Below are 97746 nucleotides of genomic sequence, written 5' to 3' on the forward strand. Positions count from 1 at the left end.
GTTCCGGATCCGAGGGCGGTGGCGAGCAGGGAGAAGGCCGCGAGCGTGCCGAGCATGGCGGTCGGCCCGCCGTGTTCCAGCAGCAGGCCGGAGACCAGCGGTCCGGTGAGCATGGCGGTCTGGTCGATGCCCAGCAGGACGGACTGCACCCGGTGAGCCTGGGAGCCTGCGCTCCGGCTCGCCGCGCCGCCCGCGGTCTCGGCCGCCACGTAGCTGAACTCGGTGAGGATGCCGGTGGACGCGGCCAGCAGCATGACGGTGGCGGTCACCGCCGGCGAACCGGCGTCGAGCGTGGCCAGGACACCGGCTGCGGCGAGTACGGTCAGGGCGCGCGCGAGGCAGGCTGCCCGGAAGACGCGGGCCGTGCCGTGGCGGTCCACGAGGGTGCCGGCCACTGTGAAGGCCGCGATGCGCGGGACCCATTCCAGGGCGAAGGCCAGTCCGGTCAGAGCGGCCGACCCGGTGGTGGCGAGGACGAGGAGGGGGATGCCGTAGGTGGCCATCGCGAATGCGGCGCCGTCGGCGCTGCGGGGCAGGTAGATCCCGCGCAGGAGGGTGGGGGCAGGCGTCACGCGGCGACGCCGTCGGTGCCGCGGGTTCGCTGGTGGGTATGGGTCCACTCGGCCACCAGCCGTTCGACGCGGCCGAGTTCGGTCTCGCGCTCGTCCCCGGGGTTCTGGGGGTCGGCTGTCGGCGTGCCCAGGAGGGCGAACGTGCTGTGGATCCGTCCGGCGAAGTCGCAGTGCGCGGCCGGGTGGTTGTGCCGCCGGGCCCACCGCGCGGTCGCGTCGTAGACGTCGGCGAGGTCCCGGCCGGCCGCCGAGAGGCCCACGGTGCCGGGGGTTCGGGTGAGGAGTCCGAGGGAGTCGGCCTGCTCGACGGCCTGGCGGATCCGGTCGGCGGAGAGGTCCGCGAGGGTGCGTGCCAGGCCGCGCGCCGGTATGGCTCCGTGGTCGTCGATCTCGCTGACCAGGCGGATCAGGCCAGCGGAGGACAGCGCCGTGCAGGTGTTGCGGAGCTGCTGGTGGGAGAGGGCGGGGATCACCGGCGGGCTCCTCCGACCGGCAGGGCCGCCTTCGCGCGGGTGGGGGTGGCGTGGGAGAACAGCTCGCTGGGCTGCCAGCCGAGGCGACGGGCGGGCTGTGCCGGTATGGCGGGAGCGGTGGATGCGGGGGGCCGGTGCTGGTGGCTTGTCCAGGCGCGGGTGGGAGTCGCGGGGCCGGAGGTGGTCCGTCCCCACAGCGGGTGGCGGGCGGCGTGGTCGAGTGGCCGACCGGCGGACCACATGGACAGGGCTCCGAGGACGGGTCCGAGTGCGGCACCGGCCGGTGAGAGGCGGTAGGGCTGCCCGTTGCCCTCGGTCGTCACCAGGCCGTCGTCGACGAGTTGCCGCAGCGGCGGGTAGACGTTGGTCCAGTAGCCGTTGGGGAGGACGATGCGGGCCAGGGCGCGGGCCGTCACCTCCTGCCGCGACTTGAGGGCCCACAGGATCGCGGGGGCCTGGCGGCGGGTGAGGAGGGTGAGGCTGTCCTCGACCTGCTCGATCGCGGAGAGGGGCTGTTCCGGCTTCTGCAGGTTCTGCTCGGCCCAGGAGGCCAGCATCGGGAGTACCGGCAGGAGTTGTCGGCCGCGGGTGGTGAGGCCGTAGGTGACGTGGCGGGCGGAGTGCTCGGTGCGTTCGGCCAGGCCGGCGTCGCACAGTGAGCGGATCTTGGGGTGCAGCTGGCCGCTCTGGAGGTACGGCAGCTTGGCCGCGATCTGCGTGTAGCGCTGTGCCGGCTGGTTCAGGGCCAGCAGGATCCGCACATTCCAGCGCGGTGTGATCATCTGGAGGGCTTCGGTGACCCGGGCGACGTCGGCGTCGTCGGCGGGCGGCAGACCGGTGGTGGCCAAGGGGGACTCCTGAGTACGGAAGGCCGGGGCGCTGTCGGGTCAGCGACTCGGTGCGGGGCTCGCGGCCGGTACGGGCGGGGCGGGAAGAGGTGGTGCCGCAGAGGTGATGGGCGGCTCTGCTGTGGGGGTGCGGCCGAGGCTGCGCAGGACCGCGCCGGCGGTCGTGGCCTGGGTGTCGCGGACGGCGACCGCTTCGGCGAGGCGGCGGGCGCAGTCAAGGACGTGGGAGACCTCGTAGGCGCCGATCTGCCGCTCGGGACGGGTCAGGTGCTGCAGCCGTTCCCGCTGGGCGGTGATGCTCTGCTCGGCGAGGGCCAGGGTGCGGTGGCTTCCGAGGAGCGCGGCCAGCATGCCGGGGGCCTGTTCCCGGGCGTAGGCCTCGAGATCGGAGAGTTCGGCGCCGTACAGGTCCTCGATCCGCGCGGCGATCTCAGCGGCGGTGGGATGGGTCAATCGACGAGGGCTCTCATCGTCGTCGGTTGCGGACCTCCCCGGAGCGCTCGGGCGTTGGTGAGGCGGAGTCCGGGGGCAGGGTGGTGCTGACCGTCTGCTGGGTGAATCGGGCGGGTCGGTCCGGCCGGTGGAGCGGGGGCGCGGTGCGCAGCAGATCGTCCAGCGCGGTGCGGTAGCCGTCGCGGGCGGACAGCGCCGCGTCCAGCCACTGCGCGTCCATCCGCAGCTCGTCAGCGGACAACTCGTCCATGTCGCGCTCGGACGCCATCGCCTCGTGCACGCGGTCGCGGATCCGGGCGACCTGCTCCTCGGCCAGGGCGAGGAAGTTGCGCAGTTCCAGAGCTCGGATAACGGCCGCGGAGGCGTCCGGACCGGCGGCCTGCCCGTACAGATCGGTGACCGGGACGCCGAAGACCTCCTGCAGCCGGCCGTCCTGCGTGCAGGGCTTGATACGGACGCTCATCGCAGGACTCCTCGACCGGTGGCCGGCGCCGTGGCAGGTTGCGCGGGCGGGCTGGTGGGCACGGCCGGGCCCTGGTGTGCGCTGCGGCCGCGGCCGACCGGCCAGTCGGCGGTGGGACGACTCTGTTTGCCCGGAGCGTCGAGGTCGAGCAGCCACCGCACGACCAGGGCACGCCCGTCGCGGGCCGAGACGGCGGCGTTGACTTGGTGGGCGAGGTCCATCGTGAGGTCATCGACCTCGCCGGGCTGCGTTTCCAGGGCGCTCAGAAGGTCGTCCTCCGCGCGTTCCACAGCGGCCTGGGACTCGGTGAGCAGACTGTGCCAGCGCACCACCTCGGTGGCCTCCCGGTGAGCGTCCGGAGCGGCTGCGACGGCAGCCTTCAGCGTGCCGATGCTCATGCCAAAGCGGTGCTCGATCTGCTCGGTGAACACGCTCGCGACATCATCTACCTCATCGGACACAGGGCATTCCTTTCTGGCGGGCACACGGGACACAGACGGGCGGAAATACAGGATCAGGTCAGTTCGGACGCATGGGGAAGTAACCTCCGCACGGAGAAGGGCAAATGTAGAGGGAAGGGGACCGGGTATTCGCCCTGTCGGCCGCTACTAGAGTCCGCGGTTTCGCCGGTTTGGCCAACCGGCGATCGTCACCTATATTTCCGCCCGTTTCGTGGCAGTGATGCTCAGCGGCTGCGGCCCGCGGGGCGCCTCGCGGGGGCCGGAAGGTGACTGGCCGGCCGCGGGACGGAGCGGGCGGTGGGCTGGGGCGGCGGCAAAGGGGACACCTCGCCGCTCAGGGCGTCCTCACACCACCGATGGGCTTCCGCGAGGGTGGCGAAACCGCCCTCGCGCAGCGTGTGGGTCCACGATTCGGTGTCCACGTCCTCGTGCAGCACCCGGAACGGAGAAGGGCTGCGCTCGTCGAGGCAGCGCAGGACCGCGACGGTCATGACGTGGTCGGGGTCGTCGTCGGTGTAGCTGTGCAGGAGGACGAAGCGGTCGCCATCGCCCATGAGCCGATGCTCCAGGGCGCGGGTCGCCTCGTCCGCCGGTGTGGTTCCCATGCCGGGCTTCAGGCTGATCCCATCGGGTGAGCAGCCGCGGTGGATGAGCCAGGACTGTGCCATCGCCGGCAGTGGCAGCGTCGCGTGGTCGAAGCGGAAGGTCATCGCCTTGGGGTCGCGCCGCAGGTGGAGGGCGACGAGTTGCGGCTCCCCGGGGACGCCCCAGGTGACCGCGCGGTTGTGGAGGACGTAGTAGCTCGCGCCGTCGGGGGCGTGATGTTCGGTCAGTGGGGTGAGTTCGGTCTGCTCGATCTGGATCGCGCGCCAGAACGCCTCTTCGGTCTGCTCGTCGGCGGCCTCGAAGCCGTCCAGGCGGAGGTCGAGATGAGGTGGGTGCATAGGCCCCTTTCGATGGGAGCTGGGTCAGTGGCGGCTGTGCTCGGTGTCCGACAAGGTGCCGGAGGCAGCGGCACGGTCGAGGGGGATGCGGATGTCGAGGTGGGTGCCGTCGTAGGTGTGGCGCATGGGTCCGAGGCGGCGCAGGAGGTGGAGCATCGGGGTGTTCGAGGCTTCGGTGTACGCGCTCAGGGTGTGGGCGCCGCGGGCCTGGGCGTGCTGGGCTGCGTGGCGGGCCAGCGCGGTGCCGATGCCGCGGCGCTGGTGGATGTCGGCGACCTGCAGGCCGAGGTCGACCACGCCCGGTTCCCTGCTGAGCGGCCCCGCGCAGGTCAGGGCGATGACTTCGCCGTTGTGCGGATCGAGGCTGATCCAGCTGTCGCAGTGGGCGAGCAGCCGCTCGATGTCGCGGCGCAGGACGTGGGTGCGGCCCCAGCGCCGGTACAGGGCACTTCGCGAGGAGCGGTGGTGGAAGGCGTCGATGAGCGGCCAGTCCTCGACGCGGGCCGGCCGGGTGCCGGCGAGGATCGGGTGGGTCAGCAAGGGCGCCCCCGCGTGGCCGTCGGAAGCGTGTGGCGGCGGGTGTTCCGCTGTGGTGCGGCTGTCGGCGGTTCGGCGGTGAGCCGGTGCTGCGGCGTGGGAGGGGAGATCGTCAACGGGCAGGTCCCTTGGAGGGGATGGGTGCTGGGCGGGGCAGACCGGGCATCGTGCGGGGCGGTCCCGGCCTGGGGGCGGGACGGTGTTCGGTCAGCTGAGGGGGACGGGCCCGGGCGGCGTGGGTGCGTGCGCTCAATGGTCGGCGGGCCATCCCCAGCCGGGCGCCGACGGTGTCGTAGACGTCGTTCCGGGCCCGTGGCCGGATGGCCACGACGTGGATCTCCCTGCGGTGCGCGGACGTCTCCGGCGCCGGGCGAACGCCGTAGACGACGCGCCACTCCTTGCGGGAGTCGACGAACAGCTTGCGGTAGCCCTCCAGGTCGCCGGTCAGCCTGAGCCCGAAGCGCTCGGCGTTCACCACCTCCTGCAGGCAGGCGAGGGTGAGGTCGCGGATGTCGCCGGGCGCCTGGAGGAGGTCGGTCAGGGCGCGCGGGTCGAAGCTGAGCCCGAAGGCGGGCTGCCGCCCGGCGCTCATGACGCCGGCTCGTCCGGCTCGTCCGGCTCGGACGATGCGGACTCGGCCGCGCTCGCCTTCTCCGTACGGGCCGAGGGCGGCGGGCCGGGCAGGAGCCGGTGTGCGGGCCGTTCGGGTGAGGTCATGCACGCCGACAGCGGCCCACCGGGGGCGCGGATCGCCGCGACGGCATGGGTGAGGAAGTCCCGGTGCCATATGAACAGCCCGGACGGGCCCGCTTCGGGGTCCCTGTGTTGCTGGTAGGCGAGCCACAGCGCGTGGAGCCAGGCCACCACGTCGTCGTGCTCCTGCCACCGCAGGCACCACGGGGCGGCCGTGGTGACCTCCGCCCCGTAGACGGGCAGCAGGAAGTCGTCCACCCAGTCCGACAGGGCGTCGAGTTCGTCCTCGTACTCCTCGCCCTCCAGCTCCAGGATCGGCCTCGGTTCCGGCGGAGCCGCCGGGGCCGGCCCGCCGACTCCGGGCATGCCGAACGCCGTGAACGGCGAGGAGCCGCCGGGGACGGGGGCGGAGGCGAGGTGGTCGAGCTGCTGGGCCTGCTGGGCGGACTGCTCCATCAGCTTCCGGACGCTGGCCTCGATCCCCTCGAGGTGGGAGTCGGGGACGCGAACCGGCTCGAGTTCGCCGTCCGGAGGGTTTACGGGATCGGACATGAGTGGAGAGGGCCTCCTTGGAACCGTGGCTGGCGGGAGTGCGGCGCCGACGGGCCGTGCACCGGCCGGCGGGCTGCCCGGGCGGTCAGGCGCTGAGGACGACGTCGTCCCGGGTGAGGGTCTGGCGGACGGTCTCGGTGAGCCGGTCGGTCGCGATGGAGGCGTAGTGCTCGGTCTTCTCCACACCGATGAAGTCGCGGCCCTCCAGCAGGGCGGCCACGCCTGTGGAGCCGGAGCCCGCACAGAAGTCGAGCACCGTGCCGCCCTCGGGGCTGATCTTGACCAGCTCGCGCATCACCTCGACCGGCTTCTGCGTGATGTGCTGCCGCTTCGCGCCCGACGGCTGCGAGGCGGAGTACAGGCCGGGCAGGTAGACCGGGTTGCGGGAGCCGTCGATCGCGCCCTTCGACGCCCAGACGATGAACTCGCAGTTCTGGGTGAAGCGGCCCTTCTGCGGCCTGGCCTGCGGCTTGTGCCAGGCCAGGACCCCGCGCCACAGCCATCCGGCGGCCTGGATCGCGTCGGTGGTGACGGGCAACTGCCGCCAGTCGGTGAACAGCAGGGCGGTCCCGCCGGTCTTCGTCAGCCGGTGGGCCTCGGTCATGAGCTGGGTCAGCCAGAAGCCGTAGGAGCGCTGGTCCATGTTCTCGCCGGTGAAGTCCGGCAGGGTGTGCTTGGCGTCGGCGGAAGTGTACTTCTGCTTCGCCGAGCGGGACGTGCGCTCCTTGGCCGTGCGGCCGCCGGAGTTGTAGGGCGGGTCGGTGATCACGGAGTCGACGCAGTCGTCCGGCAGCGTGGACAGCACACGCAGGGCGTCGCCCTGATGAAGGGAAAAAGGCAAAGAGCTACCCCGATTCGGGTGTAAGGAACTTAGAGAGAGGGGGCTCCCTCGCGCAAAGGAATCCGGCAGGGCTAGAAACCAGGTGTGCAGAAGCCCGGGATACCGCGAACCGGAGGCGAAGGGAGTCCTAAAACTGTAGAGGCGAATCGGCCGCTGACCAAGAAGTGCCGTACTGAAGGCGCGGATTCCGACCCCTCATACCGACTTTTTGGTCAACCGCCGATCTGGGCCTACTGTTTTGGAACCGCCCGGCGCACACCGCCGCTGGCACCTCTTCCCACCACGCCTCGCGGAGGTGCCCCCTGCCCCGGCACACCTAGCGACCCCGGCCCGCGGACCGAGCGGCAACTCGCCCGCAGACCGGCACCTCTCGATCGCCCGTCTCGGCTGCCGCGCCCCTTCCGCCCCTCACCACGCGTACGCGGCACGCCGGACCCCGCTCCGAAGGAGATCTTCGTGACGTCTCGTTACCCGCCCCTGCCCGCACCCTTTGCTGGGCGAGGAGGCCAGGCCGGTTGAAGGCGCTCGCCGCCGGCATCGGCGTCGTCGTCCTCTCCCCCGTCCTCCTCGGCGGCGCGGCCATGACGATGGCCTCCTCCAGCAAAGCCGCGACCAGCGCCGTCGACCAGTGCCTTCCCGACCTGGACACCGGCAAGGTCACCGAGCAAGTAACCAAGATCCTCAACGGCGCGGACGCCTCCGACATCCGCGTCGAGGGCCTGGACCTGCCCGGTGAGCAGATCCCGCACGCCCAGACCATCGTCGCCACCGGCATCAGCCTCCAGGTGCCCCGGCGCGGGCAGATCGTCGCCCTGGCCACCGCCCTGCAGGAATCCCGGCTACGCAACCTGAACTACGGGGACCGCGACTCCCTCGGGCTGTTCCAGCAGCGGCCCAGCCAAGGCTGGGGCACCGCCGAGCAGATCCGCGATCCTGTCTACGCGTCCGAGAGGTTCTACACGGCGCTTGTGCGGGTGAGCGGCTGGCAGCAGATGACCGTGACCCAGGCCGCCCAGGCGGTGCAGAAGTCCGGCTATCCGGATGCCTACGCCCAGTGGGAGCCGCTGGCGACCGCGCTGCAGACGGCCATCACCGCCACCTTCCCCGGCGCCGGTGACGGTGCCGGCCAGGAGACCGGCGACGCTCCCCCGCTGTCCGAGTGCGCCACGGAGGACGGCTCGTCCTTCGGGAAGATCCCCGAAGGCGCCGTACCGGACGGATACGAGGTTCCCGAGGACGCCGACCCGCGGGCCCGCACGGCGATCGTCTGGGCGATGCACCAGCTCGGCACGATGTACCAGTGGGGCGGCACCTGCACCGCGCCGCACGGACCCGACCCGATGGGCCGCTGCGACTGCAGCTCACTGATGCAGCAGGCGTACGCCAAGGCCGGCGTCCAGCTCACCCGCACCACGTACACGCAGGTCAGCGAAGGTAAAGCCGTCTCACCGGACCGGCTGCGGCCCGGCGACCTGATCTTCAGCCGCGGCACCGCCGCACGCCCTGAACACGTCGGCATGTACCTGGGCCAGGGGCTCGTCATCGAGGCCCCGCGCACGGGCAAGCCCGTACGCATCACCCCGCTCACGGACTGGACCGTCCTCGCCATGCGCCGCGTCGTCTGACCCCGCTGCCTGCGGCCGACCCTCCTCGCGCGCCTCGCGCTCTCCTCTTCTTCCTCGCCTCTCCCGCCCGGGCCCTTCAGCCTGCGCACACAAGGAGTCCCGCCATTTCCATGTCACTCGCAGACCGTGTCCTTCACCTGGCCTACGACCCGGGCATCTCCCCCAAGGGCGGTGGCCTGCCGGGGCTTTCGGTCCTGAAGAACGTCGTCTCCAGCATCAACATGTTCGGCATCATCGCCGTGGTCGGCGCCCTCGCCGTCAGCCTGGCGGTGTGGGCCTGGGGCCACCACACCGGCGGCCACCAGGCGGAGGCGAACGGGAAGAAGGGCGCGGTCGTCGCGGCCGGCGCCGCGCTCGGCCTGGGCGCGGCCAACGGCATCGTGGCCTTCTTCTCGGCCCTGGGATCGCAGGTCCAGTGATGCCGAAGCGACTTCTCCCCCTGTCGGGCCACGGCATCGGCTGGTCTGCCAACCGCCGCATCCTCGCGGTCGCGATCGGGCTGGCCTGTCTGCTCGCCATCGCCGGCACGACCGCCTACCTCACCGGGCGCGGTGAACAGCACCGCTCCTCCCCTGCTTCCCCTCCTCCCCCAGCCTCGTCGGGCAGCTCGGCGCCGTCCCAGGACGCGCAGGAGCCCGGCACCGAGACGGGTTCGGTGCCCCGGCCGCCGCGGATCTCGGATCCGGTCGCCTTCGGCAAGGCGGCCGCGGTGATGCTCTGGTCCTACGACACCCGCGACACCAGCCATGAGCAGCAGCTCGCCGGCATGGAGGCGTGGATGACCGAGGAGAGCGAGTACAGCGACTGGTCGTCGGTCTCCGCGCAGGTGCCGGACTCGGTCCTGTGGTCGCGGATGGCCGACCAGCGGCAGCACGCCACCGCGTCCGCCTCCGAGGGCCACTACCCGTCGGCGTTCAAGCAGGCCCTGGCCGAGGACCCGTCCGCGATCACCGAGGCGTACATCTACGCCGTGACCGTCACCGGCAAGCAGCGGATCGGCTGGGCGGACGGCGGGAGCGGGGCGGAGGACCGCTCCGTCACCCTCGCCGTGCAGTGCCGCCCCTCCCAGGACTGCTCCCTGGTCGCCATCGCACCCCGCGTCGCGCCCTGACCGGCCCTGAGCCCTGAGCAAGAAAGGAGGGCCACCTTCCCGTGGGCTTCTGCGATCTTCCCCTCGCGGACAAGCTGTGCGCCGTCGGAGACGCGGCCGACTTCGTCTCCAATCCCGGCGAGGCGATCGGCAACTGGATGGCCAAGTCGGCCGGCGAACTCGCCGCCGCCGCGACGGACCTCGCCGCCGAGGCCGTCAACACCACCACCCGAGTGGACCTGAACGCCGGCTGGTTCCGCGACAACTACGAGCTGATTCTGCCGATCGGCCTGATCGTCCTGGTCGGTACGTTCTGCGCCCAGCTCATCCGTGCCGCGGTCCGCCGGGACGGCCAGGCCCTCACCCAGGCGTTCACCGGCACCGCGACGGGCGTGCTGTTCGCCTTCTCCGCCATCGCCCTGACCACGGTGGCGATCGAAGTGGTCGACGCCCTGTCGGACGGGCTGCTCAAGGCGGCGAACACCTCCGTCGAGGACGCGGTGCGCCGCATCGTCAAGGTCTCCCAGATCGGAGCCCTGACCAGTCTGGGCTGGCTGGTGCCGACCATCGCCGCTCTGGGGGCCGCGATCGGCGCGGTCCTGTACTGGTGCGTGATGATGGTCCGCAAGGTCGGCATCCTCGTACTCGTCACACTGGCGGTGTTCGCCGGGGCCGGCGGAGGCTGGGAGGCCGCGCGCCGGTGGCGCAGAGGGTGGATCGAGGCCACCGCCACCCTGGTCGTCTCCAAGCTGCTGATGACGATCGTCTTCCTGCTCGGCATCTCCGCGATGGGTAACACCGAGGCCACCGACGGACTCGCCGCGCTCGCCGACGTCATGGCCGGCATCGTCGTCATGGTCCTGGTCCTGCTCTGCCCGTACGCCACCTTCAAGTTCGTACACTGGGCCGCCGAGGGCTCCGACAGCGAGTCCCTCCATCGCGCCGGCGGAGCCGGAGCCCAGCTCGCCAGGCAGCACACCGAGCGCGCCGGGCGGAAGGCCGCCGCGATGGCGGCCACCGCCGGAACCGGCGGTGCCGCGGCCGGAGCGGGCGCCGGGGCTGGGGCCGCGCCACAGGGCCCGGACGCGATTCCGGGCGGTGGTGGGTTCCCCGGGGATATCGCCCCCGCCCCGGTCGGTGGAGGAAACCAGAAGGGCCCGCAGGGCGGTGGGGGCGGTACCTCGTCCGGCGGCGACGCCATCAAGTCCGGTCTGGAGAAGGTCGTACAGCCCGCGCCGACCAGCGTCACCGACGACACCGCCGGCCAGGTCGGCGGCGGTCCGGGCACTGCCGCCGCTGCCGGTGGCCCAGGGTCCGGTGCCGCGCCCGGCCGGGTCGGTGGGTGGAGTTCCACACCGCCCACCACCACGCCTCCCCCGCAAGGTGCTCCGCCGTCCTCCGGCTCACAGGCCGCCGGCAGTGGTGCGGCGACCCCGCCGCCCCCGACGAGCCCCTGACCGTCCTCTCCCCGCCCGGGGGCGGGACGTGCACGCCGCTCCCCGCCCCCGGGTCCCGCCCGCGCCCTCTGGACCAGCCCTTTGTCTGATCTTTCCATCGCCCCGGTCACGGTGAAGTTCCCGCACCGGTCCCGCCGCGGCATCCTCCTCGGCCTCTCCTTCCCCCAACTCCTCCTCGCATCGGCTGCGTTGGCGCTACTGCTGGTGACGGTGGTCTCCACCGGTCTGCTCGGCGTCGTGGCGCTGGCCCCGCTGTGGGCCGCGGCCGCCGCGCTGGTCGTGATCCGCCGCCACGGCCGGTCCCTGATCGACTGGACGCCGATCGTCACCCGCTACGCGTACCGCAGCCGCACCGGGCAGACGCTGTGGCTGGCCCGGCCGGTCACCCGGCCCCGCCAGGACGGCGTCCTGCACCTGCCCGGCACCGCGGCCTCCCTGAAGGTCGTCACCCCCAGCGACTCGGCCAACGGCGCCGCGGCCGTCCACGACCCGCACCACCAGACCCTCACCGCCGTCGCCCGCGTCTCCTCCCGCGCCTTCGCCCTGCTCGCCCCGGCCACCCAGAACGCGAACGTCAACGGCTGGGGCCGGGCCCTCGCCGGCATCGCCCGCACCGGCCACGTCGCCCGCGTGCAGGTCCTGGAGCGCACCGTCCCCGACTCCGGCGACACCCTCGCCCGCCACTGGGCCCGGCACGGCCGGGCTGAGGCTCCGGTCGCCGGGCAGATCTACTCCGAACTGGTCGCCTCCGCCGGACCGGCAGCCGCCCCGCACGAGACCTACCTCGCGATCTCCCTCGATCTGAAGGCCGCCAGGCGGCTCATCGGCCAGGCGGGCGGCGGACTGCCCGGCGCGTTCACGGTCATGGAGCAGACCACCTCATCCATCACCCAGGCCGCCCGCAACTCCGGCCTGACGGTCACCGGCTGGCTGTCCGCCCGGGAGATCGCCGCCGTCATCCGCACCGCCTACGACCCGAGCGCCCTCGCGGCCCTGCAGCAGTGGTCCGACAACGGCCGGGCCGAGGCCGACCCGGCCGCCGCCGGGCCCGTCGTCCAGGTCGAGGAGTACGACCGCCTCGCCACCGACACCGCACGCCACGCCACGTACTGGGTGGAGAACTGGCCGAGGGTGGAGATGGGCGCCGGGTTCCTGCACGGGCTGATGTTCACCGCGGGCGTGCGCCGAAGCCTCTCGCTCATCTACGTCCCACAGGGGCTGGAGTCCGCGCTCCGCGACGTCCAGCGGAAGAAGGCCGCGATCATCGCCGACGCCAGCGAGCGGGCCCGCCGCGGGCAGGTCGACAGCGAGGAAGACTCCGTCGAGTACGCCGACGTCAAGACACGCGAGCGGCAGCTCATCGCCGGGCACGCCGATGTCGCCCTGACCGGCCTGGTCACCATCACCGCCGACACTGACGCCCTCCTCGACGCGGCCTGCGCGCAGATCGAGACCGCCGCCGTCACCGCCGGCGTCGACCTGCGCCGCCTCAACTACCAGCAGCCCGACGCCTTCACCCTCGGCGCCCTGCCGCTGGCCTGCACCGCCCTCTGAGCCCGCACGGCGGCAGGAAGGAACCCGCCCTTTGACCTCTCCCCCACGTCCGGACGACGCGCACCCCTACCTTCGAGCCGCCAGCGCGGGCATCCGCCATCACACCCGCGCCCTCACACGATCCGCACCTGCCACTCCGATGCCTGTGGACCGCGTCCATCTCGACGTGCTGCACGCCCACCTCACCGCCCTGCACCAGCTCCTCGACCGCCTCACCGACGCGGCCCGTCCCCCGCATCCCGCCGCGGGCCGCCACCTCGCCACCGCACACACCCGGCTCTGGCAAGCCACCGCCGCCGTGCACGACGCCTTCCACCTTCTCCCGGCCGCCTCGGCCGATGCGACCGAGTGCCATCCCGAACGGCTGCCCGACGGACCGCCGGTGCTGACCATCTGCCAACGCCACCTGGCCGTCGGCCACGCCGTCCGCCGCAAAACCACCCCCAACGACCTCAAGGGCCCGCCGCACGGCCACACCACCCACCGCGCCGCATAGCCCTCCCCCCGCCCTTCATCCGGGCAACAGAAAGGCTCCCTTTGCGCAAGCTCACCCGCGCCGCCTCCACCGCCCTGATCGCCACCGCGGTGGCCGCCACCGGCCTGGCCACCGCCGCCCCGGCCTCCGCCGCCGGATACCGCTGCACCACCAGCCACAAGAGCATCGACGACGCCGCCTACAACGGGCCGTGGCCCGACAACTGGAACGTCACCACCACGATCTGCGCCAAGCGATCCGGATCGTATGTGTACACCTACGCCAAGCTCTCCTGGGACGGCCCGGTCTACGCCCGGGCCGACGACAGCGGCCTCTTCGACGGCGCCTACTTCCGGCTGCAGATCAAGCGGTCCCAGTCCGGCACCGACCCGATCCTCACCTCCCGGGCCCACCACGGCATCGAGGCACGGCTGGAGGACTCCACCAGCGGCGCCAACTACAACAACAGCTACACCACCGGCACCCTCGCCTACCGGATCGGCAGCGCCCGCGGGCTCGGCGACGGCGAGCTGCGCCTGGACTGGAACAACGACGGCGACGGCTACCGGACCCACCGGTTCTCCGCCTCCCCCGTCGTCTGAGCCCGCCCCGCTTGTGAAGGCCCGCCTGCCATGACCCACCGGTCCGCCCGCCGAGCCCGCCGCGCCTCGGCCTCCCCGCTGTTCACCCCGCACGGCACCGACCGCGCCGCCCGCAGGGCAGCCCGCCGCCGACTCGCCGAGGCCACCGCCAAGGCCCGCTCCGCGACCACCGCCCACCCGGCCGGACACACACCGGCCGAGCCGGAGATGCCGCCTGCCGTCTACCCGGCCGGCGGGCGGCCCGGCGCCGCCTCGGCCCGCGGAAACCGGCTGAAGCTGCCCGCCCACCGGATGACCACCGCGGTCGCCGCCGGGGCGTACCCGTTCCTCGCCGAGGGCGGGCTGGGAGCCGAGGGCGTCTACATCGGCCGCGACGTCCACGCGGAGGCGAGCTTCGTGTTCGACCCGTTCGCCCTGTACGGCAAGGTCGAGGGCTTCACCAACCCCAATGTCCTGCTGGCCGGGGTGATCGGGCAGGGCAAGAGCGCTCTGGCCAAGTCCTTCGCGCTGCGCTCCGTGGCTTTCGGCTACCGCGTCTACGTGCCCTGTGACCCGAAGGGCGAGTGGACGCCGGTGGCCGCCGCGCTCGGCGGCACATCCATCGCCCTCGGCCCCGGACTTCCCGGCAGGCTCAACCCGCTGGACGCCGCGCCCCGCCCGGCCTCCATCGCGGAGACCGACTGGGCCGGGGAGGTCCGCAAGCGCCGGCTGCTGCTGCTCGGCTCCCTGGCCCGCACCGTTCTCGGCCGGGACCTGCTGCCGATGGAGCACACCGCCCTCGATATCGCCCTCGACGCCGTCGTCACCCGCGCCGCCGACTCAGGCCGCACTCCGCTCCTCGGCGACGTCGCCGCCACCCTCAACAGTCCCGACCGGCTCGACGAGGCCGCCGGGCTCATGTCCGGGCGGCTCGGGGATGCGGCCCGAGACCTCGCCCACGCCCTGCGCCGCCTGGTCCACGGCGACCTGGCCGGCATGTTCGACGCCCCCTCCACCGTCGCCTTCGACCTCGCCTCGCCGATGCTCACCATCGACCTGTCCCGCCTCGGTGACGGGGCTGACGACACCGCCCTCGTCCTGGCCATGACCTGCGCGAGCGCCTGGATGGAATCGGCCCTCACCGATCCGCACGGCGGCCGGCGCTGGATCGTCTACGACGAAGCCTGGCGCCTGATGCGCCACCCCGGACTCCTCCAACGCATGCAGGCCCAGTGGAAACTCTCCCGCGGCCTGGGCATCGCCAACCTCATGGTCATCCACCGGCTGTCCGACCTGCTCACCGCCGGCGACGCCGGATCTCGCGGCCGGGCCCTGGCCGAGGGCCTGCTGGCCGACTGCTCCACCCGGATCATCTACCGGCAGGAGACCGACCAACTCCACGCCGCGGCCACCCTCCTCGGCCTCACCTCCGTCGAAGCCGAAGCCATCGCCCACCTCAACCGAGGCCGCGGCCTGTGGAAGGTCGCCGGACGCTCCTTCGTCGTCCAGCACCTCCTCCACGCCCACGAGCGGGCCCTCTTCGACACCGACGCCCGCATGCACTGAAAACCCCGTGAGTTCACAGATTCCCGATCCCACTCCCGGAGACACCCTGACCACCCCACACAAGACCCCACCAGCGACTCCCCTCCCCGTCGCCCCGAGTGATCCCGAAGGCCGCTACGTCTACGGCCGGGCCGTCCTCGACCTGACCGACCGCCTCAACGCCGCCGGCACCTACGAAGAGACCGCCACGCTCACCGACCACGTCCTCAACCCGACCGACGGGCTTCTCGAACGGCTCGCGGACTTCTTCGAGGCAGCCGCCGAGAAGGCCAAAGAAGCCGAGAGCGAAGACGGATTCGACCTGCACGACGACCTCGACCACGCGGCGGCCTCCCTGCGCAGCCTCGGCGAAGACCTACACACCGCCACCGACCGGATACGCGTACTCGCACCGCCGTCGCAGGCCGCTGGACCGCCCCAGTGCATCGCCGCTACGGCCGTGCCAGCGCCACCGCTCACCACTCCCGGCCGCACACGCTGACCCCTGGAGCCGGGCCCATCACCTAGGAGGCTCCCCTGCAACATCCCGATTTCGAGCTGTACGACAACGTCGGCCGCGACGCCGACCAGATCGCCGCCGCCCGCTACGGCATCGCCACCCGCAGTGATCTGCTCCGGTGGGCGAGGCGGGACGCCAAGCCGTTCCTGGCCGAGCATCCGTTGCCGGACAAGCCCCTGCCCAGCCCGGACCTCGCCCCTTACCTGGCCGCGCTCGCCGCAGCGGAGACCCCTGCCGAGGTCAGCGCCGTCACCCAGCATCTTCTGGATGCCGCCGAACCCGCGCTGCGGGCGGTGAGCGACTACCTCTTCGCCGCCGCCCAGTGGCGTGGCCGGCACCGCGGCGCGGCGAAGGGCTCGCCGCCCAAGCTACTGATGGAAGCAGCCAGCCGGAGCCTGTCCGTGGCAGCCATCGCGGACGAAGCCGACCTGACGACCCTGCGCGCCGAGTACGACCCGGCACCGACGCCGAACCTCCCGCCGCCGAGCCAGGCACGGGCCTCGGCGGGGCTCCCCCCGGCTTCGCCGCACGCCCCGCCCGCCGGCCCGACACCCGGCCGGTAACCTCCCCCCTTCCGGAGGCCCCTCCTGTCGACCCGTTCCTTCATCGCCCGCCCATCCGAGACCGGTTACACCGGCATCTACGTCCATCTCGACGGCCAGCCGAGCGAGAAGCTGCCCATGCTCCTGGCCGCCTACCAGCACCGGTTCGGGCAGGACGTCGAGGCCATGGCGCGGCACCTCGTGGACGCCGTCGCCGTCGGCTGGGAGGAGCTGGGCACCGACCTCCTCGACAGTGCCCCGCCCGAGATCATCACCGCCCTGACCGGCGGAGAGCGGTGGCCCAGCAGCACCCTGGACCACCTGATCACCCCCGACGGCTCCCCGCCCGTCCGCATGACCGTCACCGAGAAGACCGCCGCCGACCAGGACCTGCAGTGGGGCTACATCCTGCGCCCCCACGGGATCGAAGTGATCAGCCTGCTCCACGCAGCTGCCGGTCCCGTCGTCACCTGGAACACCGACCCCCGCATCGGATTCAGCGACCACCCGGCGCACTGGCCCGCCCCGGCCTCGGCGCCCGGTGTTAACCCTGCACGTGCCGCCCGGCCGCCCCTGGTCTCCCCCGCCACGGCGCGAGGAAGCTCTCACACCGCGCGGCCCACCCGCCGCTGACTCACCCGCTCCAGCCATGAGGAGGATCCCGCCCCTTTGGACCCTGGCACCCATTTCGTCTTCGGTACCCACGACGACCACGGCTTCGTCGCCGCCTTCACCTCTTCCCTGCCTGCCCATCTGGCGACCTGGTTCCTCACCCGGGAGCAGTTCGAGCCCGTCCCCGGCAAGCCCGGGCTGTTCCGGCTCACCGAGCCCGAGCGCGACGGCCCGCGCCGCACCCGCCAGGCCGTCCACGACCTGCGCCGTCACGGCTACACCGTGTACGCCGACCATGCCCTCGACCCCGCAGCCTCGGCCTCCCCACCGCGCCCGGCCCGGTCGGACGGGCTGACGGAGCGCCGCAGCCGCCTGGCCCAGGCAGCCGCCGGCCGCTCCCTGCAGCGCAGCCCGGCCCCCACCACCGCACCGCCTGCCGCTCGTCCGGTCCCGCCGAAGCCCACCTACGCACCTACCGCCCACCTGACCGCGTCGACACCCGGGCGGAGCCGGTGACCGACAGCAACGGGTCGATCCGCATCACCCGCGGGCAGGGCGGTCAGGTCGACGTCGGCGGCGTCCTCGATCCCCTGGCCGCAGACATCCTGCGCCGCACGGGCTTCTTGTTCGAGCCGTCTTTGCGCGGCCACTGGGTCCGGCTCCCGTTCGACATGGGGTGCGACTGGGAGAACGAGCGCGCGACCTGGGCTGCGGAGATGCTGACCGCCGCCCGCTACCCGGTGTACCTCGACCTCGACCTGCGGGTCGACGCCCCCGAGAAGACCGCCCCCCCCCCGCACCGGCACGCCTACCGGCCATGACCGCGCAGGCCCCTCCCGGCCGCCGAGCCCACCGCTGACGCCGACCACCAGGAGACACGATCACCGACGTCCCCACGGCCGCCGAACTCTCCCAGCCGACTCGTGACTTCCGACTGCGGATGGCCGTCATCGACCGCCAAACCGAGATCGCACCCAATGCCACCCAGGACCGCTACGGACGCACCGTCCACCAGTACAGGCCGTCGCCAAAGGCAGGCGGTCCCCTCGCCTCTGGGTGACCGTCCACAGCCTTTGGAACGGTCACCATGGCCGAACGGCACGGACAGGACATCCTCTCCAGTCTGCTGCCCGCCGCGTTCGTGACCGGTAGCTTCCTCGGTGGACTCCTCTACGGGCGCCATGCATCGCCGGGCTCCACCACCGGCCAACTCCTCACCGCAGCGGACGCGTCCTTGCCGGGTGGCTGCCGCTGCTCACGCTCCCCGGCCCGCACGCGGCCACCGCTGCGGTCGTACTGCCCGGCGTCTTCATCACCGTCGTGGTCACCTGCGCCTACGCGGCCACCACGCCCTCACTCCCACAGGCCGCACCAGCGAGGCGTACACATGGCTGATTCTCTCGATCGGCGCCAGACAGGCAGCCGGAACCGCACTCGCGGACGCCTCGCCGATCGCGCACTCGTCGGTGCCGCGCTGCCCGGCATCGGGGCCGCCCTCGTCCCAACCTTCCTGTTCCTGGCCCGCTCCGGGGCCAACTCCCCCACACGCACTCAGCGGAGCTGACTCCCCGTCCCTTTCTCACCCTGGAACCGGAAGACCGAACGGCGCAGCGCTGGCCTCGCGCACAACACCGCACGCCGCCCGCAAGACAGCCGAGAAACGCGGTGTCACCCAGCACCACGCTCCCGCACCTCCACCAGAGGTGTGTTCCACGGCTGGCCACGCAAGTTTTCGGACAATTGTCCGCGCGGTGTACAAACCTGCTTCAGGCGTCACTAATGTCCCGTCTGTGTCTGCTGGCACGAGAGCAGACACCCGTCACAGACCGACAACCACGGAGCAGTTTCGTGCACAGATCTTTACGATCCGTTCTTACTCTGCTGTCCCTCACCTGCCTCCTGGTGATACCCCTGGGCGCCACCGCCCAAGCGACCGAGGAATCCACCCCTTCCTGGACGGTCGCCGAACTCACCCGCAAGGGTGGCCCCGACGGCAAGGCCACCGCGGAAAACGCGGCGCCTCACATACCGTTCTCGGACTCCCTCAAGGAACGCAAGAATCGGCTCCCCAGCGAAAGCCTCGAGAAGCGCAAGGCCCGCCTCGAGCTGGTCAAGAAGATGAACCGCGACACAGGTGCGGCCTTCGGGCCTGCCGCGGTGGACATCGACATCATCGACTGCCAGAACGAGCCGTACTCCTACACGGACTCCGGCCTGGTCATCGACCACTTCTCCTGGTGCCAAGCCAGCTACTACGACGTGGAGATCAAACGCTGCACCTCCAGCGGCAGCTGCACCACCGTCGGCAAAGCGGACTTCCGGCTCACCACCATCGGACACGGCACGGACGGCGACCGCAAGGTGGAGTTCGTGACGCTGATGGACGACGTCACCCTCACAGGAGACGTCGGGCAGGTGTCCAGTCAGTTGCTGCGGATCAGCATGGAGTGCACTCCCTACTCCAGCGCGCAGTGCACCGCTGACGCGAACAACGGCAAAACCGACACCATCTCCGGCTGGCAGTCCGTGCCCTCCACCTTCTTCCGCTTCACCTCCCCGCTGACCGGGTCGACCGGCACGGACCAGATCAGCTGGTACGACTTCCACAGCACCCTGACCCTGGTGGGTGCCAACAGCGTCGAGATGGGCGGGAACGGGTTCCGTTGCGACTCGGCCACCTACGTCTACAACAAGGGCTGTGTGTTCGATCTCGTCATTGAACTGTGGTACGACCTCAGCGTCAGCAACCCCGATGTCGACGAGACCGCCTACCACATCTACGAGGCCCAGTACTGGCCCGACCGCACCGTCCCGTCCTGGGAAGGCAAGACGGTCCCCGGCTCCATCGACAGCAGCGAGCCGCTCACCCGCGTCTACCATGACAAGTCCCTGCGGGACGCCAACCATCGCAAGGCCGTCAGCACCTGCCGTCAGTACTTCGGCGACGACTATGCGCAGCGCGGACTGGACTGCGACGAGTACCCCTTCCAGTCCACCCTTCAAGGCGCCGCTGCCGGCGACAACCGTTACTCGGCCCGAGCGCTGACCTCCAGCGACAACCAGAACGCCGGCAATCTGCTCGGCCAGTGGTACGGCAGCCAGCGCATCCTGGACGGTGACCCGTTCTATGTCGCCATCATCGAGTAGCACCTGATCACCACACGCGGTTTCGGGGGAAGAGGCTCCCTCTTCCCCCGAAACTGGGACGGATACCTCTCCTATGTCTGAAACCAGCCTCGTCACCACCGCGACTGCCAGCCCACGCATCGAGTACCGCCAGTTCCTGCTGCGCGATGAGGAAGCTCCTCACCACAGCGCCCGGCTCCGCCCCGGCCACATCACTCACCCCACACCCCACGCAGTGGTATTCACCACCGGCGGCAACGACTTCTACCCCGAGGTGCGCATCGAGGTCTGGACGAGCCGACCGCCGCACAGCAATGACCAGTGGGAGACGGTGGAGACTGCGGACTTCGCAGCTCCCAGTGGCCGAGTCCGGGTGCGCGAATGGGACCAAGGCCCTGCCAGCGACGGAATCGACCTCGGCGCACCAGGCACCTACCGCCTCAGGGCATACTGCCGCGGCCGAACGGAGGCTGCCGCACGCGTAGGCCAGGACCTGTACTACCACGGCATCGAAGAATGGCTTTTGCAACTCTGGCCGGCCTGCTCCGACACCGCGCCCCAGTCGGACCGCGGAACGGAGAACTCCTTCCACTGAGGCGGGCCGGAACATAGCCGGGGATCGCCGGTTAGCCAAACCGGCGATCCTGCGGACCATTGATCCTCCCACCGCCACCCCGACCTGCGTGGAAGGATCTTCCGTGACCGAGCCGTGCCTGCCCCCGACCACCCCGGCCTTCGCGCCGACGTCCGACCCGCTCACCCCTGTCCGGGACATCACCCACGCCCACTTCGAGGCCGGGGACCAGGTCGTCGTCCTCAAAGGAGTCGCCGGCGGGGAGCTGTGGGGGGACTCCATGCGTGTCGTCGCACCCTCGTGGCACACGCCGACCGACGAGGACGGGTGGCGGCTGCGGGATGCCACGGGCGGAGCCCAGACCTACGTCACTGGCCACCCGCGTTATCTGGTACATCTCTCGCGCCGCTGCCCGGACTGCCTGATCCACCTGCGCGCCATGGAGGACCACCTCCTGCCGAAGTACGCCGGACAGGACGCGCTGATCGACTGCGGCTGGTACACCACCACAGCGCTCAACCAGCTCGTCCACGTCGCCGACGCCCGGGGCGGCCGGTGATCCCGCGCGTCAACGAGCGCGTCATCACGGCCCACGAACCGCTCGGCGAAGCTCTGGGCCGACCCGTGTCGACAGACGAGGGCCTGACGGAGCACACCGTCGTCGCCCACTGGCCCGGCCTGGACTTCTACACCCTGAACGACGAGCAGGCGATGTGGACGTCCGCCCCGTGGGCCGAGCACCTCAAAGACCCGCTCATCGAGCGCCCGTTCGTCGCCAGTCCTCAGGGCGACCGGCGGGCTGTCCTCCACCTCGATGTCCGGCTCCACCCCGGCGACCGTGAGCTGACCGGCGTTGAGTGGGCCGAGGCCGCCCACCGTCTCGCCCGCACCGCCGGCATCGAGACCCCCAGCGACGAGAACGGCTGCCGATGGATCGCCGTCCAGGCCCAGCCCGGGCGCCTCGACCTGATCGCCAACCTCATCCGGCTCGACAGCACCTGGCAGCAGCAGCCCGCCGGCCTCCTGCGGCGGCTCGCAGACGAGGCCCGCCGCATCGAGACGGACCTGCGCCTCCTCTCCGCTCGCACCACCCCCGTCCCGCGTCGGTACCGCGGCCACCGTCCCGAGCGCATCGACGCAGCTCGCCACGTTCCTCTCGCAGCTCGCCAACGAGCAGTCCGGTCCCCTGGCCACGGTCCGCGGACTCGTCGAACACGCCACCCAGCAGATCGCCCAGCAGCCGGGTACCGCCGGCCCCGACACGGCGCACCACCTGGAACTGATCGCCCGCCGCCTCCACAGCATTCAGCAAGACCTCGACGCAGCGGCAACACGCCTGACCGTATCGCCCCGCCCTCGCGCCACCGCAGCGCCGCCCACCGTCCGGCATATCCCACGAAGATCACCGTAGGAGAGACGTCTCTTTGCCTCTGGCTGACCGGCTCCTGGCCATCCGCCGCGACCCGCACTCCGGCGAGGTCCTCACCCGAGGCGGCGACCCGGAAGCCCACAGCATCCTTCAGCGTGCGGGGTTCGTCCCCGTCGTCCGGATCCACGAGACCCACCACCGCGCACCCACCGACCTGACGGTGGAGGAGGAAGCCCGCCTCGCCACCGAAGCCGTAGCCCGATTGCGGGCCGTCGGCTACCCCGTCGACTGCGACGAGGACTTCACCACCGGCCGGCGCCCGCCTCGCTATCTGCCGCTGGGCGCCCAGGTCACCCAGCTCGCCGAGCGCATCCGCCAGGCCGCCACCACCGGTGAGGTGGCCGAGATCCTCACCGAGCTGACTGCTCCCCTGGACGGGATCCTCGCCGCGGTCGATGCGATCCTCCAAGCCACCGCGGATTTCCACGACGGCATGGACGGTGCGGCCGACCCGTACGTCGCCCGCCGCCTGCGCCACCTCGCCGACGAGCGTCTGCACGTCATACGCACCGACCTTCTCCACACACGGAACGACCTCGCCGACCGGCACGCCCGCATCCCGGCCGCAGTGCCTGCACCGAAGAAGTCCCGGCCTCCGAACGCGAACGCTCCGCTGTGTGCGCCTGCCCGCCTCCGCCGCGCGCTGTGCCGGCACCGCCCCCTCCCTGTGCCGCCGGGCCGCGCCGCTGACACCGCCCACCTGATCAAGGAAGACATGCACGACCACGAGAATTCCGAGCATCTCGCCTCGTTCGCCGACGTTCTCGCCGGTGAACTGCCCGGCACCTGGGCCAGCGTCCATCACCCGGCCGAGAACAAGGACGACCTCGCCGACCTGGCCGACCGCATCTGGGACCTGGATCTGGTCGCCGAGGTCCTCGCCGAGCACCCGCTTCGGCAAGCGGCCGTCCTCACCCGCCAGGACGGCGCACAGCTCGCCGTCCTCAACCGGCCCGGGCGGAACGGATTCCTCATCGCCGCCATCGCCCCCAGCGATCTCCCCGCCGAGGCGTTCCGGGGCATCCGGGAACCGGACGGCATCGCGGTGAGCGACGACCCGTTCCACAGTGCCGAGCTGGTCGCCGGCGACCTGCTGGCCCGCTTCGACGCGGCCCTCGTCCAGGTCCGCTGCACCGCCGCAGGCATCCGGCCGTCCCAGCCGGACCGGGTCGTCCTGACCTGGCAGCCGGACGGCAGCCTCGCCGCCGCCCCGGTCAGCGAGGAGGCCGCTGAGGTCCTGACCGCCAACGGATTCGTCCGCGAAGAGAGCGGCATCCACCGTCTCAGCGGCGACGACACCACCGCGCAGGCCCGCGCCGTGCGGGAGACCGGACCGCAGCTTGACGCACGTGGCATCGCCGTCGCGCTCCAGCACCCTTCGGGCCGGATCGCGCCCACCGCCGTCCCGCCGACGCCCGGACCGGCCCCGGCCGCCCCCCGGGCCTCGACTACCAGGATCCGCTGAAACAGCGCACCGGTCACCCCTGCGCCGTCTTGGCCGGATTCGGTGTCCGCTTCGGTCGGTACTCAACGCCCCTTCACACCGGGCGGCGGCCACGGACCGGCCCGGCGCCAGCTCGCCCCTGCACCCCCACGTCACCGGCCCCACACCCATGGAGGACTTCATCGGCAACCGCGCCGACGGCGAAGGCACCGACGTCGAGATCTACCGCAAGGCGCTGAGCGACACCATTCACGCGGATACGCCGACCGGAGCCCCCGAGAAGCTCCTCGCCCTCCTCGACCGCCTCGGTCTGGAGCGTCAGGAGGTCCGTACCGCCGGGCCGGTCTACGTCTGGCACACCGTCCCCGCCCATCTGCCGGAGGCGGAGCGGAAACGGCTCGCCACCCGCGCGATCCCGGCCCTGCTCACAGCCGGATACCGGGTCAACATCACCCCGGAGCTGTTCGACGAGGCCGCCTACCACCAGGCCGTGCACGACCTGCGCACCGCCCAGGCCCAGCCCGCAGCCTCGCATCCCGCCCCGGCTCCCGCACCCACCACGCCGTCCCGCCGCACCCCGTAGCCCCCACAGGGCGACCCCGGCCCACACTGGCCGGGGTCGCCCCCCGGTCCTCACCTTCTGCTCTGGAGTTCCCGTAGCACCCCGCACGTCCCCGCCCCTCTCCCTGCTCCGCAAGACCCGGCTCGCACTCGCCCTGTTCCGCCGCTGCCTGCGCGCCTGCGCTGCCGGCAGCCGCGAGCGCATCACCCCACCCGCCACCGGCCCGTACGGGGCCCTCCACGAAGCCCGGCACCGCAGCCCCCGCCACTGACCGCCTCCGCCCTCCGGCCGCACCCCGTTCTTGTCCGGGAGGACCATGACCGACCTCACGCCCTACGCTGCCACCCTCGCCGAGGACATCGCTCACCGTCTCGGTCAGTTGACCGAGTACCTCGCCCAGGCCCCGCCGCGCCGGGCCGCCCAGATCCTGGGCAAGGTCCTGGACTGCGACGACGGTGTCCTCGGTCAGGTGACCGCGCTGCTGGCCACCGGCTCGCACTTCGCCAAGCACCACGCCCAGGCCGGTACCTTCCCGCCTGAGGTCTGGCTCGCCCTGGGGCGTGCCTCGAACGAGTTGCACGACATCGGCCTGGACCTCGATGAGCACCTCGCGGACATCCAGCGCCTCGTCGCGCCTCCGGCCGCTGCGGGTGCCACGGCGGCGAAGCCGGTGGCCTCCGACATGGTTGCCAGGAGGCACCGGTGAAGAAGCACCAGGCCGGTCGGGGGTCCGTCGAGCAGGTCCAGCAGTACTACCTGGTGGAGCCGCGCCACCTCGCCGGCGGCGGTGACATGCGGCACGTCGGCGAGTTCCTGCGCGCCTCCGGCTGGACGGACAGGTCCAAGAAGGGCGGCCTGCTGGTCTTCGACAGCCCCGACCGCACGGTCCGGGTCGGGTACGACCCCTTCACCCAGCCGGGCGGCTGGACGATCCGCGGCACCGCCACCCGGCAGCAGGAAGCCTGGCACGCCACGCTCGGCCGGCAGACGCCGGTGGAGATCGTCGCCGGGTTCACCGACGCCCTCACCCGGCCCCGCTCCGCCCACGCCCCCAACGTATGGGCACCTCTGCAGGAGCGGGACTGGAAGACCGAACGCGGCCGGCATTTCACCGCCATGAGTCCGGACGGCAACGCCTTCGTCCAGTTCCACCAGGCCGGGGCCGGCGAGGCGTTCTGGTGGGTCGGTGCCCGCACCGAGCACGGCAGGGCCTGGGATGCCCACTTCACGCCCGGCACACCGATGCACCTGCTCCAGAGTTTCTCCGCCGCGCTGGCCGACCCGCGGCCAGTGATGCGCCCACGCGGGCACGCCCCGCCCAGCGACCGCATCCGCACCACGTCGGTGTCCGTCCTCCCCTCCCAACTCGGCGCCTGGCAGCAGGCCCGCATCACCGTCGCCCGTGCCGCCGCCTGGGCCCGCAACTCCTGGGCCTCCAGCCAACCCCGCCCGCATGCCACCGCCGGCAGTGCCCGCTCACGTCGCTGACCCGCCCCGTACACCACAAGGAGCCCCGTGCCCGACCGCACTCCTGCCCCCTCCCTGGACGACACCCAGTGCGCTACCGACACCCTGTCCCAGCTCGCCGCGTTCGCCGACACCCACGCCCGGCGAATGCCCTTCGACACCACCCCGCGCCACCTCGCCGGGCCCGGCGACGCCCGCCACGTCACCCACGGCCTGGCCGCGGCCGGATGGACCCGCACCTCCGACCCGCTGAGCCCGCAGATCGTCCTGCGCAGCCACGATCATCGGCACAGCCTGCAGTTCGATCCGCAGTCCACCACCTCCGCCTGGTGGCGACTGCGGGCCGAGGCCACCGACACCGAGCCGGGCTGGTACGCCGAGTTCGGCGAACTCGTGCCCGCCGAGCTCATCGGCAGCCTCGCCGATACCCTCATCGCCCCGCCACCGCGCGAACAGCCAACCCCCTGGCGGGTGCTGTCCTCGGCGGGCTGGCTGCTCGACGCGCCGGACGCGGCCCACGCACCGGACGCCCTGTGCCACATCGAGCTGCGCCACGTCGACCACCACGACACGCCGTCCTGGCACATCGAAACCCGTCGGCACGACCACGGCACCCCGGCAGGTCCCCGGATCTGGCACGCCTGGTTCGACAGCCGTACCCCCTCCCACCTGGTGACCGCCTTCACCGCCGCGCTCGCCGACCCCGCCCCGCTCCAGCGCGGCATGTACGACCGCATCGCCCACCACAGCGTCGTACAGCGGCCGAGTCCACTCACCTCGCAGCAGGTCGTCGAAGCGCACACCGCCCGGCTCGATGCCATCCGCCGGATGACCCGCACCATCCACCGGCCGCGGCCGAGAGCGGCGGCCGCCCCGGCGAAGGCCACCACCGCCCAACCGACCGCGCGCCGCTGATCCCGACAGGAGACCTCCGCATTTCCCTCGCCCCCACCTCCTACCGCGAGTTCCTGAACCATCTCGACGGCTTCCTCCGCGACGGCAAGGAGACCCTCGACGCCTGGGACGCGTACTCCGACGAGCACACCGACCTCGACGGCCAGCCCCACGACGACCACGCCTACGGGCTGCGCGCGAGCCGGCGCGACGCCGACACCTCCGCCGCGTTCGAAACCGTCCGCACCGGCGCCCGCCACCTGCTGGCCACGGCCGAGACGCAACTCGGCCGACTGCCCACCGACGCGGTGCAGCACCGCTGGGGATACCAGCTGAGCGTTCTGCGCGGTGCGCTCGACCGGCTCGACGCCCTGCACGCCCAGTGGCTGCGGAACCGTGACAGCCTCCCCGTCGACGCACGGTCCGGCACCCCGGTGTTCGACGGCGCACTCGCCGAGCACCACGCCGAATGCTGGAGCCACCTCGACGACTGGGCCACCCACGGCCAGGCCATCCGCGACATCCATACGGCCGCCCGGTACGCCCCTTCGCCCGTGACTTCGCCCCCGACCGCGACCACGTCCCTCTCGACTGCTTCGAGCCGCACCCGTTGACCGGCTCCGTCTTCGCTCCTCCGCCCGGAAGCGCACCGCCTTTTGCCTTCTCCCAGCAGCTCATCCAGCGACGGCTACGACATCGCCCTCCGCCTTCTCCTCGGCGTGCTCGCCGTCGTCGTCTCCCTGTCCCATCTGGCCTGGCTGTCCGGCAACGTCACCGTCTGGGCCACCGGCCACCCCTGGGCCGGCTACGAGCCCACCACCGCCCTGCTCCACCCCGACCGGCTCTGGCCCCAGGCCGGGGAAACCTCCCTGCTGATCGGCGCCCGCATCGTGCCCGTCGCCGTGCTGCTCGCCCTTGCCGCGGTGGCCGCCGCCGTGTGGTCGCGTCGCAAGGGCCGTGACGGTGGACGGCGGAAGAAGATCCCCGGGATGGCCACGCCGAGGGACATCCAGCCCCTGATGGCCAAGGCGCTCACCGCCAAGGCCCGCTCCCTGCGGCCGAGTCTGAAGAGCGCCAAGCGCATCGACGCCAGGGACACCGGCATCCTGCTGGGCAACCTGCAACGGAGCCGGCACGAGGTCCGCATGGGGTACGAGGACGTCGCGGTCGCGATCATGGCCCCGCGCTCCGGCAAGACCACGTCGCTCGCGATCCCCTCGATCCTCAACGCCCCCGGCCCGGTCCTGCTCACCTCCAACAAAGCCGCGGGCGACGCCTACACCGCCACCCTGGAGGCCCGCGCGGAGGCAGGCCGGGTGTGGTCCATGGACCCCCAGCAGATCGCGCACGCCACCCGCCGGATGTGGTGGAACCCCCTCGCCGACGCCACCACCCTGGACGGCGCCGGACGCCTGGCCGGGCACTTCCTCGCCGCGAGCGTGGACGCGAGCCAGCAGGGCGACTTCTGGTCCAAGGCCGGATCCAACATCCTCTCCCAGCTCTTCCTCGCCGCCGCACTGGACCAGCGGCCGATCACGGACGTGATGCAGTGGCTGGCCTTCCCCGCCGACCGCACCCCGCTGGACATCCTGCGCGACCACGGCTTCGCGGCCGTCGCCGCCCAGCTCAAGGGCACCGTCGAGGGCCCGCCCGAGACCCGGGACGGCATCTACGAGACCGCCCGCCAGTACGCCGCCGCCCTCCTCAACAGCGAGATCGCCTCCTGGGTCACCCCGCAAAGAGACGTCCCCGAGTTCCGGCCGGCCGACTTCGTCACCTCCACCGACACCCTCTACCTGCTGTCCAAGGACGGCGGCGGCGGAGCGAGCGCGCTGATCGCCGCGTGCGCGGACTCCGTCATGCGGGCCGCGACCACCCAGGCCGAGCGCGCCGGCGGACGCCTGGACCCGCCGATGCTGGCGATCCTGGACGAGGCCGCCAACGTCTGCAAGATCAGCGACCTGCCCGACCTGTACTCCCACCTCGGCAGCCGCGGCATCATCCCGATCACCATCCTGCAGTCCTACCGCCAGGGCCAGAAGGTCTGGGGCGACGCCGGAATGGACGCACTGTGGTCCGCCAGCACCATCAAGGTCATCGGCTCCGGCATCGACGACCCGGACTTCGCCGACAAGCTCTCCCGCCTCATCGGCGACCACGACGTCCCGACCACCTCCACCTCCCGCTCCGAGTCCGGCAGGTCGACCTCCGTCTCCATGCGGCAGGAGCGGATCCTGCCCGCCGACGCCATCCGCGCCCTGCCCAAGGGCACCGCGCTGTGCTTCGCCACCGGCCTGCGCGCCGCCATGCTCGACCTGCGCCCCTGGTACGCCGAACCCGGCGCCGGCAAGCTGGCCGCCGCCTCCGACCGCGCCTCACAGGCCATCACCACCCGCGCGGTGGCCAAGGCCACCCCACGCCAGGACGGCCAGGGGCCCACGGAGTGAAGACGCCTGATTCGCCGGACGCACCCGCTCGGCCCGGGCTCGTTCCAGGAAGGACCAGCGCTACGCATCGGCCAGTCTGTGCCGCACGACCCCGGTGGCCCGGACATACCGCGCCGCCTCGTCCGCCCGGGCCTGCCCGGACGGTCCCACGAGCTCGCTGTGGGCGACCAGCCGGAAGATCAGCGCACAGACCAGCATCTGCCGCCAGTCCGGATGGCCGCCCCCGCCGACCAGCAGACCGGGTGGAGGGTCGAACCACAGCAGGCCGTCCGCCACCACGACGGCCTCCGCGAAGAGCGGAGGCCGCCAGTACGGCGAGAAGTCGATCACGGCGGGCTCCTCGCCGGCGGCGAACAGGACGTTGCCGGTCAGGTCGCCGTGGACGAGCTGGGACGCCTGCTCCACCGGGCGTCTCAGCTCCAGCAGAGCCGACAGAGGTCCAGCGAGTCCCGCGGCCACCTCGGTCTCCTCCTCGCCCCACGCGACCCGGTCGGCCACCGCCCAGGGGTGCGTACGCCGGGCCAGGAACCCGGGCCGGGGCAGCTTTCGCAAGGCAGCGTGGAAGGCACGGCCAGCACTGATCACATCGGACCACCGCCCCCGGGGCCCGGGCTCCCCGTCCAGGAACTCGCAGGCGGTCCAGCCCTCCACGACGCTTTGCCCGTCAGCGGCGCGGAGCGGTGCAGGGACGCGGAAGCCGCCGCCTGGCGCGAGCCGCTCGAACACGGAGGCAGCCCACTCCACCTCCTCCTCCGTGCCGTCAGCGGGCTTGAACACGAAGCCGCCGACGCGGACGCTGCGTCCCCGCCCTCCGTCCAGCGGGACAGGAGTGCCCTCCACTCCGAAGGCGTCGAGCACGGAGGGCGGCGGGACGGTGTTGCTCGGCAGTTCGGTCACGCCGGGCATCCTGCCCACGCCGCTCTGCCGCTCGCATTCGGTTTTCGCACCGCGCCGCTCCTCAGGCCCGCTCCCAGACCAACACCACGCCCCGCCGACGGCGCCCCACTTGCCCGAGCCCGCGCCGCAGCCCGGCACCGTGCCACAGCCACTGGCCTTGCCGCCTTCCCCTGAAGGAGTCACCGATCGCCCTCATCGACCATCACGACGTGGTCGTCGGCTCGACCGACGACGGGCACACCTTCGCCGTCATCAACTACCCCCTGCGTGCGGCCCACCGCATCCTGACCCACAGCGGCTTCACCGCCCGCCACCACCAGCGCCGCATGCTGTATCTGCTGCCGCCCGGCACTCCGGCGGAAGACGCGCACGACCGCACCGGTACCGCGCTGAGCGGCCTGCTCGCGCACACCATGGACATCGTCGCCCTCAGCTCGGCCACCCGCTGGACCTCCGACGGCTCGCCCGCCCAAACAGCTGCCCGCTTCGACCTGTCCGACGGGCGTGTCACCGCAACCGCCCATACCCCGGCCGCCCACGGCGTGCTGGAGCAGCACGGCTTCGCCCGCACTCCCGCCGGCTACACCCTCCCCGGCGGTCTGGGCGAGCGGGAGAGCGTCGGCGCCGTCACCCGCGCCGAGACCCACCTGCGGTCCCTCGGCCTCAGCACCGAGATCACGCTCGGCTACCCCACCCCCGACGCCATCCCTCCCGCCCCAGGCCGGACCGATGCGTCCGCACCCCCGTAGCTCCCACAGGCCGCCAAGCGGCGCACCCGCTGACCACCATCCCCGCTCAGGCGCACCGGGCCTTCTTCCAGCCGAAACCTGTTCCTCGCGGCAGCCCCTCATTGCCGTCTGCAGCACCTACCGCGTCCTCCAGCCGCCCAGCACAGCCCTGAACTTCCCACCCCCGCAACACCAGGAACTCGCCATTTCAACGACCCCGCGTTTCCGAGCGCTCTCCCTTGGCGCCGGAATACAGTCCAGCACGCTCCTCGCCCTGTCAGCCGAAGGAACCCTTCCCAAGGTCGATTACGCCATATTCGCCGATACTGGATGGGAGCCGGCCTCCGTTTACCGGCATCTCGACCGTCTCGAACAAGAGGTAGCGAAGCCCGCCGGAATACCGATCCTGCGGGTGTCCTCCGGCAACATCCGCAACGACGCCCTCGACCCGAACCACCGATTCGCCTCCATGCCGCTGCACATCCTCACCCAGGACGGGAAGCCGGGCATGACCCGGCGGCAATGCACCGGGGAATACAAAGTAAAGCCGATCAAGAAGAAGATCCGGGAACTCCTCGGCTACCCGTATCCGGCGCGCGTCCCGAAGGACGTGTTCGTCGAGCAGTGGATTGGTATCTCCACCGACGAATTCCACCGCGCCAAGGACGCCGACGTCAAATATATGCGCAACCGCCACCCGCTCATCGTGGACCTGGGCTGGTCCCGCGGCGACTGCATCCGCTACCTGGCCACGCTCGGCCTGGCTGACACTCCGAAATCGAGCTGCCTGGGATGCCCCTTCCACGGCAACGCGCAGTGGCGGCACATCCGCGACACCAGCCCCGAGGAGTGGCGGGACGTCGTCGCCTTTGACGCCGCGATCCGCAAGGGCAACGCCCGCGCCAACGCCACCGGCAACCAGTTGCTCGGCCAGGCGTTCCTCCACCGCTCCCGCGTGCCGCTGGACGAGGCGCCGATCGACCATGTCACCGCCGCCGAACGCGCCGCCGACCCGGGCGGGCCGGCGGACGCGGACGAGCTGGAGCACGGCATGGCCGACGGGTGCTCGCCCTGGGCCTGCCGCGCAGAGGCGGACACGCCGACGCGGGACGGCTTCGGGCTGGCCTGTTGATCGTCGACCTCTTCGCGGGGCCGGGCGGCTGGAGCCACGCCCTGACCGTGCTCGGCGCACACGACATCGGCCTGGAGTGGGACGCGTGGGCCTGCAAGACTCGCGCTGCCGCTGGGCAGGTGACCATCCGCACCGACGTGGCGCTGTATCCGACGTGGCCGTGGGTGGGCCGGACGCGGGGACTGATCGCGAGCCCGCCGTGCCAGGCATGGTCGATGGCCGGCAAGCGCCTCGGCCTGGTGGACCAGCCGCTGGCCCACCAGGCGGTCGCCGACCTCGCCGCCGGCCGCGACACGCGTGCCCAGCTGCTCGCCGCCTGTCGGGACGAACGCTCGCTGCTGGCGGCCGAGCCGATGCGCTACCTGCACGCCCTGAACTGCACTGGGGAGCCGGAGTGGGTCGCCATGGAGGAGGTGCCGGACGTGCTGCCGCTGTGGAAGCAGTATGCGGCCGTCCTGCGGCGGTGGGGGTTCTCCGTGTGGACCGGCATCCTCAACGCCGCCGACTACGGCGTACCCCAGACCAGGCGACGAGCGATCCTGCTCGCCTCCCGCATCCGTACCGCCCAGCCGCCCGCGCCGACCCACGCCCAGGTCGCCGAGCCCGAGTCGCTGTTCGGGCCGGGCCGCGCCCGCTGGGTGTCCATGGCCCAGGCCCTCGGCTGGGGCGCCACCGACCGCCCCATCCCCACCGTCTGCGCCGGTGGCGGCCCCGGCGGCGGGCCCGAACCGTTCCCCTCCGGCTCTCGCAAGACGCTGTCCGACGCCCGCGACCGCGGCACCTGGACACCCCGCCCCGGCGAGACCATCCTCGCCTCCCGCCGGGATAAAGCCGGGTGTGCTCCCCGGCACTGCCCCCGCGACAACCGCGCGGCCGACGGCCCGGCGCCGACCTTCACCGCTAAGGTGCACCGTTGGTCATGGTCCCTGCGCAGCAACAACCAGGCCAACGCCACCGTCCGACCGCTGTCCGAGCCGGCCGGAACGCTGTTCTTCGGGCACCGCGCCAATGAGTGCACCTGGGTCGCCGAACCTTCCGCCGACCAGGAGGAGGACCCGGGGGCGGCGCCCGTCCCGGAACCGATCCGGATCACCGCCCGCGAGGCCGGCATCCTCCAGACCTTCCCGGCCGATTACCCCTGGGCCGGCACCAAGGGCCAGCAGTTCTCGCAGATCGGCAACGCCGTACCCCCCTTGCTCGCGGCCCATCTCCTCGCCCCGCACCTGAACGTGCCCCTCAACCCCGACGACTTCGCCCTGGCCGCTTAATGCCGCACATACCCGAACCAGACGAGGACGGCCTCGACGCGATCCCGCCACCGCACGTGGTGTTCTATGTCGAGCAGGCCCTCCTCGGCGCCCTCCTCCTCGAACCGCAGCGCCTGCGCGACGTGGCGGGTATCGGCCCCGAGGCGTTCTCCACCGCCGCACACGCCGCCCTGTTCGCCGCGATCCGCTCCCTGCCGGCCCCCGACCCGGCCGAGCACGCCAAGAACACGAAGTGGCTCGACGCCGTGCTCGACGCCGCCCGCGAGCATGCCCGCGGGCTGACCGCCTCCTACCTCCATAGCCTGATCCAGGTCTGCCCCTGGCCCCGGCACGCGCCCGCGTACGCGCGGATGGTCGAGGCCGACCATGCCCGCCGGAGGCTGCGCGTCGGCGCCCAACACCTCGCGCAGACCGCGGGGGACGCCTCGCTCCCGCGCCCGGTGCCCACCACCCTCGCCGAAGCCGACGCCCTCGCTGGCGTCGTGGACGACATCGCCGCGCGATTCCCGCCGCACCCCGGCTCCCTGCCCCGCACTCCCGCACCCCCATCGACCGCCGCCGACTACGCCGAGGAGGTGGTCGGCGAGGAGCGGCTGCTGCTCGCCACCGCGACAGCGCACCCCGCAGACTCCGAACAGATGCGGTGGCTGACCCCGGACGACTTCACCCATCCCCTGCACGCCGGTCTGTGGCAGTGCCTGACCGCTCTGACCCGGCGCCGTGCCCCCGTCGACCCGGTCACGGTGCTGTGGGAAGCCCAGCAGTGCGGCCTGCTCACCGCCGGCGTCAATCCCACGGAGCTGCTCGACCTCCTCGGAACACCGGTCGGCTCCCCGCAGCACTGGGCCGAGCAGATCCTCCAGCGCTCCGTCCTTGCGACCGCACACCAAGTGGGCCGCCGCATCGAGGCGTTCACCGACGACCCGGCCACCACGCCGTACCAGCTCGTCGTCGGCAGCCGCCGCGCGCTGGCCGACCTGTCCGCCGTGCGCACCCGCTGGCACCACGCCACCTCAGTCGCGCCGACGACCAAGTCCACACGCACCAGGGCCACGTCCCCACCCCGGGCCGGCCCGCCGCAGACAACGGCACCGCCTGCCGCGCGTATCTCCCGCTGACCCCGAACCCGCCGGTGGCCGGACCCGGACGGCCCGGCCACCGGCAGAAACGAGCCCCTTCGTGTCGACACCCGCTACTGACGTGCAGGTCCGCCTCGACACCCATCCCGTACACCCAGCGCCGTAACCGCCACCCTCACCGGCCCCCGACACGACCTGGCTCGCGGACTGCTGACCGCCCGTGGCTTCGAGCCCATCGACCAGCACACCCTGGTCCTGGCCCGCATCGACCACGAGGAGCCCTACTGGGCAGAGAAGGCCGCCCAAGCCCTGACCGCGGAAGGAATCACCACCGAGATCACCTCCCGGCTCCAGGAGACGATCGACGAGGAGTGGACCTGGGCCAACTACCCGATGCCCTGGTGCACCCGCGAGGAGATCCGGGAGGTCTCCAATGAAGCCCAGAAGATCCACGACGACATCCGTCACGGGCGCCTCATCGTCCACGCCCACGACAGCGGCACCGTGGTCGCTGTCGGCACCTCGAGCCGTTCCGGATCTGGTGGAGGCTCTGAACCGGCCCCGGTTCTGTGGAGTCCGCTCCAAAGAAGCCGGGGTACATCGTCCTGCCCGGGCTCCTGCGGTGGCCGCTTGGCCCAGTGGGACGGATACATACCAGCCCTTTCCGGACCACGTTGGCCCAAGTGGGTGGTCGAGGATGCCCAACTCGCGGTGAGATCTGTCGTCAACCGGCTGTGCCATGCAGGCATGGGCCGCAGGAGCCCCTGGTCAACGCCGGTACAGGCCCGCCATCGGGAGCGCCACCTGCTGTCCGGTGGGATAACGGCATACCGCCGAGATCGCAAAGCGGCGACTCAGATGGCGGGTGTCGTTCGTCACCTCCCGGGGCACCCATGCACAGTCATGGCGCGCCAAGTGGGCTGGAGGAGCGGTATGGGGCGGACGGATCGGATCGCGGAGCCGTGGGGGACGCGTACCCCTTATGGGCGGGGTGAACAGTGGCCGGTGCGGGTGGACACGTATCTGGCGGACGGCCTCGCACCGGAGCAGGTCGACCGGTGGGTGCAGTCGGCCGCGGTCCTGCACTCCAACGGGGACGGGTTGGACATCGCGGTCAAGGACGGCCGGATCGTCGGGGTACGCGGCCGGGCCGGGGACCGGGTCAACCACGGGCGCGTGGACCCCAAGGACCTGTTCGGCTGGCAGGCCAACGCCTCCCCCGACCGGTTGACCCGGCCCCTGGTCCGCGAGGGCGGGAAGCTGGTGGAGACCGACTGGGACACCGCGATGGACCGGGTGGTCGCCCGCACCCGGGAGCTGATGGAGGAACAGGGGCCATCGTCGATCGGCTTCTACACCACCGGCCAGCTCTTCCTGGAGGAGTACTACACCCTCACTCTCGTCGCCCGGGGAGGCCTGGGCACTAACCACCTGGACGGCAACACCCGGCTGTGCACGGCCACCGCGGCGGAGGCGCTGAAGGAGTCCTTCGCCTGCGACGGCCAGCCCGGCTCGTACACGGACATCGACCACGCCGACACCATCGCGCTGTTCGGCCACAACATGGCCGAGACCCAGGTGGTGCTGTGGAGCCGGGTGCTGGACCGGCTGGCCGGGCCCAACCCGCCGGCGGTGGTCTGCGTCGACCCCCGCCCCACCCCGGTGGCACGGGCCGCCACCGTTCACCTGGCGCCGCGTCCGGGCACCAACGTGGCGCTGATGAACGGCCTGCTGCACGAAATCATCGGCAACGGCTGGGTCGACCAGGACTACATCGACCGGCACGTGGTGGGCTTCGAGGAGCTGCGCAAGCGGGTCGGCGACTATCCCCCGGAGCGTGTCGCCACGATCTGCGGCGTGCCCGCCGAGCAGATCAGGGAGGCCGCCCGGATCCTGGGCACCGCCGAGCGGCTGCTGTCCACCGTCCTGCAGGGCTTCTACCAGTCCCACCAGGCCACCGCCGCCGCCGTGCAGGTCAACAACATCCATCTGGTGCGCGGCATGCTGGGGCGGCCCGGGTGCGGCCTGCTCCAGATGAACGGGCAGCCCACCGCGCAGAACACCCGTGAGTGCGGCGCCAACGGCGACATGCCGGGGTTCCGCAACTGGGAGAACGACGCGCACATGGCGGACCTGGCGCGGGTGTGGAACCTCGACCCGCTGCACATCCCGCACTACACCCCGCCCACCCACGCCATGCAGATGTTCCGGTACGCCGAGGAGGGCTCGATCCGCATGCTGTGGGTCAGCGGCACCAACCCGGCCGTGTCCCTGCCGGAGCTGAGCCGCATCCGCTCGGTGCTCGCCCAGGACCGGCTCTTCCTCGTCGTCCAGGACGCGTTCCTCACCGAGACCGCCCAGCTGGCCGACGTGGTGCTGCCCGCCGCGATCTGGGGCGAGAAGACCGGTACCTTCACCAATGTCGACCGCACCGTCCACCTGTCGGAGAAGGCGATCGAGCCACCCGGTGAGGCCCGGTCGGACCTGGAGATCTTCTGCGACTACGCCCGACGGCTGGACCTGCGCGACAAGGACGGCGGGCCGCTGGTCCCCTGGAGCGATCCCGAGGCGGCGTTCGAGGGGTGGAAGGAGTGCAGCCGGGGCCGCCCCTGCGACTACACCGGCATCACCTACGACAAGCTGCGCGGCGGCAGCGGCGTCCAGTGGCCGTGCAACGACGAGCACCCCGACGGCACCGAACGCCTCTACGCCGACGGGAAGTTCTGGAGCGCGCCGGACTACTGCGAGAGTTACGGGCGCGACCAGGTCACCGGTGCGCCTGTGGAGGAGACCGAGTACCGCGCGCTGAACCCGGAGGGCAAGGCGGTACTCAAAGCCGCCGAGTACCTGCCGCCGCACGAGATGCCCAGCCGGGAGTACCCCTTCCTGCTGACCACCGGCCGCACCCTGTACCAGTTCCACACCCGCACCAAGACCGCCCGGGCCCCGCAACTGCGGGACGCGGCCCCCGAGGTGTGGGTGGAGATCTCCGAACGCGACGCCGCCGATCACGGGGTCGGCGAGGGCGACCTGGTCGAGATCACCACCGCGCGCGGCTCGGTCCGCGCCAGGGCCCGGATCAGCGGGATCCGTGACGAGGTGCTGTTCCTGCCCTTCCACTACGGCTACTGGGACACCGGCGCCGGACACGAGCCCGATGGCACGGGGCGCGCCGCGAACGAGCTGACCATCACCGACTGGGACCCGGTGTCCAAACAGCCCATCTTCAAGACCGCCGCCGCCCACCTGCGCCGCGTCGAGGCCGCCACCGCTCCCGCACCGGCCCCCACCACCACCGCGTCGGCCCCGGTCGCCGCCGGCGCCGTTCCCCCGACCCGCGGCGGCAGCGCCGCAGAGGTGCAGGAGGAGATGTCCGCCACGTTCCCGGGAGGCGCCCGATGAAGCTCGGCATGATCCTGCACGAGGTGCACCGCGGCGAGAACGCCCTCGCCCTGATGCTGCTGCGCCTGTCCGAGACACACAAAACCGACCACGAGGTCCACCACGTGGCCCGCGACCTGGCGACTTGGTCGCAGCGGCATGTGCGCGAACTCGCCGGCCCGGCCGCCGACCACGGCGTCCGCCTCGACGACGAACCGAAGGAGGAATGGGCGGCCGCCGAGTGGCTGCGTGAGAAGGGCAGCGAACTCGTCGGCCGCCGCAGCACACCGAGCCTGCTGCTCCTGCGCGACCTGAAGCGCACGTATCTGAAGGCATCGGATGTCTCCGTGGACTGGGAGCTGCTGGCCCAGACCGCGCAGGCGGCCAAGGACGGCGAGCTGCTCGCGCTGACCAAGCGGTGCCACCCGCAGACGCTGCGCCAGCAACGCTGGGCGAACGCGATGATCAAGGTCGTTTCCCCCCAGGTTTTGACGAGCTGACGGATTGGAGCCCACCGTGAACCACCGGCCCCACCAGGAAAGCGGCGCGGACGTCCGTGTCGTCCTACGCCCCGGGACCGACCCGCTGCCGCTGGGCTTCCTCGCCCTTGCCTTCGCCACGACGCTCTTCAGCGCGCTCCAGCTGGGCTGGATCGGGGCGGCCGAGGGACGCCTCGTCGCACTGGCGGTGCTGGTGCTGACCGTGCCGCTGCAGCTGCTGGCCTCGGTGCTCGGCTACCTGTGCCGGGACCCCGGCGCACTGACGGGGATGGCCGTGCTGTCCGGCACCTGGGCCGCCGCCGGGGCCACCACCGCCCTGCTGCCTCCCGGTGGGTACAGCGACGCGCTGGGAGTGGCCCTGCTCGCCTCCGCGGCAATCCTGCTGGTGGCGGCCTCGGCCGACCTCGCCAAGCCGGTGGCGTGCGCCGTCGTGACCCTGGCGGCGATCCGCTTCGCCGTCACCGGGATCGCCGAGCTCACGGCCTCGTCCGCCTGGGAGACGGCCGCCGGGATCACGGGCCTCCTGCTGGCCCTGCTGGCTCTCTACGCCGGGCTCGCCTTCCTGCTGGAGGCGGCCCGCGGCCACGCGGTGCTGCCGCTGCTGCGGCAGCACCCGGTCGAGGAGGAGCCGGGGGTACGCCCGAGGCTGTAGGCCCCAGGCCCGGCCCGGGATCAGCGGTTGGGTTCGGTGGCGCTGATGTCGCCCAGCGCGGAGCCGCGGTCCTCTTCGACGGCGAGGTCGCCGAGGCTGACCACTCCCACCAGGGCGTCTCCGTCCAGCACCGGCAGCCGGCGCAGCGCGTGCTCGCGCATCAGCCGGACGGCCTCGGGGACCTCGTCGTGGGGGGAGCAGGTGACCAGGTCGGTGCTGCCCACGTCCTGCGCCGTGGTGGTCTCGACGTCACGGGCGTCGGCCATGGCCCGCACGACCAGGTCGCGGTCGGTGACCAGGCCGCGCAGGTGGTCGCCCTCGGCGATCAGCACCTCGCCGATGTCCTCCTCCCGCATCAGGCGGGCGACCTCGACGATCGGGGTCTGCGGTGCGACGGTGGTGGGGTCGGCCGTCATGATCTCGTTGATCTGCTGGGCCATCGTCTTCCTCCGGAGCGGTTCGCGGAACGGCCCGGCGGCATGCGCCGCCGGCGGGCCAGGAGTACCCGACGAAGACCCCGTCATGTCCGGACGGCCCCCTTCCCGGGCCGTTCGGGTGACCGCGTCCGAGTGCCGCCCGGCGAAGGGCGTTCGGCCGTGCCCGCATACCGCGCCACGCGGAATCACACGGAAGCCAGGGGAGACACCGCACCACTGTGACACTTGTGATCCGCACCCGCGACGACCGGCCATGGCCAGACGAGCAGGCAGGAGTCCATGCGTTCCCTACCGCGTCTCATCGTCTTCGACGTGAACGAGACCCTCAGCGACATGGCACCGTTGCGCGACCGGTTCGAAGAGGTCGGCGCGCCCGGACACCTGGCACCGCTGTGGTTCGCCGGAGTCCTGCGGGACGGCTTCGCGCTCACCGCGGCCGGCGGCTTCGCCGAGTTCGGCGACCTGGCCGCCGACGGGCTGCGTGCCCTGCTGGGCGGCCTGCCCGAGCGGTCGGGAGGTGTCGATGACGCCGTCCGGCACGTCCTGGCCGGGCTCGGCGCGCTCCCGGTGCATCCCGACGTGCCCGAGGGGGTGCGCGCCCTGCGGGAGGCCGGATTCCGCCTGGCCGCGATGACCAACGGCGCAGCCTCCACGACCGAACGCCTGCTGGACGGCGCGGGGCTGCTCGGGTACTTCGAGGCGCTTCTGGACGTCCGCGGCCCCCGGGCCTGGAAACCGGCCCCCGCCGCCTACCGGTACGCGATCGACCGGCTGGGAGTGGCCGCGGACGAGACGCTGCTGGCCGCGGCGCACCCCTGGGACGTCGACGGAGCACGCCGCGCCGGTCTCGCCGCCGCCTGGCTGCGTCGCGGCGCCGCGGTCTACCCGGCTGCCATGACCGCCCCCACCCTGGCCGCCGACGACCTCGCCTCCCTGGCCCGTACGCTCACCGGGGACTGACGCGCCCGCCGCGTTCGCCTCCCGGCCGCGCGGCCACGCTCGTCCACGAACCGGCGGAAGGAACCGGTCCACAGGCCGTCTCCGAGCACGGGGGCTCGGGCGCCGGTCACCTGTGGCACCAGCGGGCGAGTTCGCCGCCCGACGCCCGCGTTCAACGACAGGGCGCCGATCGTGAGCCCTGCGTGTCCGAGCACGGTGGGGCCGTCTGCCGCCATCGCCGTCGGTTGCCCGAGCCGCGCCATGACCTCGTCCCTTTCCCCGGTGCGGGCATTGCGGCCGGCGCCCGCCGCCGACCGGCTACCGTGAAGGGGGAGCGGACGGGGGCCTGTGCCGCCGTTGCCCGGCCGTGTCCGTCACCTGCTGTCGGCGAACGCGCGGCCGAAGTGGTCGGCGGCCTCCCGCTGGGCCTGTTCGGCCTTGTCCAGGACGGCCGAGGCGCCGAAGAACTCGTGCATGACCCCGTCGTAGCGGGTGAGGGTCGTGGGCACCCCGGCGTCCTGCAGGCGGCGTGCGTACTCCTCGCCCTGGCTGCGCAGGACGTCGCGCTCGGCGGTGATCACCAGGGTCGGGGGCATGGCCGCCAGCCGGTCGGCCGGCAGCCCGAGCAGATCGACTCTCGGGTCCTTGGCGGCGTCGGGCCTGCCGTCGAAGGCGTGCGCCGCCATCCAGCTCAGCAGCGCGCGGTTGAGGGGCCGGCCGTCCGCGGCGTCCTCCATCGATTCCCCGTACTGATCGGCGGTCGTCAGGGGGTAGACGCAGACCTGCGCGCTGGGGGCCGGCTCCCCGGCGGCGGCGAGCTGCAGGATCGTCGCGGGTGCCATGTTCCCGCCGACGGACTCCCCGCCGATGCCGATGCGGGCCGGGTCGCCGCCGAGCCGTACGGCGTTGGCGACGGTCCAGCGGTAGGCGGCCAGGACGTCGTCGTGGGAGGCGGGGAAGACCGCCTCCGGCGCGCGCCGGTAGCCGGGCGACACCACGATCGCGCCGGTCTTGTTCGCCAGCCCGCGGCAGGAGGCGTCGTAGGTGTCGATGTCGAACAGCACCCAGCCGCCGCCGTGGATCCACATGATGACGGGCAGCGGGCCGGAGGCGGGGGCGGCGGGGGTGTAGACGCGCAGGGTCTGCTCGCCGCCGGCCGCGTCGGGGATCGTCAGGTCCTCCACCGACCCCACCGGCTCGGGGCCGTCGATCCCCCGCTCCTCCATCACCTTCTTGACGGCGGCGTCGGGGCCGGGCTGCTTGCGGGCCTGGTCCGGGGCGAGGGTCTCGAAGGGGAGGGGCTCCAGGGCCGAGTGGGCGTCGACGATGGCCTGTGCCTGGGGGTCGAGCAGCCCGGACGCGTCGGTGGCCAGCCGCTTCTTCTTGCCCGTCGCGGAGGCCCTGCCCTCGTCGACGGGCTTGGCGAGCTTGCCGGCGGCCTTCTCGGCGGCGCCGCCGCCGTCGGGCGCGTGCGGGTGCGGGGCGGGCGGCGCCTGCCGCTTGGCGGCGATGAACTGCCGGCCCAGGTCGGCCATCCGCTCCGGGCCCACCTTGGCGCGGAAGGCCGGGAGTTCCTCGCCCTCCTCGTCGGCGACGTGGTGGCGTACCAGGGCGATGAGTTCGGTCAGCGCCCGCTCGAACTCGGCCTCGCCCGGTTCCGTGTCCTCGAGGGTGACCAGCAGTTCCTTCATGCCGTGGTGCTCGTCGCGGGCGTCGTGGTTGGCGTCCTCCATGCCCAGCTCGGGCCAGAGCGGGTAGAGCACGACCTCCTCGGCCAAGGCGTGCAGCGACAGCTCGAAGCCGATCTGGTCGACGAGGGTCCGGCGGTCGCCGCGGCCGGCCTCCAGGTGCTGGAACTGCCTCTCCACGATCGCGTGGTCGTCGGCGATCAGATGATCGATGTCGCCGGGCTGGGTGGGGTAGGACAGGGCCACGTCGTCAACTCCTGAAGGGGGCGGGCGTCCGGTCGCCGGAGTGCGGCACCGGTAGGAGTACCCGTGGAGCGAAACGTATGAGCTCTGTCGGTGTTTCTTCCCAATTTAGGCGCAGGGGGTGCACCCGAACGCTCGATGACGTGTCGCCGGGCGAGTACGACTCGGGGCCCGTGCGGTTCGCGCGGTACAGCCTGACGGAGTTGCCCGAAGCACCGCCGCGTGTTCAGGTCTGCCGTTCAGGCCGTGTACGGCCACCCTGGGGCGCGGGTCCGGGGCGGAGACTTTCGCACCTGCTGTTCTCAGGGTGATGCGCCCCGGAGGTCGGCCGACCTCCGGAGCGCCGTGGCCTCGTGCTCACCGTCGACCGGTCGCCCGCAGCCGTGGGGTTCACTGGCCGGTGGGGTAGGTCTCCTCCTCGCCCGTGCCGTGCTCGTAGCGGTGGAGGGGGGCCAGCGCCCGGGTGCGGTCCAGGTAGAGGAAGATGTCGTAGCGGTCGGTGAGCACGGTGGGCACGTAGTTGCCCCAGCGTTCGGCCTGCGGCCGGTAGACGACCCCGATGGCGCGGTGATCGAATTCCTCGCGGCGCCAGGCCGGGGCCGCCTCGCCGCCGTCCTCCCAGAGGAACAGGGCCGAGCCGCCGGGCAGCGCCCGGTGCAGCAGGTCCTCCACGCTGCCGTCCCGGGCGGGCGGCACCTCCATCGTCTCCGGTGGCAGGCCCCACTGCTGTGCGGCGACCACCGTTCCCTCGTGGGAGCCGAAGCCGACCAGCACCACGCCCTCGGTCGCGTGCCGTTCGCGCAGCAACTGCCCGACGTTGACCATGCCCGCGTCGGCCATGTCGGTGGCCCGGGCGTCCCCGACGTGGGTGTTGTGCTCCCAGACCACCGCCTTGGTCCCCGGGCCGTGGTGGGCCGTGAGCCGGTCGAGGGTGTCGGCCATGTGGTGGTCGCGGATGTTCCACGACTCCGGGCCGCCGCGCACCATCGCCCGGTAGTAGCGCTCCGCCCCCGCCAGGACCTCGGCGTTCTGCCGGACGGTGAACTCCGCCGCCGGGCCGCCGTCGGCGCCGGCGGCCCGCCTCCGGCCGGCCCGCTCCCGCAGTCCGGCCAGCAGGGAGACCACCTCCGCCTGGCACCCGGCGGGCACCACCTGGGTGGCCAGCGCGTACGACTGCGGATCCCGGGCGTACGGCTCGAAGCAGCGGCAGGCGGCGAGGGCCTGTTCCACCTGGTCGGGGTCGTGCTCGCGCACGTGGTCCAATACGGCGTGCAGCGACTCCCACAGGCTGTAGACGTCGAGTCCGAAGAAGCCGACGCGCTCCCCGGCGGCAGCGCCGTGTTGTGCTCGCGCAGCCACCGGGCGAACTCCAGCACCTCGGTATTGGCCCACATCCACCGCGGCCAGCGTCCGAAGCCGTCCAGCACCTCCCCGGGGTCCTCCGGGCTGCCGGGGGCGCCGGTGACGCAGTGGTGCAGGGCCTGGCAGTCGGGCCAGTCACCCTCCACGGCCACCAGCGAGAAGCCCTTCTCCACGATCAGCCGGCGGGTCAGCTCCGCCCGCCACCGGTAGAACTCCGCGGTGCCGTGGGAAGCCTCGCCGACGGCCACGTAGCGGGCGTCACCGATCCGCTCCAGCAAGGGGTCGAGGGACTCCGGCCCGGTTAGCGGCAGGGCTTCCTCCCGTATCTCCCGCACCTCCCGCGCCTGCCGGCCCTCTCGTGCCGCGGTGCCGTCGGCGGAACCCCCGGTGACTGCCATCGCCGTGCTCTCCCTGGTCGCGCGGGTGCCTGCGGGCGGGCCCCGGCCCGCCCGGCTGCCGGTGCCCGGTCCGCGGTACCCCGGGGGTGGGTGGTGTAACCACCTGCCCCACGGGCCGCGGGGAGGGCGGCCGCCCGGCCGTTTCCAGCGTCGGGGACCCGGGCACCCGCGATCTCCCCAGGTCCTCGCCGGGAGGCGCCCGACGACGCGCAGGCGATCCTGCTGTCCGACATCTACCCCACGGCGTGGTTCGGCGCGCGGCTGGCCGAGATCGGCTCCGGCGACACGGTCGCGATCCTCGGTGCCGGCCCCGTCGGCCAGTCCGCGATCACCTGCGCCCGGCTCCAGGGCGCCGGGCGCATCATCGTGGTGGACGGCGTCCCCGACCGTCTCGACCTGGCCCGCGACCAGCACGCCGAGACGGTCGACTTCAACGCCGAGGAACCCGTCGAGGCGGTCCTGGACCTGACCGGCGGCATCGGCGTGGACCGGGTGGTCGACGCGGTCGGCGTCGACGCGCAGCGCCCCGCCCGCGGCCCGGCCGCCGAGGCTCTGGCCGGACAGGCGCGGGAGTTCGACCGCGAGCGCGACGAGATCGCCCCCGAGCAGCGGCCCGACGGCGACACCTGGGTCCCCGGCGACGCGCCGTCGCTGGCGGCCCGCTGGGCGGTGCGGATGGCGGCCAAGGCCGGTACCGTCGGCACCATCGGGGTCTATCCGCCGCAGGTGGAGCACTATCCGTTCGGCGAGGCGTTCATGAAGAACCTCACCCTGCGGATGGGCAACTGCAACCACCGGAGCGGCCACCACGGCAGGAACCAACGAATGACCCGGAGCCCGGCAGGGCGCCGCGCGACAAGGAGGTGAGCGCGATGGCAGCACACGCGGGAGAGAAGGCGCAGAAGACCGGCGACTTCTACTGCGCCGAGTGTTCGGAGAAGGTCCACGTCGAGCAAGGTGATGAAATTCCCCGCTGCCCCAACGGGCACACCGAGTTCGAGACCCGGCGCAACGAACCGGGCAACACGTCCTGAGGCGTCGGCCTTCGCAGCGGCGAGGCGCCCTGTGGCCGCGCCTTCCGGCACCGCGCGGTGAAAAGGATGGTCAGCCGATTCCCGGGCACTGGGACAGAAGACTCATAAGCGCAGCAGAAGGGAAAAGTCGTGCCCGAGAAGTCTGGTTCCAAACGCGAGCGGCAGTACGAGCACATCAAGGACAGCGCCAAGAGCCGCGGCGCGTCCTCTGGACGGGCCAAGGAGCTGGCGGCCAGGACGGTCAACAAGCAGCGGGCGCAGGCGGGGGAGAGCAAGTCCGGTGGCCGGTCCTCCGGAAGCGGAGGCGGGAAGTCCTCCGGATCCGGCGGTCCCACCCGTGACGAGCTCTACGCCGAGGCCAAGAAGCGCGGCATTGAGGGACGCTCGTCGATGAACAAGGAACAACTCGCCAAGGCACTCGGCCGCTGAGGCGACCACACAGCGCCTCGTCTGTGAGCTCGCGGGAGAAGGCCGATAGCACCAGGGGCCGAGCCGGTGAAGGGCCTGGTGGCGAGCGGGCACGAGAGGGACCGGGACTTGTGGCCGACCTGTAGCCGGCGGCAAGTGCGGCCTCGCAGACGAGGAGCTGTCGCCCGCCGCACCAGGGCAGTCCTGTCCTTCCGGGCTCCTCGATGGGTTCCGACTCTTGGCTTGGCCTCCCCGGCCGAGGGGCGTTTGTCGGCCAAGCCACGGGATGCTAAGCGGCGGCAGACCGGCCCCCATATCTGTTTGCCGCCGCCGCAGCCCTTTGTACCCGGGCGGAACGCTGCTCCCACTCTCCGGCGTGTGGGAAGACTGACGTCAGCCGTCCTTGAGAGGGCCGTGTCCCCAGTTCATCAGGGAGTGCCGCCAGGTGGTGTCGGTGACGTCGCCAGAGGGGCGCTGGGCCAGGTGCCGCTTGATGTAGCCGGTCACCTTGCGCATGTGCGCGAGGTCGTCGTCGCTCAGGTCGGACTTCGGTGTCCGCAACAGCTCGACGATGCGGCGGCCGGAGGCGTGGCCGGTGCTCTCTCCGCCGCCCGGGTGCTGCCCGGCGGCCTTGGACTCCTCCCGTTCCAGCCAGTCCTGGAGCTGCTTGGGGGTGAGGTTGACCAGTTTCTTGAACTCGTCGGTGGTCTCGCCGCGGTCGCCGTCGTGCTCAGTCACCCTCGGAGTCCTTCTCGTGGAGGGCCTCGGGGCGGTGAACCGCCTCGCCGCCGGACTTCTCGCTGCGCACCCGGTACTGCGGATCGTCGGAGGAGGCGTTCACCGTGCGGCCCCCCGCCTCGGTACGGGAGGTGATCTCCTCCTCGACCCGGCCGACGGCCTCGCCGCCGTGGCTCTTCCAGGCGACCCTGTCGCCCTTGTGCGGCTTCCCGCTCTTCTTCGCCATCGTTCCTCCTGCAGAGAAGGCAGCAGAACCAGAAAGCACCCTCATTGTAACTTCTGGCACGTTTTGATTCTTTTGATCACCCTGCCAGGTGATCTATCCCGCTCCGCCCGGACGAATACGGGAGGCCGTGCCGACGGTGGCGCGTGGCCGGCATCCGGTGAGCGGCAAGGCCGAGATCCCGCCTCCCTTCCCTGTACGGGCAGGGACTTTCCGGGTGCCAGTCATCCGCACATCGGTTCCGTGGATCCGTTTTCCTGCGCCTACCCGAGGCAGCAGGAGGTGGTCGGTGCTCAGGGGAGGCACTTGCACCATCAGCGCCTCGGGGGATTCGCACGAGGCGTCCCGGCTGCGGTGCACCGCGTCTTCTTCCGGTTGGGCGTCGGTGTCCCACGTCCTTCGCCGGAAGGTCAGGGAGTCAAATCATCCTGGTGGCCACCGCGCCACTCGGCCATCAGGACGGTGGCGTCGTCGTCGAGTTTTCCAGCGTGGTGGTCCAAGACGGCGTGGACCAGGCGGCGCAGGGTCTCGTGCAGGGTGAACTGTCCGGAATGATGACGCAGGACGAAGTCGGTGAAACGCTTCAAACCGAACTGGTCGCCGCCGGCGTCGCGGGCCTCAGTGATGCCGTCGGTGTACAGCACCAGACGGTCGCCCGGCTGGAGCTGCTCGTGGCACACGGCGACCGGCAGGCCCAGGCCCGTGCCCATCGGGCCGGCCGGCGGGCAGCGCAACTGGAGCCACCATCTGCCGGTGCGGACGAGCACCGGCAGATGGTGGCCTCGGTTGACCCAGCTCAGGTAACCGGTCTCCAGGTCCAGCTCGGCGATGATCCCAGTGGCGTAGCGATTGGTGCCGAACTGCTCGATTAGGGCCTCCTCCACCTTCCGGCTGGTCTCGGCCAGGTCCGCGCCCTGGCGGCGGGCGTTGCGGCAGGCGGCCACCGCGACGTTGGCGGTGAGCCCGGCGGTGGCGTCGTGGCCCATGGCGTCGAAGACCCCCAAGTGGAGGGTGGTTTCGGCCACGGCGTAGTCGAAAGCGTCGCCGCCGATCTCGTAGGCCGGCTCCGAGACCGCGCCGATGGTGATGTTGTGCCCGGCGAAGGCGGGGGGCGGGGTGAGGTTCCACTGCATCTCGGCGGCCACGTTCATCGGCGCGGTGCGCACCAGGCGGGCATAGGAGTCGCTAAAGGACCGCTTGCTCAGCAGCAGCAGCGCCACCACCGATGCCAGGGCCCGCAGCACCTCGCGGGTCTCCTCGCCGTCGTCGGCGGTGTCCGTGCGCAACACTCCCAAACGTTCCACGCCATCGGTGATCGGCGCCCACCACCGACGCAGGCCCCGCTCATCTACCTTGCCCGGTTCGGGAACGAGGTCCACCCGCTGGTAGGCCAGGCCCGGCAGGGTGCCGTCGACGCGTAGCTCCTGTCCTCCCTCGCCCGCATCCGGTCCGCGTCCGGTGATCTCCCGCAGCAGGGTCTCCTGCAGGTCCACCGCAAAGAGGACAGTCTGATGCAGACATGCGGCGGAGGCGTGCTCGATCACCAGGCCCGGCAGCTGTTCAAACGTCGCGGTATGACTGACCTGCACCAGATCGATGAGTACCCGTGATGCTCGTGCGGCATCAGCCACGGTGGAATCTCCTTCCGGGGTGCGTCGCTCTCCGGCGGTCGCGCCGCGCGGTCCCCTACCGACCGGTCTTGCGGTGGCGGGTTCCTGTGCGCCTACCCATCGCATCCGCTGCTCACCCGACTGAGGATTTGGACACAGCGGCATGGTCGGCGGCGCGGCACCGGGCGGAGTGGCCTGTGAACCGGCCGGGTGCGGCGCCGTGCCAGGGACCGCGCTCGGCCTGCCCCCTACCACTCGGTGAAACCGGCCACCCCGGGGAACACCATGGGCAAGGTGCTGACCGAGCGTGACCGCCGTGGCCCGGAGTCCCAAGCGCCATTCGTGCCGGGTACTGCGACTCTCGACCCGGCAATCGTCTACGGCGTCAAGCGGGACCGCAGCCTGAGAGCCTCACGGAGACGACCATCTGGCTCGACACCGGTGACCTGGCCATGGGTGCGGCGCACTCTCTGCCCGATGCACGGCCCTGGAAGGACATCGCCGAACTGCCCATCTCGGCGGCAGCCGTAGGCAACCACGAGTTCGACGGCGGCGTGTCCACGCTGCGGACGCGCGCCAAGTCGCTGCCGTTCCCTCTGCTGTGCGCGAACGTCGACGTCGGTCTGCCCGGTTGCGCCGTGGTCGACACAGTCGTCGGCCCCGTCGGCGTCATCGGCCTGACACATCCCCACAGCCAGCGGCTGTCCCAGGCCCCGCAGCCGGTGGACGACTGGTCCGAACGCGTCAACGAACTCGCCCGCAGCCTTCGGCGGCAGGGCGTGCGGTGGACGGTCGCTCTGCTGCATGACGGCGCGGCATGGTGGCCGCAGCGAAGCGGAACCGGCGCACCTGTCGGAACCCGCTCGGACCGTCTGGCGCAAATCACCTGTCCGTGGGGGAGTCGGTCAACCTCATCCTCGGCGGGCACACCCTGAGCCCCTGGTTCGGCCTGCTCAACGGAACACCTGTGGGACACCCTCATCGCCGGGGACCCGGTGATCAGCGTGAACACCAAGAAGAAGGAGCTGGTCGGCTAGTACAAGAATGCCGGCCGCCAGTGGCGGCCGACTGGCGAACCCGTGATGGTCAAGACGGATGACTTCGCCGACCGGCAGGTCGGCAAGGCCATCCCCTATGGGATCTATGACGTGACGGCGAACACCGGCTGGGTCAGCGTTGGCACCGATCACGACACCGCCGCCTTCGCGGTGGCCGCCATCCGGCGCTGGTGGCAGGCCCGCGGCCGGCACGAGTATCCACAGGCCACCAGGTTGCTGATCACCGCCGACGCCGGCGGCTCCAACGGCTACTGCACCCGGGCCTGGAAGACCGAGCTTGCCGCCCTGGCCACCGAGACCGGCCTGGAGATCACCGTCTGCCACCTGCCGCCGGGCACCTCGAAATGGAACAAGATCGAGCACCGGCTGTTCTCCCACATCACCCTCAACTGGCGCGGCAGGCCATTAACCAGCCATGGAATCATCGTCAACAGCATTGCCGCGACCACCACCACAACCGGGCTGACCGTCCACGCCGAACTCGACACCGGCACCTACCACACGGGCGTGAAGATCACCGACGCCCTGGCCATGACGCGGCACCGCTTCCACGGCGACTGGAACTACACCCTCCATCCCGACACCCCAGGCACGAGCAGCACAGCACCGAGCCTCCCACCGGCTCAGGCGCCGCGGCGGCCCGGAACTGCGGCACTGCGCAGCCCCGAGTTGACCGGCATACCCGGCCGGGACCTGGACGCGCTCTTGAGCGAGCTGGCCCCTGCTTTGACCGCCGCGCGTGAGCGGGAGCGGTTCCGGCACCCCGGCGGTGAACGACTCCGCGCTCCAGGAGCCGGAGCCAAAGACAAGCTGACCACGGCCGACCGAATCCTGGCCACTGTGCTCTGCCTGCGCAAAGTCGGCACCCGAGACCTGTTGGCCCAGTTGTTCGGTGTCAACGGCAGCACCCTCACCCGGGCGGTTCACCAGGTCCAGCCGCTGCTGGCCGAACGCGGTTATGCGATCCCGCCCTCGACAGCCAGGTTCCGCACCTCTGCCGACGTGGCCTTGTTCCTGGCGACAGCCGAAGGCCAGACCAAGATCAAACCAGCAGATTAATTCTCTGCGGGCCCTTACTCCGCCGTGTCACGACGCCGGGGGCCTCACCGCCGCTCCTCGCGGAACCCGACAAGGTCTGTGGATATCACGGGAGCTGACGAGGCATCAGGAACAGTGAGGTCAGCTTTCAACCTGGTTCAGCACACTTTGCCGCGATTACCGGTAGACACATCGGGCATCCGATGGTGCGAAGGGACCTGCAAGACAACGAGCGAAGGGAGCAGTCATGGCTGCGTCCAACAACTCCGACAACCCCGGTAACTTCGCCAACGACCGCGAGAAGGCCGCCGAGGCCGGCCGCAAGGGCGGTCACGAGAGCGGTGGCAACTTCGCCAACGACCCGCAGCGCGCCGCGGAGGCGGGCCGCCAGGGTGGCCACGAGAGCGGTGGCAACTTCGCCAACGACCGCGAGAAGGCCGCCGAGGCCGGCCGCAAGGGCGGCCAGAACAGCGGTGGCGGGCAGCGGTAACTCCCACCCCGCGCGAGCCGCGCCCGCGAGCGCGGCCGTACGCCACGGGCCCGGTTCTCCGGTACACCGGAGGACCGGGCCCGGCACGTGTCCGCCCTGCGGGGACCCCTCAATCCGGTCCACCGGCGGCGCACAGGGCCCGCGAGCTACCGCCGGGCTCCCCCGGACGGACGCTCGGGCGGTATCGAAAGGGGGAATCGGCGGCTTTCCCCCCTTGGTTTCCCGTGCAGGAGGGACACGACGGGGTGTCGAGGAAGGTGGTGCGCATGGGTTCCCGGGGACTCCAGGTGGACGAGAACGACCGGTTCGAGCGTGGTGAGTGGGTGTTCGAGCGGGTCGCCTGGGCGGTGATGGCCGTGATCCTCGTCGCGGCGCTGGCCGGCCTCTTCGGCGGACTGGGCGTCTTCGCCTCCCGGCAGGCGTCGGCCGCCGCGGGGGCGCTCACGGTCGAATATCCGGGGCTCACCCGTTACACGGCCAAGACCGACCTGCAGATCATCACCGGCACCGCGGCCGTCTCCGAGGGCCAGGTGGCGCTGACCCTGTCCTCGGACTGGGTGGACGGTGCCGACATCAGCCAGGTGATCCCCGAGCCGGACACTTGGGAGAGCACACCGGACGGGCTGCGGCTGACCTTCCCCGCCGGCGCGGCCCCGCCCGAGGTCCGGATCTCCTACCGGCCCGACGCCATCGGCCCCCACCCCGGCACCGTCACCGTCGGGGAAGCCGGACCCGCGGTCGACTTCCAGCAGTTCGTCTACCCCTGAACCCGCGGGTCCGCCCAGGCCCGTCGAAAGGAGACCGCCGTGGAGTCGGTGGTGCGCGCCCTGGTCGTCTACCTGTTCATCCTGCTGCTGCTGCGGGCCGGCGGGAAGCGGTCGCTGTCCAGCATCAACACCTTCGACCTGGTCCTGCTGCTGATCATCAGCGAGGCCACCCAGCAGGCACTGCTGGGTGACGACTTCTCCCTGACCACCGCCGCGCTGGTCGTCACCACCCTCGTCGCGGTGGACCGGCTCACCGACTACCTCGGTTTCCGCTTCCCGGCCTTCTCCCGGATCACCGACAGCACCCCGGTGGTCGTGGTGGACGACGGACGGCTTCTGACCGACCGGCTGAAGCAACTGCACATCACCGAGTCGGACATCCTCCAGGCCGCACGGCAGAGCCAGGGGCTGGAACGCATGGACCAGATCAGGTACGCGGTACTGGAGAAGACCGGCAAGATCAGCGTCGTCTCCCGCGGGCAGTAGCCCCGCGCGGGGAAGGGAAGACGCTCCCGCACCGGGGACAGGGGGTGCGGGCCGAGCCCTGTGCCGGGCCGGCCCGCACGGGCACGTGGGCGCTCAAGACTTGTCGGTCAGCGCCCGCAGCAGGTCGTCCTTGCGCATCTGCGAGCGGTCCTTGATGCCCTTCTGCGCGGCGCGTTCCTGGAGCTCGTCCACGGTCAGGTCGGCGAGGTCGCCGTACTTCTGCCGCTTCTCCTCCAGACGGCGGTCGCCGTGCTGCGCACGGGCGTTGTCGCTGTCGCGGTTCTGAGCCATGCTGCCTCCTCGGTCGTTCTCGGTCCTCCCACGGCCGGTGGGCGCGGGAGTTGTGCCGTCGCGCCCGGCTGCCGGACGGGTTCGTCCTGGTGTCAGCCGGACAGCGCGCGCAGCAGTTCCTCCTTGCCCTTGGACCAGGGCTCCTTGATGCCCTGCCGCTGTGCGCGCTGCTTGAGCTCGTCGGTGGTCATGTCGGCCATGTCGCCGTACTTCTCCCGGAGCTCCTCAACGCGCCGGTCGCCGTGCCGGGTGTGGGGGTTCTCGTGTTCCTTGTCCATGGAGTCCTCCTTCGCGAGGGACTTACAGTGGACGCCGGGAGCGTCCGGCACCGGGGCACCCAAGGAGCGAAAGTCTGAAAACGGGCAAAAGTTGTTTATCGTCGAACAGTGCAATGATCACTGCCGCTGTAGGTGTGTGCCCGGCCTGGGAGGCCGCCTGACCGCACAAGGCACCTTCGCGGCATGCGGGCACGCTCGCAGCACCCTCCTTCTCCCGACCTGAGATCCCCTTCAGCGGGGCTGCCCGCCATCGGCCGACGGCGGCGCCTCCCCCAGCGCCCGGACCCCCGCGACCGTCGGCCGGCACGGTCGGCCGACGGGGCAAACTTTCAGCAGGGCGGCGCGGTGCGCGTGAAGGACACCCCGCCCGGCCCGATGGACAGTCGGAACTCCGGAGGCAGCTGGCCGTGCCGCCCCCGCCGGGGGCCGCTCGGCCGACGCGCTCCTCTCCACGGCTTCGCGGCGCACCCGGAAGGGGATGCCTGAGGCGTTGCCGTACGGGTACCGGGCGGTGCATGGCGGGAGTGGTGGAGGCGGGTGCGTGGGGCCTGGTGGCCGGGTCCGCGCTGCTGGTGGGTGCGGTGCTGGGTTACGTGGTGCGGATCCCGCGCATGGTGATCGCCTCGGTGATGGCCTTCGGCGCCGGGGTGCTGCTGTCGGCGGTCTCCTTCGAGCTGATCGCCGAGGCCCACGAGGAGGCGGGCCTGCCCCCGGCCGCGGTCGGCCTCCTCGCCGGTGCGGCCGCCTACACCGCCGGCAACGCCGCCCTGGCGCGCCGGGGCGCGCGGCACCGCAAACGCTCCGGCCACCGCAAGCAGCAGCCATCGGAGGAGGAGCAGTCCGGCTCCGGCCTCGCGCTCGCCCTCGGGGCGCTGCTGGACGGCGTACCGGAGTCGGCGGTCATCGGCGTCGGCCTGGCCCACGGCGGCGCGGTCAGCCTGGTGACCGTCGCCGCGGTGTTCATCAGCAACATCCCCGAAGGACTGTCCAGCTCCGCGGGCATGAAGCGGGCGGGCCGCGGCAGCGGCTACGTCTTCGGCGTGTGGGGAGCGATCGCCGCCGCGAGCACCGTTGCCGCCATGGTGGGATATGCCGTGGTCGGCGGACTGTCACCGGCGGTGGTGGCGGCCGTCACCGCCGTGGCCGCGGGCGCCATCCTCGCCATGATCGCCGACACGATGATCCCCGAAGCCTTCGAGGACACCCATCTGGCCATCGGTCTGATCACCGTCGCCGGATTCCTGGTCTCCTTCACCCTCTCCCACCTCTGACCCAGAGCCGCGGGCGGTGCTGCCGTGCCGGGCCGCCGCGGTGGCGGACCCCATTCGGGGAACGCCCTGCCCCGTGCGCCGTCCACCGGGTGATCTGCCGGGCGGTTCCGGTACTTCCCGGCAGCGGCTGGCAGTCGGCTCCCGCCGGGAAACCGGGGAAGCCGGGGAAGAAGCCATGGGAGTGAACCTCCGGCCATGCCGCGGCGGTGCTCCCGCCGGCCGGCGTGGCTGTCCGCGGTGCCGGGTACCGGGGCGCGATGGAGACGTTGAAGCTTGTGGGGGTCGTCGCCGGGCCGGTGGCGTTCATCCCGGTCGGTGCCGCGGTCGGCCTGTGGCGCCCGCCGCGGCCGCGGGTGGCCAGCGTGATCCAGCACTTCGCCGCCGGCCTGCTCATCGGCGCGGTGGCGCTGGAACTGCTCGCCCCGGTCTCGGAAGGCACGAAGGCGGCCGCCGCGGTCGGGGTCGGCATCGGGCTGGCGGCCGTACTGGTCCTCGACGCGGTCTCGGAGAATCTGGGCGGCGGCCGGCAGTCCGGCGGACCGGGACTGGCCGCGGTGGTCGGCGTCGACCTGACCGTCGACGGGTTCCTGCTGGGCGTGGCGGCCTCCGAGGACCTCAGGCTCGGCCTGCTGCTGGCGGTCGGCCTGCTGCTGGAGGACTTCTTCGTCACCCTGTCGCTGGCCATCAGCCTCCAGGACGTCGCCGGCCGGCGCAGGATCTGGCAGATCACCGCGGGCATCACCGCCGCGATGGCCGCCGGCGGCGCCGTCGGCGCCCTCCTCTCGCCGTTCCTGGGCGAGTTCGGCTACCACGTCGTCCTGGCCTTCGGCGCGGTGGCCCTGCTCTTTCTGATCCTGGAGGAGCTGATGAGGGAGGCGCACAAGGTGCGTGAAACGCCCTGGGCGACGACGACCCTGTTCACCGGACTGCTGGGCTTCCTGCTGCTGCACATGCTCGTGTGACCCCGGCCCGGCTGCCGCCCTCGCGGCGGCGGGATGCGCCCGGCTGCATCCGGTGTGCCCGCGTCGCTACTCGCCGTCGCCGGGGTGCGGGGGTTCGGTCAGGAGGTCGTCGGCCAGGCGGCGGGCGTCGGTCAGCAGGGACCCGTACAGGGCCATCCACTGCGGATCGGCGGTGCCCTGGCCCACCAGCGTCTCGCGCAGCCGGTCGTGGGCGGTGCGGATCTCCTCCACCGTGCGGTTCAGCCAGTCGCGGGAGGCCGGGTCGTCCTCGCCGGTGGTGACATGTCCGTAGGCGTCGATCGCGTCGGCAACCTGGCGCAGGAAGCGTGCGTAGGAGGCCAGCGACGGGCCGCCGGGCCGCGGCACGGACGGAATGTCGCCCGAGGCCTCGGTCAGGGTGCGGGTCAGGTCGGCCAGGTAGTCGGCCAGCTGCTCCAGCACCCGGACGGTGTGGCGGTAGGGGGCCTGGATGTGCCGCAGTTGGGCGCGGCGGCGCGGATCGGGGTTGAGCCGGGTGCTCTCCCGGCTCCGTTCCAGGGCCGAGCGCGCCTGGCCGGTCAGGCCGAACAGGCCTCGGGCCCGCCCCTCCCACTCCCGGGCCCGCTGGTGATCCCAGGCATCGCCCAGGCCGTCGGCGACCGAGCGGATGGTCTGCCCGGCCTCCTCCACCACCCGCCGCACCGACTCCTCGGTGGAGCGCAGGTGGGTCGGCGGCAGGATCAGCATGTTCACTCCCACCCCGACCACCGCGCCCAGCAGCGACTCCAGCACCCGGGCCACGGCCAGGTCCACGCTCGGATCGCCGAAGGCGAGGGTGAACAGCGCCGCGGTGGCCGCATAGGTGCCCTGGTCGCCCAGTTTGGGCCAGGCGCTCAGCAGCAGGACCACGGGCAGCACCACGGCCATCGCCACCACCGGGACGCCCAGCGCCATTCCGGCGGCGGTGGCCGCCACCGTGCCCACCGTGATCGCGACCACCTGTTGGACCCCCTGGGCCAGGGACTGGTACACCGTGGTCCGCACCAGCACCACCGCCACCCACGGGGCGATGAACGACAGCGGCGCGTGCAGCCACCGGTCGGCGACCAGCCACGCCACCACCGCCGCCAGCGCCGCCTTCAGCGACTGCACCACCACGTCCCGCTCGCGCCCCGGCTCCCGCCAGGCACGCCGCGCCGCCCGCCCCGCCGCCAGCGCCTGCCCGCGCACCGCCCCCGCAGCCCTGAACACCCATCGCACCATGAGGCATGCCAGTGCCACGCATCGCGGTGCTTACACCCGGCGCCCTGCGCGATGTGCTGCCGCTACCCCTGGATAAGCGGCTGCACACCGGCCGAGGCCCCTGCTGTCCGCGCTGTCTGGTAAGCCACGGCGCTGTGCGTCCAGCGAGTACGGCGGGTGCCGGGGACGTCCGGCCTCTCGCCACCGGATCGCGCGGGCCTCTCACCGGCACCGCGCTCCGCCTCACCGCCGGAGGTCGATGATCTGCCCAATCAGTGCGGCTGGGCGGCGCGCAGTCCGGCGGTGACGAGCTTGCGGACGGCGATCACGGCGGCGGCCGCCGCGATGGCGTCCCAGGCCGGCTCGGCGGCCAGCCGCAGCAGTCCCGCCGCGATGAGGAAGTCCAGCAGGACGGCCAGGGCCGGCATCAACCGCCGCTCCACCGCCAGCACCACCGCGGCGGCCACCAGCCCGAAGGCGGTGACGGCCAGGGCGGCCAACTGGACGGCCACGGTCACGCCAGCCCCGCCGCGGAACGGGGATCCTGCCCCTTGCGCTCCTGCCGGCGGCGTTCGCGCTCGAGCTCAGCGCGCTCGCTCGCGATCTCCCGGCCCAGGAAGTAGTTCAGCACGGTCCGGATCGCCGCGATCGCGGCGAGCTGCCCGATCTCGGTGAAACTCGGCGCGATCGCCGTGCGCAGTACGTCTCCGGCGAGCTGGAACTCCAGCCCCAGCGTCAGAAACCGGCCCAAGGACAGCCTGATCCGGTTGAATCCGTGTTCCAGGCCACCGCGGTCACGCACCCCCGCCGCCAGGAAGCGGGCGAACGCCCAGACCGCCCCCACAAAGATGATCAAGGCCCCGGCCGCCTCCACCAACCTCACCAGACGGGCGACCACTTCGAACCACAGGCCGTAGGCGGCGGCATGCTCGGCGGCCAAGCCGCGGGCACCGTCCCGCTCGGCTTCGCCGAGGCTGGCGTCCACGTGCCCATCTATCCCACCCCACGCATCACCGAGGCCGCCTTGCGCGCGAGGGCGCGGGCCAGGGAGGCCGGGCGCCGGCTGGTCAGGCATGGAACCGGCACCGACGACGTCGTCGTGGGTCTGGCTCTGCTCGCCGCGACAGGCACCGTCGACGATGCCCCGTACATCTAGACCATCGGGCTGCTCTCCCACACCTTCGGGCCGCTCGCGGCGAGCGCGATGGAGCGGCTGCCCGGTGGCGCGGAGCCACTGCTGTGGCCGGCTGGGGACGGATCTACGTGGTCGAGGCGCTCTGCCGACTGGTTGACGGCCATCCGGACGTCCGACCGTGGCCGCTGCGCAGGGCCGTCGACGAGGACTTCCTCAACGGATACTTCGCCGGCAAGGTCGCCCAGGCCGCAGGTCCCCATCAGGCCCTCGCCGGGTCGGTGGCGGATGCCGAGGCCGTGGACCACACCGGCAGGCTCCTCCATGTGCTCACCTGCTGCCAGGGCATGGGCACGACCCTCGCACGCTACGCACACGCCGAGGACGTGCTGGCCGCACACCTGCGCCACCTCGGGCACCTGGGGCCCTCTCCCGGCCGGTACTACATCGCCGCGCTCCTCGCCAGGAGCCTCGGCGAGCACGGTGACCAGGGGTCGATCGCCCCCGTCCACAGGTGGTGGACATACCGGAACGGCTATCTGGCGCTCCTTGGCCGGGAGGACTGGTGCGAGACGGCGAGGAACGCCCTGGCCGCCGGCGACCAGCGGATCGTCTGGCTCGCCGAGGCGGCGTCCGACCCGGAGCTGCGGGCCTTCCATACCTCTGTACCGTCCGGCGAGGAATAGCGCACCGGGAACAACTCCCCTGCGCTGGCAGCCCGCTACGGTCATCAGGTCGTGTATGGGCCGTATCGCCCTGTGAAGCCGGCGAAGGGACCGACGGTGGCCCAGACGTGTGGAAGTGCTGATCTGCCCGAGCGGGACGTGGTACTCGGACAGGCGGTGCCGTTCGACGCGGAACGCTGGACATCACTTCTGCCGAGTGCCGCATGGTGGCCAGAGGAGCTCGACGCCTGTCCCGTCTCCGGCCGCTGGCCACGCGTGGACCGGCGGACGGTCTTCGGTCTCGCCTGCCGGGCCGACAGCGCCGAAGGCCGCCATCGCCTCTTGGTCGCCACCCTGGTGTGGGGCTGTGGCACTAAGAACTCCTAACGGAATGACTCTTTGGGGTCGGTTGCGCGACGTGGGGTGCTGTCGGGCAGCATGAGGTGATGGACTTCGACCAACCGCTGCCTCGCGAGGTGAAGGTCATCGATTCGGCCTCGCTGTTCAGGTTGGAGGAGCGGGCGTGTGGCCTCGGCCTGAGCCAGCGGTTGGACCCGGCGTGGGTGCGAGCGAATACGGCGTCCGACGGCACCCACTACCTGTGGCCGGCCCTGTGGCACAGCCTGTCCCACCGCCCGGACGTTCCACGTCACCTGCGGTGCGAACTGCTGATCGCTCTGCGGGCGGGAGACCACGTGCTGAGCCTGCTGGACGTGATTCCCGACGACTTCACCCCGCTACCGAGGGTGACCTCACGTGAAGAGGGAATGCGGGTCAGCCGGCTCCTTGACCGTGCTCCTTCGGTCAGAGAATGGCTACAGCGGGAGGGCGGAGTCTCGGACCTGCTGTGATAGGCGTCGCCAGCAGATGAGCGCGCATCCCAGGATGAGGAAGGCTTCATGGATGTCGTCGCGGATCTCCCAGCGGATCCGCAGGCGGCGGAACCAGTGCGGGTGGGCGAACGCGCGCTCGACGACCCGGCTTCGGGTGCCGAGCCCGGAGCCGTGTTCGGTGCCGCGGCGAGCGATCAGCGGTTTCACGCCGAGTACGCGGACCAGGCGGCGGTACTTGTCGTGGTCGTGGCCGCGGTCACCGAGCACGGCGTCGGGTCGGCGCCGAGGCCGACCGCACTTGCCCCGCACTGGCGGCACGGTCTGAAGCAGTGGGATGAGCTGTGTGACGTCGTTGCGGTTGCCGCCGGTCAGGGTGACGGCGAGTGGGATCCCGGTGGCGTCGGTGATCAGATGATGCTTGCTGCCCGCCCTGCCCCGGTCGACAGGGCTTCGTCCCGTCTTGATGCCCCCTTTAACGCTCTGACGTGGGAGCCGTCGACCGCCGCCAGGGCGAAGTCCAGGGCGTCCGCGCTGCGGAGCTTGGCCAAGAGCGTCTCGTGGAGCCGGGGCCACACACCGACCTCGGTCCACTCGGCCAGCCGGCGCCAGCAGGTCATGCCCGAGCCGAAGCCGAGTTCCTGCGGCAGGTGTTCCCAGGCGATCCCGGTGTGCAGCACGAACAGGATGCCCTGGAACACCAGCCGGTCCGGATGCCGCTTGCGCCCCGGATGCCGGGCCCGGCGTTCCACCTTCGGCAGTAACGGCTCGATCACCGCCCACAGCTCATCATCGACATCCCACGGCTTCCGCCGAGCCACCCCGCACCCCCGATGAACAGTCCCGGAGTGATCCAACCACCCCGAAGATCATTTCGTTAGGAGTTCTAAGGCACGGCTGGTGCACCGCCGCGCCCGTCTGCTCACCCGCACCACCGCCACGGACATCGACACCCGCCTGGCCACAGCCCTGCAGACGCTCCATGAACGCGAGTTCGTGGCGGCGTACTACGCCTTCAACAACGATCACTGGATCCCGCACCTGGGCCCGGCGTTCTTCACCAAGGTGCTCTACTTCGCCGGACACGACACCCCAACCGGTCCCCACCGGCCGCTGATCCTGGACAGTGTCGTCTCCCGGGCCCTGCGTGCATGCAAAATGACCGACGCCCGGTGGCCGACCAGCGGCTGGACCACCCCCCAGTACGAGCAGTACCTGACCATCGTCCACGACATCGCGCACCGGAACGACGTCCTGCCGGACCAGGTCGAGGCGGCCCTGTTCTCCCATGGCAAGGCCATCCCATGACCCGACACAGCGCACGCGAGAGACGCTGATCAGCATCGCTTGCCTCGCCCACCCTCCTGCCGACAGTCCCGTTCACTATGTGGGCGGGGGTGTGTCTTGGGCGAGGCGGACGCGGTGGCCTTCTGCGGTGTCGCCGAAGTCGCGTTCGTCGTCGTCGCGGAAGCGTTTGTAGAACCACTCGGGTACTCGGGTGGTGTCCAGGCGAGTGCGAAGTACACCGTCCTGTACGTCTCGCGCAATGCTCCGTAGGCGGTGCCATTCGTCGTCGGGGACGGGGCCGGGGCGTCCGTTGTGTAGCTCGTTGTTGACGATCTTGGTGAGCCGGTCGCGTTCGTCGGCCACCTTGCGTTGGCCGGACCAGATCTCGTAGGCGATCTGGTAGGCCGCCAGGGACGGGACGAAGAAGCTGAGGAGGGTGTCGCGCAGCGTGGCGTCCGCGACCGTGAGACCGGTGACGAACCCGGTGGTGGTCCACAGGATCGCGGTGGCAGCGATGAGGTGGCTGTAGCGGCGGCGGAGGCGGGCGTCCCAGGCGAGGTTCTGTTCTTGGGCGATGAATACGTCGTAGGGGTGGTGGACTCCGTTGGTGGGGTCGTACCAGCCATCAGTGATGCGCTTGTCCTTCGCGCTACCTCGGGGGAGCTTGCGCGCAAGGCGGCGGATGTCGGGGTCGGGGATGGGGTCGCCTGCAACGGTGGCGCGCCACGGCAGGTGGAACAGGGCGGTGTCGAACATCTCTTGGAGCAGCGCGCCCTGGCGGGCGGTGTTCCCGGCGAGGCCTTTGAGCAGGAACGCGGAGACGACGAACCAGAAGAACCCGATGATCGAGACGGCTGTCCGGCCGTGGCCGGCCAGTGTGATCAGGACACCGGCGGCGGCGAGCGCGACGGCGGCGGTGGCGCGCACGGCTTCGAGGAGTTGGCCGCGTTGGTGGCTTGCCGACGCGGCGCGCTGAAGGAGCAGCATGTCGTCGTCGAGCTGCCGCTCGTGGATGGCCCGAGGCGGTACCCCATGGACGCCGCCGGGGTCGGTGAAGAGGCTCATGGCCTGGTCATCCTGTTCCCGAACAGCTTCTTCCACTCGTCGTAGGCGGCGCGCTCCTGGCCCTCGTCCTCCAGATCGACCGCCCGCTCTGCGATGGCGCGTGCCTGGGTGAGTGCGTTGGCCGCGGTGAGCTTCTGAGTCGCGTTCATGACGGCGTTGACGTCACCGCCCAAGCCGGCAGGGTCAGGCCACTCGTCGCCGATGCGTTCGGCGGCGGTGGCCAGAAACAGCACGATCTCGTCCTGGTAGCGCCCGATCGGCGGTTTCACCAGCGACTGGGCCATGACCTCCAGCAGGAAGGAGGGCGACACGGGCTCGTCGAGTTCGCGGTTGATGCCCTTGACCATCTTGACGAAGGGTACGAATTTGTCGTCGCAGTCGGCGTTCTTGGCGATGCTCAGCTCGTGGTGGCGCTTGGGGTTGGTCGCGATCCAGTCCCCTGCCGAGGGATTGGGGATGTAGTAGCCGCCGTTGTCTCGCTTGAAGGCGGGGACTACGTCGATCGACATCACCTCGTCTTCGGGTCCGTAGGGAATGACGACGGCCATGCCGTCGCGAGCGGCGGCGCCCCACTTCTGACGGAGCAGGATCTCCAGGGCATTGATCACTTGGATGGGAGCCAGGTCGCGGAAGCCTGCCTGGGGGCCGTTGGCGTCGAGGACCATGAAGATGTCGATGTCCTTGAGCTTCTTCGTCTTGGTGTCGCGCCGGTAGCTGCCGGTGAGGAAGTCTTCGGCGAGGTCCCAGTGGGACCGGACGAAGTCGCGGATGGCCTCGTGTCGCGCCTTCGCCAGGTTCTGCTCGGTCTGGGTGATCTCCAGGTTGTGCTTGAGTCTGGTGAAGGCGTCGTCGATGTATCCCATAGTGGTGTGTCCCTGCTCGTGGTCTCAGGTGTGGTAGTACCGCATGCCGGTCGAGGCGTGCGGGGCGGAGCCGAGAGTGCCGAAGGTGATGCCGCTCAGGCCGTCGGTGCTCGCCCGATGGCCGGGGCCCCAACCCGGTTGCGGGGTACGGGGCCCGTTGAAGGTGCAGAACAGTCGGTAGGTGGTGCCCGCGGGCACTTGGTCGAACTTGGCTCGGAACCGGGCGGCTCGCGCGCGGGAGGCGGTGAACTCGGCGTTGCCGTCGCCGGAGGTGGTGTAGGACACCGGGAACTCGATCACCGGTGCCACGGTGCCCGAGGGGCGGTGGCACTCGAGGACGACCGTGTCGAGGGAGCCCTCCTCGATCCATGCCTTGATCGCGTTCTCGTCCTGCTCCCAGTCTCGGTGCAGCCGGTCCATGTTGATTCCCAGGTCGGCGAGGATGTCCGTGATGGTGCCGAGGATGACGTCGGTCAGGTGCGTGGCAGTGTGGGTTCGGGTGTAGCTGTAGGTGTAGGTGGAGGTCATCGCTGAGTTACCGCCTGTCGCAGGGCCTCCCGGTCGATCAGCGGGCCGGAGCTGGCAGCTTTCGTCTCCGGAGCGGGCGGGACAGCGTCGGACAATCGGGCGTGACCGTCGGCGGCTGCCTTCACCTGCTTCTGGAGCGGGGCCGGGGACGGCAGGTGGACCGTGAAATCGCTGGCGTCCGCCGCGCCGGGAACGGGGTTGAGGTTCTCCTCCAACGTCAGGGCCGCCGTGCCGGACACCGTCGTGATCTCGCAATGCACCTTGCCGGCTACCAGGGTGATGGGGTGCTTGTGCAGGTGCCCCGCCGCGATCAGCATCCGCCCGACCGCCTGGGCGGCTGACATCGCCTGCACCGCCTCGTCGCGGGACAACGCGGAGGACTGCGCCACGGTGTCCGCCACGAGGTCCGCGATCACTGCCCAGGTTCCGCTGGCGCTGCGCACGGGAGAGGCCGCCACCTGCCTAGTGCGCCGCATGGGACACCTCCGACTGGCTCGTCTCCGCGACGGCGTTGCGCACCGCGGTGGCCAGGTCGCCTTCGGTGAGGCTGCCGGGGTCCAGCACCGTGTCCAGTCGCTGAGCCAGGGCTTCGAAGACCACCTTGCGCGTACGGCGGCCGTCCAGCCCGTGAGCCGCCTCGGCGATGCGATCCATCGCCGAGGAACGCGCCAGCTCGCCCAAGGCCGGGTACTTGCCGGCCAGCGTCAACAACGTGGAGGCCAGGATCTCCCGCAGCGCATCCGGCCCGGGAAGTGGAACGAAGATGGCGGCGTCGGAGCGGGAGAGGAACGCCTCGTCCAAGGCGGTGGTGAAGTTACTGGTCGCGACGAAGAACAGGTGCGGATGCTCGGCGGCATTGAGGTCCAAGGCGGTGAGCACCGCGTCAGTGGCGCGATGGACGTCGGCCGGGTTGGCGGCCAACGACGCCGCCGAGCGGGCGACCACCATCGACTCGACCTCGTCGAGGATCACTACGGTCGGCACGCCGTCCGACGCGAGACCCGGCACGTACTCGCCGAGCAGCTCGCTGACCCGCTGCTGCGACTGCCCGTGCTCGGCGCTCATCAGCCCGTGCGGGTTGATCTCGATCCGCCGGACCGCGCCTCCGCCAACGTAGCGGGCGACCTGCGCCGGCAGGCCCCGCGCCAGGGTCGTCTTGCCAGTGCCGGGAGGACCGTAGAGCGTGCACAGACCATGCAACGCCGTCACCGCAAACGGCAGGTCAGGCCGCACGAGCAGCGACAACACCGCCTGGTTGCGCAGCCGCTCCTTGATCTCCCCCGGCACCACGATGGCGTCCCACAGCGCGGCCTCCGCCGAGTCGGCGGTGATCACCTCGTCCGACAGCACACACTCCTGAACCCTCATCCCCTCAACTCCGTCCCCTCTGCATGCGGCAGATAACCTCAGATTTGAACATCATCTTCTCGGTGTCCGGTAGAGTACACGATGAAACAGACGTGCAACTCGACACACTTCATGCGAGCACCTCCGCCGGAAGCCTGGCTTTTTAACCGATCGGTAACCAAGGTGTGCCTAAGATGCGAGCGGAACATTCAAGATCGGGAATCGTCCGCTGATCGGTGGGCGTCGACTAGCGCGGAGACGAGCGACGTGAACGACCCGCAACTGGACCTCGGCGACATCGCGGCCCTGTTCGATCGCGCCAGGCTGCGGATGGCACGCGAACTCCGCGGGCTCACCCAAGTGCAACTGGCCAGGGAAGTCGGCTCCGTCACCGCAGCCTCGATCAGCCAGTTCGAGAACGGACACACCAAGCCCGCCGCCTCGACGCTTCGCCGGCTCGCGGTCGCCTTGCGAGTACCACCGTCGTTCTTCGCCGCCCCGGCCCGCCCTCCTGCTCAGGATCAGGTCGCCGGGTTCTTCCGCAGCCTTCGATCCACCTCCCCTCGAGATCGCCAACAAGCGCTCGCCTACGTGCACCTTGCACGGGAACTCGCGCTCGAGCTCGAAAAACACGTTGCGCTGCCTGGCCTCAATCTTCCGCGCATCCCAATCGATAAAGGGCAATTCCTTCAGCCCGCTGATATCGAACAAGCGGCAGCCCGGATTCGTGATCACTGGAACGTCCCGCGCGGTCCAATTCAAGACGTTGTGCGACTACTGGAAATGAATGGGATTATTGTCGTCCGCTTCCGTGTCAGTATCGAAAAAGTTGATGCGTTCTGCGTCGACTTCCCCGACAGGCCCGTTATCGCCCTCGGGGCCGACAAAGGATTGCGCGACCGCTCCCGCTTCGATGCGGCCCACGAACTAGGCCACCTGGTCCTGCACGGCATCACTGAAAAAATTGGCGACAAGACCACTGAGAGTCAAGCCAATGAGTTCGCCGCCGCGTTCCTCATGCCGGCCGACGACATCAAATCCGAACTCCCAGACCGGCTGGACTGGCCTGCATTTCTCCGCTTGAAGGCAAAATGGCACGTCTCACTGGCCGCTCTCCTGGTCAGGGCAAAAACGCTCGGCGTCATGAGTGAACATACCTACGCGCAGGGATGGAAAGCCTTGTCCGTCCGAGGGTGGAGGAAAGCAGAGCCAGGGCCTCTGGGGAACCCAGAGGTTCCCGTCCTCTTGCAACGCGCACTGGAACTCATGGAAACAACAGGCATCTCATTCGCCGATTTCATCAATCGTTCCGGCCTCCCGGAACTCGACGTCCGAACCCTGCTCAGCAGGGACATCAGCGAACGACCCCGCGTGGAATTTTGACCTACCTACGGATATTGAACCAGTGATGCCGCAGTGGGCATCTATGCCCGACGACCAGGCCAGTATCGACCATACAGCCGTCGATGAGGTCGCTACCACGCCGGTATGGCACAGCCTCGCTAGATGCGCTAACCCGCTACTCCTTGGCAATCGCTGCGTTCGTCCGACCCTAGGCGAGCAGTTCCATCACTTGAGACCGTATCCGTTCCTGGAGCCGGTGCCGCCAGCAGTGAACTCCCTGTCCTATGGGAATCTCTCATCGCATCGGCACACCGCAGGGATCAAGAGCCGTCATCCCTTCACGACATCACAATTTCACCTCAGCGGTGAAGCGGTCTCCTCGTCCGCTTGCACGGCTAACTGCAGACACTGAACAGCGTTTACAAGCCTTCTCGGTTTTCTCAGCAGCTGGGGAAGCCGCGACCAAAGGTTTCCGGCTGCGGGGTGGTCTCTTGTGGGACCCACATAGACAGGTACAGGTTAGGAATGTGGCCCCGGCCGCCTTCATAGGACGATTTCTTGGGGACCACCTGGGGACCACACGGTGTGCGCGTACCCGAACGACCGAGGCGTTCCTCGCGCAGCACCGGATCGAGAAGCACCAATTGCCCCAAGAACAGCGGCCTTCAGCTGGACTGGCTGCACCAGCTCGACGAGAAGGGGCAGACCTTTCGATAGCACGGTGAAGGGTGACAAGGGACAGGGGTTGGTACGTGTCCACTGCTGAGCCCGCCACCAGTCGATCACCGATCCCACCCACGCGGCGGCCGCGAAAGCCAGCCGCGAACAGGCTCGCATGCGGCTGGCCCTTACCGACCAAATGCAGTTTGAGCAGCGGGGTTTGGATACCTATGGCCGCATCCTCGGCGTCATCGACGGCGGGCTTCCCACCGGTGAGAGAGTCGCCTGATGGCCAGCAAGCGGACCACGAAGGGCCGGGACCCTGCGGCTCACTCACTTCGGCACCTCCGGCAGCGCCGGCACCGTCGAGATGGACTGGATGGTGGACTCCCACTCCCCAGTCCGCGTGTTCTTGAACCGAAGATGCAGCACCTCGAACTCGTCCGGCACCCAGTCGAACTCGCCGACCTCGTCCTGGTCGAAGATCTGGTGTTCCGCGAACAGCTTGGCGAGCTCGATGTCCGTGGACGCCTGCATGATGAACTTGCCGACCTTAACGACGTGCATCACCGGACGACCCTGCGCCTCCGCCTCCCGGACGCTCTCCCAGAACGGCTCGTACCTCCTGGCGGACTTGGTCATCCCAACCCACTCGTCGCGCCTGATCTCGCTCACTTCGACCCCTCCAGCTTGCTCATCGTCACCGGCGTCCAGCTCTGCACATACTCCACCTTCGGCGCCTTCGCGACCGCTAGGACCTGTCTGACAAATAATCACCGATTGGCGCTGCATCGAGGCCGGGTTCACGGCGGGCTTGCCGGGACGGAATGCCCCGCACCTCTCTGCGGACGGCACGAGGTGTCTCGGTCAGCCGGTGCTGTGGGCCTGCCAGAGGCCCACAAGGGCGTCGGTGAGGTTGTCGGCGAGATCGTTCCAGGTGAGCTGGCGAGCGGCCGTGCCTTCGGCAAGGGCGTGTTCACGCTCGACGCACATGCTGAGGATGAGGTGGCTGGCCATGTTGAGCCGTTCGGCGCGGACCTCCGGCGGTGGGCCGGGCAGGGTGTGTGTCAGGTGAGCGATCAGGAGTCGCAGGGAGGGCGAGGCGAGGGCTTCGTCCTGCGAGATCTCCCGCAGGCCGGGGTCGGCGGTCACCTGGATGCGGAATCGGGCGTACCAGGTGGGCGGGCCGAGGGCGTCGAGATGGTCGGTGAAGGGGCGGACCAGGCAGGAGAGCCAGGTGCGGACGTCGTCGGATCCGGCGGCTTCGGCGACGAGTCGGGCGCGGATTTCCTCGATCCGCTCGGCGTGGGTACGGACGATGGCACGGATGAGGTCGGTCTTGCCGCCGAAGTGGTAGCTGACCGCGGCGTTGTTGCCCTGCCCCGCCTCCTCGCTGATCTTCCGCGTGGAGACCGCGTGCACGCCGTGTGCGGCGAACAGTCGTTCGGCGGCGTCCAGGATCGTCTGTCGGGTGTCGGCGCTCTTCTCCGCACGTGCGGCCCTACCTGCCACCTCGTGTCCTCCCCATTGCCTTCTTGCTGCCTCCATGATCCCGCACCGGGCGCTGCGCGCGACCCGCACTCTCCTGCGGTGCGGTAAGTCCGGGGCCAGCTCCGCACCTCCATCGCAATAAGTCATATGCTTTACTAGATTAAATCATCTGCTTGAAGATATGGAGGAGCGTCGTGTCGCAAGTGCTCGCGGCCCCTGTGCTGGAGGAGTCGCAGACCCGGCACCGGCCGAGTGTGATGGTGGCGGTGCTGGCCTTCGCCGGCATCGTGATCGCCAGCATGCAAACCCTGGTGATCCCGGTGATCCCGGAGCTGCCGCGTCTGCTGGACGCCTCGCCCGGCGACACGGCGTGGACGGTGACCGCGACACTGCTCGCGGCGACGATCGTCACGCCCATCGTGGGCCGCCTCGCGGACATGTACGGCAAGCGGAAGATGCTGATCGGCAGCCTCGTCCTCATGGTCGTCGGATCGGTGATCGCCGCACTGGCCACCTCGCTCGCGCCGCTGATCGTCGCGCGCGTCCTCCAGGGCCTGGCCTCCGGAGTGATCCCGCTGGGCATCAGCATCATGCGTGACGAGCTGCCCCGGGAACGCCTGGGCGCAGCCACGGCGACGATGAGCTCCTCCCTCGGCGTCGGCGCGGCCTTCGGCATGCCCGCCGCCGCGCTGATCGCCGACAAGGCCGACTGGCACGTACTGTTCTGGACCTCCGCCGTCCTCGGAGTGGTCGCCCTGGCCCTGGTGGCCGTCTTCGTCCCCGCCTCCAAGATCCGCACCGGCGGCAAGTTCGACCTCGTCGGGGCGACGGGTCTGTCTGCCGCTCTCGTCTGCCTGCTGCTCGCGATCTCCAAGGGATCCGACTGGGGCTGGAGCAGCGCCCTGGTCCTGGGCCTGTTCGCCGCCGCCGCGGTGTTGCTCGTAGCCTGGGGCGCCTTTGAACTGCGCACCGGCACACCGATGATCGACCTGCGCACCGCCGCCCGCAAGCCCGTCCTGCTGACCAACCTGGCGGCCGCCGCGTTCGGGTTCGCGATGTTCTCCATCCAGCTCGCCCTGCCCCAGCTCCTGCAGACCCCCGAGGCGACCGGCTACGGACTGGGCAAGTCCATGCTTGTCGCGGGCCTGGCCATGGCCCCGCAGGGCCTGGTGATGTTCTTCGTGGCCAAGCCGTCGGCCAAGATCTCCGCCGCCTTCGGCGCCAAGGTGACCCTCATGCTCGGCGCCGTCACCGTCGCGGCGGGTTACGTGATCGGCGTGTTCCTGATGGCCGAGATCTGGCAGCTCGTGCTGGTCTCCTGCATCATCGGCGCGGGCATCGGCATGGCCTACGGAGCCATCCCGACCCTGATCATGTCCAACGTCCCCTCCTCGGAGACCGCGGCCGCCAACAGCCTCAACGTCCTCATCCGAGGGTTCGGCACCACCATCGCCAGCGCCGTGGCCGGCCTCATCCTCGCCGGCGTCACCATGACGTTCGGCGGCCACCAGCTGCCCTCCCAGGATGCCTTCCGCATCATCCTGGCCATCGGTGCCGTCGCCGCACTCGTCGCCATGACCCTGGCCGCATTCCTCCCCCGTCAGAAGATCGGAGCCCACACCCACCACTGACCTGGCACGCCATGCCCCGGCCGACGGACACCGTCGGCCGGGGCAGCCGCACAGACGAACACGCCACGCTGCCAAGACCACGCGCGACCAGCTCCTGCCAGATAATTGATCTTGTGGTGGGTCGTGGTGAGCTGACGGGTGCGGCGTGGGAGCGAATAGCGCACCTGCTGCCGGGTGTTGACGGGCGGGGCCGACCGTGGCGGGATCACCGGCAGGTGATCAACGGGGTGTTGTGGCGGTTGCGCACGGGTGCTCCATGGCGTGACCTGCCGGAACGCTACGGTCCCTGGCAGACGGTCCACGAGCGGTTCGCCCGCTGGGAGGCGGACGGGACCTGGGCCCGCCTGCTCCAGGAGGTCCAGGTCCGCGACGACTCCGTCGGTGCCGTGGAATGGACGGTCTCGGTCGACTCCACGATCAACCGTGCCCACCAGCACGCCGCCGGTGCCCGCAAAAAGGGGAGCCGACGGGGGACGAACTGGAAAATCCGGCACGCACGGCGGCTGGCCAGGCGCTCGGCCGGTCCCGCGGCGGGCTGACCACCAAGGTCCACCTCGCCTGCGACGGCCGGGGCCTGCCCCTGGCCGTCGTCGTCACACCCGGCAACGTCAACGACTCCACCGCCTTCGACGCGGTCCTGGACGCGGTGCGCGTGCCCCGGACCGGCGCCGGGGCATCCGGGCGGTGATCCCGGAAAGGGCCGACCAGAAGACCAACCGGATACGGCGCGGCCGGGCCGGCGGCAGACCACCGGCCTTCGACCGCGACCTCTACAAAGCCCGCAACGTCGTCGAACGCTGCTTCAACCGGCTCAAGCAGTTCCGCGCCATCGCGACCCGCTTCGACAAACTCGCCGCCCGCTACCGGGCCGGACTCCACCTCGCGGCACTCATCCTCTGGCTCCGCGAACCCAGACAAGATCATTTGCCAGACAGGTCCTAGGCGGTTGGCCTCCTGCACGGACTCCGCTTCCGCCTCCACACGCAGCGCCGCGTGACCGTGCAGAGCCACCGTGTGTCTCGCGATTACCTCAACCCCTTGCGCCTCAGGACCATGACCACTCCGTAGAGAACGCACAGTCCCAGACTTATCCGATCAAGACCAAGATCCGGACCGTACACGGGCCACACCCCAGTCAGAGTGAGTCCGGACCAACCCCGGACATCGCTGTGGCTGCCATGCGCGCGGCTGGGCTCTCCATCGCTCAGTGAGCTGGGCAAAGGTGAGCAGCCCACGCCCGCCCTGGTCCATACGCTAAGAGCTGTCCCGCAAATAGTTGGTGGGGCGGCGACACCAGGTGCTGAGCGGATACTCGCGAGACTCCGGCGTGGCAGCTGTGGCAACCTGCGGGCATGCCAGAGCTGCGCGTTCATGCAGGCCGCCACTACGCCGTCCAGTTCCACTACTCCTTGCCGGACGACGCCTGGTGTGTGGAGCTGAGCGAGGCCGTACCGGCGCCAGCTGCGTGGGCTGAGATTCCCAACGCACAGACCCACCTGCCCGGAAGCGCTTTCATGGTGGCGGTGATACCCGACGAGGACCCGAGCTTGGAGCCGGCCGTCCACATCCACAGCCACGACGAGCACGTCATCCCCTACGAGATCATGCGCTGGTTCATGGAGCAGGTGGCAGAGCAGGTTGAACGCTGCCGCCTCGCGTTTGAGCAGGGAGCCCCTGAAACGGTGGAATGATCATGCAGTGACTGGTGTGATCACGGCGTCGGAGCCTTCCTGGGTAGCCCCGTTCAGCGGACTGAGCCCGCGACAGTTCGGCAAGCTGATCACGGCGTTACGACGCGAGGGTGCAGACCCCGTTCGCAAGGGCTGGCCGTGGAGCCTGCCGCTGGAGGACCGTGTCTTGCTGGTCGCCGCGTACTGGCGCACCAACCTCACGCTGCGGCAGCCGGCACCATTGTTTGGGGTATCGAAGTCGGCCGCCGACCGCATCATCGACCACCTCGGCCCCTCGCTCGCGCTCCAGCAGCGCAAACGGTTCCGCAAAGACACCGTCCTGATCGTCGACGGAACCCTGGTCCCCACCCGGGACCACAGCATCGCCGAGCAGTCGAAGAACTATAGGTACTCCACCAACCACCAGGTCGTCATCGACGCCGACACCCGTCTGGTCGTCGCCGTCGGCCGACCGCTGCCCGGCAACCGCAACGACTGCAAGGCATGGGAGCTGTCCGGGGCGAAAGCCGCCGTCGGCACGATCACCGTCATTGCGGACGGCGGCTACCGGGGCACCGGCCTGGTCATCCCACACCGCCGAGAGAAAGGCCAGAGCGAACTCCCGGCCTGGAAGGAGGACCACAACGCTTCCCACCGCAAAGTCCGCGCCCGCGTCGAGCACGCCTTCGCCCGCATGAAGACCTGGAAGATTCTCCGCGACTGCCGCCTCAAGGGCGACGGCGTCCACCATGCCATGCTCGGCATCGCCCGCCTGCACAACCTCGCCCTCGCCGGGTGACCGAGAAGGCGAGCAGGTCAGCCAGCCCGCCGTAGATCATTTACGGGACAAGGCTTAGGCAACGGTTGGCGCCCGCGGGGTGCAGAGCACCATGCAGCTGTGGGGCAGAGCCCCACAGCTGGGGCGGCAACCGTGGTCGTATCGCCACGGTTGGCCCGCGCTTCCGGTAAAACATCTTGCTGCACATGTTCGGCCGGAAGACGCGCGAGAAGCCCCCGCCCTGGTGGTCCCAGGCATTCCCCTTGGAGAACGCCTGGGACCACTGCGGTGCGGCGGTACGGGCGGGCATCGACCGCAGCGCGCCAGCTCGCGGCCAGCGTCACCCGCCGACTACTGGCCGAGGAGTAGCCGCGCAACGACGGAGGCCGCCGCCCGGGATGAGCGGGGGCCTTCCGTGCTGCTGCCAGCCGGGGGTGGGGCCAGCAGGCAACGGGGCGTTTTCGATCTGCTCGCCGTAAGGAACGACTGAATTCGGCCACGTTTAGGGCTCTGTTCGGCGGCCTGCAGTGCGTCCGTCCTGCCTCTTAAGACCACACAGGCATTCTGTACACCAGTGCAAGACGGCGTAAGCGGGCTGGTCAGGGAATGCCCGCTCATGCAAACCGGCAGGTCAAGTGCCCTAATTGAGCTTGCTGACGGGTTGGGTTACCCAAATTGGCCGGTGGCGGATCTGTGCGCTAGCGGTATATGGCCGGAACAGATCCGTTATAGCGTCCTGTTGCTGCTGTCACCGGACAGGGCGACAGTCACACCATGCGGCGCCAAAACACGTTGCCGCGCGGACGGCTCTCGGCATCATCCTGGGGGCGTCATCATGCACGGCGGCCGGGTGCTCCAACACCCGGCCGCCGCAGGAACCAGCGGGCCATCACCCGCTGATCAGTAGCTCAACCCAGTCATAGATTGGAGCTCAGTTATGAGAGTACCAACCCAAATTCCGGTGAAGCCGGTTCCGTCACCTGCTGGGACGGCCAGCGGTAACCGGATTTCCGGATGGACCTCCTTCCTCGCCAGCCTGTCGATCTCGCTGCTGGCGGCCGGGGCCGCGGCGCTGATCCCCGCGCCGGAGGTCCGGCCAGCGCCGGCGCCGGTGACCGTCGAGGTGCACCAGATGTGCACGGGTGACGGTGCGGTCTGCCACTTCAAGCGGTAACCGAACACGCGGAAAGTCCCCGCCCCGGGTATCCGGGACGGGGGCCTACGTGCCCCCTCTATGGGCACTACTTCGCAGGTCAGCCCCCGCTACCCCAGTAACAACCCCCCGCTAGCCTCGATCTTTCGTGACGGCCCGCCGACGAAGTCGGCGGGCCGTCACGAAAGATCGAGGCTAGCGACAGCGATGCGTGGAGCCGCGCAAGAGCAAGTTCCAAGGCATGATGAGTCAGTTAACCCAGCAGACGTTCCTCGTTACGCCAGGCCCCCAGCAGAAGACCCCCTGCTCGGCTTGGGCAAAGTCCCACCATGGGCCCCGCGAGCCCATTCAGCTCGGCCGTGAAGGCGTCGTTCAGCCCCTCTGCCAGTGCGCACCGTACGAGTCGACCAGTGCCGGGAGTCGTCGTTCACGCCGTTTCCGGGGCACAAGGACCGCCTCCTGTGGAAGCCACACAAGAGGGTTCATACTGGATGTGTGGCATGGACTGCCCTCGCACGGCAGTTCTTTGGGGACCAGCCGGGGACCACACGGTGTGCGCGCACCCGAACGACCGGGGTGTTCTTCACGCAGCACCGGGCCGGAAAGCACCGATTGCCCCAAGAATGGCGTCCTTGGGCCGGACTGGGGGTCAAGGGGTCGCAGGTTCAAATCCTGTCGTCCCGACAGTATGGCCAGCGGGTCCGCCGGATACGGCGGGCCCGCTGACTCATGTTCGGGCGACGGTGATGCCCGAGTGATGCCGCCGCCCAGATCGGCCGGTCACCCGTCACCGTCCGGCACCGCAGCTCACGCGGCCTGGACCGCTCCGGTCGGCCTGTGGTCGCGGTCGGCGCCCTCCGGTGCGCGGCCCGGGGCTCGCACCGCGTCCCGGGCGGCGTGGGGCAGCAGGTGGCCGTAGAGGTTGACCGTGGTGGACAGCGTCGAGTGCCGCAGCGTCTTGGGGACCACCGTCGGCGGTACACCGGAGCTGATCATGATCGTGGCGGCCGTGTGCCGCAGGTCGTGCACCCCGATCCTGGGCAGACCGGTCTCCGCGGCCCGGCGGCGCAGGGTTGCCAGCGCCTGCCGGGGACGCAGCGGTGAGGGTCGTAGCAGCGGTCGCGGTGGTGGAGCAGACCGGTGCCGTCGTCCTCGCGGCCGGTGAAGGTGTGCCGGTTGGCGGAGGGTATGCCGGATGCGGTGGGGTGCCCGTAGGGGTCGTAGGCATAGGTGATGGTGCCGTCGGCGTCGGCCTCCGAGGAGGTGGACAGCCGTGCCGGGCCTTCCTCCCGGGCAGCCCTGGGGGCCGGCACCACAGCCCGCGACAGGGCGGTCGGCGTCGTGTGCCGAAGACGGCCGCCGCTCCGGAGCCCGCCGCCGCCTCGACGCCGAACTCCAGTTGCCGGCCGGGCCTGGTGATCCGGCCTTCAGCTGTCGGGTCGGTGTCGGAGAGGGTGCCGGCCCGTACCGGTGCCGGCAGCCGCAGCGTCATGGTTCCGGTCGCCGCGCCGTCGGATTCGAGCGTCACCGTGTGCTTCTCACCGGGCGTCAGCCCTGTCGGATACTCGGCGCCGGCAGCGTTGCCCGGCACCAAGCCGAGGTGGCTGCCCTCTCCTCTCTCGGCGGGGACCAGCCGGAGGTTGGCGTGCTCCGGCGCGGTGTTCCCCGTGGCGGCGAAGCCGAGGGGGACGTCGTCGGCGGCGGTGGACTCCGCGCGTACCCGTCGGCCCGGACGGTTGAGCGTCACCGGTGCGGGATCTCCGCCGGGCACCGGCTCCACGCGCACATCGGTGGAGAGCGTCAGGTCCACCGAGCCGGTGGCTCGCCCGCAGGGGCCGATGACGATCCGGTAGGCGCCCGTCTCGGGAAGGCCGGCCAGGGCGGCGGTACCGGCGTATCCGGCGGACACGACCTTGTCGCCGACGGCCTCGGCTCCCGAGGGGGCGGTGACGCTCGCCCCGAGCATGTCGGTGATGGTGTTGCCGGTGACGCCCGCGGTCGGATCACCGTGGGTTCCAGGCCGGTTCCGTCACCGCTTCGGGCCTTCCGGCGTCGCGAGGCAGGCGACCGTCCCCTCCCCCGCTCCCGGGGTCCCGCGCGCGCCGAGCCGGAGCGCGCGGGACCCCGGTGATCGCGGCAGCGCGCAGCCCGGGACGCGCCGGAGGGCTCCGCCGGCCGCTTCACCGCGAAGGGATGTGTCACCAGGAGGACTTGGTGACTCCGGGGAGGAATCCGGCGTGGGCCTGTTGGCGCATCCGCACCCGGGAGAGCCCGAACTTGCGCAGGTGGCCGCGTGGCCGGCCGTCCACGGCGTCGCGGTTGCGCACCCGGGTGGCGCTGGCGTCGCGCGGCTGGCGCCGCAGTTCCGCCAGGGCGGCGACCCGCTCCTCCTCGGTGGAGGAGGAGCGGCGGAGGATCTCCTTCAGCTCCGCGCGCCGGGCCGCGTACCGGGCGACGGTCGCCCTGCGCTTCTCGTTCTTGGCGATCTTGCTCTTCTTGGCCATCAGACCCTTCCTCCCCGGGCGCGGATGCGGGCGACGGCGGCCTCGATGCCGATGGCGTCGACGGTCTTGATCCCCTTCGCGCTGAGGGTGAGCCGGACGTGGCGGCCCTCGCTGGGCAGCCAGTACCGCTTGCGCTGGATGTTGGGGTCGAAGCGGCGGGGGGTGCGCCGGTGGGAGTGGGAGATCTTGTTGCCGAAGCCCGGCTCGGCGCCGGTGAGCTGGCAGTGGGCGGACACGGGGGTTCCTTCCTCTCGGTGGACGGCTTCCTTTTTGGTAATGGAAACCATTGTCATATACTAGCGGCCATGGCACGCAGTGAACTCCGCCCGGTCGTCAAGCTCCGCTCCACCGCGGGGACCGGCTACACCTACGTCACCCGCAAGAACCGCCGCAACGACCCCGACCGCATGGTCCTGCGCAAGTACGACCCCCTCGCCCGCCGGCACGTCGAGTTCCGCGAGGAACGCTGATCCGCACCGGCCCCCGCCCCTCCCGCACGGACCCGAAGGACACCGCTGTGAAACCCGGAATCCACCCCCCGTACGGCCCCGTCGTCTTCCGCGACCGGAGCGCCGGCTTCGCCTTCCTCACCCGCTCCACCATGACCAGCGACAAGACCATCGAGTGGGAGGACGGCGCCACCTACCCCGTCGTCGACGTCGAGATCTCCTCGGCGAGCCACCCCTTCTACACCGGCACCCAGCGGGTCCTGGACACCGCCGGACGCGTCGAGCGGTTCGAGCGGCGCTACGGGAAGCACGGGAAGCGCTGATGGCGGCCGGCCGCACGCTCCCCGTGGTGGTCGTCGCCGGACTGCACTCCGACGCCCGCCGGCAGACCGTGGAGGGACTGCTGCGGACCGTGCCGGACAGCGTGGCGCTCCACCACGACCTGTCCACCGCCGCCGACGGCACGGTGACGCTCACCCTGCGCGACGCCTCGGGCGAGTTGTCCTCCGGTGAAGCGCCGCTGGTCAACGACTGCGCGTGCTGCGCCCTGCGCGAGGACCTCGTCCCGGAACTGGAGCGGCTGGCCGCGGGCGGCCTGGCCCGGCTGGCCGTCGTCGAGCTGTGGGACTCCGTCGAGCCGAAGGGCATGGCCGAGCTGGTCACCGCACACGGCCACGACGCCCTGGAGCTGGTCGGCGTCGTCACCGCCGTCGACCCCGCGCTCGTCCTGCCCTGCCTGGCCAACGGCGACGACCTGGCCGAAGCCGGCCTCGCCGCGGCACCCGCCGACCAGCGCACCGTCGCCGACACCTGGGCGCGGCAGCTGGAGTACGCCCCCGTGCTCGCCGTCGCCGACAGCGAGGAGGCCGACGAGACCGACCACGCGCTCCTCGCCCAGCTCCACCCGGCCGCGCGCCGGGTGCCGGTCGGCTCACCGGAGCTGGCGGAGGCCGCGCTCGCCGGATTCGATCCGGCGATGGCCGCCGCCGCGCAGCACCCGGCCTGTTCCCGGCTGCCCCAGGAGGCCGAGGAGGCCGGAGTGGGCACGCTCGTCTGGCGCCGCCACCGGCCCCTCCACCCCGGACGGCTCCACGCGGCCCTGGAGGACCTCGCCTGCGCCGCCGCCCGCAGCCGCGGCCGCTTCTGGCTCGCCGACCGCCCCGACACCCTGCTGTCGTGGGACTGCGCCGGCGGCGCGCTCTGCGTCGAGAGCGCCGGACCCTGGCTGGCGTCCCTGCCGGACGCCGCCTGGGAGATGGCCGACCCCGTCCGCAGGACGGCCGCCGCGCTGGACTGGCATCCCGAGCACGGCGACCGCTGCCAGCACCTGGTCTTCACCTCTCCCGGCCTGGACCGCGAGGGCATCACCGGCCTGCTCGACTCCTGCCTGCTCACCGACGCCGAGTACGCCGCCGGACCCGAGGCGTGGAAGCACCTCGGGTCCGCCTTCGACTCCCTGCTGGACCCCGCCTGAGCCTCCGAGCCGGTCCGGCACCCGACCCGCGAGAACCGAGGAGCCCATCTCATGCCCCGCCGCCCCGACCCCCGCAAGCGGGCCGCGCCCCGTCCCAACCCCCTGGACGCGGCCGGCATCACCTACGTCGACTACAAGGACACCGACCTGCTGCGGAGGTTCATCTCCGACCGCGGCAAGATCCGCAGCCGCCGCGTCACCCGCGTCACCGCCCAGCAGCAGCGGCAGCTCGCCCGCGCGGTCAAGAACGCCCGCGAGATGGCGCTGCTGCCCTGCGCGGGCCGGTAGCCGGCGTCCGCCCCGCGGGAGGACGCCGGTCCCCACCGCCGCCGGCACCCGCTCCTCGCGGGGCGCCGGTGGCGGTCCGTCCCGGCGGGGTCCGCCCGGTGGCCTCACCCCCGGCCCCGCCGGGCATCCGTCCGCTCCTCCGCCGCAGGAGGCCATGCCTGCCGGGGGAGCCCCCGGACGCGCCCGAGCGCCTCACCGGTCAGCACCTCGCGGGGCGAGCCGGCCCCGGCCGGCCGGCCGGCGTGGAGCAGCAGGCAGTGGTCGGCCCGTCCGGCCGCCGCCGGGTCGTGGGTGACGTGGACGACGGTGACGCCTTCGGCGGCCACTTCTTCGAGCACTTCGGTGATCCTCCGCTGCGCCTCCAGGTCGAGGCCGGCGGTCGGCTCGTCGAGCAGCAGGAGGTCGGCCTCCTGGGCGAGCCCCTGGGCCACGAGCGCACGCTGCCGCTGCCCTCCGGAGAGCTCACCGAGCCGCCGCTCCGCGAGGTCGCCGATGCCGAGCCGGTCCATGCACGCCCGGACCACCGAACGGTCACGCGAGGACATGCGCCCGAACAGGCCGAGGCGCCCCCACCTGCCCATCGCGACGGTGTCGCGCACCGTGACCGGCAGCGTGTCGGAGACGGCGCTGCGCTGCGCCACGAGGGCGGGGCGGCCGGGGGTGCGGTGGGCCACCGTCCCCGCCATGACGGGTACCACGCCCGCCAGCACGCCCAGGAGCGTGGACTTGCCCGATCCGTTCGGCCCCACGACGGCGGTGACGGCCGACGCCGGTATCCGCGCGCTGAACCGGGACAGAACCACTCGCCCCGCATGGCCGGCCGACACGCCGTCGAGGGTCACCTGCTGCTTCACCTGGGCATCTCTCCCACACCACTTTGAAATGACAACGGTTTTCATTATATGTTCATGTGCCATGGAGTGGTTGACCGGCCCCTTCGAGGTGGCCTTCGTGCAGCGCGCCCTGTGGGGCGGCGTCCTGGTGTCGCTGGTCTGCGCCCTGGCCGGCACGTGGGTGGTGCTGCGCGGCATGGCCTTCCTGGGCGACGCGATGTCGCACGGCATGCTCCCGGGAGTCGCGGTCGCCTCGCTGCTGGGCGGGAACCTCCTGGTCGGTGCGGCCGTGAGCGCGGCCGCCATGGCGCTCGGGGTCACCGCCCTCGGCCGTGCCCCCCGGCTGTCGCACGACACGGGCATCGGCCTGCTCTTCGTGGGGATGCTCGCCCTGGGCGTGATCGTCGTTTCGCGCTCCCAGTCGTTCGCCGTCGACCTGACCGGGTTCCTCTTCGGGGACGTGCTCGCGGTGCGCGGGAGCGATCTCGTCCACCTCGCCGCGGCCCTGGCGGTCGCCCTGGTCGTCTCCGCGGCGGGACACCGGCCGTTCGTCGCCCTGGCCTTCGACGAGCGCAAGGCCCACACCCTGGGCCTGCGCCCCCGTCTCGCGCACGCCGCGCTGCTGGGGCTCCTGACGCTGGCCATCGTCGCCTCGTTCCACGTGGTGGGGACGCTGCTGGTCTTCGGCCTGCTGATCGCGCCCCCGGCGGCGGCCCTGCCCTGGGCCCGGCGCATTCCGGCGATCATGGCCGGCGCCGCGTGCCTGGGCACGAGCGCGACCTTCCTCGGCCTGCTGCTGTCCTGGCACCTGGGCACCGCTGCCGGAGCGACGATCGCCGCGGTCGCGGTCGCGCAGTTCCTGCTCTCCCACCTCGCCGCCGGCCTCCGACTCCGCCGGCCCTCCCCCGCCAACTCCTGAACGTCCTCACCCCCTGAACGGAGTGCAAGCGCTCGCCATGAGACACGCCAAGACCCGCGCGGCGGCCGCCCTCGCCGCGGCCGCGCTGCTGGCCGGCTGCCAGAGCGGCCCGGACCGCGCCGAGTCCGCCGAGGCCGAACCGCCCCCGTCCGCCGTACCCCACGGATACGTCGAGGGGGCCGAGGAGACCGCCGAGCAGCAGCCGCGCCTGGTGATGGCGGACGCCCGCACCGGCGGGATCCACGTCCTGGACCTCACGACCGGGGACGTCACCCGCGTGGGACGGATCGAGGGGGTGCGGGACATCGCCACCGACGGCCGGTTCGCCTACCTGGGCACCGGCGAGGGGACCCACGTCGTCGACAGCGGCGCCTGGACGGTGGACCACGGCGACCACGTCCACTACTACCGCTCGAAGATCCGCGCCCTCGGGGAGATCGGCGCAGGACGGCCGCAGCACGTCCACGGCGACACCGCCCTCACCGCGGTCACCTTCGACGGCGGCGCCCGGCTGTTCGACCGCGCCGCCCTGGAGGACGGCGACGTCGGCGGGGGACGCCCCGTCACCGGCCGGTCCGGGCGGGGACCGGTCGTCCCCTACCGGGAGCACCTGCTGGTCGCGGGAACGGGTGCCGCGCAGGACGCCGTCGAGGTGCGCGACCGGGAGGGGGCACCGGTGGCGTCCGTCGCCGAGCGGTGCCCGCAGACGCGCGGCACGGCCGTGACCCGCCGCGGTGTCGTCTTCGGCTGCTCCGACGGAGCCCTGCTCGTCACCGAGGAGGACGGCGGGTTCACCGGGGAGAAGATCCCCTACGGAGGGCCCGTGGACGCCGGCGACCGGGCCGTCGCGTTCGACCACCGGCCCGGCAGCACCACCCTCGTCGCCACGGCCGGCGACGACGCGGTGTGGGTGCTCGACATCACCGAGCGGACCTGGAAGAAGGTGGAGACCGGCCCCGTCGCCGCCGTCAACACCGCAGGCGAGGGCACGCCGCTGCTCGTCCTCACCGAGGACGGCACCCTGAGCGCGTACGACCCCGCCACCGGGAAGCGGACCGCGAGCACCGGCCTGCTGGCCGGGGCGCCGCCGGAGCAGACCGCCTCGGCGGTCATCGAGGTCGACACCAGCCGCGCCTACGTCAACGACGCCGCGGCACGGAAGGTCCACGAGATCGACTACAACGACCGTCTGCGGCGGGCCCGCACCTTCGCCCTGGACTTCACCCCCACCCTGATGGTGGAGACCGGACGGTGAGGGCCGGTCCCCCGGCGGCCCGGCGCCGCACCGCGGCGGCCCTCCTCACCGCCCTGGCCTGCGTCCTGCCGCTCCTCGGCGGCTGCTCCGCCGGCGGCGGCGACCGCCCGGGCGTGGTGGTCACCACCAACATCCTCGGCGACATCACCCGCAACGTCGTCGGCGGCGAGGCCGAGGTGACGGTGCTGATGGAGGCAGGGGCCGACCCGCACTCCTTCGGCGTCTCCGCCCCTCAGGCCGCCCTGATCGAACAGGCCGACCTGGTGGTGTACAACGGGCTCGGACTGGAGGAGAACGTCCTGCGGCACGTGCACGCCGCGCGCGAGGCGGGTACCGCCACCTTCGCCGTCGGCGACGCCGTCGACCCCCTCCCCTACGCCTCGGACGACACGGCCGGACAGCTCGACCCCCACTTCTGGACCGACCCCCACCGCGTCCGCACCGCGGTCGGCCTCATCGCCGAGCAGGTCGTGGAGAACGTCGGCGGCGTCGACGCCGCCGCGGTGCGGAGGAACGCCGACCGGTACGGGGCGGAGGTCGAGGACCTCGCCTCCTGGATGCGGGAGCGCTTCGACGCCGTCCCCCGCGACAGGCGCAGCCTGGTGACCAACCACCACGTCTTCGGATACCTGGCCCGGCGGTTCGGCTTCCGCGTCATCGGCGCCGTCATCCCCAGCGGCACCACCCTGGCCTCCCCCAGCGCCTCCGACCTGGAGTCCCTGGCCGGCGCGGTCCGGAAGGCGAAGGTCCGCGCGATCTTCGCCGACTCCTCCCGGCCCGACCGGCTGGCCCACGTCCTCCGGCGCGAGAGCGGCCTGGACGTCGAGGTCGTCCCGCTGTTCTCCGAATCCCTCACCGGGGAGGGCGGAGGAGCCCCCACCTACCTGGACATGATGCGGGCCAACACCACGGCGATAGCCGACGGCCTGGGCACCGACTGACCCGCCGGACCCTCCCGCGCACGGGTCACGAGAAAGAGAGAACACCGACATGAACCACACGGCACGCCCCACGAAGGCCGCGGGCATCGCCCTCCTCCTGGCCACCTCCCTCGCGCTCACCGCGTGCGGCGGGCAGGGGGACCAGGGGACCCGGCCCCCGGCGAAGAAGGCCGACGCCGGATCCGGCGTCCCGGCCCCGGCCGTCGAGGACCCGGTCGTCGCCACCTACGACGGCGGCCTCTACGTCCTGGACGGCGAGACCCTCGAGATCGCCCGGGACATACCCCTGCCGGGGTTCAACCGGGTCAACCCGGCCGGCGACGACCGCCACGTGATGGTCTCCACCGCCACCGGGTTCCGCGTCCTGGACGCGGCCGGCGGCACGCTCACGGACATCGAGTTCCCCGGGGACAAGCCCGGCCACGTGGTCCACCACGCCGGCCGGACCGTGCTGTTCTCCGACGGCACCGGTGACGTCACCGCCTTCGACCCCGACGACCTCGCCGGCGGAAAGCCGAGGACCACCACCTACACCTCCCCCTCCCCCCACCACGGCGTCGCCGTCGAACTGGCCGACGGCCGCCTGGTCACCACCCTGGGCACCGAGGAGAGCAGGACCGGCATCACCGTCCTCGACGGGAACCGCAAGGAGATCACCCGCAACGAGAAGTGCCCCGGTGTCCACGGTGAGGCCACCGCCGAGGACGAGGCCGTCGTCGTCGGCTGCGAGGACGGCGTCCTGATCTACCGGGACGGCGCCATCACCAAGGTGGACAGCCCCACCGAGTACGGCCGGATCGGCAACCAGGCCGGCTCCGAGGCCTCCCCCATCGTGCTGGGCGACTACAAGAAGGACGCCGACGCCGAACTGGAGCGCCCCGAGCAGGTCTCCCTGATCGACACCCGTACCGGCCGGCTCCGCCTGGTCGACCTCGGCACCAGCTACACCTTCCGCTCCCTGGCACGCGGCCCGCACGGCGAGGCCCTCGTCCTGGGAACCGACGGAGCGATCCACGTCATCGACCCCGAGAAGGCGGAGGTCACCCGGACCATCCCCGTCGTGGACCGGTGGCGCGAACCGCTGGAGTGGCAGCGGCCCCGCCCCGCGATCTTCGTGCGCGACCACACCGCCTACGTCTCCGACCCCGCCACCCGCAGGCTCCACGCGGTCGACATCGAGTCCGGCAAGCGGCTCGCCACGGTCGACCTGCCCAAGGCACCCAACGAACTCAGCGGCGTGAAGCACTGACCCTCCACCGGGCCCGGCAGGGCCGTGCCGGGCCCGGTGGACAGGCTCCCGCCCCCAGGAGGAGTTCCGCTCCGCCAAGCCCGGCACCCGGAGCGAGCCCGATGCCGCGGCCGTCCGGGCCGCCGACCGCCACGGGCCCGCTCGCGCACGCGGGCGAGACGACCGGACGCCCCGGCACCACCGCCGAACGCGACCGGGTCGGGCCGTGAAGGACGGGCTCAGCCGGCGAGCAGGGCGCGCAGCCACCGGTCCTCGCGTTGCTCGATGTATTCGGCGTCGTTCCGCCAGGCGTCACCGTGGCCCTCAGCCCACAGCCTTGCCCAGGGCCGGACACCTCGGGCCGCCTGGTCCCGCAGGAAGTCGTGCATGGAACGTGTACGGCGCCCCAGCAGGGGGACCAACCGGCGACGTTCGGACTCGTCGAGACCGTACGCGTCGGCGAAGACCCGCAGTCGTTCCGCCGCGTCCGGGCGCTGCCAGTCCGGATGGGCGGACAGCGGGACGAACCCGTGAACGGCGTAGGCGACATCCCACAGGGAGGAGCCGGGGCCTGCCGCGTCCCAGTCGATGAGGGCCCACCGCGTCTCGTCCGCGACCACGAGGTTCCAGGGGGCCAGGTCGTTGTGGGCGATGATGTCGCTGCCCTCCGGAGGGATCAGCGCCTGCCAGTGCGCGTCGGGCGGGGGTGTGAAGTCCTGCACGGCATCGTGGAAGTCCCGGATGAGGCGTGCCACGCGAGCCAGTTGCCGAGCAGGCTCCACCAGCGAGAACCGGTCGGGCCGGACCACATGTCCCGGCATGAAGGTCAGGACCTCACGTCCCTGGTCGTCGATGCCGAGCGGGCGGGGCGCCGCGCCGAATCCCACCTCGTTCAGGTGGGCGAGCAGGGCGTGCACGGAGGGGGTCCACGGTCCTGCCGGACGGCGAACGGTGTCGCCGACGCGAACGACACCATCGCTGACGTTGCCGCCGGGCAACGGCTGTTCGTCATCGTGCTGCATCGGACCAGTGCGGCGGACCGGCCCGCCGCGACCCCGCCCCCCGGCACTCCGGCCTGCGGCTGCGGGGCCGGAATGCCACCCCGGCCCGGAAGGTCCCTGCGGAAGCGCCCCACCCCCGAGAGCGCCGGTCGCCGAGCGGCCCGACCCCTAAGGCAGCCCTCCGGGTGCGCTGGGGGATCGTACCGATACCCCGCAGCCGGACCGGACGGGGAGCGTAGGGACATGACCTCAGTGGCGCGCACAACCCGACTGCTCCCCGTTCTCATCCCCTTCCTGCTGCTGTGCTACGGCGTGCTCCGCCTGGTCGACGGCATGGACGGCGACCACGGCCCGGGGGTGGCCTGGAACCTCGGCCACACGTTCTTCCTCGCCGCCTTCCTCCTGTTCGGCGCCTTCGTCGTGGAGTTGCGCCGCCTCGTTCCCGCGGCCACCGTCCGGATGCGAACCGCCGCCAGTGCCGCCATGGTCGCCGCAGTCTTCGGCGCGGGCTGCTTCGTCTGGGTTGCTCTCGGCGACCTGTTCCCCGGCTTGGCCGACTCGGCCCCGCTGCCCGGCCTTCTCACGTCGGCAGGCCCGCTCGCCTTCCAGCTCGGCATGCTCACCCTGCTGGCCATGCTGGCAGCCGCACCGCCCAGGCGGCTGCCCGTGTGGAGTCCGGCGCTCGTGTTCGTGTCCTTCGCCCTGATCACGGTCAGCCTCGACCTGATCCCGCTCGCGGCCGTCGTCCTCATGGCCGGCCTCGCGCCGCTGGCCCGCGACCGCACCCTCCGCACAGCGCCGTAGGCCCGCAGGCCGCGTCGGCGGCAACGGTCGGCCGGGGCCCGGGAGCAACGGCGACGCCGCCAGGCGGACCGGCGGAGCCGCGGCGGGTGCCCCCGGGCAGGGGAGCGGGGAAGCAGCCGTCGACGGCGGGCGGGCACCCGGCCGTCCCTCGCCCTCCAGCCGCCTCCGCGGCGTGGGCCGCAACGGCGTACTTTTCGGAATCGCGTACCGAAATCCCTACCCACCGGGGGGAGTTGTGCGTCACCATGGGCCTGCACCGAGAGTATCGGTGTGCCAACGGGGGGTTGGGGATGAAGCTCGTCGAAATCGTGCGGCAGACGCCGTGGGCCGTGGTGCTCCTGGTGGTCCTGGCGGCCACGCTGGCCGTGCTTCCTCTCGCGCTGCTGCCGGGCAGCCTGTCGACCGTGCAGGCGGTCCTCGCCTCGGTGGGCAGCATCGTCCTGCTCGTCTTCGCGCTGTTCGGCCTCGTGCACGACACCTTCTCGGCGTGGCAGCTGGTCGCCGCCCTGTGCGTCCTGGTGCTCGTGGCGGGGAGCGCCCTGTACGGCTGGCGGCTCGTGGAGCAGTCGCGCCCCCTCACGGTGACCGACGAGGTGAAGCTCACCGGCGCGGAGCAGATGGAGCACGAGGCGGTGGCGTTCCTCACCGTGAAGGTCCCCCGGCCACGGGACCTGCTGCGCGTCACCCTCGGGATGGAGGACCTGAGCCACGGGTCGCAGTGCGGCCCGTCCAGCGTCCTGCGGCTCACCGGAGCCGGGCTCGACGGGGCCGTGGAGACCGGGGCCGGCGAGGAGACTCCGGTCGCCCTCGACAGGGACGAGCGGACGGTGCGCCTGAAGGTGGAGCTGAGGACGGACGAGGGCTGCTCCGTCTCCCTGGACGTGGAGAAGGCCGTCCTTGTGAACCGCTGAACCACGGGAGCCACGATGAGTTCGAAGATCCGATTCGCCACCGCGGCGGTGTGCGGCGCGCTGCTGACGGCGGCCTGCACCGGAGGAGGGGGCGGCGTGGACGCCTCCTCCACGAGTCCTCTCCCCGGGAGCACCTCCCCCACGGCCTCTCCCCCCGAGGAACCCACGGCCGCACCCTCGTGGGGAGGCGTCAACGTCGCCGTGAAGTACGACCAGCCCGGCTTCAACTTCCGGGACGACGGGACGGCGCGTTCCGGCTTCGAGAACGACCTGGCGCTCTTCCTCAAGCGCGCGCTGGGCTTCAAAGGCATGGCGTACAGCGACGTGCCCTCCAAGGACCGGGAGAAGGTCCTGGTGGAGGGCACGGCGGACCTGGTGATCGCCACGTACTCCATCACCGCCGACCGCGAGAAGAAGATCGACTTCGCCGGGCCGTACCTCCAGACGCGGCAGGGGCTGCTCGTCCGGAAGGGCGATCGCTCCATCAAGGAGATCAAGGACACGGCCGACAAGGTCGTCTGCACCGTCGAGGGGTCCACCTCGGACGGGAACGCCTCCGTGCCGTCCATCAGGAAACAGCTCAGGACGCTGATGCCCGAGGCCGTCGTCGACCTCCGGACGGACTACTCGGACTGCGTCGCCCGCCTGGAGGCGGGGGAGGTCCACGCGGTCTGGACGGACCTGGCCGTGCTGTACGGGTTCATGGAGCACCACAAAGGCGTCGAGGTCGTCGAGAACCTGGAGATCGGTTCGCCCCAGCGCTACGGGATCGGTGTCCAGGAGGGCCGGGAGGAGCAGTGCCGGCAGATCGCCGAGAAACTGCGGGACTTCCTCAACTCCCCCGACTGGGGCGGCTACTTCAAGTACCACTTCTCCGGCCTGGCCGACCGGGACCCGGAGTTCGAGCAGAAGCACAAACCGAACCCGGAGGACATCGACAAGTACTCCTGCTCGGACGACTGAGGCCGCCCGGGCCGCCCCGGGCGCCGGGCCGGACGGTGGCGGCCCGGGCCGGTGCGCCCACGGCGCTCGGCCGGCGGGGTGCCGGTGCGCGCTGACGGCCCTTCACCGGCGCCGGGCGGCCCCGGCGATGAGGGCGGCGGTGAGATCGCCCTGCCGGTAGGGGAAGTTGTGGGCCCCCGGGACCGTCCTCACCCGTCCGTTCGGTGCGGCGGTCGCCAGCCGCCGGGCCCACTCCTGGGGGGCGAGCGCGTCGTGCGCGCCCCGCAGGACCAGGGTCGGGCAGGTCACCCGGCCGATGGTGCGCTCGGGTGCGTCGTGCAGCGCGGAGCGCGCGTACCGGAGCATCTCCCGCGCCCCGCCGCGGACGTAGTACGGCACGGTGGCGCCGAGTTCGCCGGGCGCCTCGTGCGCCAGCGTGCGCGCGAGGGCCCCGAGCAGGCCGGGCGCGCGGCGCAGCGCGGGCGGGAAGGTCGGCCCCATCAGCACCAGCGACTCCACCGTCTGCGGCCGGTCCGCGGCCACCCGCAGCGCGACCTGGGCACCGGTGGAGTGCCCCACCAGCACGACGGGCCCCCGGGGGACCGCGGTCAGCCAGGCGGAGACCGCCTCCGCCAGGGCGGGGATCCGCGCGGGGCAGGCCCGGGGCTGCCGGTGGCCGAATCCGGGGACGTCCAGGAGGAACGACTCCGCCCACGCGCCGCAGCCCTCCAGGGCGTCCAGCAGGTAGCCCAGGGCCCCCAGGCCGGGGACCATGACCACCTGGGGACCGCGTACGCGGTCCCCGCCCGTGTGCAGGCTGCGTATCCTGCGTCCGGCCGCCTCGTCCCAGCGGACCGCGTACCGACGTCGTCCGGTTGCGTGCATGGAGGACGTGTTCCCCTGCGCCGCCCGCTCACAGCCGGCCGGGCCGCCCGGCCGGGGCCCGCACGTGCGGCACCGTCGGGTGGGGGTGGAGGGAGTCCGCGCCGACCGCCGAGGCGTCGGGGCGGCTCACGGCTGCCACCTCCATTCGGTGATCTCGGCCGGGTCGGCTCCCGTGCGGCGGATCTCCGCCCGCAGCCGGTCGCGCCGGCGGCCGTAGGAGGCGGCCAGGTCCGCGGCTGCGGAGTGCCCGCGCAGATGGCGCAGGGCGGTGACCGCGAGGTCGTGCCGGGAGACGCCGTTGGCCACGAGCAGGTCGTGGGGCGTGGTGGTGGTGCCCTCCTCGACGTACCCGCGCACGTGGAAGCGGTCCGGGCGGGGGCGGCCGTGCAGCAGCTGGTGGACGGCGGCGGGGTAGCCGTGGAAGCCGAAGACGACGTGGGTGTCGGTGCCGAACAGGTCGCGGAACTCGGCGTCCGCCATGCCGTGGGGGTGCCGGTCCGGCGGGGCCAGGGCGCACAGGTCCACGACGTTGACGACGCGGATGCGCGCGGCGGGCAGGTCGCCCCTGAGCAGGTGCGCGGCGGCGAGCGTCTCGACGGTGGGGATGCCGCCCGCGCAGGCGAGGACCAGCTCCGGATCCTCGCCGCCGTTGGTGGAGGCCCAGCGCCAGGTGGAGGCGCCCGCCGCGCAGTGCCGGCGGGCGGCGTCCAGGTCGAGCCACTGGGCGGCCGGGTGCTTGCCGGCCGCGACCAGGTTGATCCGGCCGGTGTCGGCGAGCAGCCGTTCCATGGTGACCAGGAGGGTGTTGGCGTCCGGCGGCAGGTACACGCCGGTCACGGTGCTCTTCTTGGTGAGCAGGTTGTCGATGAAGCCGGGGCCCTGGTGGCTGTAGCCGTTGTGCTCCTGGCGCCATCCCTCGCTGGTCAGCAGGTACGTCAGGCTGCTGACGGGGGTGCGCCAGGGCACCTCGTGGGACATCTTCAGCCACTTGGCGTACTGGTTGAGCATGCTGTCGACGACCGGGGCGAACGCCTCGTAGGTGGGGAACAGGCCGTGCCGGCCGGTCTGGAGGTAGCCCTGCAGCCAGCCCTGGCAGGTGTGCTCGGAGAGCACCTCCATGACGCGTCCGCCGCGGGAGAGGTCCTCGGCGTACCCGTGCACGGGCCAGGTGTAGGCGCGGCCGCTCGCGCCGAGGACCTCGTCGAGCTTGTTGGAGGCCAGCTCGTCCGGCGACATGATGCGGAAGTCCCGGCTCTCCTCCGTCCGGCGCATGACCTCCGTCAGCCAGCCGGCCAGGACCCGGGTGGGGCTCGCGGTGGCCGTCCCCGGACCGCCGGGGACGGCGACGGCGTACGGCTCCGGCGGCGGCAGGTCCAGCGGACGGCGCAGCCGGCCGCCGTCGCCTGCCGGCCGCATGCCGATGCGCCGCTCGCCGGCCGGGCAGGCGGCCAGGACGTGGGGCCGGGGCCGGCCGTCCTCGTCGAACAGCTCCTCGGGCCGGTACGAGCGCAGCCACGCCTCCAGGGCCGCGAGCTGCTCGTCGTCCTCGTGGACGCCGGCCAGCGGGACCTGGTGGGCGTGGAAGGTGCCCTCGATGCGCTCCCCGCCGACCCGGTGCGGGGCGCCCTGCCCCTTGAGGCTGCGCAGCACGATCATGGGCCAGGCCGGGCGCTCGTCGGGGTCGCCGGCGCGTGCGCGGCGCTGGATGCCGGTGATGGCGGTGTGGGCGTCGAGCACGGCGTCCGCCACCGGGTCGCCGCCGGGGTCCGCCGTCACGTCGACGATGCGGGGGTCCCAGCCGTAGCCGCGGAACAGCGCCGTCAGTTCGGCGTCGGTCATGGTGGCGAACAGCGTCGGGGAGGAGATCTTGTAGCCGTTCAGGTGCAGGACCGGCAGCACCGCGCCGCCGGTGGCGGGATCGAGGAACTTGGTGGAGTGCCACGCTCCCGCGGTCGGTCCCGTCTCGGCCTCCCCGTCCCCGACGATGCAGGCCACCAGGCGGTCCGGGGCGTCGAAGGCGGCGCCGAACGCGGTCGACAGGGCGTAGCCGAGTTCCCCGCCCTCGTGGATGGTGCCGGGCACGGCCGGGGAGAGGTGGCTGGGGAAGCCGTCGGGAGCGCAGTAGCGGCGCGCCAGCTCCCGCAGGCCGCTCCCGTCGCGCGCCAGCGCCGGGTCGTAGTCCTCGTGCGTGCCCTCCAGCCACAGGTTGGCGTGGTTGGCCGGGGCGCCGTGCCCGGGGCCGGTGACCAGCAGCACGTCGGTGCCGCGTTCCCGGACGAGCGTGTTGAGCGCCGCGTACACCAGGGTGATCCCGGGGCACGAACCCCAGTGGCCCAGCAGCCGCGGCTTGAGGTGCTCGCGGCGCAGCGGCTCCCGCAGCAGCACGTTGTCCCGCAGGAAGATCAGCGCGGCGGCCACATAGTCGGCGGCCCGCCGGTACGCCCTCGTTCCGTCCCGCTCGGATCCCATCGGACACCCTCCTCGGCCACATCCCGGCTGCTCGACCACGGCTCGGCTCGGTGGCGTGTCCCCAGGGGTACCCGCCACAGCCCGGCCGCCCCCCCTCGACCGGGTCCACCGCCGCCCGGACCGCCCCGCACCGGCCGTACGGCCGGTGCGGGGCCGAGCGCCGGTACGTCCCCGCCTGCCCCGGTACGGCGCGTCCGATGTCACCGGGGCGCCTGCGGTCCCCGGCGCTCCGGTGGCCCGCCCCCGGTCGCCGCATCGCCGGGCCGCCGCGGGGCGGGCCGCAGGAGGCCGGTCACCGCCGGGTGGCGGATGCGGGGCCGGTCAGCCGGCGAGGGTGAAGATCCCGGCCAGGCGCACCAGGTCCAGCAGCCGGGCGGGCTGGTCGCGCGCGCCCGCCAGGTCCAGGCGGGCGCCCCGCTCACGGCAGTGGTGCTCCAGGGCGATCAGGGCGTGCAGTCCGGCGGAGTCCATGAACGACACCTCGGACAGGTCCACCACCAGTCCCCGCAACTCCCCTTCGGCTTCCCGCACCGCACCGGTCAGCGCCGGTGCGGTCTCGTGGTCGATCTCGCCGCTGGGGTGCAGGGTCACCGTGTTGTGTTCCCGGCTGACGGCGACGGGCAGAGGAGGCATGGCCGTCCGGTTCCCCTTTCCGGGGCGGTACGGCCCGCACCGACCGGCACCGCCTCCGGCGGGACACCCCGCAGGCAGCCGCACCCGATCACCACGGGCCGAGCGTGCGCAGTCCCGCCGAGGCGACGGGGTGCTCCCCCACCGTCACACACCCGGTCCCTTCCGTACCACCGCCCCCGCCGATCGGCACCGGATCTCCACCGGAGCACGGGCCAACCTCCCGCCGGACGGCGCCCCGGCCGGGGAGCCGGCTCCGCCGCGTCAGGGGCTCGCGTGCTTGCCCCGCCCGCCCGGGGGAGCACCGCCGCGCCCCCGGCTCCCGGCAGGCGGCCCCCGAGCGCGAACCGGCGGGCACTCCCTGTCCGGGCGGTTCGCGCCGCACGGGTGAGGGCACTCGTGGCCCCGGACGGGGTCCTGTCCCCGTGCGGACGGTGCGGACGGCCCGGCGACGTCCCGCGGAGGGCGGACCCCCGATCACGAGCGCGGCAGTGGAGGAGCAGCCATGCAACAGGACAAGCACCCCGACTACGGTCCCGTGGTCTTCCGCGACAAGTCCGCCGGGTACGCCTTCCTGACCCGGTCGACCGCGCACAGCGACCAGACCATCGAGTGGGACGACGGCCAGGTCTACCCGGTCGTCGACGTCGAGATCTCCTCGGAGAGCCACCCCTTCTACACCGGCAGGGCCCGCGCCGTCGACGCGAAGGGCCGGATCGCCAGGTTCGAGCAGCGCTACGGCAAGCCGGGGCAGGCCCCGCGCTCCTGACCGGCCGGACGGTGCGCGTCCGCCGGGCAGAGGCGCGGCGGCACCGGCCCGGGGGATCGTCCGCCGCCGATGCGGGAGTCCCCGCGTCGGGGACCGGGCGGCCCGGCGGCGGGCGGCGTCACCAGGACGAGGCGGTGGTCCGGGTGGCGAGCAGGCGCAGCAGTGCGTCCGGACCGTCCCGGAGCAGCCGCCGCTGCCGGTCGGCGGCGGTGCCCTCCTGCAGCAGCCGGTGGACCAGGGAGTCGACCTGGCGGGCGTCACCGGCCTCCTCCAGGGCGGGAGTGATGTGCTCCATCAGCCCGCCGACGACGTCGCCGGCCTTGCGGGGCCGGTGGGTGCGCGGGTCGAGCAGGGTGTCCGCCATGCCGTGCCGGGCGGCGTGCCAGCCGGCCGCGGCCAGGAGTTCGGGAGGCGGCACGGGGAGGGGAAGGCCCGCCTCCTCCTCGCGCAGGGCGGTGACCACCAGGGCGCGGACGATGCCGGTGAGCATGACGGCGTCGTCCGCGCGCAGCTGGACGTCCATGGCGCGGACCTCGACGGTCGGGTAGCGCTCGGAGAGGCGGGCCTGCCAGTACAGCTGGCCCAGGTCGCGGATGACCCCCGTGGCCAGCAGGTCCCGGAGGCGCCGGTCGTGGTCCGCGGCGCCGGCGAACAGCGGCGGGGGGCCGCTGACCGGCCACCGGCCGAAGACCACGGTGCGCCAGCTGGCGAAGCCGGTGTCGGTCCCGTCCCACAGCGGCGAGTTCGCCGCCATCGCCACCAGGACCGGCAGCCAGGGCCGCAGCCGGTTCAGCACCGCCACGCCGGTGCCGCGGTCGGGGACGGCCACGTGCACGTGCATGCCGCTGATCAGCTGCTCGTCGACCAGCCGCGGGGCACTGACGTGCAGGGCCCGGTAGCGCGGGGTGTCCGTGACGGGCGAGGGGACGACGGGGGCGAAGGGGGCCGCGCCGCAGGCGGCGAGCCGGCAGCCGGCTTCCTCGGCCGCACCGCCGAGGGCGTGGCGCAACCGCAGCAGGTGACCGCCCACCTCCTCCAGCGTCCCGCAGACGGGCGTGGCGATCTCCACCTGGACCTGGAGCAGTTCGGGGTGGACCTCCCCGGTGCCCAGCGCGGGCTGCAGCCCGGCCGCCGCGAACACCCTCTCCGCCAGCGGCACCGGCCGGCCGCTGTCCGGGTCCAGGAGCAGGTACTCCTCCTCCACCCCCATGGTGGTCATGGCTTCCTCGTTTCGCGATGGCCCCCGGCGCCGCCCGGCCGGCCGGCCGGGCGGCGGAGGCGTCCGCAAGGTGGCGGTCGCACGGCGGAGCCGGTCCCCGGGCCCGCCGCGCGCTGTCGCCGGGGCGGCCGTGGCGGGCGGTTCCGGGCGGCGGGGGCACGGATGCGGCCTTCCGGGTGGCGGCTCTTGCTGCGTGCCCCGGGCGGTACGCGGTAAACGCCGCCCCGGCCTGCTCGGGGCGGTCGCCGGCCGGTGCGTGCCGCCGCGCGGGCGGGTGCCGGGGCCGGCGGCCGTTCAGGGAGCGGCGGCCGGAGCGGGTGTCGCGCCGGGAGCGTCGGTGATGCCCAGGCGCAGGTGCTCGACGTGGTAGAGGGCGTGGTCGAGGAGCTCGGCGACGTGGTTGTCGTACAGGGCGTAGACGACGGAGCGGCCCCGGCGGGTACCGGTGACCAGGCCGAGGGTGCGCAGGACCCGGAGCTGGTGGGAGCAGGCGGACTGCTCCATGCCGACGGCGGCGGCCAGTTCGGTGGCCGGGCAGGGCCCTTCGCGCAGCCGGGCCAGGATCAGCAGCCGGGAGGGAGTGGCCAGGGCCTGGAGGGTCTCGGCGACCTTCGGCGCATTCTGCGCGGTCAGCCGGGTGCGCGGGACCGCGCCGCCGTTCTCGGGGGATGTCGCTCCATGGCCCATGGCCCCATCCTACGGAACCGGATACATGAAGAAATGTTCAACTGTTCCTGTATGGTGAGGCCGTCGAAGTCCGAGCCCACCGAAGGCCCTGCCGATGACCTCCACACTGAACGCCCCGGCACCGCCGGGACGGAGCGCCGCCGCCCCCGCGCCGCGCCGCCGCACCCGGATCCTGTCCCTGCCCGAGGCCCGCTGGGCGCTCGCCGCCCTGCTGCTGTTCCTCACCGCCCTCCCCCCGTACCTGCTGGGAGCCCCCGCATGGCTGTGGGGCCCGCTGTTCGCGGCCGTCTACGCCGCCGGCGGCTGGGAGCCGGCCTGGGAGGGGTGCAGAGCGCTGAGGGAGAGAACCCTGGACGTGGACCTGCTGATGGTCGTCGCCGCGCTCGGCGCCGCCGCCATCGGCCAGGTCCTCGACGGTGCGCTGCTGATCGTCATCTTCGCCACCTCCGGCGCCCTGGAGGCGATCGCGACCGCCCGCACCGCCGACTCCGTACGCGGCCTGCTCGACCTCGCCCCGGCCACCGCGACCCGGCTGCTGCCCGGCGGCGGCGAGGAGACCGTTCCGGCCGGGGAGCTGGCAGCCGGGGACACCGTCCTGGTCCGGCCGGGCGAGCGGGTCGGCGCGGACGGCCGCGTCCTGACCGGTGAGAGCGAGGTGGACCAGGCCACCATCACCGGTGAACCGCTGCCGGTGGCCAAGCAGGCCGGGAGCCAGGTGTTCGCCGGCACCGTGAACGGCACGGGCGCCCTCACGGTGCGGGTGGAGCGGAACCCCTCGGAGACGGTGATCGCCCGGATCGTGGCGATGGTCGAGGAGGCGTCCGAGACCAAGGCCCCCACCCAGCTGTTCATCGAGAAGCTCGAACAGCGCTACTCCGTCGGCATGGTCGCCGCGACCCTGGCGGTCTTCGCCGTCCCGCTCGCCCTCGGCGACACGCTCCAGTCCGCGCTGCTGCGCGCGATGACGTTCATGATCGTGGCCTCGCCGTGCGCGGTGGTGCTGTCCACGATGCCACCGCTGCTGGCGGCCATCGCGAACGCCGGCCGCCACGGCGTACTGGCCAAGTCCGCGGTCGCCATGGAACGCCTCGGGCAGGTCGACACGGTCGCCCTCGACAAGACCGGCACCCTCACCGAGGGCACCCCGCGCGTCGCCGAGCTGCGCCCCCTGCCGGACAGCGGGCTGACCGACGACGGCCTGCTGGCCCTGGCGGCCGCGGCCGAGCACCGTAGCGAGCACCCGCTGGCCCGCGCCGTGACCGGTGCCGCCCGCGAACGCCGCCTCACCGTCGCCGACGCGACCGGCTTCGCCTCGGCCCCCGGCCGGGGCGTGAGCGCCACCGTCGACGGCCACACGGTCCAGGTCGGCTCCCCGGCCCGGCTCCTGCCCGCCGGCGCCGACCGGGCCGACTCCCGGGCGCGGCACCTGGTGCGGGACCTGGAGGACGCCGGGCGCACCGCGGTCGTGGTCCTCCGCGACGGGGTCCCGGTCGGCGTCCTGGGCATCGCCGACCGGCTGCGGCCGGACGCCGCCGCCACCGTCGCCGCGCTGACCGAGCTGACCGGGCGCCCGCCGGTGCTGCTGACCGGCGACAACGAGCGCGCCGCGCAGCGCCTGGCCGCGGAGGTCGGCATCACCGACGTCCGCGCCGGCCTCCTCCCCCAGGACAAGGCCGCCGCCGTCCGCGCGTGGGAGCGGCAGGGCCGGAGGGTGATGGTCGTCGGCGACGGCGTCAACGACGCCCCCGCACTGGCGGCCGCGCACTGCGGCGTCGCGATGGGCCGGGCCGGCTCCGACCTCGCCCTGGAGACCGCCGACGCCGTCGTGGTCCGCGACGAACTGGCCACCGTTCCGGCCGTCGTGAGGCTGTCCCGGGCCGCCCGCCGGCTGGTGGTCCAGAACCTCGCCGTCGCCGGGGTGTTCATCGCCGTGCTGGTCGCCTGGGACCTGTTCGGCACCCTGCCGCTGCCGCTCGGCGTCGCCGGGCACGAGGGGTCCACCGTCGTCGTCGCCCTCAACGGCCTGCGCCTGCTGCGCGGGACCGCCTGGCGGAACGCCTCGGCGGCGCGACCGGCGTGACGGGGCGCACCCGCCGCGCCGTTCCCGCGGGGGCGCCCGGCCGCGGGCGGTGACGCCCCCTGGGGCACCGGCCGGGTCCGTCCTTCGCTTGGCACAATATTTCCCCGGGACCGGCACCGGGGACGGGGCGCCCGCGCCGGGTGCCCGCTCCCGGCCGCGGCGCCCGGCCGGGGTGGTGCGTCCGGCCGGGGTGGTGCGTCCGGCCGGGCGCCGCGGGGCGGACCGGTCAGCGCACGGGTGCGGTGTCGCGCGGCGGCGCGTCCGGCCCGGCCCGGCGACTCCGCGGCGCCGGGAAGACGTACAGCTCCAGCACGTCGGGGCAGGGCGCCAGCCCCGGACCGCCGGCCCGGATCCATGCGGCGACGTCCTCGGTCGCGGCGGGGTCGTTGACCAGGCCGAGCCAGACCGGTCGGCCGCCGGCCGCACGGCCGGCGGCGGAGGGCTGCACCACGACCACGTTCGCCCGCTCGCACACGTCCAGGCAGCCGGAGACCCTGACCCGCGTCTCCCGGCGCAGACGCGCGAGCTGCGCGGCGTGGTCGACGCCGGGCACCTTGGAGGTGCCGCAGCAGCAGTCCCGGCACACCGTGACGCGGCACGGCGCCGGCCTCTTCTCGCGTGCTTCCCTGGGCACGACGGCACGCTCCTCTCTTCCGGGGAGATCCGCCCCGGGTCCGTTCGAGGAGGCGACCGCGTGAGTCTCCTGGCTCTCGGGTCGCCGCTCGTCCCGGCCTTCCCGCCCGCCCGGGGGCAGTGGCGTGTCCGGGATCCGCTCGCCGATCACAGTGGCGGGACCGCGCCGGAGTCGCACCGGCTTCCTCGTTCCGCCGTCGCCTGTTCGCCCGCCATCATCGCAGGGACCCCCGCAGGCGGGCGGCCCGCCCCCGGCGCGCCTTTGCGGCTCCGGTGGCGGCGGGGCGTCAGGCGTCGGCGCGGAGCCGGCGGCGGAGGGTGGCGGCGAAGTCCTCGGCGGCCATGAGCTGGGCGCGCAGTTTCTCGCAGCGGGCGTCGGCCACCTTGCGGTAGGTGTCCAGGCGCTCACGCAGGCGGTCCCGTTCGGTGTCCTCCAGCGGTTCCGCGGAGGAGAGCCTGTCGGTGATCGTCAGCAGGTCCCGCATCTCCTCCAGGGAGAAGTCCAGCGGCTTCATCCGGCGGATGACCATCAGGCGGTCCACGTCGGTGGCGGTGTAGAGCCGGAAGCCGCCCTTGGTGCGGGCGGAGGGGACGACGAGGCCGACCTCCTCGTAGTGCCGGATGGTGCGCAGCGACAGACCCGTCCGCTCGGCCACCTCGCCGATCTGCATCCGTCGCTCGTCCGTCACGGTCGCTTCCCCTCTGATGCCCGAACATTTTTCGGGTTCGTGGTGTCCAACCCTACCGCGTGACAAGGATCACAAGCCACCACAGGGGATTCACCTGCGATTTACAGGACAGCGGACGAAATCATCTCTCACGTCAGGGTAGGGTCTATCCAGGGGCGGAACACCGCCCTCCCGAGTCCCGTCGGGCGACGACGCCCGACCGGCGGCCCTCCCGGGCCCGCCGATCCCCTGGTCCGGCCCCCGTCGGGGACGACGGCCGCGGCCCGACCGGCACCCCCGCTCCCGCACGGAGCCGCGCACCCTGCGCGCGCACGCCCGCCGCCTGCGCGCCCGACACGGAAACGGATGCATGTCCGCTGACACCTCCGCGGCCCACCGGCCGCGCCTGCCCCGCCCCGTCTGGCTCTCCTCGGCGAAGGTCTTCCGCACCGAGGTGCTGGCCGGACTGGTCGTCGCCCTGGCCCTGATCCCCGAGGCGATCTCCTTCTCGATCATCGCCGGCGTGGACCCGGCCGTCGGCCTGTTCGCCTCCTTCACCATGGCCGTCACCATCGCGGTCGTCGGCGGCCGGCCGGCGATGATCTCGGCCGCCACCGGGGCGGTCGCCCTGGTGATCGCCCCCCTCAACCGCGAGCACGGCCTCGGTCATCTGGTCGCCGCGGTCATCCTGGGCGGCCTGATGCAGATCGCGCTGGGCGCCCTGGGGGTGGCGAAGCTGATGCGCTTCGTGCCGCGCTCGGTGATGGTCGGCTTCGTCAACGCCCTCGCCGTCCTGATCTTCATGGCCCAGGTGCCCGAGCTGCGGGACGTCCCCTGGGCCGTCTACCCGCTGGTGGCCGCCGGCCTGGCCCTGATGGTGCTCTCCCCGAGGATCACCACGGTGGTGCCCGCCCCGCTGGTGGCCATCGTCGCCCTCACCGCCCTCACCGTCGCCGCCGGGATCGCGGTGCCCACCGTCGGCGACAAGGGCGAGCTGCCCGACTCCCTGCCCGCCCCGGGCCTGCCCGACGTGCCGTTCACGGTGGAGACGCTGACCACCGTCGCCCCCTACGCGCTGGCACTGGCGCTGGTCGGGCTGATGGAGTCGCTGATGACGGCCAAGCTGGTGGACGACATCACCGACACCCGCTCCAACAAGACGCGGGAGTCCATCGGCCAGGGCGTCGCCAACGTCGTCACCGGCCTCTTCGGCGGCATGGGCGGCTGCGCCATGATCGGCCAGACCATGATCAACGTGAAGACCTCCGGCGCCCGCACCCGGCTGTCCACCTTCCTCGCCGGTGTCTTCCTGCTGGTCCTGGTCGTCGTCCTGGGACCGGTGGTCTCCACCATCCCGATGGCCGCCCTGGTCGCGGTGATGGTCCTGGTCTCCTTCGCCACCTTCGACTGGCACTCGGTCCACCCGAGGACGCTCCGGCGGATGCCGCTGGGCGAGACCGGCGTGATGGCCGTCACCGTCGCCGTGGTCGTCGCCACCCACAACCTCGCCGTCGGCGTCATCGTCGGCGTCGTCACCGCCATGGTGGTCTTCGCCAAGCGCGTCGCCCACCTCGCCGAGGTCACCGCCGTGACCGACCCCGACGGCACCAGCGTCGTCTACGCCGTCACCGGGGAGTTGTTCTTCGCCTCCTCCAACGACCTGGTCTACCGGTTCGACTACGCCGGCGACCCCGACAGCATCGTCATCGACCTCTCCGCCGCCCACATCTGGGACGCCTCCTCCGTGGCCGCCCTGGACGCCATCGAGACCAAGTACGCCGCCCGCGGCAAGAAGGTCACCATCACCGGGCTCAACAGGGCCAGCGCCGAGATGCACGGCAGGCTCGCCGGACGGTTCGCCGACAGCCACTGACGCGCGGCGGCCCGGCCCGTTCCGCCGTGGAGCGGGCCGGGCCGGGGCGGGACGCGCCTCAGACCGTCTCGTCGACGGCGCGGGCCAGGATGCGCAGGCCCTCGTCCAGTTCCTCGGGCGTCGCGGTCAGCGGCGGGAGCAGCTTGACGACCTCGCTCGCGGGGCCGGAGGTCTCCACGAGCAGGCCGAGCTCGAAGGCGCGGGAGCAGATCCGGGCGGCGTGCCCCCGGTCGGCGAAGGCCAGCCCCCAGGCCAGGCCGCGGCCCCGGTATCCGGCGCCGCGCCGGCGGTGTTCGGCGGCGATCTCGGCCAGCGCCTCCTCCACCCGGCGGCCCCGGGCGAGGGTCTGCTCCTCGGTGCCGCCGTCCGCCCAGTAGGCGTCCAGCGCGGCGGTGGCGGTGACGAAGGCCGGGTTGTTGCCGCGGAAGGTGCCGTTGTGCTCGCCCGGCTCCCAGATGTCCAGCTCGGGGCGGAACAGGG

109 protein-coding genes, 3 pseudogenes and 1 riboswitch (1 of these 113 cut by a window edge) are annotated in these 97746 nt (G+C 71.7%); of the genes and pseudogenes, 67 read left to right on the top strand and 45 right to left on the bottom strand.

Going from position 1 to position 97746, the window contains the following annotated elements; all coding sequences use genetic code 11:
• The 11 genes from ACFSJS_RS09305 to ACFSJS_RS09355 all read right to left on the bottom strand — a co-directional run.
• Positions 1-503 carry the beginning of an MFS transporter gene (locus ACFSJS_RS09305; protein WP_380898938.1) on the bottom strand. Its footprint begins 637 nt before the window's first position, so only the first 503 of its 1140 coding nucleotides appear in the window; it begins with the start codon at positions 501-503; its stop codon lies beyond the left edge, outside the window.
• 65 nt (positions 504-568) lie between these two features.
• The gene (locus tag ACFSJS_RS09310) at positions 569-1045 is read right to left on the bottom strand and encodes a hypothetical protein (protein WP_380898825.1); all 477 of its coding nucleotides are present in this window, start codon (positions 1043-1045) and stop codon (positions 569-571) included.
• Positions 1042-1893 (bottom strand): winged helix-turn-helix transcriptional regulator, encoded by an 852-nt coding sequence (locus ACFSJS_RS09315; RefSeq protein WP_380898827.1) that lies wholly within the window; start codon positions 1891-1893, stop codon positions 1042-1044. Before ACFSJS_RS09315 ends, ACFSJS_RS09310 begins: the two co-directional genes overlap by 4 nt.
• 39 nt (positions 1894-1932) lie before the next feature.
• Positions 1933-2346, bottom strand: a complete 414-nt coding sequence (locus tag ACFSJS_RS09320) for a hypothetical protein (RefSeq protein ID WP_380898829.1) — start codon at positions 2344-2346, stop codon at positions 1933-1935.
• A gap of 13 nt (positions 2347-2359) precedes the next feature.
• Positions 2360-2809, bottom strand: a complete 450-nt coding sequence (locus ACFSJS_RS09325) for a hypothetical protein (protein ID WP_380898830.1) — start codon at positions 2807-2809, stop codon at positions 2360-2362.
• Complete coding sequence (locus tag ACFSJS_RS09330; RefSeq protein WP_380898831.1) at positions 2806-3270, bottom strand: hypothetical protein; 465 nt, start codon at positions 3268-3270, stop codon at positions 2806-2808. Before ACFSJS_RS09330 ends, ACFSJS_RS09325 begins: the two co-directional genes overlap by 4 nt.
• A gap of 224 nt (positions 3271-3494) precedes the next feature.
• Positions 3495-4214 (bottom strand): hypothetical protein, encoded by a 720-nt coding sequence (locus ACFSJS_RS09335; RefSeq protein ID WP_380898832.1) that lies wholly within the window; start codon positions 4212-4214, stop codon positions 3495-3497.
• A gap of 24 nt (positions 4215-4238) precedes the next feature.
• On the bottom strand, positions 4239-4754 hold the full coding sequence (locus ACFSJS_RS09340; protein WP_380898833.1) for a GNAT family N-acetyltransferase: 516 nt from the start codon (positions 4752-4754) through the stop codon (positions 4239-4241).
• A gap of 109 nt (positions 4755-4863) precedes the next feature.
• Positions 4864-5343 (bottom strand): hypothetical protein, encoded by a 480-nt coding sequence (locus ACFSJS_RS09345; RefSeq protein ID WP_380898834.1) that lies wholly within the window; start codon positions 5341-5343, stop codon positions 4864-4866.
• A complete protein-coding gene (locus ACFSJS_RS09350) occupies positions 5340-5900 on the bottom strand; it encodes a DUF4913 domain-containing protein (protein WP_380898939.1) in 561 nt (186 codons plus the stop codon). The genes ACFSJS_RS09345 and ACFSJS_RS09350 overlap by 4 nt, the downstream gene beginning before the upstream one ends.
• Before the next feature lie 181 nt (positions 5901-6081).
• Entirely contained in the window at positions 6082-6837 is a 756-nt protein-coding gene (locus tag ACFSJS_RS09355; protein ID WP_380898835.1) for a DNA-methyltransferase, read from the bottom strand.
• 515 nt (positions 6838-7352) lie between these two features.
• On the opposite strand from ACFSJS_RS09355, the gene ACFSJS_RS09360 reads away from it, so the two are divergent.
• From ACFSJS_RS09360 to ACFSJS_RS09470, 23 genes are all read left to right on the top strand, one after another.
• Positions 7353-8462: a C40 family peptidase gene (locus tag ACFSJS_RS09360; protein WP_380898836.1), complete on the top strand. Its 1110-nt coding sequence runs from the start codon at positions 7353-7355 to the stop codon at positions 8460-8462.
• 104 nt (positions 8463-8566) lie between these two features.
• The gene (locus ACFSJS_RS09365; RefSeq protein ID WP_380898941.1) at positions 8567-8881 is read left to right on the top strand and encodes a DUF6112 family protein; all 315 of its coding nucleotides are present in this window, start codon (positions 8567-8569) and stop codon (positions 8879-8881) included.
• The gene (locus ACFSJS_RS09370; RefSeq protein WP_380898837.1) at positions 8881-9573 is read left to right on the top strand and encodes a hypothetical protein; all 693 of its coding nucleotides are present in this window, start codon (positions 8881-8883) and stop codon (positions 9571-9573) included. The genes ACFSJS_RS09365 and ACFSJS_RS09370 overlap by 1 nt, the downstream gene beginning before the upstream one ends.
• Positions 9574-9614: 41 nt before the next feature.
• Positions 9615-11009, top strand: a complete 1395-nt coding sequence (locus ACFSJS_RS09375; protein WP_380898838.1) for an SCO6881 family protein — start codon at positions 9615-9617, stop codon at positions 11007-11009.
• Between the two features lie 81 nt (positions 11010-11090).
• On the top strand, positions 11091-12563 hold the full coding sequence (locus ACFSJS_RS09380) for an SCO6880 family protein (protein WP_380898839.1): 1473 nt from the start codon (positions 11091-11093) through the stop codon (positions 12561-12563).
• 31 nt (positions 12564-12594) lie between these two features.
• A complete protein-coding gene (locus tag ACFSJS_RS09385) occupies positions 12595-13059 on the top strand; it encodes a DUF6238 family protein (protein ID WP_380898840.1) in 465 nt (154 codons plus the stop codon).
• 41 nt (positions 13060-13100) lie between these two features.
• Entirely contained in the window at positions 13101-13640 is a 540-nt protein-coding gene (locus ACFSJS_RS09390) for a hypothetical protein (protein ID WP_380898841.1), read from the top strand.
• A 30-nt stretch (positions 13641-13670) separates the two neighbouring features.
• A complete protein-coding gene (locus tag ACFSJS_RS09395) occupies positions 13671-15185 on the top strand; it encodes a VirB4 family type IV secretion system protein (RefSeq protein ID WP_380898842.1) in 1515 nt (504 codons plus the stop codon).
• A gap of 7 nt (positions 15186-15192) precedes the next feature.
• A complete protein-coding gene (locus ACFSJS_RS09400) occupies positions 15193-15666 on the top strand; it encodes a hypothetical protein (protein ID WP_380898843.1) in 474 nt (157 codons plus the stop codon).
• A 179-nt stretch (positions 15667-15845) separates the two neighbouring features.
• The gene (locus tag ACFSJS_RS09405; RefSeq protein ID WP_380898844.1) at positions 15846-16247 is read left to right on the top strand and encodes a hypothetical protein; all 402 of its coding nucleotides are present in this window, start codon (positions 15846-15848) and stop codon (positions 16245-16247) included.
• A 117-nt stretch (positions 16248-16364) separates the two neighbouring features.
• Positions 16365-16859: a hypothetical protein gene (locus ACFSJS_RS09410; protein WP_380898846.1), complete on the top strand. Its 495-nt coding sequence runs from the start codon at positions 16365-16367 to the stop codon at positions 16857-16859.
• 36 nt (positions 16860-16895) lie between these two features.
• A complete protein-coding gene (locus tag ACFSJS_RS09415) occupies positions 16896-17354 on the top strand; it encodes a hypothetical protein (RefSeq protein WP_380898847.1) in 459 nt (152 codons plus the stop codon).
• Positions 17351-17659: a hypothetical protein gene (locus tag ACFSJS_RS09420; protein WP_380898848.1), complete on the top strand. Its 309-nt coding sequence runs from the start codon at positions 17351-17353 to the stop codon at positions 17657-17659. The genes ACFSJS_RS09415 and ACFSJS_RS09420 overlap by 4 nt, the downstream gene beginning before the upstream one ends.
• A 1297-nt stretch (positions 17660-18956) precedes the next feature.
• Positions 18957-19985 (top strand): NucA/NucB deoxyribonuclease domain-containing protein, encoded by a 1029-nt coding sequence (locus tag ACFSJS_RS09425; RefSeq protein ID WP_380898849.1) that lies wholly within the window; start codon positions 18957-18959, stop codon positions 19983-19985.
• 73 nt (positions 19986-20058) lie between these two features.
• Complete coding sequence (locus ACFSJS_RS09430; protein WP_380898850.1) at positions 20059-20559, top strand: hypothetical protein; 501 nt, start codon at positions 20059-20061, stop codon at positions 20557-20559.
• 103 nt (positions 20560-20662) lie between these two features.
• Positions 20663-21097 (top strand): hypothetical protein, encoded by a 435-nt coding sequence (locus ACFSJS_RS09435; RefSeq protein ID WP_380898851.1) that lies wholly within the window; start codon positions 20663-20665, stop codon positions 21095-21097.
• A gap of 865 nt (positions 21098-21962) precedes the next feature.
• Positions 21963-23432, top strand: coding sequence for a hypothetical protein (locus ACFSJS_RS09440; protein ID WP_380898852.1), 1470 nt, complete (start codon positions 21963-21965; stop codon positions 23430-23432).
• 148 nt (positions 23433-23580) lie between these two features.
• Positions 23581-23994 (top strand): hypothetical protein, encoded by a 414-nt coding sequence (locus ACFSJS_RS09445; protein WP_380898853.1) that lies wholly within the window; start codon positions 23581-23583, stop codon positions 23992-23994.
• A 295-nt stretch (positions 23995-24289) separates the two neighbouring features.
• Positions 24290-24679, top strand: coding sequence for a hypothetical protein (locus ACFSJS_RS09450; RefSeq protein ID WP_380898854.1), 390 nt, complete (start codon positions 24290-24292; stop codon positions 24677-24679).
• Positions 24676-25461 (top strand): SPDY domain-containing protein, encoded by a 786-nt coding sequence (locus ACFSJS_RS09455; RefSeq protein ID WP_380898855.1) that lies wholly within the window; start codon positions 24676-24678, stop codon positions 25459-25461. The genes ACFSJS_RS09450 and ACFSJS_RS09455 overlap by 4 nt, the downstream gene beginning before the upstream one ends.
• Before the next feature lie 27 nt (positions 25462-25488).
• The gene (locus ACFSJS_RS09460; protein ID WP_380898856.1) at positions 25489-26355 is read left to right on the top strand and encodes an SPDY domain-containing protein; all 867 of its coding nucleotides are present in this window, start codon (positions 25489-25491) and stop codon (positions 26353-26355) included.
• A gap of 287 nt (positions 26356-26642) precedes the next feature.
• Positions 26643-26948, top strand: coding sequence for a hypothetical protein (locus ACFSJS_RS09465; RefSeq protein WP_380898857.1), 306 nt, complete (start codon positions 26643-26645; stop codon positions 26946-26948).
• A 42-nt stretch (positions 26949-26990) separates the two neighbouring features.
• Positions 26991-28781 (top strand): type IV secretory system conjugative DNA transfer family protein, encoded by a 1791-nt coding sequence (locus ACFSJS_RS09470; protein WP_380898858.1) that lies wholly within the window; start codon positions 26991-26993, stop codon positions 28779-28781.
• Between the two features lie 60 nt (positions 28782-28841).
• On the opposite strand, the gene ACFSJS_RS09475 is transcribed toward ACFSJS_RS09470, so the two are convergent.
• Complete coding sequence (locus ACFSJS_RS09475; RefSeq protein WP_380898860.1) at positions 28842-29678, bottom strand: phosphotransferase; 837 nt, start codon at positions 29676-29678, stop codon at positions 28842-28844.
• Positions 29679-29887: 209 nt separating this feature from the next.
• On the opposite strand from ACFSJS_RS09475, the gene ACFSJS_RS09480 reads away from it, so the two are divergent.
• From ACFSJS_RS09480 to ACFSJS_RS09510, 7 genes are all read left to right on the top strand, one after another.
• Positions 29888-30427 carry a hypothetical protein gene (locus ACFSJS_RS09480; RefSeq protein ID WP_380898861.1) on the top strand — a complete coding sequence of 180 codons (540 nt, stop codon included), beginning with the start codon at positions 29888-29890 and terminating at the stop codon, positions 30425-30427.
• A gap of 229 nt (positions 30428-30656) precedes the next feature.
• Positions 30657-31538: an adenine nucleotide alpha hydrolase family protein gene (locus ACFSJS_RS09485; protein ID WP_380898942.1), complete on the top strand. Its 882-nt coding sequence runs from the start codon at positions 30657-30659 to the stop codon at positions 31536-31538.
• Positions 31535-32806, top strand: coding sequence for a DNA cytosine methyltransferase (locus ACFSJS_RS09490; RefSeq protein ID WP_380898862.1), 1272 nt, complete (start codon positions 31535-31537; stop codon positions 32804-32806). Before ACFSJS_RS09485 ends, ACFSJS_RS09490 begins: the two co-directional genes overlap by 4 nt.
• Positions 32806-33924 carry a DnaB-like helicase N-terminal domain-containing protein gene (locus tag ACFSJS_RS09495; RefSeq protein WP_380898863.1) on the top strand — a complete coding sequence of 373 codons (1119 nt, stop codon included), beginning with the start codon at positions 32806-32808 and terminating at the stop codon, positions 33922-33924. The genes ACFSJS_RS09490 and ACFSJS_RS09495 overlap by 1 nt, the downstream gene beginning before the upstream one ends.
• Before the next feature lie 894 nt (positions 33925-34818).
• The gene (locus ACFSJS_RS09500; protein ID WP_380898864.1) at positions 34819-37287 is read left to right on the top strand and encodes a molybdopterin oxidoreductase family protein; all 2469 of its coding nucleotides are present in this window, start codon (positions 34819-34821) and stop codon (positions 37285-37287) included.
• Complete coding sequence (locus ACFSJS_RS09505) at positions 37284-37766, top strand: hypothetical protein (RefSeq protein WP_380898865.1); 483 nt, start codon at positions 37284-37286, stop codon at positions 37764-37766. Before ACFSJS_RS09500 ends, ACFSJS_RS09505 begins: the two co-directional genes overlap by 4 nt.
• A gap of 16 nt (positions 37767-37782) precedes the next feature.
• Complete coding sequence (locus ACFSJS_RS09510; RefSeq protein WP_380898866.1) at positions 37783-38418, top strand: acetate uptake transporter family protein; 636 nt, start codon at positions 37783-37785, stop codon at positions 38416-38418.
• A 20-nt stretch (positions 38419-38438) separates the two neighbouring features.
• Here ACFSJS_RS09510 and ACFSJS_RS09515 read toward each other — a convergent pair whose 3' ends face one another.
• Entirely contained in the window at positions 38439-38858 is a 420-nt protein-coding gene (locus ACFSJS_RS09515) for a CBS domain-containing protein (protein ID WP_380898867.1), read from the bottom strand.
• A gap of 276 nt (positions 38859-39134) precedes the next feature.
• Between ACFSJS_RS09515 and ACFSJS_RS09520 the strand changes: the two genes are divergently transcribed.
• Positions 39135-39815 (top strand): haloacid dehalogenase type II, encoded by a 681-nt coding sequence (locus tag ACFSJS_RS09520; protein ID WP_380898868.1) that lies wholly within the window; start codon positions 39135-39137, stop codon positions 39813-39815.
• Positions 39816-40168: 353 nt separating this feature from the next.
• On the opposite strand, the gene ACFSJS_RS09525 is transcribed toward ACFSJS_RS09520, so the two are convergent.
• The 3 genes and pseudogenes from ACFSJS_RS09525 to ACFSJS_RS09535 form a co-directional block, all read right to left on the bottom strand.
• Positions 40169-41728: an alpha/beta hydrolase fold domain-containing protein gene (locus ACFSJS_RS09525; protein WP_380898869.1), complete on the bottom strand. Its 1560-nt coding sequence runs from the start codon at positions 41726-41728 to the stop codon at positions 40169-40171.
• 387 nt (positions 41729-42115) lie between these two features.
• Positions 42116-43084, bottom strand: coding sequence for an erythromycin esterase family protein (locus ACFSJS_RS09530; RefSeq protein WP_380898870.1), 969 nt, complete (start codon positions 43082-43084; stop codon positions 42116-42118).
• Positions 43085-43122: 38 nt separating this feature from the next.
• Positions 43123-43485, bottom strand: a pseudogene (locus ACFSJS_RS09535) (erythromycin esterase family protein); the annotation flags it as partial.
• A gap of 294 nt (positions 43486-43779) precedes the next feature.
• Here ACFSJS_RS09535 and ACFSJS_RS09540 point away from each other — a divergent pair.
• From ACFSJS_RS09540 to ACFSJS_RS09550, 3 genes are all read left to right on the top strand, one after another.
• Complete coding sequence (locus ACFSJS_RS09540) at positions 43780-44352, top strand: zinc-binding dehydrogenase (protein ID WP_380898943.1); 573 nt, start codon at positions 43780-43782, stop codon at positions 44350-44352.
• Positions 44353-44357: 5 nt separating this feature from the next.
• Positions 44358-44519 (top strand): zinc ribbon-containing protein, encoded by a 162-nt coding sequence (locus ACFSJS_RS09545; protein ID WP_380898871.1) that lies wholly within the window; start codon positions 44358-44360, stop codon positions 44517-44519.
• Between the two features lie 129 nt (positions 44520-44648).
• Entirely contained in the window at positions 44649-44948 is a 300-nt protein-coding gene (locus ACFSJS_RS09550) for a plasmid stabilization protein (protein ID WP_380898872.1), read from the top strand.
• Positions 44949-45320: 372 nt separating this feature from the next.
• Here the strand turns inward: ACFSJS_RS09550 and ACFSJS_RS09555 are convergent, their stop codons facing one another.
• The 3 genes from ACFSJS_RS09555 to ACFSJS_RS09565 form a co-directional block, all read right to left on the bottom strand.
• Positions 45321-45665 carry a DUF3140 domain-containing protein gene (locus ACFSJS_RS09555; protein WP_380898873.1) on the bottom strand — a complete coding sequence of 115 codons (345 nt, stop codon included), beginning with the start codon at positions 45663-45665 and terminating at the stop codon, positions 45321-45323.
• Positions 45658-45891, bottom strand: a complete 234-nt coding sequence (locus tag ACFSJS_RS09560; RefSeq protein ID WP_380898874.1) for a hypervirulence associated TUDOR domain-containing protein — start codon at positions 45889-45891, stop codon at positions 45658-45660. Before ACFSJS_RS09560 ends, ACFSJS_RS09555 begins: the two co-directional genes overlap by 8 nt.
• Before the next feature lie 407 nt (positions 45892-46298).
• Positions 46299-47519: a PP2C family protein-serine/threonine phosphatase gene (locus tag ACFSJS_RS09565; protein ID WP_380898875.1), complete on the bottom strand. Its 1221-nt coding sequence runs from the start codon at positions 47517-47519 to the stop codon at positions 46299-46301.
• A gap of 431 nt (positions 47520-47950) precedes the next feature.
• On the opposite strand from ACFSJS_RS09565, the gene ACFSJS_RS09570 reads away from it, so the two are divergent.
• From ACFSJS_RS09570 to ACFSJS_RS09590, 6 genes and pseudogenes are all read left to right on the top strand, one after another.
• Complete coding sequence (locus ACFSJS_RS09570) at positions 47951-48433, top strand: bifunctional UDP-sugar hydrolase/5'-nucleotidase (RefSeq protein WP_380898876.1); 483 nt, start codon at positions 47951-47953, stop codon at positions 48431-48433.
• 51 nt (positions 48434-48484) lie between these two features.
• A pseudogene (locus ACFSJS_RS28000) lies at positions 48485-49135 on the top strand (ISAzo13 family transposase); the annotation flags it as partial.
• A 147-nt stretch (positions 49136-49282) separates the two neighbouring features.
• Entirely contained in the window at positions 49283-49615 is a 333-nt protein-coding gene (locus tag ACFSJS_RS28005; RefSeq protein ID WP_417823523.1) for a helix-turn-helix domain-containing protein, read from the top strand.
• Between the two features lie 226 nt (positions 49616-49841).
• A complete protein-coding gene (locus ACFSJS_RS09580) occupies positions 49842-50084 on the top strand; it encodes a con-10 family general stress protein (protein ID WP_380898877.1) in 243 nt (80 codons plus the stop codon).
• 266 nt (positions 50085-50350) lie between these two features.
• Positions 50351-50851, top strand: coding sequence for a hypothetical protein (locus ACFSJS_RS09585; RefSeq protein ID WP_380898878.1), 501 nt, complete (start codon positions 50351-50353; stop codon positions 50849-50851).
• A 39-nt stretch (positions 50852-50890) separates the two neighbouring features.
• Positions 50891-51337, top strand: a complete 447-nt coding sequence (locus ACFSJS_RS09590; protein WP_380898879.1) for a DUF421 domain-containing protein — start codon at positions 50891-50893, stop codon at positions 51335-51337.
• Positions 51338-51430: 93 nt separating this feature from the next.
• On the opposite strand, the gene ACFSJS_RS09595 is transcribed toward ACFSJS_RS09590, so the two are convergent.
• Both ACFSJS_RS09595 and ACFSJS_RS09600 read right to left on the bottom strand, forming a co-directional pair.
• On the bottom strand, positions 51431-51628 hold the full coding sequence (locus ACFSJS_RS09595; RefSeq protein WP_380898880.1) for a Rho termination factor N-terminal domain-containing protein: 198 nt from the start codon (positions 51626-51628) through the stop codon (positions 51431-51433).
• Positions 51629-51720: 92 nt separating this feature from the next.
• Positions 51721-51906: a hypothetical protein gene (locus ACFSJS_RS09600; protein ID WP_380898881.1), complete on the bottom strand. Its 186-nt coding sequence runs from the start codon at positions 51904-51906 to the stop codon at positions 51721-51723.
• Between the two features lie 515 nt (positions 51907-52421).
• On the opposite strand from ACFSJS_RS09600, the gene ACFSJS_RS09605 reads away from it, so the two are divergent.
• Both ACFSJS_RS09605 and ACFSJS_RS09610 read left to right on the top strand, forming a co-directional pair.
• Positions 52422-53177, top strand: a complete 756-nt coding sequence (locus ACFSJS_RS09605; protein ID WP_380898882.1) for a ZIP family metal transporter — start codon at positions 52422-52424, stop codon at positions 53175-53177.
• A gap of 257 nt (positions 53178-53434) precedes the next feature.
• A complete protein-coding gene (locus ACFSJS_RS09610; RefSeq protein WP_380898883.1) occupies positions 53435-54139 on the top strand; it encodes a ZIP family metal transporter in 705 nt (234 codons plus the stop codon).
• 66 nt (positions 54140-54205) lie between these two features.
• Here ACFSJS_RS09610 and ACFSJS_RS09615 read toward each other — a convergent pair whose 3' ends face one another.
• The 3 genes from ACFSJS_RS09615 to ACFSJS_RS09625 form a co-directional block, all read right to left on the bottom strand.
• Positions 54206-55369 (bottom strand): FUSC family protein, encoded by a 1164-nt coding sequence (locus ACFSJS_RS09615; protein WP_380898884.1) that lies wholly within the window; start codon positions 55367-55369, stop codon positions 54206-54208.
• A gap of 263 nt (positions 55370-55632) precedes the next feature.
• A complete protein-coding gene (locus tag ACFSJS_RS09620) occupies positions 55633-55878 on the bottom strand; it encodes a hypothetical protein (RefSeq protein ID WP_380898885.1) in 246 nt (81 codons plus the stop codon).
• The gene (locus ACFSJS_RS09625) at positions 55875-56300 is read right to left on the bottom strand and encodes a DUF1622 domain-containing protein (RefSeq protein ID WP_380898944.1); all 426 of its coding nucleotides are present in this window, start codon (positions 56298-56300) and stop codon (positions 55875-55877) included. The genes ACFSJS_RS09620 and ACFSJS_RS09625 overlap by 4 nt, the downstream gene beginning before the upstream one ends.
• Before the next feature lie 45 nt (positions 56301-56345).
• Between ACFSJS_RS09625 and ACFSJS_RS09630 the strand changes: the two genes are divergently transcribed.
• From ACFSJS_RS09630 to ACFSJS_RS09645, 4 genes are all read left to right on the top strand, one after another.
• On the top strand, positions 56346-56516 hold the full coding sequence (locus ACFSJS_RS09630) for a hypothetical protein (RefSeq protein WP_380898886.1): 171 nt from the start codon (positions 56346-56348) through the stop codon (positions 56514-56516).
• 83 nt (positions 56517-56599) lie between these two features.
• On the top strand, positions 56600-57178 hold the full coding sequence (locus ACFSJS_RS09635; RefSeq protein ID WP_380898887.1) for a hypothetical protein: 579 nt from the start codon (positions 56600-56602) through the stop codon (positions 57176-57178).
• A 138-nt stretch (positions 57179-57316) separates the two neighbouring features.
• On the top strand, positions 57317-57544 hold the full coding sequence (locus ACFSJS_RS09640; RefSeq protein WP_380898946.1) for an 8-oxoguanine DNA glycosylase OGG fold protein: 228 nt from the start codon (positions 57317-57319) through the stop codon (positions 57542-57544).
• A gap of 59 nt (positions 57545-57603) precedes the next feature.
• Positions 57604-58008, top strand: a complete 405-nt coding sequence (locus ACFSJS_RS09645; protein WP_380898888.1) for a hypothetical protein — start codon at positions 57604-57606, stop codon at positions 58006-58008.
• On the opposite strand, the gene ACFSJS_RS09650 is transcribed toward ACFSJS_RS09645, so the two are convergent.
• Positions 57973-58808, bottom strand: a protein-coding gene (locus ACFSJS_RS09650) for an IS5 family transposase (RefSeq protein ID WP_380898889.1) whose coding sequence is annotated in 2 segments (ribosomal slippage) — positions 57973-58472 and positions 58472-58808 — 837 coding nt in all. Because the reading frame shifts where the segments join, the coding sequence is not laid out codon by codon here. The genes ACFSJS_RS09645 and ACFSJS_RS09650 overlap by 36 nt on opposite strands.
• A gap of 76 nt (positions 58809-58884) precedes the next feature.
• Between ACFSJS_RS09650 and ACFSJS_RS09655 the strand changes: the two genes are divergently transcribed.
• On the top strand, positions 58885-59295 hold the full coding sequence (locus tag ACFSJS_RS09655; protein ID WP_380898947.1) for an 8-oxoguanine DNA glycosylase OGG fold protein: 411 nt from the start codon (positions 58885-58887) through the stop codon (positions 59293-59295).
• 75 nt (positions 59296-59370) lie between these two features.
• Here the strand turns inward: ACFSJS_RS09655 and ACFSJS_RS09660 are convergent, their stop codons facing one another.
• From ACFSJS_RS09660 to ACFSJS_RS09680, 5 genes are read right to left on the bottom strand one after another with little or no spacing between them, the layout of a single operon-like run.
• Positions 59371-60339: an S-4TM family putative pore-forming effector gene (locus tag ACFSJS_RS09660; protein ID WP_380898891.1), complete on the bottom strand. Its 969-nt coding sequence runs from the start codon at positions 60337-60339 to the stop codon at positions 59371-59373.
• A complete protein-coding gene (locus ACFSJS_RS09665; protein ID WP_380898892.1) occupies positions 60336-61202 on the bottom strand; it encodes a CBASS oligonucleotide cyclase in 867 nt (288 codons plus the stop codon). Before ACFSJS_RS09665 ends, ACFSJS_RS09660 begins: the two co-directional genes overlap by 4 nt.
• 24 nt (positions 61203-61226) lie before the next feature.
• On the bottom strand, positions 61227-61730 hold the full coding sequence (locus ACFSJS_RS09670; protein WP_380898893.1) for a hypothetical protein: 504 nt from the start codon (positions 61728-61730) through the stop codon (positions 61227-61229).
• Positions 61727-62173 carry a hypothetical protein gene (locus tag ACFSJS_RS09675; protein ID WP_380898894.1) on the bottom strand — a complete coding sequence of 149 codons (447 nt, stop codon included), beginning with the start codon at positions 62171-62173 and terminating at the stop codon, positions 61727-61729. Before ACFSJS_RS09675 ends, ACFSJS_RS09670 begins: the two co-directional genes overlap by 4 nt.
• A 19-nt stretch (positions 62174-62192) precedes the next feature.
• Positions 62193-63080 carry an AAA family ATPase gene (locus tag ACFSJS_RS09680; protein WP_380898896.1) on the bottom strand — a complete coding sequence of 296 codons (888 nt, stop codon included), beginning with the start codon at positions 63078-63080 and terminating at the stop codon, positions 62193-62195.
• Positions 63081-63344: 264 nt separating this feature from the next.
• Between ACFSJS_RS09680 and ACFSJS_RS09685 the strand changes: the two genes are divergently transcribed.
• Positions 63345-64460, top strand: a complete 1116-nt coding sequence (locus ACFSJS_RS09685; protein WP_380898897.1) for a helix-turn-helix domain-containing protein — start codon at positions 63345-63347, stop codon at positions 64458-64460.
• A gap of 954 nt (positions 64461-65414) precedes the next feature.
• Here the strand turns inward: ACFSJS_RS09685 and ACFSJS_RS09690 are convergent.
• Positions 65415-65723 carry a hypothetical protein gene (locus ACFSJS_RS09690; protein ID WP_380898898.1) on the bottom strand — a complete coding sequence of 103 codons (309 nt, stop codon included), beginning with the start codon at positions 65721-65723 and terminating at the stop codon, positions 65415-65417.
• Positions 65724-65948: 225 nt separating this feature from the next.
• A complete protein-coding gene (locus tag ACFSJS_RS09695) occupies positions 65949-66593 on the bottom strand; it encodes a TetR/AcrR family transcriptional regulator (protein ID WP_380898899.1) in 645 nt (214 codons plus the stop codon).
• Positions 66594-66766: 173 nt separating this feature from the next.
• Here ACFSJS_RS09695 and ACFSJS_RS09700 point away from each other — a divergent pair, with 173 nt between their 5' ends.
• From ACFSJS_RS09700 to ACFSJS_RS09720, 5 genes and pseudogenes are all read left to right on the top strand, one after another.
• Complete coding sequence (locus tag ACFSJS_RS09700; protein ID WP_380898900.1) at positions 66767-68203, top strand: MFS transporter; 1437 nt, start codon at positions 66767-66769, stop codon at positions 68201-68203.
• 116 nt (positions 68204-68319) lie between these two features.
• A pseudogene (locus tag ACFSJS_RS09705) lies at positions 68320-69145 on the top strand (IS5 family transposase).
• Positions 69146-69555: 410 nt separating this feature from the next.
• Positions 69556-69894 carry a hypothetical protein gene (locus tag ACFSJS_RS09710; RefSeq protein WP_380898901.1) on the top strand — a complete coding sequence of 113 codons (339 nt, stop codon included), beginning with the start codon at positions 69556-69558 and terminating at the stop codon, positions 69892-69894.
• A gap of 7 nt (positions 69895-69901) precedes the next feature.
• Positions 69902-70672: a transposase gene (locus tag ACFSJS_RS09715; RefSeq protein ID WP_380898902.1), complete on the top strand. Its 771-nt coding sequence runs from the start codon at positions 69902-69904 to the stop codon at positions 70670-70672.
• A gap of 916 nt (positions 70673-71588) precedes the next feature.
• On the top strand, positions 71589-71825 hold the full coding sequence (locus ACFSJS_RS09720) for a hypothetical protein (protein WP_380898903.1): 237 nt from the start codon (positions 71589-71591) through the stop codon (positions 71823-71825).
• A 786-nt stretch (positions 71826-72611) separates the two neighbouring features.
• On the opposite strand, the gene ACFSJS_RS09725 is transcribed toward ACFSJS_RS09720, so the two are convergent.
• The 3 genes from ACFSJS_RS09725 to rpmB all read right to left on the bottom strand — a co-directional run bounded on the left by ACFSJS_RS09725 (position 72612) and on the right by rpmB (position 74544).
• Complete coding sequence (locus tag ACFSJS_RS09725) at positions 72612-73235, bottom strand: tyrosine-type recombinase/integrase (RefSeq protein ID WP_380898948.1); 624 nt, start codon at positions 73233-73235, stop codon at positions 72612-72614.
• A gap of 767 nt (positions 73236-74002) precedes the next feature.
• Positions 74003-74308 carry a 30S ribosomal protein S14 gene (gene rpsN / locus ACFSJS_RS09730; RefSeq protein WP_380898904.1) on the bottom strand — a complete coding sequence of 102 codons (306 nt, stop codon included), beginning with the start codon at positions 74306-74308 and terminating at the stop codon, positions 74003-74005.
• Positions 74308-74544: a 50S ribosomal protein L28 gene (rpmB, locus tag ACFSJS_RS09735; RefSeq protein ID WP_380898905.1), complete on the bottom strand. Its 237-nt coding sequence runs from the start codon at positions 74542-74544 to the stop codon at positions 74308-74310. Before rpmB ends, rpsN begins: the two co-directional genes overlap by 1 nt.
• A gap of 69 nt (positions 74545-74613) precedes the next feature.
• Here rpmB and rpmG point away from each other — a divergent pair, with 69 nt between their 5' ends.
• From rpmG to rpsR, 4 genes are read left to right on the top strand one after another with little or no spacing between them, the layout of a single operon-like run.
• Complete coding sequence (rpmG, locus tag ACFSJS_RS09740) at positions 74614-74778, top strand: 50S ribosomal protein L33 (RefSeq protein WP_380898906.1); 165 nt, start codon at positions 74614-74616, stop codon at positions 74776-74778.
• 47 nt (positions 74779-74825) lie between these two features.
• Positions 74826-75080, top strand: a complete 255-nt coding sequence (locus ACFSJS_RS09745) for a type B 50S ribosomal protein L31 (RefSeq protein ID WP_380898907.1) — start codon at positions 74826-74828, stop codon at positions 75078-75080.
• Positions 75080-76231 carry a CobW family GTP-binding protein gene (locus ACFSJS_RS09750; RefSeq protein ID WP_380898908.1) on the top strand — a complete coding sequence of 384 codons (1152 nt, stop codon included), beginning with the start codon at positions 75080-75082 and terminating at the stop codon, positions 76229-76231. The genes ACFSJS_RS09745 and ACFSJS_RS09750 overlap by 1 nt, the downstream gene beginning before the upstream one ends.
• Positions 76232-76282: 51 nt before the next feature.
• The gene (gene rpsR, locus ACFSJS_RS09755) at positions 76283-76519 is read left to right on the top strand and encodes a 30S ribosomal protein S18 (RefSeq protein WP_380898909.1); all 237 of its coding nucleotides are present in this window, start codon (positions 76283-76285) and stop codon (positions 76517-76519) included.
• Between the two features lie 104 nt (positions 76520-76623).
• Here rpsR and aztA read toward each other — a convergent pair whose 3' ends face one another.
• Positions 76624-77373: a zinc ABC transporter ATP-binding protein AztA gene (gene aztA, locus ACFSJS_RS09760; protein ID WP_380898910.1), complete on the bottom strand. Its 750-nt coding sequence runs from the start codon at positions 77371-77373 to the stop codon at positions 76624-76626.
• A gap of 61 nt (positions 77374-77434) precedes the next feature.
• On the opposite strand from aztA, the gene aztB reads away from it, so the two are divergent.
• Genes aztB through aztD form a run of 4 tightly spaced genes read left to right on the top strand, consistent with a single transcriptional unit; the run spans position 77435 to position 81716 of the window.
• Positions 77435-78271: a zinc ABC transporter permease AztB gene (gene aztB, locus ACFSJS_RS09765; protein WP_380898911.1), complete on the top strand. Its 837-nt coding sequence runs from the start codon at positions 77435-77437 to the stop codon at positions 78269-78271.
• 37 nt (positions 78272-78308) lie between these two features.
• Entirely contained in the window at positions 78309-79526 is a 1218-nt protein-coding gene (locus ACFSJS_RS09770; protein ID WP_380898912.1) for a hypothetical protein, read from the top strand.
• A 53-nt stretch (positions 79527-79579) separates the two neighbouring features.
• A complete protein-coding gene (gene aztC, locus ACFSJS_RS09775; protein WP_380898949.1) occupies positions 79580-80467 on the top strand; it encodes a zinc ABC transporter substrate-binding protein AztC in 888 nt (295 codons plus the stop codon).
• Positions 80468-80516: 49 nt separating this feature from the next.
• Complete coding sequence (aztD, locus tag ACFSJS_RS09780) at positions 80517-81716, top strand: zinc metallochaperone AztD (protein WP_380898913.1); 1200 nt, start codon at positions 80517-80519, stop codon at positions 81714-81716.
• Between the two features lie 218 nt (positions 81717-81934).
• Here the strand turns inward: aztD and ACFSJS_RS09785 are convergent, their stop codons facing one another.
• Positions 81935-82717 (bottom strand): phosphotransferase enzyme family protein, encoded by a 783-nt coding sequence (locus ACFSJS_RS09785; protein ID WP_380898914.1) that lies wholly within the window; start codon positions 82715-82717, stop codon positions 81935-81937.
• Positions 82718-82939: 222 nt separating this feature from the next.
• On the opposite strand from ACFSJS_RS09785, the gene ACFSJS_RS09790 reads away from it, so the two are divergent.
• From ACFSJS_RS09790 to ACFSJS_RS09800, 3 genes are all read left to right on the top strand, one after another.
• The gene (locus ACFSJS_RS09790) at positions 82940-83500 is read left to right on the top strand and encodes a hypothetical protein (protein WP_380898915.1); all 561 of its coding nucleotides are present in this window, start codon (positions 82940-82942) and stop codon (positions 83498-83500) included.
• Positions 83501-83790: 290 nt separating this feature from the next.
• Positions 83791-84411 (top strand): hypothetical protein, encoded by a 621-nt coding sequence (locus ACFSJS_RS09795; RefSeq protein WP_380898916.1) that lies wholly within the window; start codon positions 83791-83793, stop codon positions 84409-84411.
• 15 nt (positions 84412-84426) lie between these two features.
• Positions 84427-85374, top strand: coding sequence for a transporter substrate-binding domain-containing protein (locus tag ACFSJS_RS09800; RefSeq protein WP_380898917.1), 948 nt, complete (start codon positions 84427-84429; stop codon positions 85372-85374).
• 102 nt (positions 85375-85476) lie between these two features.
• On the opposite strand, the gene ACFSJS_RS09805 is transcribed toward ACFSJS_RS09800, so the two are convergent.
• From ACFSJS_RS09805 to ACFSJS_RS09815, 3 genes are all read right to left on the bottom strand, one after another.
• Positions 85477-86238 carry an alpha/beta fold hydrolase gene (locus ACFSJS_RS09805; RefSeq protein WP_380898918.1) on the bottom strand — a complete coding sequence of 254 codons (762 nt, stop codon included), beginning with the start codon at positions 86236-86238 and terminating at the stop codon, positions 85477-85479.
• 126 nt (positions 86239-86364) lie between these two features.
• Complete coding sequence (locus ACFSJS_RS09810; protein ID WP_380898920.1) at positions 86365-88707, bottom strand: phosphoketolase family protein; 2343 nt, start codon at positions 88705-88707, stop codon at positions 86365-86367.
• A 321-nt stretch (positions 88708-89028) separates the two neighbouring features.
• Complete coding sequence (locus ACFSJS_RS09815) at positions 89029-89340, bottom strand: STAS domain-containing protein (RefSeq protein WP_380898921.1); 312 nt, start codon at positions 89338-89340, stop codon at positions 89029-89031.
• 502 nt (positions 89341-89842) lie between these two features.
• Here ACFSJS_RS09815 and ACFSJS_RS09820 point away from each other — a divergent pair.
• Positions 89843-90106: a type B 50S ribosomal protein L31 gene (locus tag ACFSJS_RS09820; RefSeq protein ID WP_380898923.1), complete on the top strand. Its 264-nt coding sequence runs from the start codon at positions 89843-89845 to the stop codon at positions 90104-90106.
• 118 nt (positions 90107-90224) lie between these two features.
• Here the strand turns inward: ACFSJS_RS09820 and ACFSJS_RS09825 are convergent, their stop codons facing one another.
• Together ACFSJS_RS09825 and ACFSJS_RS09830 are read right to left on the bottom strand one after the other, a co-directional pair.
• Positions 90225-91325, bottom strand: a complete 1101-nt coding sequence (locus ACFSJS_RS09825) for a carboxylate-amine ligase (RefSeq protein ID WP_380898924.1) — start codon at positions 91323-91325, stop codon at positions 90225-90227.
• Between the two features lie 294 nt (positions 91326-91619).
• A complete protein-coding gene (locus ACFSJS_RS09830) occupies positions 91620-92012 on the bottom strand; it encodes an ArsR/SmtB family transcription factor (RefSeq protein WP_380898925.1) in 393 nt (130 codons plus the stop codon).
• Between the two features lie 94 nt (positions 92013-92106).
• On the opposite strand from ACFSJS_RS09830, the gene ACFSJS_RS09835 reads away from it, so the two are divergent.
• Complete coding sequence (locus ACFSJS_RS09835) at positions 92107-94092, top strand: heavy metal translocating P-type ATPase (RefSeq protein ID WP_380898926.1); 1986 nt, start codon at positions 92107-92109, stop codon at positions 94090-94092.
• Between the two features lie 226 nt (positions 94093-94318).
• On the opposite strand, the gene ACFSJS_RS09840 is transcribed toward ACFSJS_RS09835, so the two are convergent.
• Together ACFSJS_RS09840 and ACFSJS_RS09845 are read right to left on the bottom strand one after the other, a co-directional pair.
• Positions 94319-94726: a (2Fe-2S) ferredoxin domain-containing protein gene (locus tag ACFSJS_RS09840; RefSeq protein ID WP_380898927.1), complete on the bottom strand. Its 408-nt coding sequence runs from the start codon at positions 94724-94726 to the stop codon at positions 94319-94321.
• A 42-nt stretch (positions 94727-94768) separates the two neighbouring features.
• Positions 94769-94955: riboswitch (cobalamin riboswitch) on the bottom strand.
• A gap of 57 nt (positions 94956-95012) precedes the next feature.
• The gene (locus ACFSJS_RS09845; protein WP_380898951.1) at positions 95013-95396 is read right to left on the bottom strand and encodes a MerR family transcriptional regulator; all 384 of its coding nucleotides are present in this window, start codon (positions 95394-95396) and stop codon (positions 95013-95015) included.
• 367 nt (positions 95397-95763) lie between these two features.
• Between ACFSJS_RS09845 and ACFSJS_RS09850 the strand changes: the two genes are divergently transcribed.
• The gene (locus tag ACFSJS_RS09850) at positions 95764-97266 is read left to right on the top strand and encodes a SulP family inorganic anion transporter (RefSeq protein WP_380898929.1); all 1503 of its coding nucleotides are present in this window, start codon (positions 95764-95766) and stop codon (positions 97264-97266) included.
• A 58-nt stretch (positions 97267-97324) separates the two neighbouring features.
• Here ACFSJS_RS09850 and ACFSJS_RS09855 read toward each other — a convergent pair.
• On the bottom strand, positions 97325-97746 hold a 422-nt coding region (locus tag ACFSJS_RS09855), incomplete at its 5' end, for an aminotransferase class III-fold pyridoxal phosphate-dependent enzyme (protein ID WP_380898930.1).

Source organism: Streptomyces desertarenae (assembly GCF_042681365.1).
GTDB lineage: Bacteria > Actinomycetota > Actinomycetes > Streptomycetales > Streptomycetaceae > Streptomyces > Streptomyces desertarenae.

What these genes read in the sequence shown, in the direction of transcription:
- ACFSJS_RS09690 (WP_380898898.1), bottom strand. Translation starts at nt 65,723, where the DNA reads ATGACCAAGTCCGCCAGGAGGTACGAGCCGTTCTGGGAGAGCGTCCGG.
- ACFSJS_RS09600 (WP_380898881.1), bottom strand. Translation starts at nt 51,906, where the DNA reads ATGGACAAGGAACACGAGAACCCCCACACCCGGCACGGCGACCGGCGC.
- ACFSJS_RS09580 (WP_380898877.1), top strand. Translation starts at nt 49,842, where the DNA reads ATGGCTGCGTCCAACAACTCCGACAACCCCGGTAACTTCGCCAACGAC.
- ACFSJS_RS09825 (WP_380898924.1), bottom strand. Translation starts at nt 91,325, where the DNA reads ATGACCACCATGGGGGTGGAGGAGGAGTACCTGCTCCTGGACCCGGAC.
- ACFSJS_RS09720 (WP_380898903.1), top strand. Translation starts at nt 71,589, where the DNA reads ATGAGAGTACCAACCCAAATTCCGGTGAAGCCGGTTCCGTCACCTGCT.
- ACFSJS_RS09850 (WP_380898929.1), top strand. Translation starts at nt 95,764, where the DNA reads ATGTCCGCTGACACCTCCGCGGCCCACCGGCCGCGCCTGCCCCGCCCC.
- ACFSJS_RS09325 (WP_380898830.1), bottom strand. Translation starts at nt 2,809, where the DNA reads ATGAGCGTCCGTATCAAGCCCTGCACGCAGGACGGCCGGCTGCAGGAG.
- rpsN (WP_380898904.1), bottom strand. Translation starts at nt 74,308, where the DNA reads ATGGCCAAGAAGAGCAAGATCGCCAAGAACGAGAAGCGCAGGGCGACC.
- ACFSJS_RS09505 (WP_380898865.1), top strand. Translation starts at nt 37,284, where the DNA reads ATGAAGCTCGGCATGATCCTGCACGAGGTGCACCGCGGCGAGAACGCC.
- ACFSJS_RS09370 (WP_380898837.1), top strand. Translation starts at nt 8,881, where the DNA reads ATGCCGAAGCGACTTCTCCCCCTGTCGGGCCACGGCATCGGCTGGTCT.
- ACFSJS_RS09845 (WP_380898951.1), bottom strand. Translation starts at nt 95,396, where the DNA reads ATGCAGATCGGCGAGGTGGCCGAGCGGACGGGTCTGTCGCTGCGCACC.
- aztB (WP_380898911.1), top strand. Translation starts at nt 77,435, where the DNA reads ATGGAGTGGTTGACCGGCCCCTTCGAGGTGGCCTTCGTGCAGCGCGCC.
- ACFSJS_RS09585 (WP_380898878.1), top strand. Translation starts at nt 50,351, where the DNA reads ATGGGTTCCCGGGGACTCCAGGTGGACGAGAACGACCGGTTCGAGCGT.
- ACFSJS_RS09570 (WP_380898876.1), top strand. Translation starts at nt 47,951, where the DNA reads ATGGGTGCGGCGCACTCTCTGCCCGATGCACGGCCCTGGAAGGACATC.
- ACFSJS_RS09810 (WP_380898920.1), bottom strand. Translation starts at nt 88,707, where the DNA reads ATGGGATCCGAGCGGGACGGAACGAGGGCGTACCGGCGGGCCGCCGAC.
- ACFSJS_RS09345 (WP_380898834.1), bottom strand. Translation starts at nt 5,343, where the DNA reads ATGAGCGCCGGGCGGCAGCCCGCCTTCGGGCTCAGCTTCGACCCGCGC.
- ACFSJS_RS09820 (WP_380898923.1), top strand. Translation starts at nt 89,843, where the DNA reads ATGCAACAGGACAAGCACCCCGACTACGGTCCCGTGGTCTTCCGCGAC.
- ACFSJS_RS09425 (WP_380898849.1), top strand. Translation starts at nt 18,957, where the DNA reads ATGAACCGCGACACAGGTGCGGCCTTCGGGCCTGCCGCGGTGGACATC.
- ACFSJS_RS09830 (WP_380898925.1), bottom strand. Translation starts at nt 92,012, where the DNA reads ATGGGCCATGGAGCGACATCCCCCGAGAACGGCGGCGCGGTCCCGCGC.
- ACFSJS_RS09800 (WP_380898917.1), top strand. Translation starts at nt 84,427, where the DNA reads ATGAGTTCGAAGATCCGATTCGCCACCGCGGCGGTGTGCGGCGCGCTG.
- rpmG (WP_380898906.1), top strand. Translation starts at nt 74,614, where the DNA reads ATGGCACGCAGTGAACTCCGCCCGGTCGTCAAGCTCCGCTCCACCGCG.
- ACFSJS_RS09410 (WP_380898846.1), top strand. Translation starts at nt 16,365, where the DNA reads ATGCTCCTGGCCGCCTACCAGCACCGGTTCGGGCAGGACGTCGAGGCC.
- ACFSJS_RS09790 (WP_380898915.1), top strand. Translation starts at nt 82,940, where the DNA reads ATGACCTCAGTGGCGCGCACAACCCGACTGCTCCCCGTTCTCATCCCC.
- ACFSJS_RS09335 (WP_380898832.1), bottom strand. Translation starts at nt 4,214, where the DNA reads ATGCACCCACCTCATCTCGACCTCCGCCTGGACGGCTTCGAGGCCGCC.
- aztD (WP_380898913.1), top strand. Translation starts at nt 80,517, where the DNA reads ATGAACCACACGGCACGCCCCACGAAGGCCGCGGGCATCGCCCTCCTC.
- ACFSJS_RS09710 (WP_380898901.1), top strand. Translation starts at nt 69,556, where the DNA reads ATGCCAGAGCTGCGCGTTCATGCAGGCCGCCACTACGCCGTCCAGTTC.
- ACFSJS_RS09795 (WP_380898916.1), top strand. Translation starts at nt 83,791, where the DNA reads ATGAAGCTCGTCGAAATCGTGCGGCAGACGCCGTGGGCCGTGGTGCTC.
- ACFSJS_RS09835 (WP_380898926.1), top strand. Translation starts at nt 92,107, where the DNA reads ATGACCTCCACACTGAACGCCCCGGCACCGCCGGGACGGAGCGCCGCC.
- ACFSJS_RS09515 (WP_380898867.1), bottom strand. Translation starts at nt 38,858, where the DNA reads ATGGCCCAGCAGATCAACGAGATCATGACGGCCGACCCCACCACCGTC.
- ACFSJS_RS09500 (WP_380898864.1), top strand. Translation starts at nt 34,819, where the DNA reads ATGGGGCGGACGGATCGGATCGCGGAGCCGTGGGGGACGCGTACCCCT.
- ACFSJS_RS09665 (WP_380898892.1), bottom strand. Translation starts at nt 61,202, where the DNA reads ATGGGATACATCGACGACGCCTTCACCAGACTCAAGCACAACCTGGAG.
- ACFSJS_RS09445 (WP_380898853.1), top strand. Translation starts at nt 23,581, where the DNA reads ATGGAGGACTTCATCGGCAACCGCGCCGACGGCGAAGGCACCGACGTC.
- ACFSJS_RS09520 (WP_380898868.1), top strand. Translation starts at nt 39,135, where the DNA reads ATGCGTTCCCTACCGCGTCTCATCGTCTTCGACGTGAACGAGACCCTC.
- ACFSJS_RS09395 (WP_380898842.1), top strand. Translation starts at nt 13,671, where the DNA reads ATGACCCACCGGTCCGCCCGCCGAGCCCGCCGCGCCTCGGCCTCCCCG.
- ACFSJS_RS09815 (WP_380898921.1), bottom strand. Translation starts at nt 89,340, where the DNA reads ATGCCTCCTCTGCCCGTCGCCGTCAGCCGGGAACACAACACGGTGACC.
- ACFSJS_RS09350 (WP_380898939.1), bottom strand. Translation starts at nt 5,900, where the DNA reads ATGGAGCAGTCCGCCCAGCAGGCCCAGCAGCTCGACCACCTCGCCTCC.
- ACFSJS_RS09560 (WP_380898874.1), bottom strand. Translation starts at nt 45,891, where the DNA reads ATGGCGAAGAAGAGCGGGAAGCCGCACAAGGGCGACAGGGTCGCCTGG.
- ACFSJS_RS09545 (WP_380898871.1), top strand. Translation starts at nt 44,358, where the DNA reads ATGGCAGCACACGCGGGAGAGAAGGCGCAGAAGACCGGCGACTTCTAC.
- ACFSJS_RS09750 (WP_380898908.1), top strand. Translation starts at nt 75,080, where the DNA reads ATGGCGGCCGGCCGCACGCTCCCCGTGGTGGTCGTCGCCGGACTGCAC.
- ACFSJS_RS09670 (WP_380898893.1), bottom strand. Translation starts at nt 61,730, where the DNA reads ATGACCTCCACCTACACCTACAGCTACACCCGAACCCACACTGCCACG.
- ACFSJS_RS09770 (WP_380898912.1), top strand. Translation starts at nt 78,309, where the DNA reads ATGAGACACGCCAAGACCCGCGCGGCGGCCGCCCTCGCCGCGGCCGCG.
- rpsR (WP_380898909.1), top strand. Translation starts at nt 76,283, where the DNA reads ATGCCCCGCCGCCCCGACCCCCGCAAGCGGGCCGCGCCCCGTCCCAAC.
- ACFSJS_RS09660 (WP_380898891.1), bottom strand. Translation starts at nt 60,339, where the DNA reads ATGAGCCTCTTCACCGACCCCGGCGGCGTCCATGGGGTACCGCCTCGG.
- ACFSJS_RS09645 (WP_380898888.1), top strand. Translation starts at nt 57,604, where the DNA reads ATGGACTTCGACCAACCGCTGCCTCGCGAGGTGAAGGTCATCGATTCG.
- ACFSJS_RS09495 (WP_380898863.1), top strand. Translation starts at nt 32,806, where the DNA reads ATGCCGCACATACCCGAACCAGACGAGGACGGCCTCGACGCGATCCCG.
- ACFSJS_RS09450 (WP_380898854.1), top strand. Translation starts at nt 24,290, where the DNA reads ATGACCGACCTCACGCCCTACGCTGCCACCCTCGCCGAGGACATCGCT.
- ACFSJS_RS09610 (WP_380898883.1), top strand. Translation starts at nt 53,435, where the DNA reads ATGGAGACGTTGAAGCTTGTGGGGGTCGTCGCCGGGCCGGTGGCGTTC.
- ACFSJS_RS09430 (WP_380898850.1), top strand. Translation starts at nt 20,059, where the DNA reads ATGTCTGAAACCAGCCTCGTCACCACCGCGACTGCCAGCCCACGCATC.
- ACFSJS_RS09605 (WP_380898882.1), top strand. Translation starts at nt 52,422, where the DNA reads ATGGCGGGAGTGGTGGAGGCGGGTGCGTGGGGCCTGGTGGCCGGGTCC.
- ACFSJS_RS09595 (WP_380898880.1), bottom strand. Translation starts at nt 51,628, where the DNA reads ATGGCTCAGAACCGCGACAGCGACAACGCCCGTGCGCAGCACGGCGAC.
- ACFSJS_RS09785 (WP_380898914.1), bottom strand. Translation starts at nt 82,717, where the DNA reads ATGCAGCACGATGACGAACAGCCGTTGCCCGGCGGCAACGTCAGCGAT.
- ACFSJS_RS09805 (WP_380898918.1), bottom strand. Translation starts at nt 86,238, where the DNA reads ATGCACGCAACCGGACGACGTCGGTACGCGGTCCGCTGGGACGAGGCG.